The organism is Streptomyces vastus, assembly GCF_039532825.1.
In the GTDB taxonomy this organism is placed as follows: domain Bacteria; phylum Actinomycetota; class Actinomycetes; order Streptomycetales; family Streptomycetaceae; genus Streptomyces; species Streptomyces vastus.
This window is the reverse complement of the sequence record NZ_BAAASJ010000113.1, coordinates 1-113521: the sequence shown is the minus strand read 5'-3', so window position 1 is coordinate 113521 and position 113521 is coordinate 1. Positions and strand designations below refer to the sequence as shown.

Annotated in this window: 111 protein-coding genes and 5 pseudogenes (1 of these 116 cut by a window edge); 75 read left to right on the top strand and 41 right to left on the bottom strand. The window is 69.0% G+C overall.

The annotated features are described in order from the left end of the window. Positions 1-1435, top strand: the 3' portion of a protein-coding gene (locus tag ABD357_RS35330; RefSeq protein ID WP_344395339.1) for a pentapeptide repeat-containing protein. The gene continues 530 nt to the left of window position 1, outside the view; the window shows 1435 of its 1965 coding nt (coding positions 531-1965); its start codon lies beyond the left edge, outside the window; its stop codon occupies positions 1433-1435. Between the two features lie 207 nt (positions 1436-1642). Here the strand turns inward: ABD357_RS35330 and ABD357_RS35325 are convergent, their stop codons facing one another. After that, positions 1643-1840, bottom strand: a complete 198-nt coding sequence (locus ABD357_RS35325) for a hypothetical protein (RefSeq protein WP_344395338.1) — start codon at positions 1838-1840, stop codon at positions 1643-1645. Between the two features lie 459 nt (positions 1841-2299). Next, positions 2300-2782: a hypothetical protein gene (locus ABD357_RS35320; RefSeq protein WP_344395337.1), complete on the bottom strand. Its 483-nt coding sequence runs from the start codon at positions 2780-2782 to the stop codon at positions 2300-2302. A 258-nt stretch (positions 2783-3040) separates the two neighbouring features. On the opposite strand from ABD357_RS35320, the gene ABD357_RS35315 reads away from it, so the two are divergent. The 17 genes from ABD357_RS35315 (at position 3041) to ABD357_RS35240 (ending at position 14731) form a co-directional block, all read left to right on the top strand. After that, a complete protein-coding gene (locus ABD357_RS35315) occupies positions 3041-3391 on the top strand; it encodes a hypothetical protein (protein WP_344395336.1) in 351 nt (116 codons plus the stop codon). 115 nt (positions 3392-3506) lie between these two features. Then, positions 3507-4706 (top strand): recombinase RecT, encoded by a 1200-nt coding sequence (locus ABD357_RS35310; RefSeq protein ID WP_344395335.1) that lies wholly within the window; start codon positions 3507-3509, stop codon positions 4704-4706. Between the two features lie 76 nt (positions 4707-4782). Continuing rightward, a complete protein-coding gene (locus tag ABD357_RS35305; RefSeq protein WP_344395334.1) occupies positions 4783-5859 on the top strand; it encodes a PD-(D/E)XK nuclease family protein in 1077 nt (358 codons plus the stop codon). 48 nt (positions 5860-5907) lie between these two features. Next, positions 5908-6684 carry a helix-turn-helix domain-containing protein gene (locus ABD357_RS44940; RefSeq protein WP_425585159.1) on the top strand — a complete coding sequence of 259 codons (777 nt, stop codon included), beginning with the start codon at positions 5908-5910 and terminating at the stop codon, positions 6682-6684. Between the two features lie 74 nt (positions 6685-6758). After that, positions 6759-7028, top strand: coding sequence for a hypothetical protein (locus ABD357_RS35300; RefSeq protein ID WP_344395333.1), 270 nt, complete (start codon positions 6759-6761; stop codon positions 7026-7028). Between the two features lie 99 nt (positions 7029-7127). Continuing rightward, entirely contained in the window at positions 7128-7451 is a 324-nt protein-coding gene (locus ABD357_RS35295; RefSeq protein ID WP_344395331.1) for a hypothetical protein, read from the top strand. Between the two features lie 17 nt (positions 7452-7468). Next, the gene (locus ABD357_RS35290; protein WP_344395329.1) at positions 7469-8149 is read left to right on the top strand and encodes a hypothetical protein; all 681 of its coding nucleotides are present in this window, start codon (positions 7469-7471) and stop codon (positions 8147-8149) included. 90 nt (positions 8150-8239) lie between these two features. Next, positions 8240-8923 (top strand): PP2C family protein-serine/threonine phosphatase, encoded by a 684-nt coding sequence (locus ABD357_RS35285; RefSeq protein WP_344395327.1) that lies wholly within the window; start codon positions 8240-8242, stop codon positions 8921-8923. 30 nt (positions 8924-8953) lie between these two features. Further along, a complete protein-coding gene (locus ABD357_RS35280; RefSeq protein ID WP_344395325.1) occupies positions 8954-9736 on the top strand; it encodes a hypothetical protein in 783 nt (260 codons plus the stop codon). A gap of 26 nt (positions 9737-9762) precedes the next feature. Continuing rightward, entirely contained in the window at positions 9763-10503 is a 741-nt protein-coding gene (locus ABD357_RS35275; protein ID WP_344395323.1) for a hypothetical protein, read from the top strand. A 6-nt stretch (positions 10504-10509) separates the two neighbouring features. Beyond that, positions 10510-11055, top strand: a complete 546-nt coding sequence (locus ABD357_RS35270; RefSeq protein ID WP_344395321.1) for a hypothetical protein — start codon at positions 10510-10512, stop codon at positions 11053-11055. A gap of 95 nt (positions 11056-11150) precedes the next feature. Further along, positions 11151-11522, top strand: coding sequence for a hypothetical protein (locus tag ABD357_RS35265; RefSeq protein WP_344395319.1), 372 nt, complete (start codon positions 11151-11153; stop codon positions 11520-11522). Then, positions 11522-11920: a hypothetical protein gene (locus tag ABD357_RS35260; protein ID WP_344395318.1), complete on the top strand. Its 399-nt coding sequence runs from the start codon at positions 11522-11524 to the stop codon at positions 11918-11920. Before ABD357_RS35265 ends, ABD357_RS35260 begins: the two co-directional genes overlap by 1 nt. Positions 11921-11990: 70 nt before the next feature. Continuing rightward, entirely contained in the window at positions 11991-12668 is a 678-nt protein-coding gene (locus ABD357_RS35255; RefSeq protein WP_344395317.1) for a hypothetical protein, read from the top strand. Between the two features lie 7 nt (positions 12669-12675). After that, complete coding sequence (locus ABD357_RS35250) at positions 12676-13665, top strand: N-6 DNA methylase (protein ID WP_344395316.1); 990 nt, start codon at positions 12676-12678, stop codon at positions 13663-13665. Positions 13666-13802: 137 nt separating this feature from the next. Next, positions 13803-14087: a hypothetical protein gene (locus ABD357_RS35245; protein WP_344395315.1), complete on the top strand. Its 285-nt coding sequence runs from the start codon at positions 13803-13805 to the stop codon at positions 14085-14087. Further along, positions 14084-14731 carry a hypothetical protein gene (locus ABD357_RS35240; protein WP_344395314.1) on the top strand — a complete coding sequence of 216 codons (648 nt, stop codon included), beginning with the start codon at positions 14084-14086 and terminating at the stop codon, positions 14729-14731. Before ABD357_RS35245 ends, ABD357_RS35240 begins: the two co-directional genes overlap by 4 nt. A gap of 868 nt (positions 14732-15599) precedes the next feature. On the opposite strand, the gene ABD357_RS35235 is transcribed toward ABD357_RS35240, so the two are convergent. From ABD357_RS35235 to ABD357_RS35225, 4 genes are all read right to left on the bottom strand, one after another. Further along, positions 15600-16352, bottom strand: a complete 753-nt coding sequence (locus tag ABD357_RS35235) for a cutinase family protein (RefSeq protein ID WP_344395313.1) — start codon at positions 16350-16352, stop codon at positions 15600-15602. A gap of 1585 nt (positions 16353-17937) precedes the next feature. Then, positions 17938-18363: a fumarylacetoacetate hydrolase family protein gene (locus ABD357_RS44935; RefSeq protein ID WP_425585158.1), complete on the bottom strand. Its 426-nt coding sequence runs from the start codon at positions 18361-18363 to the stop codon at positions 17938-17940. 244 nt (positions 18364-18607) lie between these two features. Then, the gene (locus tag ABD357_RS35230) at positions 18608-20248 is read right to left on the bottom strand and encodes a glycoside hydrolase family 13 protein (RefSeq protein WP_344395312.1); all 1641 of its coding nucleotides are present in this window, start codon (positions 20246-20248) and stop codon (positions 18608-18610) included. A gap of 198 nt (positions 20249-20446) precedes the next feature. Further along, on the bottom strand, positions 20447-22591 hold the full coding sequence (locus ABD357_RS35225) for a glycogen debranching N-terminal domain-containing protein (protein ID WP_344395311.1): 2145 nt from the start codon (positions 22589-22591) through the stop codon (positions 20447-20449). A 127-nt stretch (positions 22592-22718) separates the two neighbouring features. Here ABD357_RS35225 and ABD357_RS35220 point away from each other — a divergent pair, with 127 nt between their 5' ends. The 6 genes from ABD357_RS35220 (at position 22719) to ABD357_RS35195 (ending at position 31463) form a co-directional block, all read left to right on the top strand. Beyond that, a complete protein-coding gene (locus ABD357_RS35220) occupies positions 22719-23771 on the top strand; it encodes a LacI family DNA-binding transcriptional regulator (protein WP_344395310.1) in 1053 nt (350 codons plus the stop codon). A 120-nt stretch (positions 23772-23891) separates the two neighbouring features. Further along, on the top strand, positions 23892-25241 hold the full coding sequence (locus ABD357_RS35215) for an ABC transporter substrate-binding protein (RefSeq protein ID WP_344395309.1): 1350 nt from the start codon (positions 23892-23894) through the stop codon (positions 25239-25241). Between the two features lie 11 nt (positions 25242-25252). Further along, positions 25253-26317, top strand: a complete 1065-nt coding sequence (locus tag ABD357_RS35210) for a carbohydrate ABC transporter permease (RefSeq protein WP_344395308.1) — start codon at positions 25253-25255, stop codon at positions 26315-26317. Further along, complete coding sequence (locus ABD357_RS35205; RefSeq protein ID WP_344395307.1) at positions 26314-27147, top strand: carbohydrate ABC transporter permease; 834 nt, start codon at positions 26314-26316, stop codon at positions 27145-27147. The genes ABD357_RS35210 and ABD357_RS35205 overlap by 4 nt, the downstream gene beginning before the upstream one ends. Positions 27148-27416: 269 nt before the next feature. Next, positions 27417-29825: a glucosidase family protein gene (locus ABD357_RS35200; protein ID WP_344395306.1), complete on the top strand. Its 2409-nt coding sequence runs from the start codon at positions 27417-27419 to the stop codon at positions 29823-29825. 834 nt (positions 29826-30659) lie between these two features. Further along, positions 30660-31463: a hypothetical protein gene (locus tag ABD357_RS35195; protein WP_344395305.1), complete on the top strand. Its 804-nt coding sequence runs from the start codon at positions 30660-30662 to the stop codon at positions 31461-31463. 460 nt (positions 31464-31923) lie between these two features. On the opposite strand, the gene ABD357_RS35190 is transcribed toward ABD357_RS35195, so the two are convergent. The 4 genes from ABD357_RS35190 to ABD357_RS35175 all read right to left on the bottom strand — a co-directional run bounded on the left by ABD357_RS35190 (position 31924) and on the right by ABD357_RS35175 (position 33398). After that, the gene (locus ABD357_RS35190; protein ID WP_344395304.1) at positions 31924-32217 is read right to left on the bottom strand and encodes a hypothetical protein; all 294 of its coding nucleotides are present in this window, start codon (positions 32215-32217) and stop codon (positions 31924-31926) included. Then, positions 32217-32840 carry a hypothetical protein gene (locus ABD357_RS35185; RefSeq protein WP_344395303.1) on the bottom strand — a complete coding sequence of 208 codons (624 nt, stop codon included), beginning with the start codon at positions 32838-32840 and terminating at the stop codon, positions 32217-32219. Before ABD357_RS35185 ends, ABD357_RS35190 begins: the two co-directional genes overlap by 1 nt. 129 nt (positions 32841-32969) lie before the next feature. Next, positions 32970-33140: a CsbD family protein gene (locus ABD357_RS35180; RefSeq protein WP_344395302.1), complete on the bottom strand. Its 171-nt coding sequence runs from the start codon at positions 33138-33140 to the stop codon at positions 32970-32972. A 93-nt stretch (positions 33141-33233) separates the two neighbouring features. Continuing rightward, positions 33234-33398, bottom strand: a complete 165-nt coding sequence (locus ABD357_RS35175; RefSeq protein WP_344395301.1) for a hydrophobic protein — start codon at positions 33396-33398, stop codon at positions 33234-33236. A gap of 716 nt (positions 33399-34114) precedes the next feature. On the opposite strand from ABD357_RS35175, the gene ABD357_RS35170 reads away from it, so the two are divergent. The 4 genes from ABD357_RS35170 to ABD357_RS35155 all read left to right on the top strand — a co-directional run bounded on the left by ABD357_RS35170 (position 34115) and on the right by ABD357_RS35155 (position 35658). Then, entirely contained in the window at positions 34115-34393 is a 279-nt protein-coding gene (locus ABD357_RS35170; protein ID WP_344395300.1) for a hypothetical protein, read from the top strand. 83 nt (positions 34394-34476) lie between these two features. After that, positions 34477-34836, top strand: a complete 360-nt coding sequence (locus tag ABD357_RS35165; protein WP_344395299.1) for an ANTAR domain-containing protein — start codon at positions 34477-34479, stop codon at positions 34834-34836. A 41-nt stretch (positions 34837-34877) separates the two neighbouring features. Next, positions 34878-35234: a PRC-barrel domain-containing protein gene (locus ABD357_RS35160; protein ID WP_151483375.1), complete on the top strand. Its 357-nt coding sequence runs from the start codon at positions 34878-34880 to the stop codon at positions 35232-35234. A 64-nt stretch (positions 35235-35298) separates the two neighbouring features. Then, positions 35299-35658 (top strand): ANTAR domain-containing protein, encoded by a 360-nt coding sequence (locus ABD357_RS35155; protein WP_344395297.1) that lies wholly within the window; start codon positions 35299-35301, stop codon positions 35656-35658. Positions 35659-35806: 148 nt separating this feature from the next. Here ABD357_RS35155 and ABD357_RS35150 read toward each other — a convergent pair whose 3' ends face one another. Both ABD357_RS35150 and ABD357_RS35145 read right to left on the bottom strand, forming a co-directional pair. After that, positions 35807-36034 (bottom strand): SpoIIE family protein phosphatase, encoded by a 228-nt coding sequence (locus tag ABD357_RS35150; protein ID WP_344395296.1) that lies wholly within the window; start codon positions 36032-36034, stop codon positions 35807-35809. A 28-nt stretch (positions 36035-36062) separates the two neighbouring features. Continuing rightward, a complete protein-coding gene (locus tag ABD357_RS35145) occupies positions 36063-36662 on the bottom strand; it encodes a hypothetical protein (protein WP_246568944.1) in 600 nt (199 codons plus the stop codon). Between the two features lie 475 nt (positions 36663-37137). Here ABD357_RS35145 and ABD357_RS35140 point away from each other — a divergent pair, with 475 nt between their 5' ends. Beyond that, positions 37138-37959: a SigB/SigF/SigG family RNA polymerase sigma factor gene (locus ABD357_RS35140; RefSeq protein WP_344395295.1), complete on the top strand. Its 822-nt coding sequence runs from the start codon at positions 37138-37140 to the stop codon at positions 37957-37959. Positions 37960-38343: 384 nt separating this feature from the next. On the opposite strand, the gene ABD357_RS35135 is transcribed toward ABD357_RS35140, so the two are convergent. From ABD357_RS35135 to ABD357_RS35095, 9 genes are all read right to left on the bottom strand, one after another. Continuing rightward, positions 38344-39060, bottom strand: a complete 717-nt coding sequence (locus ABD357_RS35135) for an ANTAR domain-containing protein (protein WP_344395294.1) — start codon at positions 39058-39060, stop codon at positions 38344-38346. A 78-nt stretch (positions 39061-39138) separates the two neighbouring features. After that, a complete protein-coding gene (locus ABD357_RS35130; protein WP_344395293.1) occupies positions 39139-39900 on the bottom strand; it encodes a GAF and ANTAR domain-containing protein in 762 nt (253 codons plus the stop codon). Then, positions 39897-40538 (bottom strand): hypothetical protein, encoded by a 642-nt coding sequence (locus ABD357_RS35125; RefSeq protein WP_344395292.1) that lies wholly within the window; start codon positions 40536-40538, stop codon positions 39897-39899. The genes ABD357_RS35130 and ABD357_RS35125 overlap by 4 nt, the downstream gene beginning before the upstream one ends. 28 nt (positions 40539-40566) lie before the next feature. Continuing rightward, the gene (locus ABD357_RS35120; protein WP_344395291.1) at positions 40567-41568 is read right to left on the bottom strand and encodes a slipin family protein; all 1002 of its coding nucleotides are present in this window, start codon (positions 41566-41568) and stop codon (positions 40567-40569) included. Between the two features lie 158 nt (positions 41569-41726). Beyond that, entirely contained in the window at positions 41727-42215 is a 489-nt protein-coding gene (locus ABD357_RS35115; RefSeq protein ID WP_344395290.1) for a DUF5994 family protein, read from the bottom strand. A 6-nt stretch (positions 42216-42221) separates the two neighbouring features. Beyond that, the gene (locus ABD357_RS35110) at positions 42222-42491 is read right to left on the bottom strand and encodes a hypothetical protein (protein ID WP_344395289.1); all 270 of its coding nucleotides are present in this window, start codon (positions 42489-42491) and stop codon (positions 42222-42224) included. Between the two features lie 5 nt (positions 42492-42496). Continuing rightward, a complete protein-coding gene (locus ABD357_RS35105; RefSeq protein WP_344395288.1) occupies positions 42497-43117 on the bottom strand; it encodes a DUF5994 family protein in 621 nt (206 codons plus the stop codon). Positions 43118-43523: 406 nt separating this feature from the next. Beyond that, entirely contained in the window at positions 43524-43706 is a 183-nt protein-coding gene (locus ABD357_RS35100; RefSeq protein WP_165338510.1) for a hypothetical protein, read from the bottom strand. 85 nt (positions 43707-43791) lie between these two features. Next, the gene (locus ABD357_RS35095) at positions 43792-44154 is read right to left on the bottom strand and encodes a radical SAM family protein (RefSeq protein WP_344395287.1); all 363 of its coding nucleotides are present in this window, start codon (positions 44152-44154) and stop codon (positions 43792-43794) included. A 9-nt stretch (positions 44155-44163) separates the two neighbouring features. Here ABD357_RS35095 and ABD357_RS35090 point away from each other — a divergent pair, with 9 nt between their 5' ends. Then, positions 44164-44316: a nuclear transport factor 2-like protein gene (locus ABD357_RS35090; RefSeq protein WP_344395285.1), complete on the top strand. Its 153-nt coding sequence runs from the start codon at positions 44164-44166 to the stop codon at positions 44314-44316. A gap of 75 nt (positions 44317-44391) precedes the next feature. Continuing rightward, positions 44392-44818: pseudogene (locus tag ABD357_RS35085) on the top strand (PPOX class F420-dependent oxidoreductase). 83 nt (positions 44819-44901) lie between these two features. On the opposite strand, the gene ABD357_RS35080 reads toward ABD357_RS35085, so the two are convergent. After that, positions 44902-45417 (bottom strand): MarR family winged helix-turn-helix transcriptional regulator, encoded by a 516-nt coding sequence (locus tag ABD357_RS35080; protein WP_344395283.1) that lies wholly within the window; start codon positions 45415-45417, stop codon positions 44902-44904. Positions 45418-45948: 531 nt separating this feature from the next. On the opposite strand from ABD357_RS35080, the gene ABD357_RS35075 reads away from it, so the two are divergent. The 7 genes from ABD357_RS35075 to ABD357_RS35045 all read left to right on the top strand — a co-directional run bounded on the left by ABD357_RS35075 (position 45949) and on the right by ABD357_RS35045 (position 52505). After that, positions 45949-46326 carry a type II toxin-antitoxin system RelE/ParE family toxin gene (locus tag ABD357_RS35075; protein WP_344395282.1) on the top strand — a complete coding sequence of 126 codons (378 nt, stop codon included), beginning with the start codon at positions 45949-45951 and terminating at the stop codon, positions 46324-46326. Next, positions 46323-46661, top strand: a complete 339-nt coding sequence (locus tag ABD357_RS35070) for an XRE family transcriptional regulator (RefSeq protein ID WP_344395281.1) — start codon at positions 46323-46325, stop codon at positions 46659-46661. The genes ABD357_RS35075 and ABD357_RS35070 overlap by 4 nt, the downstream gene beginning before the upstream one ends. 669 nt (positions 46662-47330) lie before the next feature. After that, positions 47331-47585, top strand: coding sequence for a hypothetical protein (locus tag ABD357_RS35065; protein ID WP_344395280.1), 255 nt, complete (start codon positions 47331-47333; stop codon positions 47583-47585). 4 nt (positions 47586-47589) lie between these two features. Next, positions 47590-47799, top strand: a complete 210-nt coding sequence (locus tag ABD357_RS35060; RefSeq protein ID WP_344395279.1) for a hypothetical protein — start codon at positions 47590-47592, stop codon at positions 47797-47799. Positions 47800-48347: 548 nt separating this feature from the next. After that, positions 48348-51104: an AMP-binding protein gene (locus ABD357_RS35055; protein ID WP_344395278.1), complete on the top strand. Its 2757-nt coding sequence runs from the start codon at positions 48348-48350 to the stop codon at positions 51102-51104. Between the two features lie 37 nt (positions 51105-51141). Then, entirely contained in the window at positions 51142-52065 is a 924-nt protein-coding gene (locus ABD357_RS35050; RefSeq protein ID WP_344395277.1) for an NAD-dependent epimerase/dehydratase family protein, read from the top strand. Positions 52066-52082: 17 nt separating this feature from the next. Continuing rightward, positions 52083-52505 (top strand): nuclear transport factor 2 family protein, encoded by a 423-nt coding sequence (locus ABD357_RS35045; protein ID WP_344395276.1) that lies wholly within the window; start codon positions 52083-52085, stop codon positions 52503-52505. Positions 52506-52754: 249 nt separating this feature from the next. On the opposite strand, the gene ABD357_RS35040 is transcribed toward ABD357_RS35045, so the two are convergent. Further along, positions 52755-53846 (bottom strand): LysR family transcriptional regulator, encoded by a 1092-nt coding sequence (locus ABD357_RS35040; protein ID WP_344395275.1) that lies wholly within the window; start codon positions 53844-53846, stop codon positions 52755-52757. A gap of 118 nt (positions 53847-53964) precedes the next feature. Here ABD357_RS35040 and ABD357_RS35035 point away from each other — a divergent pair, with 118 nt between their 5' ends. Beyond that, complete coding sequence (locus ABD357_RS35035) at positions 53965-54636, top strand: FMN-dependent NADH-azoreductase (protein ID WP_344395274.1); 672 nt, start codon at positions 53965-53967, stop codon at positions 54634-54636. A gap of 31 nt (positions 54637-54667) precedes the next feature. Here the strand turns inward: ABD357_RS35035 and ABD357_RS35030 are convergent, their stop codons facing one another. Beyond that, the gene (locus ABD357_RS35030; protein WP_344395273.1) at positions 54668-55249 is read right to left on the bottom strand and encodes a hypothetical protein; all 582 of its coding nucleotides are present in this window, start codon (positions 55247-55249) and stop codon (positions 54668-54670) included. Between the two features lie 101 nt (positions 55250-55350). On the opposite strand from ABD357_RS35030, the gene ABD357_RS35025 reads away from it, so the two are divergent. The 15 genes from ABD357_RS35025 to ABD357_RS34955 all read left to right on the top strand — a co-directional run bounded on the left by ABD357_RS35025 (position 55351) and on the right by ABD357_RS34955 (position 73056). Beyond that, complete coding sequence (locus ABD357_RS35025; protein WP_344395272.1) at positions 55351-55845, top strand: hypothetical protein; 495 nt, start codon at positions 55351-55353, stop codon at positions 55843-55845. Between the two features lie 264 nt (positions 55846-56109). Further along, positions 56110-56496, top strand: a complete 387-nt coding sequence (locus ABD357_RS35020) for an AbfB domain-containing protein (protein WP_425585142.1) — start codon at positions 56110-56112, stop codon at positions 56494-56496. A gap of 248 nt (positions 56497-56744) precedes the next feature. After that, the gene (locus ABD357_RS35015) at positions 56745-57362 is read left to right on the top strand and encodes a TetR/AcrR family transcriptional regulator (protein WP_344395270.1); all 618 of its coding nucleotides are present in this window, start codon (positions 56745-56747) and stop codon (positions 57360-57362) included. 263 nt (positions 57363-57625) lie between these two features. After that, complete coding sequence (locus tag ABD357_RS35010) at positions 57626-59206, top strand: ABC transporter substrate-binding protein (protein WP_344395269.1); 1581 nt, start codon at positions 57626-57628, stop codon at positions 59204-59206. Positions 59207-59332: 126 nt separating this feature from the next. Beyond that, on the top strand, positions 59333-60763 hold the full coding sequence (locus ABD357_RS35005) for an amidase (protein ID WP_344395268.1): 1431 nt from the start codon (positions 59333-59335) through the stop codon (positions 60761-60763). Further along, a complete protein-coding gene (locus tag ABD357_RS35000; protein ID WP_344395267.1) occupies positions 60760-61791 on the top strand; it encodes an ABC transporter permease in 1032 nt (343 codons plus the stop codon). Before ABD357_RS35005 ends, ABD357_RS35000 begins: the two co-directional genes overlap by 4 nt. Then, on the top strand, positions 61781-63637 hold the full coding sequence (locus tag ABD357_RS34995) for an ATP-binding cassette domain-containing protein (RefSeq protein WP_344395266.1): 1857 nt from the start codon (positions 61781-61783) through the stop codon (positions 63635-63637). The genes ABD357_RS35000 and ABD357_RS34995 overlap by 11 nt, the downstream gene beginning before the upstream one ends. Then, the gene (locus ABD357_RS34990) at positions 63637-64461 is read left to right on the top strand and encodes an ABC transporter ATP-binding protein (RefSeq protein ID WP_344395265.1); all 825 of its coding nucleotides are present in this window, start codon (positions 63637-63639) and stop codon (positions 64459-64461) included. The genes ABD357_RS34995 and ABD357_RS34990 overlap by 1 nt, the downstream gene beginning before the upstream one ends. 439 nt (positions 64462-64900) lie before the next feature. Further along, positions 64901-65605 carry an urease subunit gamma gene (gene ureA, locus ABD357_RS34985; protein WP_344395264.1) on the top strand — a complete coding sequence of 235 codons (705 nt, stop codon included), beginning with the start codon at positions 64901-64903 and terminating at the stop codon, positions 65603-65605. Beyond that, the gene (locus tag ABD357_RS34980) at positions 65602-67311 is read left to right on the top strand and encodes an urease subunit alpha (RefSeq protein WP_344395263.1); all 1710 of its coding nucleotides are present in this window, start codon (positions 65602-65604) and stop codon (positions 67309-67311) included. Before ureA ends, ABD357_RS34980 begins: the two co-directional genes overlap by 4 nt. A 25-nt stretch (positions 67312-67336) precedes the next feature. Continuing rightward, positions 67337-68386: an agmatine deiminase family protein gene (locus ABD357_RS34975; RefSeq protein ID WP_344395262.1), complete on the top strand. Its 1050-nt coding sequence runs from the start codon at positions 67337-67339 to the stop codon at positions 68384-68386. 9 nt (positions 68387-68395) lie between these two features. Then, the gene (locus ABD357_RS34970; protein ID WP_344395261.1) at positions 68396-68665 is read left to right on the top strand and encodes a hypothetical protein; all 270 of its coding nucleotides are present in this window, start codon (positions 68396-68398) and stop codon (positions 68663-68665) included. Further along, positions 68662-69273, top strand: a complete 612-nt coding sequence (locus ABD357_RS34965; RefSeq protein WP_344395260.1) for a TetR/AcrR family transcriptional regulator — start codon at positions 68662-68664, stop codon at positions 69271-69273. The genes ABD357_RS34970 and ABD357_RS34965 overlap by 4 nt, the downstream gene beginning before the upstream one ends. Positions 69274-69595: 322 nt before the next feature. Further along, on the top strand, positions 69596-70036 hold the full coding sequence (locus ABD357_RS34960) for an Lrp/AsnC family transcriptional regulator (protein WP_119106775.1): 441 nt from the start codon (positions 69596-69598) through the stop codon (positions 70034-70036). A gap of 50 nt (positions 70037-70086) precedes the next feature. Then, on the top strand, positions 70087-73056 hold the full coding sequence (locus ABD357_RS34955; protein ID WP_344395259.1) for an aminotransferase: 2970 nt from the start codon (positions 70087-70089) through the stop codon (positions 73054-73056). 238 nt (positions 73057-73294) lie between these two features. On the opposite strand, the gene ABD357_RS34950 is transcribed toward ABD357_RS34955, so the two are convergent. The 5 genes from ABD357_RS34950 to ABD357_RS34930 all read right to left on the bottom strand — a co-directional run bounded on the left by ABD357_RS34950 (position 73295) and on the right by ABD357_RS34930 (position 79579). Next, positions 73295-74149, bottom strand: a complete 855-nt coding sequence (locus ABD357_RS34950) for an alpha/beta fold hydrolase (protein ID WP_344395258.1) — start codon at positions 74147-74149, stop codon at positions 73295-73297. Between the two features lie 125 nt (positions 74150-74274). Next, on the bottom strand, positions 74275-74988 hold the full coding sequence (locus ABD357_RS34945; protein WP_344395257.1) for an ABC transporter ATP-binding protein: 714 nt from the start codon (positions 74986-74988) through the stop codon (positions 74275-74277). After that, a complete protein-coding gene (locus tag ABD357_RS34940; RefSeq protein WP_344395256.1) occupies positions 74985-75800 on the bottom strand; it encodes an ABC transporter ATP-binding protein in 816 nt (271 codons plus the stop codon). The genes ABD357_RS34945 and ABD357_RS34940 overlap by 4 nt, the downstream gene beginning before the upstream one ends. Before the next feature lie 310 nt (positions 75801-76110). Further along, positions 76111-78147: a branched-chain amino acid ABC transporter permease gene (locus ABD357_RS34935; protein ID WP_344395255.1), complete on the bottom strand. Its 2037-nt coding sequence runs from the start codon at positions 78145-78147 to the stop codon at positions 76111-76113. A gap of 118 nt (positions 78148-78265) precedes the next feature. Continuing rightward, positions 78266-79579 (bottom strand): ABC transporter substrate-binding protein, encoded by a 1314-nt coding sequence (locus tag ABD357_RS34930; RefSeq protein ID WP_344395254.1) that lies wholly within the window; start codon positions 79577-79579, stop codon positions 78266-78268. 262 nt (positions 79580-79841) lie between these two features. On the opposite strand from ABD357_RS34930, the gene ABD357_RS34925 reads away from it, so the two are divergent. Both ABD357_RS34925 and ABD357_RS44930 read left to right on the top strand, forming a co-directional pair. Continuing rightward, positions 79842-80591, top strand: coding sequence for a hypothetical protein (locus tag ABD357_RS34925; RefSeq protein ID WP_344395253.1), 750 nt, complete (start codon positions 79842-79844; stop codon positions 80589-80591). A gap of 477 nt (positions 80592-81068) precedes the next feature. Further along, positions 81069-81437, top strand: a pseudogene (locus tag ABD357_RS44930) (molybdopterin cofactor-binding domain-containing protein); the annotation flags it as partial. A 163-nt stretch (positions 81438-81600) separates the two neighbouring features. Here ABD357_RS44930 and ABD357_RS34915 read toward each other — a convergent pair. Both ABD357_RS34915 and ABD357_RS34910 read right to left on the bottom strand, forming a co-directional pair. Next, positions 81601-81672 (bottom strand): annotated as a pseudogene (locus ABD357_RS34915) (hypothetical protein); the annotation flags it as partial. A gap of 27 nt (positions 81673-81699) precedes the next feature. After that, complete coding sequence (locus ABD357_RS34910) at positions 81700-82017, bottom strand: integrase (RefSeq protein WP_344395252.1); 318 nt, start codon at positions 82015-82017, stop codon at positions 81700-81702. Positions 82018-82712: 695 nt separating this feature from the next. On the opposite strand from ABD357_RS34910, the gene ABD357_RS34905 reads away from it, so the two are divergent. The 4 genes from ABD357_RS34905 (at position 82713) to ABD357_RS34890 (ending at position 87579) form a co-directional block, all read left to right on the top strand. Beyond that, positions 82713-83708: a lytic polysaccharide monooxygenase auxiliary activity family 9 protein gene (locus ABD357_RS34905; protein WP_425585141.1), complete on the top strand. Its 996-nt coding sequence runs from the start codon at positions 82713-82715 to the stop codon at positions 83706-83708. A gap of 287 nt (positions 83709-83995) precedes the next feature. Continuing rightward, the gene (locus tag ABD357_RS34900; RefSeq protein WP_344395251.1) at positions 83996-85531 is read left to right on the top strand and encodes a PQQ-dependent sugar dehydrogenase; all 1536 of its coding nucleotides are present in this window, start codon (positions 83996-83998) and stop codon (positions 85529-85531) included. A gap of 103 nt (positions 85532-85634) precedes the next feature. Further along, the gene (locus tag ABD357_RS34895; RefSeq protein ID WP_344395250.1) at positions 85635-87101 is read left to right on the top strand and encodes a xanthine dehydrogenase family protein molybdopterin-binding subunit; all 1467 of its coding nucleotides are present in this window, start codon (positions 85635-85637) and stop codon (positions 87099-87101) included. Between the two features lie 22 nt (positions 87102-87123). Next, positions 87124-87579, top strand: coding sequence for a (2Fe-2S)-binding protein (locus ABD357_RS34890; protein ID WP_344395249.1), 456 nt, complete (start codon positions 87124-87126; stop codon positions 87577-87579). 118 nt (positions 87580-87697) lie between these two features. On the opposite strand, the gene ABD357_RS34885 is transcribed toward ABD357_RS34890, so the two are convergent. After that, positions 87698-87988: a hypothetical protein gene (locus ABD357_RS34885; RefSeq protein ID WP_344395248.1), complete on the bottom strand. Its 291-nt coding sequence runs from the start codon at positions 87986-87988 to the stop codon at positions 87698-87700. Further along, complete coding sequence (locus ABD357_RS34880) at positions 87985-88659, bottom strand: glycoside hydrolase family 11 protein (protein ID WP_344395247.1); 675 nt, start codon at positions 88657-88659, stop codon at positions 87985-87987. The genes ABD357_RS34885 and ABD357_RS34880 overlap by 4 nt, the downstream gene beginning before the upstream one ends. 712 nt (positions 88660-89371) lie before the next feature. Here ABD357_RS34880 and ABD357_RS34875 point away from each other — a divergent pair. From ABD357_RS34875 to ABD357_RS34845, 7 genes are all read left to right on the top strand, one after another. Next, the gene (locus ABD357_RS34875) at positions 89372-90394 is read left to right on the top strand and encodes a LacI family DNA-binding transcriptional regulator (protein WP_344395246.1); all 1023 of its coding nucleotides are present in this window, start codon (positions 89372-89374) and stop codon (positions 90392-90394) included. 75 nt (positions 90395-90469) lie between these two features. Continuing rightward, positions 90470-92152 (top strand): ABC transporter substrate-binding protein, encoded by a 1683-nt coding sequence (locus ABD357_RS34870; protein ID WP_344395245.1) that lies wholly within the window; start codon positions 90470-90472, stop codon positions 92150-92152. A gap of 97 nt (positions 92153-92249) precedes the next feature. Continuing rightward, entirely contained in the window at positions 92250-93227 is a 978-nt protein-coding gene (locus tag ABD357_RS34865; RefSeq protein ID WP_344395244.1) for an ABC transporter permease, read from the top strand. A gap of 13 nt (positions 93228-93240) precedes the next feature. Then, positions 93241-94161: an ABC transporter permease gene (locus ABD357_RS34860; RefSeq protein ID WP_344395243.1), complete on the top strand. Its 921-nt coding sequence runs from the start codon at positions 93241-93243 to the stop codon at positions 94159-94161. Positions 94162-94164: 3 nt separating this feature from the next. Next, positions 94165-95133, top strand: coding sequence for an ABC transporter ATP-binding protein (locus tag ABD357_RS34855; protein ID WP_344395242.1), 969 nt, complete (start codon positions 94165-94167; stop codon positions 95131-95133). Then, on the top strand, positions 95130-96200 hold the full coding sequence (locus tag ABD357_RS34850; protein ID WP_344395241.1) for an ATP-binding cassette domain-containing protein: 1071 nt from the start codon (positions 95130-95132) through the stop codon (positions 96198-96200). Before ABD357_RS34855 ends, ABD357_RS34850 begins: the two co-directional genes overlap by 4 nt. After that, on the top strand, positions 96197-97720 hold the full coding sequence (locus ABD357_RS34845; RefSeq protein WP_344395240.1) for a glycoside hydrolase family 32 protein: 1524 nt from the start codon (positions 96197-96199) through the stop codon (positions 97718-97720). Before ABD357_RS34850 ends, ABD357_RS34845 begins: the two co-directional genes overlap by 4 nt. An 846-nt stretch (positions 97721-98566) precedes the next feature. Here the strand turns inward: ABD357_RS34845 and ABD357_RS44925 are convergent. The 3 genes and pseudogenes from ABD357_RS44925 to ABD357_RS34835 form a co-directional block, all read right to left on the bottom strand. Continuing rightward, positions 98567-98821, bottom strand: coding sequence for an acetone carboxylase subunit gamma (locus tag ABD357_RS44925; protein ID WP_425585157.1), 255 nt, complete (start codon positions 98819-98821; stop codon positions 98567-98569). Then, a pseudogene (locus ABD357_RS34840) lies at positions 98788-99969 on the bottom strand (hydantoinase B/oxoprolinase family protein); the annotation flags it as partial. The gene ABD357_RS44925 and the pseudogene ABD357_RS34840, both read right to left, overlap by 34 nt. 57 nt (positions 99970-100026) lie before the next feature. After that, entirely contained in the window at positions 100027-102177 is a 2151-nt protein-coding gene (locus ABD357_RS34835; protein WP_344395238.1) for a hydantoinase/oxoprolinase family protein, read from the bottom strand. A gap of 349 nt (positions 102178-102526) precedes the next feature. On the opposite strand from ABD357_RS34835, the gene ABD357_RS34830 reads away from it, so the two are divergent. Together ABD357_RS34830 and ABD357_RS34825 are read left to right on the top strand one after the other, a co-directional pair. After that, positions 102527-103411, top strand: coding sequence for a helix-turn-helix domain-containing protein (locus ABD357_RS34830; protein ID WP_344395237.1), 885 nt, complete (start codon positions 102527-102529; stop codon positions 103409-103411). Positions 103412-103710: 299 nt separating this feature from the next. Continuing rightward, positions 103711-104169, top strand: a complete 459-nt coding sequence (locus ABD357_RS34825; RefSeq protein ID WP_344395236.1) for a PPOX class F420-dependent oxidoreductase — start codon at positions 103711-103713, stop codon at positions 104167-104169. Between the two features lie 468 nt (positions 104170-104637). On the opposite strand, the gene ABD357_RS34820 is transcribed toward ABD357_RS34825, so the two are convergent. From ABD357_RS34820 to dnaK, 3 genes are all read right to left on the bottom strand, one after another. After that, positions 104638-105033 carry a DUF2267 domain-containing protein gene (locus ABD357_RS34820; RefSeq protein WP_344395235.1) on the bottom strand — a complete coding sequence of 132 codons (396 nt, stop codon included), beginning with the start codon at positions 105031-105033 and terminating at the stop codon, positions 104638-104640. Between the two features lie 778 nt (positions 105034-105811). Further along, the gene (grpE, locus tag ABD357_RS34815) at positions 105812-106396 is read right to left on the bottom strand and encodes a nucleotide exchange factor GrpE (protein WP_344395234.1); all 585 of its coding nucleotides are present in this window, start codon (positions 106394-106396) and stop codon (positions 105812-105814) included. Then, a complete protein-coding gene (dnaK, locus tag ABD357_RS34810) occupies positions 106393-108276 on the bottom strand; it encodes a molecular chaperone DnaK (RefSeq protein ID WP_344395233.1) in 1884 nt (627 codons plus the stop codon). The genes grpE and dnaK overlap by 4 nt, the downstream gene beginning before the upstream one ends. Before the next feature lie 375 nt (positions 108277-108651). On the opposite strand from dnaK, the gene ABD357_RS34805 reads away from it, so the two are divergent. The 3 genes from ABD357_RS34805 to ABD357_RS34795 all read left to right on the top strand — a co-directional run bounded on the left by ABD357_RS34805 (position 108652) and on the right by ABD357_RS34795 (position 110721). Further along, entirely contained in the window at positions 108652-109137 is a 486-nt protein-coding gene (locus tag ABD357_RS34805) for an Hsp20/alpha crystallin family protein (RefSeq protein ID WP_344395232.1), read from the top strand. A 279-nt stretch (positions 109138-109416) separates the two neighbouring features. After that, positions 109417-110337: a hypothetical protein gene (locus tag ABD357_RS34800; protein WP_344395231.1), complete on the top strand. Its 921-nt coding sequence runs from the start codon at positions 109417-109419 to the stop codon at positions 110335-110337. 153 nt (positions 110338-110490) lie between these two features. Then, entirely contained in the window at positions 110491-110721 is a 231-nt protein-coding gene (locus ABD357_RS34795; protein ID WP_344395230.1) for a hypothetical protein, read from the top strand. A gap of 87 nt (positions 110722-110808) precedes the next feature. Here the strand turns inward: ABD357_RS34795 and ABD357_RS34790 are convergent, their stop codons facing one another. Beyond that, complete coding sequence (locus ABD357_RS34790) at positions 110809-111294, bottom strand: J domain-containing protein (RefSeq protein WP_344395229.1); 486 nt, start codon at positions 111292-111294, stop codon at positions 110809-110811. 180 nt (positions 111295-111474) lie between these two features. Between ABD357_RS34790 and ABD357_RS34785 the strand changes: the two genes are divergently transcribed. Continuing rightward, positions 111475-111897 carry an Hsp20/alpha crystallin family protein gene (locus ABD357_RS34785; protein WP_344395228.1) on the top strand — a complete coding sequence of 141 codons (423 nt, stop codon included), beginning with the start codon at positions 111475-111477 and terminating at the stop codon, positions 111895-111897. Positions 111898-112075: 178 nt separating this feature from the next. Here the strand turns inward: ABD357_RS34785 and ABD357_RS34780 are convergent. Further along, positions 112076-112198: pseudogene (locus tag ABD357_RS34780) on the bottom strand (CocE/NonD family hydrolase); the annotation flags it as partial. A gap of 171 nt (positions 112199-112369) precedes the next feature. Between ABD357_RS34780 and ABD357_RS34775 the strand changes: the two are divergent. Next, the gene (locus ABD357_RS34775) at positions 112370-112660 is read left to right on the top strand and encodes a GlsB/YeaQ/YmgE family stress response membrane protein (protein WP_344395227.1); all 291 of its coding nucleotides are present in this window, start codon (positions 112370-112372) and stop codon (positions 112658-112660) included. Positions 112661-112875: 215 nt separating this feature from the next. Continuing rightward, a complete protein-coding gene (locus ABD357_RS34770) occupies positions 112876-113265 on the top strand; it encodes a hypothetical protein (protein WP_344395226.1) in 390 nt (129 codons plus the stop codon). Positions 113266-113521: the final 256 nt, after the last annotated feature.

The following is a 113521-nucleotide window of genomic DNA, read 5'->3' as shown; positions in this document are numbered from 1 at the left end:
GACCTTCCAGGGCCACGCCAGATTCGACTCGGCGATCTTCGAGCGCGACGTCTGGTTCAGGTCGGCGATCTTCCAGGGCCACGCCAGATTCGGGTCGGCGATCTTCCAGCGCACCGCCGTGTTCAAGTCGGCGACCTTCCGGGGCTACGCTGAGTTCGAGTCGGCGACCTTCCAGGGTGTCGCCGTGTTCGAGTTGGCGATCTTCCAGCGCACCGCCGAGTTCAAGTGGGCGATCTTCCAGGACACCACCGAGTTCGAGTCGGCGACCTTCGAGCGTGACGCCCGGTTCGAGCAGGCGGTTTTCGAGCAGTCGGTCAGCCTCGGGCCGTTGGTGTGCGCCGGTCGGGTGAAGTTGTCCGGGGCGGTGTTCGGCGGCCCGGTAACCCTCTCGTTCGCCGCGCTGCGCCTGGAGTGTCGGCGGACCCGCTGGTCGTCAACGGCCGAGTTGCGTCTGCGCTACGCCACGGTGGACTTCGCCCACGCCGTCTTCGAGTACCCCCTCACGATCGCCGCGGAGCCCTCCCCCTTCCTGCTCCCCGAGGGACAGCCGGTGGCAGAACAGGCTGTTGCCGACGCGCCCGACGCGCCCGACGCGCCCGACGCGCCCGACGCCACGGTGCGCATAGCCTCGCTGCGTGGCGTTGACGCCGCGCATCTGGTCCTCGCCGACGTCGACCTGTCGGGGTGCCTGTTCACCGGGACCGTGCATCTGGACCAACTGCGGCTGGAGGGTCTCTGCTCCTTCGACAAGGTCCCGCTCAACACGCTGCGCTGGCACCCCGTGCGGTTCACCCAGCGCCGCACCCTCGCCGAAGAACATCACTGGCGCGCCAGCCGGCCGGGAGCAGTCCGGGGCTGGAACGTGGCGGTGTTCGACGCCGGACGCGTCGGGCCGGCGCAGTTGGCGCCGGTGTACCGGGCGCTGCGCAAGGCGTTCGAGGACGGCAAGGACGAGCCGGGGGCAGCGGATTTCTATTACGGCGAGATGGAGATGCGCCGCCACGACCGCACCGGCACCAGCCCCGCCGAACGCGGACTGCTGAACGGCTACTGGATGCTGTCCGGCTATGGCCTGCGCGCATCCCGAGCCCTGGGCTGGCTTGCTGCCGCCATGCTCATCACCATCATGCTGCTGATGGGCTTCGGGCTTTCGAAGGACTCCCCGAAGCAGGAAGCGACCGGCACCGTGCCGCCCGGCGGTGGCAAGGTCTCTTTCGAGATCGACAAGGCGGATCTCCAGAACCCCACGGGGGACAGGTTCACGGGCGAGCGCTTCGAGAAGGCCCTGAACGTCACGCTCAATTCAGTGGTGTTCCGCTCCTCCGGACAGGACCTGACCACCGTCGGCACCTACATCGAGATGGCGTCCCGCGTGACCGAGCCCGTCCTACTGGGCCTGGCGGTCCTGGCCGTCCGCAACCGCGTCAAACGCTGACCCCCGTGCTTCCACGGCGCGGGGGCTGCCGCAGCGACCGGACCCTGAAGCGACCGGTCAACCCGATCCGCCATGAGCCACCGCATGGGAGCCGTCCATCGCGCCATCATGCGGACGCAGCCGAAGACCGGACCCGGGGTCCCATGACCTGCCCTAGAGGACGGGCTGTCAGGGTGCCCCGCTGCATGACGGGGCACCCCGGTGCGCCTATCGCTGCTCAGGCATCGCCGATACGGTGCCACATACGGTGAGCAGGGTGGCGGCAGCCGTGACCCACTCGGGGCTCAGCCCGGCGCACGCCGTCACGATTACTGTGATCGTCACGATGACGACCACCCGGTTCCACGTCTTTGCGCCGTGTGTCCAGCCCCCGTCGGGGGCATTCACACACTGAGGTACGGTCATCCGTATCACCTTTCAGGTTCGCCTGGGGTTGGGCCTTCAGCGCGTTGATGGTTGGGAAGCCGATCGCGCTGAGGGCCTTTTTCTTGTCGGAGTTCTACCCCGACCTTGCGAATGACCATAGCTACCGAACTGCGCGCATCGATCGGCGCGCAGCCGCACAAGGGGGCGCATACCCAATATGGTCCTGGCACGACTGGCCGCACCCGGCGGCTCAGTCCCGGGCTCATCACACACCGTTGCCGTGACCTCCCGGTCTTGAGGGAGCGTCCCCTCGCCCCCTCTTCGTACGGTCCGGCTGCCACTTCGTCGTCTGCACCACCGATTCGGGCATGGAGTCGGCCGCACGCTGCTTCGCGTGCGCCGTGTTGCCACGCGTTCGTACACGATCATGGACGGGCCTTCTTGAGGCGTCTCCAAGATGAGGCGACGACGCCGAGGTGGCCCGGCGTCGTCGCCTCACTACGTCGCTCGTACGTCCTTCCAGAGACGGGCAATGCTCTCGTCCATCGTGTAGAAGGACTCCGTCCTGAAGTCGGGGTTGTCCGTCGCAGCAGCCTCAGCCCACTCCAACGGCCAGTTCCTCCGGCCGTACTCCTTGTGGATGTGACGGGTGAAGGCTGCGAGCGCCCCCTGAAGCTGCTTGGGCTTGAGGCCAAGCAGGTCGGACAGGGACGTATAGCTCATCTTGCTGCCCGGCCGCTCAGCCAGGATGTCCATCACGCCGACCGCCGTCTGGACCGAAGCCATCCGGGTCTTCGGGAGTCTACGCAGGTCTTCCAGACTCCATTCCACGTATGGGTACTTGCCGTCGGCTTCGGCGACCGCTTCGCCACCAGACGCCGACTCCGCCGTGCCCGCGAGCTCGGCAAGGAACGCGTACACCTTCGTGACGTGCTCACGCGGGACGGGCACAGAGATGAACTCCTGGTCTGCCTGCGTCATTACTCCCCCTCTTTTTGGACCGCCCGTTTGGCGACTGGGGCGATAGTGGCACGCTCATAGTTCCCGTGTCTATAAGTACGTCTTAGGTAAAGGGGCTTACCTCCCAGGACATGGGAGACGCTAGTGGGAGACGTGGAGTAACACGCGGCCAGGAACCTCTCCAGGAAGGCCGCCGGTCTACACAAGGCTCGATACGCACCTCTAAGGTGTGATCGACATGTGTTCAGGTAATGCACCGTACGTATTGGGGTGACGTGCGTGTACCGACAGCAAGAGCTTCCGCTTGGGGCAGCCGCGCCGGAGTGGCCGCAGCCTCGCCGTGAACCGACGCTCGATGAGCGCTTCGAGGCGTTTCACGCCTCGCATCCGTGGATCTTCGAGGCGCTGGAGGAGCTCACCGCGCAATGGGTCCGGGATGGGGGCGGCCAGATCGGGATCAAGGCTCTTTTCGAGCTGCTCCGTTGGTCGTCACCGCGCCTCGCGGGCGGAGAGCCGTTTCGCCTCAACAACAACTACACCTCGCGCTATGCGCGCCTGCTGTGCGCGCGGCATCCGGAGTGGGCGGGCGTGTTCCAGTTGCGCAGCTTACGTGCGGGCGGCGATGAGTGAGTACAAACTTGACGGTCGAGATCCAGTGAAATAGATTTTTATCAACTTCAATTGATCGTGACATATGTTGCGACAGTTGCAGGCTTCGAAGGGGTTCAGTGTGTTTGGAGGGGATGTGGCCGACGCTCCGGTCACCTGGCTCGCGATCCGCGAGGACCAGAAGGCGTTTGAGGACCAGCAGTTACGCGCGCTGCGCGCGGCGTTCCCGGATCTGGTGGAGGCCAGTCCGGCGCAGCTGGGGATCTTCTTCCACTACTGCAAGGCGTCCGGGCTCGATCCGTTCGGCCGGCAGATCTACATGATCAAGCGCAAGTCGCGCGGTGAGATCCGCTGGACGATCCAGACCGGCATCGACGGCTACCGGCTCATCGCGCGCCGGGCCGCCGACCGGGCCGGGCAGTCCATCGCGTACGAGGACTTCGTCTGGTACGACGCCGAGGGCGGAGAGCACACGGTGTGGCTGCGTGATGAGCCGCCAGCCGCGTGCCGGGTCGTCGTCTGGCGCGGAGAATCACGGTTTCCCGCCGTCGCCCACTGGCGGGAGTACGCGCCGAAGGTGTGGGACTACGAGGCCCAGGAGTACAAGCTCGGCGGGCTGTGGCCGCAGATGCCCGCCAGCCAGTTGAGCAAGGTTGCCGAGGCGCTCGCGCTGCGTCGGGCCTGCCCGGCGGACCTGTCCGGGCTGCACGTCGACGAGGAGATGCACGCCGCCGACGTTGCCGAGTTCCGCGAGGGTGTGAAGGCGGCAGTGGCTCGTCTTCGGTCTGCGGAGGAGCAGGAGCAGCGGCCGAAGGAATCGTCAACTGGCCAGTCCGCCACGGGCGTTGTGGACGGCGAGGTTGTTGAATCGGCCGAGCCGAGCAGTGACGCGGAGGCGGAAGCGGCGGGGGAGGCGCAGCGCGCCGCGGAGGCCGCCGAGTCGTCCGCAGTCGGCGACGCCGAGGACCGTATGGCCTCGGCGGAGAACGAACGCGACAAGCTGGAAGAGGCCCGAGCCCGCGTCCAGAGGACTGCACAGCAGCTCGGCCTGGGCTTTGACGCTGTCAACGACCGTTGTTTCGACGTCTTCGAGGTCTCGTTCCAGGACGCCAGCACAGAGCAGTTGGGCGAGCTCGCCGACGCCCTGGCCTCCGCCGCCGACACCACGGACGGCGATTCGGGCGGCACCCCTGCCTCCGAAGCCCCCGCTCGCAGAAAGGGATCGGCGCGCAAGGCGGCCCCGGCCACGAAGACCGCGAAGAAGATGGTGGCGGCCAAGAAGGCGACCGCCCGCGCCACGAATACGCGCGGCACCTCGGCGCGCGCCGCGAAGTAGCCATGCCCGGCCCGCCGTTGGAGCGGGCCGTCTTCCCGACAGAGCCCGGCTCGGGCCCGACAGAGTGCGAGAACTCATGCCCATCGACAGGGTTGACGCATCCACCGACGCGTCCGTCGACTCCAGCACAGTCCCGGTCCCCGACCTTTGGAAGGGATCACATCGCGACGACCGCTCCCGGCCCCGTTCCCGGCAACGACAGCTCGGCCCGTCCTCCATCGGCCTGTGTAGACGCCGCGCCGCGTACGAGGTGCACGGCACCTGGCCGACCGACCTCGACGACAACATGCACGCCGCGATCCTCGGCACCTGGCTGCACGACGGAATCCTGCGCGTGCTCGCCGAGCAGTACGGCGCTCACACCGAACTGGAGCTCACCAACGGCGTCATCCTCGGCCACGCCGACGCCTACTGGACGCCGAGCGGACAGGTCCCCGGCGTCGTCGAGGACGTCAAGACCAAGTCCACCCGCGCGCTCGACGTCGTCGTACGACAGGGGCCAAGCCAGCACGAATGGTTCCAAGTCCATCTGTACGCCTACCTGTTGCGCACCGGCGGCCTCACCGAGCACCCACACCTGCCGACCGGCAAACCCCTGGAGGTCGACGTCGTACGGCTGCGCTACGTCGGGCGCGAGTACGGGCAGGTCGTCGTCCACCAGCGCGCGTACGACGAGGACGTCACGCGGCAGGCGCTCGCCTGGGCCGAGGACGTTCTCGAGAGTCCGGAACCCGAGGCCATGCCGCGCGACCTCGACGGCCCCGGCCTGTCGGTGATCTGCGACAACTGCCCGTTCAAGAGCACCTGTTGGCAACTCGACCGACTGGCGGACGACGGCCGTGCCCCGCAGACGATCCTCGCCGAGGACACCGCGTCCATCACCGACGCACTGAGCGCGTATGCCGACGCCGCCGAAATCGAGAGCGCCGCGAAGAAACGTAAGGCCAAGGCCCGCAAGATGCTGGACGCCGCCGACGCCGGCGCCTACGGCAACTTCCAGCTCTCCTGGTCCGGCGGCAACCCGCGCCCGCCCGAGCCCGACGCCGCCGCGATGCAGCGCATCCTCGAGGATCTCGGACTCGACGTCCCGCTGAAGCCGGGCGGACGCACCTCCCGCACCATCGGCGTCACGCGTATGCCCGAGACCTCCTGACCACGGAAGAGCAACGGACGAGGAGGAGGGGCGTTGAGTATCGAGGCCATGGCCTGGGCCTTCCGGCAGAACATCTCCAAGCCGGGCGCGAAGCTCGTGCTGCTTGCCCTGTGCGACTTCGCCGATGAGTCGTGGTCGTGCTTTCCCGGGCAGGCCACGCTGGCGGCGAAGACGAGTCAAGGAGAGCGCACCGTACGGCGGCACCTTGAGTGGCTGGAGGAGCAGGGGTTCATCGTGTCGCACGCCCGTTTCTCGGACGGGCGCCGTACCAGCAACCGTTACACGATCCATGCCCCGCGCCCGCTGGCACCACCATCGTCGGGCACGACGGCGGCCGGTCCCGCCGCGTCGGCTCCGGGCGGGAAGGAAGGCGGCAGGAGGCGGGCAAAGCAGGCGGCCAAAACGGCCACCGGCCAGTCTGACCAGCGGCCAAAACCCCCGAGGGAACCGGCCACTTTGGCCGGGGAACCGTCAGAGAACCACCAGAGAAATACCCCCCTACCCCCGGCGGACGGTGGCGGTCGCGACGGGACCGGCGGCTGCGCGGTCCACCCCGATGCCCCCGCTGCCAACTGCCGTGGCTGCGGCACCAGTCCACGTGCCCGTCGCGCCGCTGCTGCGGCTCAGCAGAAGCTCGAGAAGGACGAGCGAGCCCGCGGCCGGGACCGCCAGTGGTTCGAGGAGGACCGGGCTCACCGAGCCCGCGCGGCGGAACTCAAGGCTCGGGGTGCTCTGGACGGCCTGAGGCGTGCCGCGCGTGAGGGCATCAGGAAAGGCAGAGGTCAGGGCCTCGGGAGCGCTCCAGTCGACATAAAGAACACTTGACGCCAGTTGATCAATGTTGATAAAATGTTATCAACATTGCAAATCGACCCATTCCAACTCGGAGGATTCGACCGGTGTTCAGACATCTCACCCCCGACGAACGGCGGGCGCTCACCGCGAAACTCGCCGACCAGGGCGTCACCTCTCAGCAGTTCGCTCAGGCCCAGGAGCAGGCGCGCGCAATCGGCGAAGCCCTGGCCGGCGCCTACGGCGAGACTCTCGGCCGTACGGTCACTCCGGTGCAGTTCATCACCGAGGTCCTCGGCGTCGAGGGCGCCGGCCGCCTCCTCGTCTGCGCCCTGCGTGAGGTCACTGGCCGTCCCGACCTGTATCGGGACCTCTGATCGCGTACGGCGCTTTCGCGCGTCCGCGACATGTGTGGTGACAGACCTAGGACCCTAGGCGCCACGAGTGAGCGCCCCAACCAGAGCACGAGGAAACCGATGAGCAGCACGAGCAACATCCCCCTGGCCGACATCGTCGCGATAGTCATCGCCGCCCGCGTCCAGGGCCCGCCCGCCCGCCGAACCGCCCCGGACGGCAGACCCGTACGCGTCCTGACGCTGCGAGGCACCCGTCCCGGCGAGCTGTACGAGTTCACGCTCGACGACGGCCATCGCCGCTGGTGCCTGGACTCCGTCACCGACGAGAGCGGCGTCGCCATGCACGGCCGCACCCTCGGCCGGCGCCTCTCGGCGCGCCTGAACGTCCTGCACGGCACCGCGGCCGCGCACTTCACCCCGCCACCCACCTTCCCGCACGCCTGACGTAAGGAGAAAGCGACGTGGACCAGCCCACCCGGGAACAGTTACTGCACGCCGAAGCCGCCAAGTACGGCATCGCCCCGGACGTCATCGAGCGCGCCGTCAGCGTCATCGCCGCCGTGCAACGCCGCGACCGCGCCGACTACCGCGCCAACTTCGGCAGAGAGCTGACCCCCGACCGGTGGCTCGCCGCCTACGGCGTCTCCGGCTTCCAGGAACTGTGCACCCGCGCTGCCCATCACGCCGGGCTCCCCGACGGCGACGTGATCATGCGCATCGTTGCAGCCGTCGCCCCCACACCCGAGCCACGCGAGGACGACCGGCCTGTCCAGTTCTGGGCCCGCCCCATCACCGACTCCGCCGAGGCGACGTTCCCCGCGTACCGCGTGACGTACGAGGACCCGCAAGACGGCCACTGCACCGGCTTCGACTGGTCCGGAGTCCTGCTGCGCCGCACCGTGCGTGAGGCCACCACACGCCGGCAGGGCGCGGCCTGCCTCGAAGAGGCCACCGGCATCGTCGTCTTCACCGACGGTGACCTGCGCGGCGTGTACGTCGGCCGCCCCGCACCGCGGCGCGCCCAGCCCGGCTGCGTCCGCTGCGGCCAGTGGGAGAAGGAGCACACGCTCCACGAACGCTTCGGCTCCTGCCCGCAGTTCGTCACCGCCGCCGCCTCGCTGGCCGCGGTCGGCGCGCCGTAACACCACAGCAGCCATTTGGAGCACCCACTCGGGGCCGGGCGCGATGCCCGGCCCCGGCCCAACCCCTGTCATCTGCAAAGGAGTTCAGCCATGTCCCGAACACCCTGGCGCGCAGGCGGCGCGCAACGGCAAGGCCGCCGCGAAGTCCAAGCTGACGCGTTCGCCGTCGCAGGCGATCAGACCACCGGACGTATCGCCGTCGCCGTGACCGACGGCATCGGCGACGTACCGGCAGCCGCCAAAGCGGCCGACCTGACCGCGGAGGAGGCCGCCGGCGCGGCGCTCGCCGCGACGCCTGAGATCGGCTGCGTGAGAGCCCGCAACCAGCTGGCGGCCAGCGGGATCGCCGCGGACGCGTCCATCGTCACCGCGTTGTTCGACCCGTCCCACAGTCGCGTCGAGATCGCCTGGGCAGGGGTGTGCCGCGCGTACGTCCTCACCACCGAAGGGCAGCTCCAGCGAGTCACGTACGACCACTCGCTCGGTGAGCGCATCCGCCGCCACACCGGCAAGCGCGGTCCGCTGCCGCTGTACGACCGCAAGGTCACGCGCACCGTCGCGCGCCACGAGTTCGTGACCACGTCCCTGCCCGTCTGCAGCACCGTCGCCGTCCTGCTGTGCACCGACGGCGTCAGCCAGAGCCTCACCGACCCGACGATCGTCGCCGCCCTCCAGTACGACGACCCCACAGAGGGCGCCGAACTCCTCGCCAGCGCGGCCGGCATCAACGGCCCGGACAACGCGACAGCCGTCGTCGTCCGCCGCACCCACTGACCACCCATCCCTCTTCAGGAGTCAACTCCCTTGAGCAACAAGCAACTTCGCCCCACCGAGCTCCCGATCCCTGAACTCGCGGCCGCCTATGTCCAGGCGGGCGAGACGCTCTTCCTCGCGCTCCACGACGACATCGCCGCCCGCGCACGCCTCGCCCATCCCGAAGCCGCGTACCTGGAGGTCAGCCTCCACCCGTCCGACGACATCGAGCTCCACGGCATCTGGGGCGCCCAGGAGCCCGGACGTGACACCTGCCGCCTCCTGTACGACCCGCACGACGAAGCGGCGGAGGACTGGCAGGACGGACCGCTGGATCTGGACGAACTCGTCGAGGACCTCAGCCGGATCCTGTCCCACTCCCTGCTCCAGCGCTGGGGAGTCGTCCAGCCACACCCCCTCTACGAGCACCGCAACCGCCGACGCTGGGTCGTCCTCCCGGCGGCCGACCGCGCCGCCACCGTCGCGGAAGTCGTCCGCCGCCATGTCCCGGACGCCGAGTCCCTGATCTGCCGCTTCGAGGTGGACCACGGCGGCATCGCGGTCGGCTTCGAGCAGCTCACGCTCAGCGGCGGCAAGACGATCAGCATCCCGTGCCCGCGCTGCTCGCCGGAGACCGACGACAGCCTGTGGCCGCACGACGTCTCCCACGAACTCGCTCACCTCCTCGGCCAGCTCTACGCCCTGCCGCACCTGCGCAGCCGACACCTCACCCCGTGCGTGGACTTCGCCTCGGACCACGAGGGGCACCTGTGGCAGCTGGTGTTCCCGTACCGCGAGCCGGACTCCATCAAGGCGACCTCGCCCCGCTCCTGACCTGATCACGGAAGGACCCATCTCTGATGACCAACACAGCAGCGATCCGAACCACCACAGCCCTACGTCACCGCAAGCTCGCCGTCGACGCCTTCAACGAGGCACAGGCCCACTACGAGATCGCCGTCCTCGACCACGTCGCCGCGCTCGTCGTCGAGGCGTACCCGGAGACGACGCACCTGACCTTCGACCACTCCGCGCACGACCGGAGGGTCGAGCTGCACGCCCTGTGGACCACGCGCCATGACGGTACGGAGGAGCAGCTTCTCGACGTACGCCAGGACGGCGCCACTGCCGCCCTAGATCTGGACGAACTCGCCGACGATCTGAGCGACGCGCTCGCCGGATTGCACTCGGCGGCTTGGAGCACCGTACGGCCCGATCCGAGACCCGCCCCGGACCGGCGCTGGGTACTCGACCTGCCTCCGGCCGACCGGGTTGCACGGCTCGCCGAGCTCGTACGAGGGCACCATCCGGAAGCTGGGCTGGTCACGGTCGAGTTCGTCGGCCGCGGGTGCCGGGTACTCAACGTTGACCACGCGGACGTCACGAAGCTCAGCATCGACGTGATCGCCGGGCCGAGGCCGGCAAGCGGCGAAAACTCGCTGTGGCCGCAGGAGACCGAGCGACAGATCTCGGCACTCGTCCTGCAGATCCATGCCCTGCCGCACCTTCGCGCCCAGCACCTCGTGCGCATCGGAGGCCCGGCGACGCACACGGCGCTTCTCCTGCTCCCCTTCACCCAGACGAACACGCACGGGGAATGAGGTGTCATGTCCCTGCTCATTCAATGCCAGTCAGCCGTGCCTTCCGTACCCGCCGTGCACGCCCAGACCATCGCGGCGAACGTGCTGAAGACCTGGCCCACGGCGATCAGCCTGACCATCGAGTACGTCGCACACCACGACCAGGGACCGCGCGGCGCCGTCACCTTCGCCGTCGTACGAGCCCTGGAACCGTGGCCCGGCCCCGTACTGATCCGCTGCGACGGCTACGGCCACATCGCCCGCGGCTGCGAACACCCGCGCCCCGACGGCGAACCCTGCTGGCACCCGTCGGCCCCGCACCTCTCCCTGCGCGACCACGGTTTGTGCCCACACCACCTGCCACCCCTCGCCGTCCACGAGTGGGTCAAACACCCTGAGCTGCCGCTCTACGGACGTGTCACCACCGTCGACCCGGACGGCACCGTCGTCATCGACTTCGCGAGCGGTGAGCTCACGCTCCACGCCACGCAGGTGCCCCGCGTACCTCCGCATATTGCGGAAGCGCTCGACCGCGGGCCGCTCGACGGCCCTGTGCACCTGATCGACGAGTAGCCGAACCAGTAGCCGCACCACCGTCGGCGTCGCGTGTGAGACGGCCGCCGGAAACACCCAACTCCCGTGCCCACAAAGGAAAGAGAGCACTCAGCATGAACGGTCACGCCGTGGTCACCCTCGGCTTCACCCGACCCGTGTACGCCCACGAGCTACGCCCCGGCGACGTGTTCGCCTTCCCCGACGCACTCAGCACCCCACTCACCGTGACCCGCGTCAAGAAGACCGTCCTCTCCGCCGACCTCACCCTCCTCGACCTGACCGTCCACGGCCGCGACGAGCCGCTGCACCTCCCCGCCAACACCCCCGTCAAGGCCCTGCGCATGCTCCGCACGGTCTCCCTCGCCTGCCTGCTCTGCCGCAAGAACCAGGACATCGACCTCGACCTCCCACACGACGGCGAACCCCTCTCCCTGGTCTGCGCCGACCACGTCCCCGACCTGGACGAGCTCACGGAGACCGACTGATGGCCCTCCACTACCTCAGCGCCGTCCAACTCCTGCGCCGCGCCGACGAGGAGAAGGCCCGCGCCCTGTACGCCGACGTCATCGAAGCCCTCGAACAGCACTGCATGGACGTCGGCGTGGACTGGCCCGGCAACGAGCTCAACATCACCGTCCAATTAACGACCGACGGCGAACAGTACGTCGCGATCGCAGGCCGCGAGTCGCTCCCCTGGCACGAGGCCCGCAGCGAGCTCGGCGGCTGGAAGGCCGTACACGTCGACAACACGTACGGCACAGCCAAGGTCATCTACGACACCACCACGGACGAGGGCGAGCCACCCGGCGACATGTCCCTCGAACCCCTCGCCGAGGAGATCGGCTCGTACGTCAACGGCTGGCGCGCCGAACATGGCGGATAGCCCCACCCCCCCCACACCACACCAGGGGGCCGTGCCAACGACATCGATCGGCCGGCCCCCTACTCCACCCATGCCTGATTCAAGAAAGGGCACCCTTGTGCTGACCTTCACCGTCGGCAGCGGACCGGCCCTCGAGGTCGCAGAGTTCGCCGACTTCGACACCGGCCAGGCCACCTACCGCGTCACCGACATCGGCGCCTTCACCCTCGGTTGGGATCCCGACCGACACCCCGAAGCCGACCAGGACCCGATGGAGGAGATCCTCCACGTCGCGTACGGCACCGGGCCGCACAGCTTCCAAATGGACGAGGCTCCGGTCCTCTTCGGCGTCATGCTCGCCGGAACCGAATCCTTCACCCGCACTGCCCTCGAGGCGGGCGCCCTCCGCCTCCGCCCGTACCGCCTGATCATCAGCGCTCCAGTACGCGCTCCGAAGGGCACAGCCCGCCGGACCACCGCCATCGTCGCCGCCCTGGCCCGCCACTGGCTCGCGCAGCCCTGGACCCCGGAGCTGCGCCGCGCCCACGAACACCACTGCGCGCCCCACTCCTTGAACCGCTACAGCGGCCTCATCGCACAGCACGAGGAACGCCTGCGGCGTCTCCGCGAGCACCACGCCTACTACCTGCAGCGCGCCGAACGCGCCACGGCGATCCTCCAGGCAGGCCCCGTACCTGTCCCCGCGGGCGCTCCACCACACCCGTTCGCTCCGGCGGACACTCCGGCCGCCGAGATGGCGGGGCGGTGACCCGGCGATGGTTCAGTTCGACCTGTTCGGCGAGGTGGAGCAGAAACTCGAGGAGCGCGCCAGGCATCGCGAGGGGGAGGCCGCAAAGCCCAAACTGGCCCCGCCCCCTCGACGCAGGAAGTACGCAGCACCCCGCGATCCCCACCAGCATGCCAACAAGATCGCCGAGAACGTCATGTCCGCCTGGTACAGCACCTACGGCGGCAACCGCACGGACGTCCCCCTCGGCACCGTCGCAGCGCTCTGCTTCTTCCGCGAACCACTGATCGCCGACTGGCTGCTCACCCTCGAACCCGCCCACTTCCCACCGCTGCTGCGGGAGATCTGGGGCGTCCAATGGTCCGCACGTCCGGACCTGATCGAGGTCGCACGCCCGCTCCACGCCTGGGTGGAGGAGAACCCGGACGACTACCAACTACGCGCCATCCAGGCCGTGGTGCACACTGCGGTGAACACGGGCCTGCTCGACATCACCGCCGACGACGACCCGTACCTGCGCTCCCGCGCGGACATCCTCAGCCCTCTCCTCACGGGCTTGCGCCACAAGAGCGACAAGAAGTGGCGCGGCGAGTACCACACCCCTCCCTGCATCACCGACCTGATGGCACACGTCCTCGTCGACGACGACATCTGCGGACCGGGCATGTCCGTACGCGAACCCGCCATCGGCAGCGGCGGCATGTTCCGCTCCGTCGCCCAACGCATGCGCGAACTCAACCTTAACCCCCACGACTTCCGCTGGTACGGCAACGACATCGACCCGTTGTCGACCGCCTGCGCCGCCGTGAACGCCATCGTCTGGGACCTCGGCCCCAGCGTCGCCATCTGGTGCGCCAACACCTTCGCCGAACACGACGGCGGAATGGCCAAGGCCCTCGCCGAACGCGCCGCGATCATCAAGCACCGCAACGCCGTCGTCGAACAGGCCCTGTTCGAGCACAGGGCACGCCGAATGATCAACGCGCTCGACCAACTTCTCGGGGGAGCCGCAGCATGACACGACGCACAGAGGCGAACGAAGTGGCACAACAAGCCCAAGGAATCCGAGTCGACGCCACCGGAGCACTCCGAGAGTTCCCGCTTGGCGATTCCCCCCGCGAGCAAGCCCGCAGTGTGAGTCGAGCGCTCCTCGACATGCCCACCGTCATCCGACGGATCGCACACCCGGACGGCTCCGTCGTGATCATCGGCGGTAAGAACCGAGAACAACACCCGCCGAACCTCCACGCCTGCCTCCTCTCCCAAGCTCTGGGCGGTCCTGTCGAAGACCTGCGCGGCTCCGTGGTCTTTGCCGGCGTCACGCCCTCCGACCGCCTGATTTCCCTCCCGGACGCCGTCTTGGCCGAAGCCCACAAGACCTGCATCGGAACGACCAGCCTCACCGCATCACGCAACACGAACGAGAGGGACAACCTGTGAGCCCAGCGAAGCCGACCACGCCGAAGGACACCGACGCCGAGGCCCCGAAGAAGCAGCGCGTCTTCCCGGCGGACTTCGAAGAGTTCGTCACCGCGACCGCGGCAGAACTCGGCGACGGCTGGACCGTCGACACCGACAGCGAACCCCACTCCGGCGTGTCCGCGTTCCTCACCCACCCCGACGGACGCCGCGTCGGCATCAAGCACCTCTGGCGGGGCGCGGCCGTCCAGACCTGGGCAGTCGACGTACCGCCCCGCGAGTTCGAGAGCAGCGGCGACGCCGAGTCGTACGCCGACAGCCTCAAGCATCTGACAAACGGCATCCGCTACAACGTCGGCGTCTGCTTCACCAACAACCCACCCGCCGCAACCACGGCACGAAACATCCGCACCCGGCTCTTGCCGGCATTCGACGGCAAACGCCTGCCGCTGCGGGCCTTCCCCAAGAGGAAACGCCCCCGCCGCCCCACCACGGCCGAGAAGACACCCGCATCTACCGCCCCGCCGACAGACGGCACGGCCCCGGAGGCACCGGCCGCAGACCACTCCGCCTCGAAGAAACCAGGGAAGCCACATGTGAAGAAAGCCCCAACCACGGTGAAGCCCACAAGCCGAGCAAGGAAGCAGAAACAACCGACCACGTAGACGCAGAGGGCCGAGCCGAAGAAGGGATGTACGGTCTCCCGGTCCCGGAGTACCACCACACCATCACCAAGACGACGAAGCGAAAAAACCCAAGACACAGCACGAGCCACGACCGACCGAGCGCACCCCTTCCATCTGATCGCCTTGGGTGCGGTGCCGTCTGCGGACGGCACCGCACCCGCGTCATATCGAGACTCTGCAAAGTGCCATGACACAACCCGACCGATGCGGCGAGAAGCAAGCCAACCTGGGCCGCCAATCGGCCCGCGAAACCGAGCGACGTCCGGGCCACCCGTCACGCCGCCTACCCTCGACGTCTGAAGACCGGCTGCTGCACGGGCGCCCTACCACCGCTGAGGATGTTGCGGAGCGCTCATGGTCGTCGGCACCTTAGACTTCACCAACAGGTGCGCTGAGGCGGCTGCTCCGTCAATGTCGGCCCCCGTCCTCCAGACACGACATCCTCACCACGCACACTGCTCCCCGCTGTCGCAGCGGCCACGTGGTGGTGTCCACCAAAGAGTCTCACCCATGGCACCGAGTACTCCCGGTCCTGCGAGTACTGCGGCTGCCGCAGTTACCTTGCACCTCTCGTTAACAGACAGCCTCGGCAGGGCCGCGTGACGCACCTCACCGTGGAAGCGCTCCGTAACCATGACATCCACAGAATCATCAGCGGAGAAACGGCTGAAAATGACCCACGCACGATTAGCATGACGACGTCCCGTACCTGGGGCGAGGGGCCTGCCGATCCTCAGCTGGTGCATTGCTGATGGGCTGAGCCATCGAGGTCACCCGACTGATAGTCGGCAGCGTCTCGGGTAGTTGCAAACGAGACCCCGTCGCGACTCGGTACGTTGGTGTCCCGCTAGCTGAGGCTGACGAGGTAGTCGGCGGCCCGCTGGGTGTTGCCAGACTGCCTGTACCAGAGATGTGGGCACCAAGCTTCGTCGAGTCGCATGTTGGCAGCTTTCCTGCAGTTCTGTTCATCTTTTCTATTGCCATACATGCAGATGGGATCGGCGACGGTGCGTTTTGCTGCTGGCAGGTAGTAAGAGAGGCACCAACTAGTGGCCCGTCTCGCTATTTCTCGCGGAAAGAACGGCGTGATCGCGTACTTGGGAATTCTTTTGGGGATGATGCCTGTCCCTGTGTATTGAGGATCTCCAAGCAGCGCAACACCAGAGATCATGTTGAGTATCTGCTGGGGCGCTTTCTTCAGATACTGGTGGATGACCCATGCACCCTCCGAGAAGCCGACAATCACGAAACGCTCGGGGGCATGCTGACACTGCGAGATCCTTCTATTGATTTGACTGCTAAGCGCCGCAGCTCCGTCAACGATATCCGGCTGCTCCTTTTCCCATGTCTCTACCCAGGCGGCCCCTAGCCCCAGAAGTCCTCCCCCTGGAAGATCCTTCCTCGGGTATGCTATGGGGGCACCGTCAACCGAGACGTCAGGGTCCGCGCCGTGAAGTGCATCCCGAAACTTGAGGTAGACATCGCCTACTGTCCGGCCCCAGTCGGTTTCTGAACCTTCGCCCAGCCCGTGCCCGCCGAAGAAATAAACGTCCCGGCAGTTGCTGGATTGTGCAGAAAGCTCTGGACTTGTGGCTGCCATTGTTGGCGGGTTTGCCACCGCCAGAAGAAAGAAAAGAGCTGCCCCAAGGCAAGTGGCTGGTCTTCTGAGCATGATTACCCCAAGAGGGGAGTGGCAAGAGTTGATTGCTGCAGTCTCACTGGCCGCTGCACGTTGCAGGATTGGTCGAAGTTCAGCTCAATCCGGGCGGCAGGTGCGTTGCACTATGGGCCGTCCGGGGGAGTCTGATCCCCTTCATACCGTTCCCAGTACGGGCTCTGATACTCCGAAGCTCCTGGATATCCGTATTCATCCTGCAATTCCACGGATACAGTTGCGCCGCTCGGTGGAACCTCGTCGAACCATACGCCTTGCTCCAGTGTCTCGCCTGGCTCAAGGGTCCCCTTCCATTGGCCGCCTGTGTCACTGCACACGGTCTTCTCAGCCGTGAACGGTTCACCCAAGTCACCATCCGTTGGCCTGATCAGCTGCTTCGCCGTGTCGGGAGCTGAGTATCCCTCGCAGTCGAGCTCCTCGGTAGTGCTGCTGTAGTTCTCATAGCGGATGACGTAGTAGATCCATGAGGGGTCTTCTCCCGGGCCGGGCGGGAGAACATAGACAGGACCCCAGCTTATGTGGACACTTCCGCTGTCAAATATTTTATTGTTCGTCTCTGGTCCCGTATTGAACCATCCACTACTTGGAGGCGACTTGGGCGGGCCATGCTGGGGCGCCGCCGATGTCGAGTGTGGGGCTGTGACGGATACGGCCAGCGTGACCGCAGCTGCGAGCGAGAAGCGCTTGATGTTGATCACAAGGATTCACCCGTCTCTCCGTTCCCCCACCGTGCGTGTTTCTCGTGTTATCCAACAGGCGGACGGTTAACCGCTCTTGTCGGGAATCGACGAATTAACACCCATTCGGCTGCCTTTGAATTGCGGCCGTCAAGCAAGCATGGTATGGGATACTTCATGAGCAACTTGAAGCGGCAACATTTAGACGCGGCTTTACTTACGTTTATTTCGGAACGAGACTCCGTCGTCTGGCTTTTTTGGTCCCCGCTCCCGACGTCGATGTTCTCGGTGGCCAGCGCAGATGCGGCCTGTACTCTCCTGTCCGGTGGTGAGCTACGGGGACGGGCAGAGGAAACCAGGTCGATTCGGGCGCCGTGAGGAAGCTCAGGGGAAGCACCGTCTGTAATCGTCCAGCATGATCCGCGCACAAGCTGACACGATCTGACAGGGACGTAAGTACAGGTGGCAGCCGGTTCGTTACGTCGCTGCTCGGTACCCCGCTTCATCACTGGCCACGCAGCGTGTTGATCCCCGCCCGTTGATCAATCTCATAATCCGTCGGCCGTGGGTTCGAGTCCCACCCGCCCCACCTTAAACGCGTCCTGACCTGCGGAAACGTTCCTTGTGGGGTGTTGGAGCGTCAACTCCGCCTCAACGGAGAAAATCCGCTGCTCGCGTTTCGGGAGCCTCGTGTCACGTTCGCCGCTCGATGCGGCAGTGACCTTTCTGACCTGCGGCGATGTAAGCGATCAAAGTTGTTGTTGCCTCCGAGGTGACTGTTCTCGGGGTCGAAACCAAGATCGAGGGACCGGACAGGGACCAGGGCGCCGCTGTCATGTCCGCGTGGCGCGGGCCGGTTCGTTTTCGCATTCGCTCGCTGTGGGGAGCATGGGGATGCTCCCTCCGCGGCACGGCCGCGGTCGATGCGGCGATCGTCGGGGCCTGTGGCACGCATGCATGCGTCCGGGGAATGGCCAGTAGACGGCCCAGGAAATGGCCCCAAGAGAAAACGACCCCAACAGCAGGGAGGCCGTTCGACGGCCGTCGGGTCGGTCGCGGGGGTCCTGCGCATCTCCGAGAGCCAGGTAGCGCAGCGAGTTGTGCCCCATGGCGCTGGCGGCGGGCGTGCCGGTGAGGGTGACGTCACTGGGCAGGAAAGTGACGATCTGGCAGAGCCGGATAATCAGCGCCGTGTCAGGGTGGATCAGGTCACGGGTATGGCCGTCCTGCACCGCCTCGCCGTTGACTGCGGTGCTCAGTCAGAGGGCGCTGGGGTCCCGAGTGCCGGGCACCACCCTCGCCGTGTTCGACTACCGGAACAGCCGCCGCATGATGCCATGGTCGCTGTGACGTTCGCGCTCGGTGGCGTCCCGACCGCATGTCAGTGCAATGTTTGACCAGGGCCTGTCCGGCCAGCGGGGTGGACACCGGACAGGCCCTGGCCGCTTCAGGGGGGTGGGTTACGGGGCATACGTCAGCCGGACCCTCCCTCGTGACCGGCTGCTATACCGCGAGCCAGACGGCGTGGTCGGGTGCCAGCAGGCCGCCTTCGACAGGTCCGCTGGACAGCAGCACCGAGGTGTGGTCGGGCAGCGGACACGGCTCGGCCGAGAGGTTGACCACGCAGGCGAAGCCTTGGCCGCGGCTGAAGGCGAGGACTCCGGTGGGAGCGTCCAGCCAGGTGAGGCTGCCGTCGCCGAGGGCGGGGTGTTCGCGGCGCAGGTGGAGGGCGCTGCGGTACAGCTCCAGCATCGACGTCTCGTCGCCGGTCTGTGCCTCCACGCTGCGCTCGCCCCAGTCGGCGGGCTGCGGGAGCCAGGGAGCAGCGGAGGTGCCGTCGGGGCTGAAGCCGAACGGTGCGGCCGGCCCGGACCAGGGGATGGGGACCCGGCAGCCGTCGCGTCCGCGGTCGGTGTGTCCGGAGCGTTCCCAGATGGGGTCCTGCAGTGCTGTCTCCGGCAGGTCCTCGACCTCCGGCAGGCCGAGTTCCTCGCCCTGGTAGATGTAGGCGCCGCCGGGCAGGGCTAGCATCAGCAGGGCGGCCGAGCGGGCGCGTCGGGTGCCCAGTTCCAGGTCGAGGGGGCCTTCGGGGCGGTAGGGCTCGTTGGCCACCCATCGCTTGGTGGTCTTGCGGCCGTAGCGGCTGGGGTGGCGTACGACATCGTGGTTGGAGAGCACCCAGGTGGCCGGTGCGCCCACCGCGCCGAGCATGGCGAGCGAGTCGTCGATGACCGCGCGCAAGTCCTTCGGGTCCCAACTGGCCATGAGGAAGTCGAAGTTGAAGGCGGTGTGCAGGCCGTCCTGGCGAACGTAGGCGGCAAGCCGCTCGGGGGAATCCGCCCATGCCTCGGCGACGAAGGTCCGGTCGCCGGGGAACTCGTCGGCCACCTTGCGCCAGGCGCGGAAGATGTCGTGGACCTCGTCGCGGTCCCAGTGCGGGTGCTCGACATGCTGCCGAGGTCCCTCGTCCTCAGGGTCTCGCCGGGGTGGCAGGTCGGGCAGTTCGGGGTGCTTGACGAGTCCGTGGGCGACGTCGATGCGGAAGCCGTCGACGCCCCGGCTGAACCAGAACCGCAGGACCGACTCGAACTCCGCGCGTACCTCGGGATGTTGCCAGTTGAGGTCGGGCTGCTCGGGGGCGAACAGGTGCAGGTACCACTCGCCGTCGGGCAGCCGGGTCCAGGCCGGTCCGCCGAAGACGGAGAGCCAGTCGTTGGGGGGCTCGGTGCCGTCGGGCCCGCGGCCGGGCCGGAAGATGTAGCGGTCCCGCTCGGGGGTCCCGGTTCCGGCGGCGAGTGCGGCCTGGAACCATGCGTGCTGGTCGGAGGTGTGGTTGGGCACGATGTCGGGGATGACGCGGATTCCGTGCCGGTGCGCCTCCTCGATGAGCTGCTCGGCCTCGGCCAGGGTGCCGAACAGGGGGTCGATCGCGCGGTAGTCGGCAACGTCGTAACCGTGGTCGGCCATCGGCGACTTGTACCACGGGTTGATCCAGATGGCGTCGACGCCGAGGGACTTGAGGTAGGGCAGGCGGGAGCGGATGCCGGCGATGTCGCCGACGCCGTCATCGTTTCCGTCGGCGAAGCTGCGGATGTAGACCTGGTAGATGACGGCGCTGCGCCACCACGGTGCGGTGTTGGACATGCTGCTGCGTTACTCCTTGGACGACGGGGGAGGGCGGCGGGGCGCCCGGCAGTGGGACGAAGTGCCGTTGGAATCGGAAGATGAGGAAGACGATGCTCACCGGCGGCAGGAAGACGACGGCTCCGGGGAGCATGGTCTGGAAGCGGATGAGGTCCTGCCGTTGTCGGCCGGCCTTGCGGTGGAGGAGCTACCTGCGGATCACGTTCGTCTCCCTTCGTCACCGGTGAGCACCGTCAGCCCTTCCGGCGCCGTCACAGTCGCTGTGCCGTCATTCGTGACGGTGACGTCCAGCGGGCCGGCGGCGACCTGGAGTCCCCTCACCGTGAGGGGTCCGTACTCGTGGGCGAAGGCGGGCGCAACCGTCACCGTGCCCCCGGGCACGTCCGCGTCGAGGCCCAGGGCGGATCGGAGCACGAGGACGGACGCTGCCGCCGCCCACGCCTGTGGTCGGCAGGAGGCGGGGTAGGGGGCGAGCCGCGGGCCCGCCTGACTGCCGTGACCTGCGAAGAGTTCGGGCAGCCGGGCGTCGAAGCCGGAGGAGGCGGTGAGCAGGCCCGTCGCCAGCGACGCCGCCGGCCGGGGGAAACCGGCCTGGACGAGCCCGTGCACGGCGATCGCGGTGTCGTGCGGCCAGACGGAACCGGTGTGGTAGCCGTAGGGGTTGAAGCCCACCGACTCGCTGCTCAGCGTGCGCAGTCCGTGGCCGGAGTCGAGGTCCGGCGCGCTCAGCCGGGCCGCCAGCAGGGCGCTCTCCTCACCGTTCAGCAGACCCGTGCCGAGCAGGTGACCGAAGCCGGAGGTCACCGAGTCCACGGGCTGGCCGTCACGGTCCAGGGCGACCGCCGGGTAGGGGCCTTGGGCGTCCTCCACCCAGAACCGCTTCCGGAAGCGGTCGGCCAGCCGCTCGGCCCATTCCTCCCATGCGTCGGCTCCCGGGCGGCCGAACGCCCGCAGCAGTGCCGCGCCGCCCCGTGCCGCCTCGTACGCGTACGCCTGCACCTCGCACAGCGCGATCGGCGGGGCGGCGCGGCGGCCGTCGCGGTGGAGGATGGCGTCATCGGAGTCCTTCCAGCCCTGGTTGGCCAGGCCCCGGCCGGTCTGGTCGAGGTACTTGAGGAAGCCGTCGCCGCCCGCCTCGCCATGGTCCCGCATCCAGGAAAGCGCCGACTCGGCGTGCGGCAGCAGCTGTTCGACCTCCTGGGGGTCCAGACCCCAGCGCCACGCGTCGTGCAACAAGGTGATCCACAGCGGGGTGGCGTCCACCGTGCCGTAGTAGACCGGCGGCAGCGCGAACATGTCGGTGAACTCCACGGCGGTGCGCCGCACTTCGTGCAATATCTTGCCCGGCTGTTCCTCGGCGGCCTGGTCCACGACCCTCCCCTGGCGGCGGGCGAGCGTGCGCAGGGTGCCGGCGGCCAGGTCCGTGCCCAGCGGCAGCAGCATGCGGGCCGCCCAGATCGCGTCGCGGCCGAAGAGGGTCAGGAACCAGGGGGCGCCCGCGGCCAGGAATTGGTCGGCGCGCCCTCCCTCATCGTCGGCGGAGGGCGCGTCTGTCAGGCGCAGCCGTTCCAGGTCGGCGACCGACTGCTCCAGCCAGCGGTCGAACCGCCGGTCCGCGCTGCGCAGTACGGGAGCACGCCAGGGCACTTGGTCCGCGGGCGCGGCCGGGAACTGGTCGCCGTCGGCGTGCGCGGCCGTGCAGACCACCAGCGCGCTCCACGACCGGCCGGGGGCAAGCTCGACGTCGTACGACAGCCGCCCGGTCGCCGCGTCCAGCGCGTCCGGCGCCGGTGTACTGAGCAGGCGTACCGCGAATCCGTCGCAGGACCAGGCCAGTTGACCGTCCACCGCTTCGGCGGGCACCTCGTCCGGGACGGCGCCTGACCGCACCCGCTCCATCCGCGCCAGGTCGGTGGCCGCCTCGACCGAGAGCCGGAAGCGGACGTGCCGCGTGCCGGCGTTGCTGATCTCGACGGTTTCCTCCAGGCGGCTGGAGGAAACGGCACGGCGCCGGCGCAGGGCGACCACCGGGTCCGCCGTCACCTCGCCGAGGCCCCGCAGGACCGCCCGGAAGTCTGCCCCGTCGGCGCCCGAGAGCCCTCCGGAGACCGGCACGAGCGCGATGCCCTCGGCAGCGACGATCAGCCGGGTCAGGGCCCTGCTGTCACCGTGGTAGAAGCCGTCCGCGCCGCCGTCGAGCTGCCCGTCCGCTTGCGAGATCACAAAGCTCGGCGCGCACAGCGTGACGACGGCGTCGTGCAGGAACGGCGGCGGGCCCTCCCCGACAGAACGGATGGCCGTGACCGAGTCGTTGATGTCCTGGGTCTTGACAGTAGCGTCCAAAAGAGCGGAACCTCTCAGCCATTAGATCGTTCCAACGACACTAACGGCGAGTTAACAGCGCTGACAATCCCTATTGGAGCGATCAAATAAAGCAGCTACGGCCTGATCAATCCTCACGGAGACCGCGATGCCTCGCTCCACCAGCAGTTCCTCGGCCAAGGGCGGCCCTGTAACCCTGTCCATGGTCGCCACCCGGGCCGGAGTCTCCCCGCAGACCGTCTCCAACGCGCTCAACTCGCCGGACCTGCTGCGCCCGGAGACCCTGGAGCGAGTCCGCCGCGCGATCGACGAGATGGGCTACCGCCCCAGCCGCGCCGCCCAGACGCTGCGCACCCGCTCGAGCAAGCTCATCGGCTACGGCATGCGGCCCTCCCCGCCCGGCACCACCTTCCCGGTCATGGATCGCTTTCTGCACGCCCTGTCCGAGGCCGCGGACGAGACCGGCTACCGCATCGTGCTGTTCGCCGAACCTGCCGGCGACGCGAGCCTCAAGGGCTACGAGGAACTGCTCGGCCAGCACAATGTCGACGCTTTCGTCATCAGTGACACGGCCGAGCGCAACGACCCGCGCCAGGCGTGGCTGGCCAAGCGGGACGTGCCGTTCGTGGCCTTCGGCCGGATGTGGTCGAAGCGGCAGATCGGCGACTGGGTCGACGTGGACGGAGCCTGCGGCACGGACGCGGCGGTGGAGCATCTGATCGCCCTCGGGCACCGCAGGATCGCGTTCCTCGGCTGGCGGCGCGGCTCGGGCATCGGTGACGACCGCGCCGAAGGCTGGCAGCGGGCCATGCGGCGGCACGGGCTGCCGACGCGTGGCCGACGAGTGGAGAGCGCCGACGACGTCGACGCGGCGCGTGCGGCCGTCAAACCGCTGCTGGACGCGGGGGCCACCGCCGTGGTGGCGGCCAGCGACACGGTGGCGCTGGGCTGCTACTACGCCCTGCGCGAGCGCGGGGCCACTCCGGGCCGGGACGTCGCCGTGGTCGGCTTCGACGACTCGCCGATCGCCGCCATCCTCTCTCCCGGCCTGACGACGCTCGCGCAGCCACTGGAGGAGATCGGCCGGGAATGCGTCCGGCTCCTGCTGGCGCGGATCGCCGCCCCGGCCGCACCGCCCGAGCGAATCCTGCTGGACCCCTCCCTCGTCGTCCGCGACAGCGCGCCCACTCCGGACGCCTGAGCACCCGTTCCCTGGCCCCTTCCGTACTTCTCCCTCTTCCTCCCCCACATACGGGCCCGCGCTTGGCGCCGCCCGAACCGAGCCGCACATACCGCCCCCGAAGGATCCACGGAGGAATTCATGGTCACCCGTACGTCCAACGCTGCCCTCTTCGCCGCACAACCAGGAGAGACAGCGCACCACCGGACCACCAGAGTGCTTCAGTGCTCGGCCGCGCTCGTCGCCGCCGGGCTCGTCCTCACCGCCTGCGGCTCGTCCGACGGCGACGGCTCCGGCCAGACCGGGACCACGTCGTTCGAAGGCCGCGGCCCGATCACGTACGTGGCCGGCAAGGACACCAGCGGCACCGTCCAGCCGGTGCTCGATCGCTGGAACAAACTGCACCCGAAGGAGAAGGTCACCTTCATCGAGCTGCCGACGGATGCGGATGCGCAGCGCCAGCAGATGATCCAGAACGCGGAGACGAAGTCGGACGCCTACACGGTGCTCTCCCTGGACGTCGTGTGGACCTCGGAGTTCGCCGCCCACCAGTGGATCGACAAGGTGCCGGAGAAGCAGTTCCCGCTGGACAAGATGCTCAAGCCGGTGGTGGAGACGGGCAAGTACCGCGGCGGCCTGTACACGGTCCCGGCCGGTTCGGACGGCGGCCTGCTGTACTACCGCACCGATCTGCTGAAGAAGGCCGGTGTCAGCGAGCCGCCGACCACGTGGGCGCAGATGAAGGCCGACTGCGCGAAGGTAAAGAAGCTGCCCGAGGCCAAGGGCGTGTCGTGCTACGCCGGGCAGTTCCAGAAGTACGAGGGCCTGAACGTGAACTTCTCCGAGGCCGTGAACTCCGCGGGCGGCACCGTCACCGACGCCAACGGCAAGCCCGACGTCGACACGGCCGCGGCGAAGAAGGGCCTGGACTTCCTCGTCGACTCGGTCAAGGACGGCACGATCCCCAAGGAGGCCCTCACCTACCAGGAGGAGGAAAGCCGCCAGGCGTTCCAGGACGGGAAGCTGGTCTTCCTGCGCAACTGGCCGTACGTGTACTCCCTGGCCGAGAAGAGCAAGGTCGCGGGCAAGTTCGCGGTCGCGCCGCTGCCCGGCCTGAACGGGCCCGGCTCCTCCAGTCTCGGCGGTCACAACCTGGCCCTGTCGTCCTTCGCCAAGAACAAGGCCACGGCCCTGGACTTCATGAAGTTCTACACCAGCGAGGAGAGCGCGAGCACGTTCCTCAAGGACGCCTCCCTCGCCCCGCCGTACGCGGCCCTGTACGACGACGCGGCGCTGACCAAGCAGTACCCGTACCTGCCCGTCCTCAAGGAGTCCATCCAGCGTGCCGTGCCGCGTCCGCGGGTCGTGCAGTACGGCGATGTGACGGCAGCGATCCAGCGCGAGGCGTACGCCGCTGTGACCGGCACCAAGAGCAGCACGCAGGCGCTCAAGGACCTGCAGGAGGAACTCCAGAAGTCCACGGAGCAGTGAGGAACCGGACCATGGTCGACACCGAAACCGGGCCCGGAACCGCCGCGAACCGGCCCGACGAAACGACCGGCCCCCGCACCGGGCGGCGCCCCGCCCCGCCGAACCGCCGACGCGGCGGACCCCGGGCGACCGCGGGCTCGGGCCGGATGGCGGCGTTGCTGGTCTCCCCGACGCTGCTGGTACTGACGGTCGTCGTGCTGTACCCGACGATCATGGCGCTGAAGGAGTCGCTGTACGGGCCCAAGGGCCTGGACCCGGCAACCGGTTTCATCAGCAACACTGAGCCGTTCGTGGGGCTGCAGAACTACGCCGACATCTTCGGCGAGGCCGGAGAGCGGTTCTGGAACGCCTTTTGGAACACCACGTTCTTCACCGTCGTCACCGTGACCCTGGAGACGGTGATCGGTGTGGCCATGGCGCTGATCATGCACAGAGCGTTCCAGGGCCGGGCCCTGGTGCGGGTGAGCATCCTCATCCCCTGGGCGGTGCCCACCGCCATCTCCGCCCTTCTGTGGCGGTGGATCTTCAACAGCAACGGCATCGCCAACACCCTCATCGGGCACAAGGTCCTGTGGACCACCGAGGGCTTCCACGCCAAGGTCGCGGTCATCATCGCCGAGGTGTGGAAGACCGCCCCCTTCATCGGACTGCTGGTCCTGGCCGGCCTGCAGGTGATCGGCAAGGAGGTGTACGAGGCGGCCCGGATCGACGGGGCGAGCGCGCCACGCCAGTTCTGGCACATCACCCTGCCCCTGGTGAAACCCGCGCTGCTGGTGGCGGTGCTGTTCCGCTGCATGGACGCGCTGCGGATGTTCGACCTGCCCTACGTCCTCATCGGCGCGCAGAAGACCTCCGTGGAAACTCTGTCGATGCTCGCGCAGAACGAGGCGTCCAACGTCCGCTTCGGACCGGCCGCCGCCTACTCGGTGATCCTCTTCCTCTACGTCTTCCTCATCGCGCTGGGCTTCGTCCGGCTGCTGGGTGCCGATGTCGTCGGCGACAGCAGCTCCCCGGGCAAGGGCGGAAGTAAACGCCGGTGGTTCGCGGGAGCGCGCCGGGCGGAGGTGGCGTCATGACGATCTCGGCGAAATGGCGTACCTGGCTGCTGTACGCGGGGGTCGCCGCCGTGGTGGCCTACTGCCTGGCCCCGTTCTACTGGATGCTCGTCTCCAGCCTGCGGCGCAGCTCCGACATCTTCGACACCTCGCTGCTGCCCTCCCCGGTGACCTTCGCGAATTACCGGTCGGTGTTCGACCCGTCCCAGGGCTTCGGCCGCGCGCTGCTCAACAGCCTGATCGTCGCCGGTGTCACCACCGTCCTGGCGCTGCTGCTGGCCACGTTCACCGCGTACGCGATGGCAAGGCTGGAGTTCCGCTTCAAACGGCTGGTGCTCACGCTGATCATCGCCACCTCGATGTTCCCGGTGGTGTCGATCGTGGTCCCGCTGCTGAAGCTGTTCACCGACATCGGCTGGATCAACACCTACCAGGCCATGATCGTGCCGAGCATGTCCTTCACCCTGCCCCTGGCCGTGTGGAACCTGACCACGTTCTTCCGGCAGATGCCGGACGAGCTGGAGCATGCCGCCATGGTCGACGGCTGCACCCGCGGCCAGGCGTTCCGCAAGGTCATCATCCCGCTCGCCGCCCCGGGCATCTTCACCACCGCGATCATCGTCTTCATCGCCGCCTGGAACGAGTTCCTCATCGCCCTGTCGATGACCAACAAGCCCGACATCCAGACCGCACCGGTCGCCATCTCCAAGTTCACCGGCGCCACCACGTACGAGATCCCGTTCGGCAGCCAGATGGCAGCGGGCGTCCTCGTCACCATCCCGCTGGTGGTCATGGTGCTGGTCTTCCAGCGCCGCATCGTCGCCGGACTCACCGCCGGCGCGGCGAAGTAGCCCCGGCGCCCCACCGTCCCCTTCCCTCCACCCAACAGACAGAGGAGGAGCCGCAGCATGCCCTTTGTCAGTACCTCAGTGTGTCCAGCGGCCGGCGTGACCGTCATCCAACCCGGAGGTGTCCAGTGAGAGTCAGTGTGGTCACGGCAACGGCGGCGGCACTCATATCCGCTCTGCTGCCAGTGACGTCGGCATCGGGCTCGACGTCCGCATCAACATCGACGTCCGCATCAACATCGGCATCGGCATCGGCGGGCGGTCCCGCGGAGTTGTCCGAGACCTCCCGGCTGGAGGACCGCCGGTCGCTGGTGTCCGGGGACCGGGCCTACGCGATGGGCGACGAAACCGGCCTGTACCCGGCGACCGGCTGGCACATCCGGGGCGAGATGGGCGGCTTCTGGACCGCCCCGCTCAAGCTCCTGGACGGTGTCTGGTTCGCGGCCGACGGATCATGGCTCGGCAAGGACATCCCAGCCACCAAGTACGTCCGGGGCCAGGGATACCAGCGGTTCGAGTACCGGGGCAAAGGGCTCTCGGCGGACCGCGTCGAATACACCCCCGAGGGCACCCGCGCGACCGTCATCGGACTGACGTTCCGCTCCGAGCGGTCCCGCGACGTACGGCTCGCCCTGGACGCCCACTCCGAGCTGATGCCGGCGTACCCATGGGGCTGGACCACGCCCGGCGCCGCCACCAACGACCCGGACACCGGCTCCGTCAGCGGCGGTGCGCTGATGTTCCGCGACAAGTCCGGCACCGCGGTCGTCGGGTCGTCCGCCAAGCCCGTGGCGCAGGCCCTCGGCCCGGACCACCGGGGACCACAGGATCCCGCCGTGGTCTGCCCGGCCGACGGTACGGCCCCGGCCCGCTGCGACGATTCGGCCTTCGGCAAGGGCACCGGCGGCCAACTGGAGTACGACCTGCGTCTGAAGGCGGGGCGCTCCACGACGGTCTGGTTCGCCGTCGCCGGTTCGGACCAGAGCGCCAAGGACGCCCGAGCCTCGTACGACCAGGCCCTGCGCGACCCGGCCGCCGGGCTCAAGCAGACCGTGTCCGCCCGGCGCGCCGCCGCGTCGTCCACGGTGGTGGACCTGCCGGGTGACCGCCTGCTCCAGCAGAGCGTCGAGTGGAGCAAGCAGAACCTCCTCGACTCCGCCCAGGAGGCCACGGACGTCAAGATCCGGGACGTCGACGAGGGCAGGGCCTATCCCGCGGCCCTGGGAACCGTGCCGAAGATGCGCTGGCTCGCCGCGGGCTTCCCGGACTACCCGTGGCTGTTCGGCACGGATGGCGAGTACACCGCGTACGCGGCCATCGCCGCAGGCCAGTTCGACATCGTGCGCGACCACTTGAGGGCCCTGCGCGATGTCAGCGACCTGATGAACAAGCGCAGCGGCAAGGTCGTGCACGAGGTGGTGTCCACCGGGGACGTCTACTACGGAAGCAACACCTCGGCGGGCAACACCGACGAGACGGCCAAGTTCCCCAGCACGGTTGCCCTGGTCTGGCGCTGGACCGGCGACAACCGATTCCGCGACGAGATGTACGACTTCACCGTCCGCAACCTCCGCTACATCACGAAGAACCTCGACAAGGACGGGGACGGCTGGCCGGAGGGCCTGGGCAACGTCGAACGCCAGGGCATGGGCGAGGAGAAACTCGAGAACACGGTCTACCTGATCCGGGGCCTGCGCGACCTGGCCGACATGGCCCGCAGCAAGAAGGACAGCGCCACGGCCAAGTGGGCCACCGGCACGGCAGACTCCCTGCAGAAGCGGTTCGAAGCACAGTGGTGGGTCCCGGAAGCCGCCGGGTACGCCGAATCCATCGACGACCCCGCCGACCCGGCCAACGACAACACCCCCGTGTTGCAGCGCCATTGGACCGGCATCACGCCGATGGAGGCCGGCCCGATCGCGTCCCCCGAGCACGGTAAGCAGGCCCTGATCCAACGCGAACGCGACTGCTACAACGGCGAGTTCGGTACGTACCACACCGGCACCGGACCGACGAGCGTCGCGTCGGGCAACCCCGGCCCCTCGTGCGACACCGTTGTGTCCGCGGTGGGCAGTGAGCGGTCGACCTTCTCGCTGAACACAGCCGTGATGGCGGTGGCCGAGGGCAACTTCGGCCGACTGGGCCCCCAGCGCCGCTACACCACCGGCAACGCCCGCATCCAGCTCGACCCGGCGGTGTGGGAGACCCCCGGCGCCATGCCCGAGATCGCCCCCTCCCCGGACTTCAAGGCCAACATCGACCGCCCGTTCTACGACAGGTCGATGACGCTCCAGGCGTGGGGCACCTACGGCATCCTCTGGCCGGTGGTGCACCAGCAGCTCGGCGTGAACCCCGACCTGGGCAACAAGACCCTCGCAGTGGTCCCGCAGGTGCCCGACGGCCAGCGCAAAATCAGCGGCCAGAAGATCCAGCTCGGCGCGGGCTCGGTGGACGTCACCGCCACCCACGACGGCGCCAGTTACCGTACGGATGTCCGATCCCGTTCCCTGAGCGGAACACTGGTCGTCGGTGCCGTACTCCCCAAGGGCTCGAAGGTGGCCGATGTACGGCTCAACGGCAACCCGGCCTCCTACCGCTTGGTCACGACAACCAGAGGCATCGAGGTGCGGGTGACTGCATCCATGACGTCCGCTCAACTGGAGATCCGCACACAGGCCTAGGCTAGAAGGCTGATGAAGATCTTGGGTCCTGGCCTGCGATAACGGCCACAGAAGCTCCGCCCCGAGCGCCGGGGCGGAGCCTCTGCGCGTTGGAAGGGGAATCCGCTGCGCCAGGGTTCGACAGCGTCGGCTGAGCTGGAGCGACGTCCGGGATTCCGTATTGGGCAGGCTCTCAAGGAGCGACAGGGACCATAGAGGGACCGCAAGGACAGGAACCAACCGACAAGGACCGCGCAAGGCCGACACAAGTGCACACGCCTGACCTGCAAGAACGGCGTGAATCGGCACTGATCGGCAAGGGCCGACAAGATCCTGAATGGACTCATAATCCGTCGGCCGTGGGTTCGAGTCCCACCCGCCCCACCTCAGCAGTGCCCTGACCTGCGGAAACGTTCATTTTCGGGTGCCGGACCGTCAACTTTGCCTGAACGGACTGAATCCGCTGCTCGTGGGTTTAGAGTCCGGCGGCGGTCGGGGGAGCTCCAACCCCTCTGACCTGCGGCTGAGTAGATGATCTAGGGTGTCGCTCGCGGTCTGGGCGACTGCCTAGGGGGCCGATGTCAAGACCCAGGGGCCGTACAGGGGCCGGGGCGGCGCGGGCGTGTCCGGGCCGGCGGTGTCTCCGGGGCGATTCGTTGTCCATGGCGTTGGGCCAGTGCGTATCGGCCATCCTCGTCCGGTGCGCACAGCTCCATTCACGCAGGAGGGCGCTGCCACGCGACCGCGAATCGCTCCCCTGACCTCCATCAAACCTCCCGTCAACCCCGCCGTGAGCGGGACAAGTCCGGCCATCACGCTGTGACTGTCGGGCTCCAGAACCATCAAGGGATATTGATGGAGAATCTCAGAGAAGAAGAGGAAGGGGCGCCCAAGCGCAAGGTGCTCGACCTGACTGTTGTGCAGGTAGTGGCGAGCGCACTCGCGACTGTGGTGGGCGCGGTGCTGGCGTCCCTGCTGGGGGTGACCGGGACGATCATCGGCGCCGCCGTGGTCAGTACCAGCGCGACCACCGGCGCAGCGGTCTTCCAACACGCTTTCCGACGGACGGGCGAGGGGATCCGTGGCCGGGTGCCGCCCGTAGGAGTGCCGAGGACCCCGGGCGAGGAGCGGGCGGAACACCGCGCGGGCGCCCGGGCGGCGTTCGGTCTACCGGCGGACGCTTCGGCTGCCGACGCGATACCGTCCTTTGCGCCCTCCGAAGGTGAGACGGTCACCACCTATCGGGGTGGCTCCGTCCGGAGGTCCATCGGCTGGAAGAAGTACGCCCTGGCCACGGGCCTGGTGTTCGCCCTGGCGATGGTCACGGTGACCGCAGTCGAGCTGATCATGGGCAAGCCGGTAGCGGCCGTGGTCAAGAATGAGCCTGGCAGGGGAACCTCGGTGGGCGGTGGCGCGGCCGGTACCCCCAGTCCCGCCGACAGCCGCACACCTACCCCGGGTACGTCCAGTGGCGCGGCGCCGCAGACGAGCATTTATGCCTCGCCGGATGAGAGCGCGGCGCCGGACACCAGTTCTCGTCCCAGCTCCAGCCCCAGTTCCAGTTCCAGTTCCAGTTCCAGTTCCAAGGCTTCGGTGTCGTCCGCGCCGTCCAGCGGCGGCGCCGTGAGCAGTTCCGACGCCACCGCTGATGAGCAGTGACAAGCCGGTCCGGGCCTCGGTGGGCGGCCTCGTCGGCGAGTAGAGCGCGGGAAGGCCCAGTCTGATATGCGCGACCCTGGTCAGCCACCAGGAGTCGTCCTGCCACTCGTGTGGTCAGGTGGCATTGCGGAGTCGGCGGTGCTTGGCTCCCGGACGCCGTTTTCTGCCGGAGGGATTGATGCTCGCCGCCACGGGCGGTGTGCCTCCGGCTCCCGATTCCAGAACACTGCCGTCGTTGTCCGACCGGTGCGGTGTACACCGCACCGGTCGGACAACGACGGCAGTGGTTTCTGCGGGGAGGACAGCGTCACTGACTGGCAGGCGCTGACGTGTGCAGCAGACTTTCGGTGATCTCCCGGTAGTGCCTCAGCACGAGCCGTAGTTCCTCTGTCTGTGTTTCGGTCTCCGGGTCCTGCCAGCTTGCGCGGGAGGACACGACGCCGTTCTGCGAGGGCGTCCGTCAGGTGGGTGGCGAGTTCGTCGAAGGTGCTGTCGGCCTCTTCCGCCGCTTGGCGCGGCTGCCGGCGAAGTTGCTGAGGGCCTGTTGGAGGCGCAGGGTGAGCTTGTCCCGTTTGCGTTGCGGGAGCAGCTTCGAGCCCAGCCGGCGATCGGCGCCGTCGGCGCTGGTGCCGGGCTCACGCGGTGTGTGAGCAGAGTCGGTGGAGTCGGTGGGAGGTGTCTGCGGGGCGCGCTGCATCGCGGGAACCGGGCTCCCGGCCTGGGGCTGCCGTGCGTGTTCGGCGTTGTGCGACATCAGGTGCTGCTTCCCTTCGCGTGGCGTCGGGTCGGTGGCCACGGCGCGTGTCCTTGGCTGTCGGGGGTCTGCGGGCGGCGCCGGTCCGGGGCAGCCGGTTGTTCGAAGACCAGTGCCTCGAAGAGGCTTCGGGCTTCGACCATGGCTTCCCGCATCTCCTCGGTGCCGCTCTGGTCGTGGGCGGCTGTGTGCATGCTGCGATAACCCTGGACGAAGTAGGCGTGGCGGACGGAGAGGGCAGCCAACTGCTCATCGAACTGCTCGCCGTCAGGGAAACCGCGGTCCTTTGCCAGGCGCGCCAGCAGCGCATCCGCCTCGGTGATGGCCCTCTGCGGTGATTCGACGAACTGCTCTTGGACGGCGGCCCATTCAGTCACGTAGTGCTCGCGGGCCTCGGGCGACAGCGGCTGCTCCCTGAGGGAGCCGTGCCGCTTCACGCGCTCACTGAGTTCCCGCTCGGCCGCCCTGATGTCGCCGTTATGGCGGGCGACGGCACGGTCGTACTCGGGGCCGAAGAGCCTCTTCAGCCCGCGTCCGCCGCTGCCCCGGGCCCTTCCGCGTCCGAGGTAGAGGAGGGTGGCCATGCCAATGACGATCATGGCGGTGATCACGACGGTGAACATGGCTGCCTTCTTTGGCTCTTGGTTCGCAGATAGGTCTGCATCATTGCCGTCAATTCCTGTCGGCTCATTGAGCGTTGAGGCCTGCCGGGTGGTGTCCACGTGACGTGGCCACCACCCGGGCGTTTGTGGTCAGCGCCTGAAGGCGTGCTTGGCCTTGGAGCCGGCCTGCTTCAGGTTTCCGGATACCCGGTCGGTCCTGCCTTGCCGCTGCAGTCGCCTGTTGCGGGTGGTCCGGACGCGTTCGGTAATCCGACCCTTGAATGCCTGGGTCTTGTGCTTGATCGTCTGTCCGACGCCCATGGTCGGCCTCCTACGGGTCTGCTGAGTGGGGCCCCGCGCGTGATCGTCGTACCGGCCGCCATTCCCGTGGGCGGGATCGGGCCCCGGTGTGGATTACCGGCGGCCGTACCGACGCCTGGCTCCGCCGCGCCCGCGCCTCGTGAAGCCGACGATCCAGACGACCAGCAGTACGGCAGCGACCCACCAAAGGGTCTGCATGGTGAAGCCGAACCCGAACACCACGAGGATCAGCAGGAGGAGAAGAATCCAAAGAAACATGGCCGAGCCTCCACGTGGTCACAGGGACAGTTCCTGCGTTCCGCGGGGTCAGGGCGAAGCGGAAGGTGGAAGGCCTCGCCCGGAGAATTCCGGAGCGGTGTAGCCCCACGCCTGCGGTCAGTCAACGCCTGGCAACCTCCCTTGTCAACGTAGCGTCGACACGGAGGAGTTCTGGGAACTGGGCAGGGGCCGCTGGGGCAAGCGGAGCCTCGACGGGGGATTCAGCCGGTTCGGCCGGCGGCGACGGCAGGACATGGTCCTCCCACCAGGACAGGCCCAGCACGGTGGCGAGCAGGACGAAGGGAGCCGAAACTGGAACGATCAGCGCGTACATGTGTACCGCCTGTCGTGGGATGCGTGCGACGCGACGGGCAGCAGATCGTTGCCCGCTTGAGGCACATCGGGGCCGCGCCGGGATCACAAGACGATGGGCGCGTGCGGGAACAGCCACGCTCGTGATGCGGCGGGTTCCGGCACCGATGCGCAGGGTGCGCCCCTGGGGAGCGCGATGGCGGTGCGACGCTGCCGGGGACCGGGGCGGCACGACGCAAGCTAGCCCTCCCCGCATTTCCCGGATAGGTGTCAAGCAGCCATCCGTGCCGGACAGGACGCACGGGTGTCGCGCCGTATCCGGAATCTTCGGGCAGGACTACGCTGTGGGGTGAGGCCCCAGTCCCCGGTATCGATGCTGTGTCCAGCTCCCGGGGAGGCACGCTGTGTTCGTCCTGCTACTCGTCCTCATCATGGTCTTGTTCGGTTTCGGCTTCCTCGATCCCATCTGGTGGGTGGCCGCGGCGGTGTTGGTCTTCGGGGCCACCCGCTACGGCCGCGATCGTGGCGGGGGCCGGGGCCGTAGTAGCAGGTCCGATCTCGGGAACTACCGGGACTATCAGGAGCGCCGGGATCGTCAGGACCGCTGGGACCGCCGCTACAGCCGTCTGCACCGAGCGCGCTGGAGGCGCGAGGACCGGCAGGACCGCGAACACCGCAGGTGACCCGTGAAGTGACCCAGCAGCCAGGGAGTCCGGAACGGCTTCAGCCAGGCCGGACACGTCGAGAGCCCGGAGAGGTACATGCCATGCAACGCACAAGTGTGATCCAAGAGGAGTGGTGGGATCTGAAGGCCGAGGTCTCGTGGGGGAACGCGCCGGTCGGGCAGGCTGGTGTCGCGCTGCTCGCCGAGAACGATCAGCTGCGGCGGGCACTGTCCGGCCGTGTGGTGATCGACCAGGCCTGCGGCATGGTGATGGCCCTGACCCCGTGCCGCCGTGGGGCGGCCAGGAACCTGCTGGTGGATGTCTCACGGCAGTGCGATCTCAAACTCCGGGAAGTGGCGGCGGCTCTGGTCGCCACCTCGGAGGGTGAGCCGCTCCCGGGGCAGATCCATCGGGCGCTGCGTCGTGCGCTGCGGCGGCTTCATACGGCAGACCTGCGATGAGGTTCATGCCGACCAGGCAAGTCCTTCGGTAGGGAGAGGTCATGATTCACGCAGCTGATGTCCGGGAATGGCGCGATCTCGACGTCGTCGATACCGAGTCCCACAAGATCGGTGTCCTCGAAGCGGTCTATGTGGACACCACCACCGATGAGCCGGCCATGGCCACCGTACGAACTGGACTGCCCACCCGGCACCGGCTGGTATTCGTCCCCTTGGAGGACGCGATCGCCGGGCCGGGCTATCTCAAGGTCGCCTATGTCAAAACGCTGGTGAAGCAGGCCCCTTCGATCGGCACCGACGACGTGCTGCCCGCCGACCAGGAGGAGGCGATCTTCAAGCACTACGGCCTGCCCTACAAGCCCGGTGCAGCCGGTGAGAGGCAACTGGCGCGTCGCTGACCGCCCCTGGGCACGACAACTGTGTTGTGAGGACTGTGTTGTGAGAACTGCTGAGGTACGCACCATGCACCAGGTGACCGCGCCCCGTGAAGAACGGCCGCTGCTGACGGCTGTTGCTTCGGCAGGCGATGCGGCTTTGCTGACCGAGGTCGTCGAACTGCGTGCCAAGAACGAGCAGTTGGGGCGGGCGCTGGCGACCCGTGCGGTGATCGACCAGGCGCGCGGCATGGTGATGGTCCTGGCGCCGTGTTCCAGCGCGAGGGCATGGGATCTGCTGGTGGGCGTGTCGCAGCACTGCAATATCAAGCTCCGGGATGTGGCTGCGGCTCTGGTCGCCACGACGAAGGACGAGACGCTCCCGGAAGAGATGCAGCGGGAGCTTCGCCAGGCGCTGCGGCGCCTTCATGCGGCGGACCGGGGGTGACGGAGTGCCCTCCAGCGGACGGCACCGGGAGCTGTGAGCTCAACTCTCCGGTGCCTTCGTCCGGGCCGGCCGTCGGACGCCCCTCCTGTGTAGCCCACCTCGGGGATCTCAAACACCGGCCCGTCGGCTTACCGCCCGTTCGGTCTGGTCAAGTGCAGAAACGGCTGCCGTCGGACGATGCCGACAGCAGAGCGGAGTTCAGCGCCCGCAGTACGGCACACGGGTCGCGCTCCAACAGGGCGGTGGAGCGCAGGGTGTAGCGGATCAGCGAGGTGAGAGCGGCGGCGGGTGCGCCCCTGCCGCTGACGACGCACCGCCGCGATCCGCCGCGCCTCCTGTTCCGGCGACAGATCCACGCGCTCCTCCACGCTTCCACACGCGCCGCGTCCGGCCGGCGCGGACGGCTATTCGGGCCGTTGGGTCTGGTCGTTGTGGGCGAGGCCGTCCGGATGTTCCGCCGTGCGCTCGCCAAGAGGAAGAACGAGTACGCGTAAGGCCGTTGGGCCGGGAAGTCGGTGGATCTGCCCCGCCTCCTGCCAGCCCCAGTTCTTGAAGGCGGCACAGGCTGAACGGTCGGACTGATCCACCAAGGTGACGCCGAGCGAAGCCTGGTGGTCGGCGAGCAGACGCTCCTGGAGTCGGCGGGCGAGCCCGTGGGCGTGCTTGTGCGGATGGACGAGGGTTTCGAGGATTGCGAAGACATGTCCGGACGCGGTCAGTTGCTCAAGGTTCTGCGGCATCGGTCCGTCGAACCCCTGCCACCAGGAGCCGTCGCGCGGCACGGGGAATCCGAAGACACACCCGGCCAGGGACCGCGCCTCGGCGACCAGCATGTCGAATCCCGGCAGCTGTACGTCGTTTGCCAGGCGGTGCAGGAACTTCTGCCGGTCGTGGAACTCCTCACCGGGAGCGGCTGCGGAAGACTCCACGTACAGATCCGCCAGGTCCTCCCGCAGGCCCTCGGCCTGCCAGCGGTTCAGCCGGCGCAGACGCACCGTGTCCATCGCGGACGGCTCAGAGCCTTCGAGTTCGTGTGGTTGCCGCGGAGCGGGCATGACGCGCCTCGGTTCAGGGGGGCCGGAAGATGTGCGGGACTGCCATCGTGGCCGATGGGCGGTGCGGCGCCTGGGTCTGGGACGTCTGTTCAGCAGCATAGCCCCGGATCGGCGCCGCGCCGGGGCCCGTTGGGGGCACGGGGTCACTGTGGCGCCGGCAGATGGACAGGTGAGTGCGCTGACCAGCTTGTCGAGGACAGGGTGGGACGCGGCGACGAGCCAGGGTACGGGCGAAGGGACGCCTGTCGTCGGTAGCCGCAGTTGTGTCACGGAGAGCTGTTTGAAAGCGGACTGTCCGGGAACCCGCCTGGTGTGCTTCAGACCGGAGGCACGCCCGTGGGAGCAGCTTTCGCTGCTCCCCTGTGCGCTGCGGTCTGCCGGCTCCCACGGTGAGTGACGCCACCAATAAGGGAGACACGTGCCCATGCCGGACCAACGCACGCAGAGCCCACGAAGCGCATACCCCTACGACGACGCGCCGGACACCGACGCCGCGTTCCGCCGCATCGCCGCCCTGCCGGGCGGCCCGGAGAAGTCCGCGCTGCGGCAGGACGTGGTGTGCGCCTGGATGCCGATGGCCGTACGGCTCGCCCGGCGCTTCCGCCATCGTGGTGAGACCTTCGAGGACCTCAAGCAGGTCGCCCAACTGGGCCTGGTCAAGGCGGTAGCCCGCTTCGACCCCAGTCGCGGAACCGCCTTCCCGAGTTTTGCCATACCGACGATCCTCGGCGAGGTGAAGCGGCACTTCCGTGACGAACTGTGGGTCGTTCATGTGCCGCGGCGCGTACAGGAGCTGCGCCGTCGGGTCCGCTCCGCCGACCATGAGTTGTGCTCTTCGCTGGGAGGCCGCATCCCCGCAGCCCACGAGATCGCCGCACACGCCGGCCTGACCGAGGCCGAGGTACGGCTGGGTCAGGGGGCGCTGGAGAGCTTCACCGCCCGGTCCTTGGACTCCGTGCCCGGCCACTCCGAGGACAGCCACCCCCTGACCGACACCCTCGGTGGCATGGAGCCTGGCTTCGACCGGGTCGTCAACCGTGAGGCGCTCCGCCCCCTGCTGCAGGCACTGCCCGAACGCGAACGGCAGATCCTGTACATGAGGTTCTTCTGCGAGATGACGCAGGCCCGCATCGGCCTACAGCTCGGTGTCTCCCAGATGCACGTCTCCCGTCTGATCACCCGCACCTGTGCCCGCCTGCACGACCAGGTGATGGCCGACCCCCGTGTTCCGAGGAGGACCGCGTGACGATGTCCCGGGTGCACGGGCGGCGCCCGCGAACGGCCCTGTTCCGCTTCGCCTGTATCTGCTCTAGGCTTCACGCGGGGAAGACGGGACTGCGACCGTGTCAGGTACCAGCAGGTCTTCCCATCCAGGCTCCCAGCCCCCGAGTCGGAAACCAGGCCCGGCCGGAGCCGCATCGCCGCAGTGAGCGGCTCCAGCCTCCGTCCTCCCGGCATTTCCAGACGGGGTGTTCTCACCAGTCCCGCCGCCGCGGAGGACAGCGCGCGAGGAAACGGTGGAGGGGGGCCTCCCATCCTCGCGCCACGTACGGCCGCCGCCGCACTGCGGCGGCGGCCGTACGGACCGTGAATCCCGGCGCGGGGGCGGCGGTCGGTGGCACGGAGTGGGTCAGGACCCCAGTCCGGGGAGGCGTTCGGAGTCGTCGATGAAGGCGCGGGCCACGTCGGCCAAGCGCCGGTTGTGGGCGCGGGCGTAGCCGCGCAGAGCGGTGAAGGCCTGTTCCATGTCGATGCCCTGGCGTTCGGCGAGTTTCCCCTTGGCCTGCTCGATCAGTACCCGGCTGTTCAATGCCGTCTGCAGCTGTTCGTTGAGCACCGTGCTGCGGTGGGTGGTGCGTTGTTGCAGGAGGCTGATGGTGGCGACGTCGGCCAGGGCCTGGGCGATGAGGGTGGCGGCCGGGTCGAAGGGGCCGGGGGCGGCACGGAAAAGGTTCAGGGCGCCCACGGTCTCGTCCCGCAAACGCATCGGCAGGGCCTGGACTGCCCCGAAACCGCTGTGGTGGGCCACCGTGACGAAGCGCGGCCAGCGATCGACCTCCCGGGTCAGGTCGGGGACGATCACCTGTGTGCCGGTGCGGAAGCACTCGAGGCAGGGGCCTTCGTCGTTCTGGAGCTGGAAGAGCTCCAGCAGGCGTACCTGTTCGTCGGAGGCGGCCATCACGCGGAGTTCGCCGTCGCGGTCCGCGAGCAGCACCCCGGCCGCACCTGCGCCGAGCATGCCCACGCAGCGGTCGGTGAGCAGGCGCAGGAAGTCGATCAGGTCGAAGTCGGCGACCAGGTTGTCCGCCAGCTCGACGAAAGTCTTGGCCAGGAGCTGCTGATTCATCGTGTCACCCTCGATTGAGACTAGTCCCGCCGGGAAGGGGCGGGAAGTGCAGCACGTTCATCGGATGGCACCGGTGCCTCAGGTTTCCTCGTCGGTCCGTCTCGGTTCCGTGTCCGGGGAGAAGCGAAGCCGGTGGGCTACGACGTCGGCGGCCACCTCGGCGAGTCGGCGTCCCTGCGTATAGGCGTAGGCGCGGAGCCGGACGAAGGCTTCGTCGATGCCGACGCCGAGTTGGACGGTGAGGATGCCGGTGGCCTGGTCGATCTCCTGCCGGTATCCGCCCAGGTCCTCGAAGCTGCGGTCCGGCAACGGTCCGCCGGTCGGCGAGCCTGTCTCGTCGATCCTTGTATCGAGCAGGAGCAGCGTCGCGAGATCGGCGAAGGCCAGCGCGTCGGCCAACTCCTCCGCGTCCAGCACGGTCGGCACGTCGGCGTACAGGTCCAGGACTCCCGGGCTGATCGCCCCTATCTGCAGGGGAAACGCGAACACCGCGCGCGCTCCGGCTTCCAGGGCCGCATCGGCGAACACGGTCCAGTGGTCCTGCAGGTCACCGGTGAGCAGATTGGGTGTCAGGATGGCCGAGCCGTGCAGGAAGGCGTCCACGCAGGGCCCCTCACCCAGTGTGAGCTGGAGCTCCTCCAGTCGTTCACTGATGGCGTCGGTGCTGCACAGCGGATGGCTCGGCGCGGTCCGGGACATCGCCGACAGCCCGGCCCCGCCGACCGGGAGCGCGGCCACGGCCGCGGTGCACACGTCCACCACGCCGACCCGGGCGCCGCGTCGGGCCGCCTGCTCGGCGACCAGCGCCTGGATACGGGCCGACCGGCGGTGGGACCTCACCCGGGCCACCGCGTCCAGGCATCGTGCGCAAGCCCCTCCAGCCTCACGGCGGTTAGTTCCCCGACGGGAAGGACCAGTACCCGCAGCACCGTGGCGCTGATTGGCCTCCAGATCTCTCCCAGGTCCAGCCATCCCCAGGAGCGGAGCGCAGTGAGCGTTGGGTGATCGGCCCGGTCCGCCAAGGTGGCACCGAGTGTCGCCTGCTGGTCGGTCAGCAGCCGCTCCTGCAACCGGCGGGCCACGTCCTGGTCCTGCGGGTGCGGGCGGACCAGGATGTCGGTGATCGCGAAGACGCTTCCTGACTCGGTGAGTTGCTCGATGCTGTGCGGCAATGCTCCGTCAAACCCTGGCCAATAGAAGCCGTCGCCGCGGATCGGGAATCCGAAGGCGCATCCCACCAGGCCGTCCGTCTCTGCGATCACCATGGCGAACCCCGGCCGACGGATGTCGGAGGCGAGACGGTTCAGAAAGTGCCGACGGCTGGGACGGCGGTACGCCTCACGGGGTGACGTCTCGCGGGAGTCCACGTACAGATCCGCCAGCTCCCCGCCCAGGCCCTGTGCCAGCCGGCGGTTCACCCGACGCAACCGCACCGCGTCCATGGTGGGCGACTCGCCGCCACGGAGCTTCGCGCTCACCCGACGACTGCCCGGGACCAGGGAGAGATCAGCTGTGGGCATGTGACGCGCCGGAGTCGGAGTCCGCCGGTGTCGGCCCGTTGTCCCTCTGTTCCCGGTCCACTGCCGCACGCTTGCCGATACGCTCTCCGCGGGAGCCGGCCCGCTCTCCGCTCAGAGAGCCGACCGGCTCTCCACGCAGCGAGAAGGTGGGCGTGGTGGGCGGGCCGGGGGTGGTCAGTTCGGGGAGTGCGGGGCGCGGGATGCTCCGGTGGGTGGATTCGCCGTCAGCCTCCCGGCTCTGGTGCTCGAAGAAGCGGAGCATCTCCACCGGGAACGGCATGACCAGGGTGCTGTTCTTCTCCGCCGAGACGTCCACCACCGTCTGCAGCAGGCGCAGTTGGAGAGCGCCCGGTGTGTCGGCCATGGTCGCCGCGGCGTCGCTCAGGCGCTGGGACGCCTGGTACTCACCATCGGCGGCGATGACCCGGGCACGGCGTTCACGCTCGGCCTCGGCCTGCTTGGACATGGAGCGCATCATCGACTCCGGAAGGGCGATGTCCTTGATCTCCACGCGTTCGATGCGCAGTCCCCAGGGTTCCTCGGTTGGGGCGTCCATCACCTTCTTGAGCTCCGCGTTGATGTGGTCGCGATCGGAGAGGAGCGTGTCCAGGTCGGCCCTGCCGATGACCGCACGGAGCGAGGTCTGGGCGATCTGGGAGACGGCGCTGGGGTAGTTGCGGACGTTCACCAGGGCTTTGACCGGGTCGATGACCCTGAAGTAGACGACCGCGTCCACGGTGAGCGTCACGTTGTCGGCGGTGATGGACCCCTGTGGCGGGATGCCGAGGACCTCGGTCTGTACGGACACCTTCCGCATCCGGTCTCCGATCGGCCGGATGATGCGCAGGCCGGGCCCGCGGATGTCCGGCAGCAGCCGCCCGAAGCGGAACACCACGCCCTTCTCGTACTGCTGGACGTTGCGCAGGCTGGCGAGCAGGATCAGCCCGGCCACGGCGAACACCACCAGCACGGTGATCAGAACACCCATGGTTCTCACATTCCTTACGTCGATGGTGTCCCGGAACCCGAGCGGTCCGGGAAGCACTCGGCGCGGGAAGACCCCGGCCTGTCGTCTGCGGTGCGGCGGCCGGGGTCCTGGGCTGCGGGTTGTGCGATTGCTGAGCGGTGCGGCTCCTGTCGGCCCCGTCAGTCAGGAGAGCGGGACGGTACGACGGGCAGGTCGGCCGGGGTGACACCAGCGGCGGCGAGAACATGCTCGGCCGAGACGGCGTTGTTGTCCCGTACGGCCATGGCCATCGCGGCGTGGGCGGGGGAGGGGGCCGTCTGTGGAGGTATCACCAGGAACAGGAAACGGTCCTGGGCACCCCGGGTGACGATCATCGTGCTGTCCCCGACGGCGGACCAGTCGATACGGACCGTATGTCCCGCGACGACCAGATGGCCCGGGGTCTCGTCCCAGTCGCTCGTGTCGAGGCCGACGCGGGCGATGGTGCCCAGCCGGGCCGTCAGTGCGATGACCAGGCCGGACAGTTGGTTCCCGATGTCGCGCGACCGTGGCCACCACGCGCCGTCGAACGTTCCCGTGCGCTTGGATGTCGTCTCCATCCGCAGGACCGCGGTGCCGGGAAGCACCGGCTCACTGCTGGTGTCTGCCAGGGGCTGGGTGGGGAGCATGATGACTCACTTCCCTTGTGCCCGGGCCCGGCGCCGCGGCCGGAGTCGCCCACGTCCCCCGTCGCGATGGTCGCGGCGATCGCCGGTGCCGCTCGTTGCGGCGCGACCGCGAACCTGCTGCGGGGCCGATGGCGCGGGTCCCCGGGCAGCCGGCCGGGAGCGGCTGTAGTGGAAAGCGGCGATGCGCTCGTCGTGCTGGTTGTTGAGCCGGTGGATCAGGAACGCGCCCAGAGCGACCATCGCCACGAGCACCACTACGGTCACGAAGGTCTCCATGGCCCTCACAGTCCTTTCGCCGGATGCTGTGTCGGAAGAGCGACTGCCGGGATGGCGACTGCTGGAGCGGTGACTGCCGGGATCCGTGGACGTGAGGGTGGACCGCCTGCCTCATGGCCTCCTTCGGCGTCCCAGACCGCCTCCACGGCCCGGTCGGTCTCCGTCACTGTGCGCAGGCGCGCCGCCTCCGCCATCAATTGGCTCGCGGTCGACGTGCGCAGCGGGTCGCTCGCGGCGGCCATCAGCCAGGCGGCCGAGACGGGAGCCGTCTGCGGAGGGATCACCAGCAGGTCCCAGCGGCCCACGCGGTAGGAGAGGAGCAACATCTGGTGCGGGTCTTGCTGGGTCGGGAACGAGCCCACCTTCACGACATGCCCGTCGACGGGCACCTTGCGCGGGACGGTCGGCCAGTGTGCGGGATTGACCGTGACCCTGGTGATCCGCCCCCACAGCGGATCGAGCACGGCCGTCAGCGGAGGAAGTTCCGCCCAGAGATCGCGGGAGCGGGGCCACCAGGCGCCGTCCAGCAGAGCCGGTGCGGAACCGCTGGGAGCCAGCGACATGCGGAGAGAGGGAGGGGAGGGCCGGTCTTCGAGTGTCGGCGTGTACGAAACGGTCGCGGTCATGATGCGAACCCTGCTCCGGACCGGTCGGAACCGGCCCGGCGTAGCCAATCGCCGAAAACGACACGAGCATGGAGGCCGGTGCGCGAAATACTCTCGGTAACCCCAGCGTACTCCTCCGGTGAGCCCACGGACTGTGTCCAGGCGTCGCGGGACCCGGGATGCCGCAAGGCCGACATCGACGGTGCGCATGCCGTCGCTCAGGCATCCGCCATGGCCCGCCCTTCCGTGACTGCCCCTACCTGGATCGGCAAGGACTCCGCGCCATCGCTCTTCCGCGACATCTGGACAGCCACCAGATGGAGGCGCTGATCGCCTGATCCGGGCGCAACTCGGCCCGGCTGATGGGCAATTCGTGGCGACTCCGCGTTCGGATCCGCCGACAAGAGGATGGAACGCATCGCCCAGCTCAGCGCCGACGTCCGCTTCCCCGGGAGGACCGGCCAGACCCCACGCCGGCCGAGTGCACAGCGAGGAAAGCAAGCCCGACAAGCATGAGGCTCGTCGGGCTGAAGATCACCTCTGTCGACGTCTCGGTGACGCGGATGACGAAGGCGATGACGAAGAGGGCGGCCGCCACGAATGCCAGCATCTGTCTACTCCTGCCGATGGACGGCGAGCCACACGTGATCCCGGTGGCTGCACCGCTGCCCGCTGGCTTCCCCGGATTGCGCCGATCAGTCGTGCGACTCCGGGGCCGGAGGCGACAGCGACACCCTGGTCGCCACGGCCTCGCGTAGTTCCGTGAGGGTGCGCAGGCGGCGGGAGGCGAGCGGGGCGCGGACCTCCAGCCAGCGGCTGACCTTCTCGTCCGCGGTGGTCACGGTCATGCCGACCTCCGCCCGGGGCAGGCTGGTGAGCAGGTCGATGTCGCGGGTGACGACGGGCGACTTGGTCAGGATGCGGACCAGGCCCGGGTACTCGACCGTCTTCAGCTCGCGCAGGATCCCTCGGGTGAGCCGGTACCGCGTCTCGTGGCCCTGGTAGGGGTCGGTGACCGAGCTGAGCAGCATCGTGCCGTGGCGCTTGTGCTCGGGCATCCTTGCGATTTGGTCGCCGCCACCATCCACTTCACCGGCCGCCACGGCGACGCGTCGATGAGCATGGACGGCGTCGACGTCCTGCGCATCGAGAACGGCAAGATCACCGAGATGTGGCTCTTCTCCACCGACCCGGCCACCGAAGACGCCTTCTGGGGCTAGAACCTGCGGTGCCCGAGGCCGAACTCGGCCTCGGGCACCCACGAGTCGATCCGTACGCACACGAAAGGCGCCCGCATGCGGAAGATGACCGAGCAGCGGTGGCGGGCGTTCGTCACGCACGGCACCCGTACCGGCAAGCTGTCCACCGTCCGCGCCGACGGCAGCCCCCATGTGACACCGGTCTGGTTCCTCCTCGACGGCGACGACATCGTGCTCACCACCGAGAAGAACGGGGGGCAAGGGCCGCAACCTCGCCCGCGACGGACGGTTCGCCCTCTGCGTCGACGAGGACCGGCCCCCGTACGCGTTCGTCCTCCCCCAGGGCCGCGCGACGATCTCCGAGGACCCGGAGGACATGGTGCGCCGGGGCGGCCTCCTCGGCGCCCGATACATGGGCGACGACCGCACGGAGGAGTACGCCGCACGCAACGGCGGCCCCGGCAACCTCCTCGTCCGGGGCCACATCGACAAAGTCATCGCCTTCGCCGGCATCGCCGACTGAACCGTGGACTGACGGGCGGGCCGGGGACTGTGTTCCTCCGGCCCCGGCTCATCAACCCATGGGCACTGCCGAGCCGTCGCCGCTCACGATGCCGGCCGGCCGGGCTGCTTCGGCGCCCGCACAGCCGGCACCGGCGTCTGCCCGGCGGCCTTCCGCTCCGCGTCCAGAGCGCGTCCGGCTGCCCGCAGCGCACTGAGGACCGCCGTCACCTCGCGTACGGACTGCTCGGAAATCACCGACCCGATCCGCAGTTCCAGCTCGTCCTCGAAGACCTTCAGTGCCCCGTCCACCAGCTTCCGCCCCTCGGGCGTCAGCTCGACGATCGAGGAACGGCGGTCGTTCGGATTGGCCCGCCGCCCACACAGGCCCGCCGCCTCCAGGCGGTCGACCACCTTGCTCGTGCCACCCACCGTGATCGAGAACTCCTCCGCGATGTCCTGGATCCGTCGCCCGGGCCGCCGCAGCAGCAGATGCAGCACCTCGAACGAGGTCAGAGGCAGGTCGTACTCGGCCCTCAACCGCCCCTCGATGCCATCCCACAGCTCGATCTCCAGCGAGACCAGCTCCCGGTACAGCAGCTTCAGGTCAGCGTCAGCCATCACTCATCTTCCGAAGAATTATCTTCCATGGATAATTAATTGTAGGCTACCACCATTCCGATCGCACCGACTGGAAATACCACCCCGTACGGCGCGACCTGGTCGCGGAGTTCCCTGCCGACGGAGCGGTCGACGAGGTCAGGACCGTCACCCCGTCCGCTTCCTGTGCCTGCGCGACGACCTCACAGTCCAGCATGTCCCGCCCTTCGGCAGCTGACAGAACCCGGGCCGCCCTTCTCGCAGAGCATGTGGACGAGCGTCTGAACGGCTCCTCGGTCAGGAAGGGCAGCAGCGCGTCGTTGGCCTCTCCAGGTGAGTCCATGGCAGCCCGTGTGCCCGATCGCCACGTGCTCGGCAGACGGCAGCGGCGCGCAGAACGGCCGCCCCTTGGCGTCGAGCGGCAGGATGCGGTCGCCGGCGCCGTGCAGGATCAGCAGCGGCACGTCCGCACTGCGAGGGCTGTAGCCACTCCCATTATGATGTCAGTGGTGTATGCTGCCAGTGTAATAATCGCAGATGGGGGACTTGTGCATGGCTTGGAAGATCGTCGTGGTCGAGCCGGTTCTCTCGTGGCTTCACGGCCTGCTCCGCACCGACCGCGACACCCTGATTCAGGTCAGCCAGGCTGTCACTGCCCTCCAGGAGGAAGGGCCCGCGCTGGGTCGGCCTCTGGTGGACACGATCAAGGGCTCGGTGCTGCCGAACCTCAAGGAGCTCCGCCCCGGCTCGGCAGGGGCCACGGAAGTGCGGTTGCTGTTCGTGTTCGACCCGGACCGCCAGGCCGTGATCCTGGTCGGCGGTGACAAGGCGGGCAACTGGTCCGGCTGGTACCGCGTCGCGGTGCCCCAAGCGGAGCAGGCATACGCGGAGCATCTGAAGCGAATCGATGGAGAGGACGGGGCACGATGACTGATCACCTCAAGGACCCGCAGGCCGTCTCCTGGGGAGACCTGGCCGAGGATTTCGACTTCACCGATGCCGAAAAGGATCAGATCCGGAAGGGGGCGCAGGCGATGGTCCTGGCCTCCCGTGTCCACCGCCTCGCCGAGTTGCGGAAGCGGCAGCACACCACACAGGTCCAGGTTGCCGAAGCCATGGGTGTCACCCAGGCCCGCGTTTCGCGCATCGAGAAGGGGCAACTGGAGCGCAGTGAGGTCGACACCCTCGCTGCCTACGTCAAGGCGCTCGGCGGCAAGCTGAAGATCGTCGCTGACTTCGGTGATGAGACCTACGTCCTCGGCTGACCCGATCGGCAAGCTGTGACCCAGGTTCATGCGCAGTCCCGTGGGCAAGCTCGCCTCTTGACGTCAGGGACGATGCTCCGCCCCGGGACCAGGGGTGGAGCATCGTCGCGTTGGTAAGAGAATCCGCTGCGCGAAGGTTCTATCGCGTCAGTTGAGCTGGAGGGACATCCAGGATCCCGTATTTGGCAGGTCTCCCGCGGAGGGGTAGGGACCATAAAGGGACCGCAAGGACAGGAACCAACCCACAAGGACCACGCAAGGCTGACAGAGATGCACACGCCTGACCTGCGAGAAGGGCGTGAATCGGCACTGATCGGCAAGGACCGTCAAGATCCACAAAGCACTCATAATCATTGATCCCCTGCACCACGACGCGAGACACGACCGTCGAAGCGGCCGAGCTGGACACGGTTTGAATTTCATTCCTGTGTTTGCACCCTGTACATAGGAGCTGGCCTGTGAAAATGCTCCCAGAGGCCCCATCCCCGGTACCCGGGGATGGGGCCTCTGCTCGGTGGAAGGGAAAAACCCGCTGTGCAGGTTCTGTTCCCCGGGCCGAACTGGGCGGACGCGGACCGCTGCGGTCGTAAGCGGAGCACCGGTGAAAGTGTTCTAGTTACGCCGACGGAACGGTCGGTACCGAGATCATGGTGCCGACACGATAACGCGATGTCCGAGGTGTCGAACGGCGTCTTCAAGGCTGAGTCGATCGAAATGCGGGACTCCTGGAAGGGCATCGACCAGGTCGAGTTGGTGGTCTTCCGGGGAGTCACGTGGCAAACGAAGAACGTCTCCACTCCGTCCTCGACCGCCTACCGCCTACCGCCTACCGCCTACCGCCTACCGCCTACCGCCTACCGCCTGCCGAGTGCAGAGCACTGCAGGACCGCTGGCGGAGTCCGTAAGGGGACTGCTGACCGCTGAAACCGTGACCGGCGGACTCTGCGGAACTCGGGGCAGCTCAACCGGCTCGCCGCGGTGGCCGCGCGAGGCCGACGAGCTGAGGTCCAACGGGCCTGGCCGGATCCTCAGCCGAGGTCGTCGGGACGACTGGCCGCTGTGCCGAGGCCGGCTCCCGAGCTTCTGCCTCCAGATCCTCGACCCGCGCGACCTGGACCACCTGGAGCTGATCTCCTAGCAGGTGTGGGGGAGGTGCAGCCGTCGTAGCCCGGAGGGTCTGTCACAGGCGCTCGGAAGGGAAGGATCCGCATGCGCACGGCCCTTTCCGGTACATGTCTCGATTGCTTACTCCCTCCGTCAGGAAAAACGGCACCGGGCTATTTCGCGGCGCATCCGGAAGTCGCAATGTGCTTTTTCCCTTTTTCCGGCACTTTCTTCTTCCTCTTTAGATCTTTGACAAGCCCGACCGTCGGTTCTTATTCTTGGCGCGTATTCGGAGCCCCGATGTCGTGGCTCCGGGGACTGGCCTGGTCGACGGGGGACGATGAACAGGTGCTTGCCCAATCAGTCGGCGAAAATCGGATCTGACCCTTCCGCTTATTGGCTCGCTGGCGAGGGCCGCGCCCGCCGCGCCACCCCCCTGCCTTCCCGGCCGCTGTCACCGCCGCCCTTTCCGTGCGCGTGTGACTCACCAGCACGTCCGAACGACTTTCTGTACACCGTTCGGCCACGCCGTTCCGGTGATCCCGGGCACGACGGCCGACGAAGAGGAAGAAGGCATCCCGCATGACCACAGCCGTGACGAGGACGCGGACCATCGTGGACCTGTTGTGCGACGCCGCCCGGGACCACACGGAGTCAGGGTTACGCTACCCGCGGGGCGCGGACGACCAGGACGCACCCTTGCAGAGCTATTCCGGCCTCCTCGACGAGGCCCGCTCGGTCCTCACCGGCCTCCGGGAACACGGCCTCGCGCCGAGGGACAAGGTCGTCCTGCTCCTGGAGAAACCGCGGGAGTTCCTCGCCGCGTTCTGGGCCTGCCAGCTCGGCGGGTTCGTGCCCTGCCCGATGGCCGCCCTGGGCGGGGACCCGGAGCGGTGGGCGGCCCAGCTGACGCACGTCGACACCCTCCTCGGACATCCGCTGATCGTCACCAGCGCCACCCTCGCCGCCGAACTCCCGCGTGCCGAGGGCCTGTCCGTCGTCCCGTTGGAGGAGCTGCGCGCCGAGTACCCCGCGGACTCCTTCCACGAGGCCGATCCCAAGGACAACGCCGTCCTGGTGCTGACGTCCGGCTCCACCGGCAGTTCCAAGGCCGTGATGCTCAGCCACGCCAACCTGCTCGCCTCCATGGCCGCCAAGAACGGCTACCACGGGCTGACCGCCGAGGACATCAGCCTCAACTGGGTCTCCTTCGACCATGTCGCCGCCCTCCTCGAATGCCACCTGCTGCCGCTGTACGCGGGCAGCACCCAACTGCACGTCGAAGCGCCCGTAGTGCTCCGGGAGCCGCTGAACTTCCTGCGGATCATCTCCGGCTTCGGCGTCACCATGACCTTCACCCCCAACTTCCTGCTGGGGCTGATCAATCCGCAGGCCGACCGGCTCGACGAGGAGAACGGCGACGAGATCGACCTGTCGCGGTTACGGCACATCATCAGTGGCGGCGAGGCCGTCGTCCGTACCACCGGCGAGACCTTCCTCAGCCGCTTCGCCCCGTACGGGCTGCGTGCTGACGCCCTGTGGCCCGCATTCGGCATGTCGGAGACCTGCGCCGGCAGCATCTACTCCGTCGATTTCCCGGCCGCCGACCAGGGCCAGGAGTTCGCCAACCTGGGACGGCCGGTCGAGGGGCTGCGCATCCGCATCGCCGACGAGACGCACCGCGAACTGCCTGCGGGCGGGGTGGGCGAGCTCCAGCTCAACGGCCCGATGATCACGGCTGGTTACCACAACAACGAGCAGGCCACACAGGACGCCTTCACCCCCGACGGCTGGTTTCGCAGTGGTGACCTCGGCAGGATCGACGACGGTCGGCTCACCCTCGTCGGGCGCACCAAGGACAGCGTCATCGTCAATGGCGTCAACTACTTCAGCCACGACATCGAGACCCTCCTCGAAGGCCTCGACGACGTGGCCCCCTCGTATGTCGCCGCCTTCCCCACCCGCGCCCCCGGCAGCGACACCGAGCAACTCGTGGTCGCCTTCCACCCGGAGTGCGCCGACGGCGACGAGCTCGCCCTGTACCGGGTGCTGAGCGCGGTGCGCAGCAGCGTCGTCATGCACTGGGGTTTCCGGCCCGCACTCATCCTGCCGCTGCCGAAGGACGCCTTCCCCAAGACGAGCCTCGGCAAGATCCAGCGCGCGCTGATGCGCAAGCGGCTGGAGGCAGGGGCGTACGACGAGGTGAAAGGCGTCGTCGACGACCTGCTTCTGCGCCGGCTCGGCGGCTATACCGCGCCCGAGGGCGACACGGAGAAAGTCCTCGCCGGTATCTACGCCGAGATGTTCGACACCGACCCCGACCGGATGAGTGTCACCGCCAACTTCTTCGACATGGGCGGCACCTCACTCGACATCCTGCGTCTGCGTTCCCTGGTCGCCCAGCGCCTCGGCGCGGACGGCCTGCAGATCATCACCGTGCTGCGGGCCCCCACCGTGCGTGCCCTGGCCGCTCACCTCGACGGAGCCGCGGACGGCGAGGGGGCGTACGACCCGATCGTGCCGATGCAGGTCACCGGCGACAAGACCCCGCTGTTCTGCGTCCATCCGGGCGTCGGCGAGGTCCTCGTCTTCGTCAACCTCGCCAAGTACTTCGTGGGCGAACGGCCGTTCTACGCACTGCGTGCCCGCGGCTTCAACCCCGGCGAGAGGCCCTTCGAGAGCTTCGCCGAGATGGTCGACACGTACGTCGGAGCCATCCGCTCCCGCCAGCCGCACGGCCCGTACGCCGTCGCGGGGTACTCGTACGGCGGCGCGGTCGCCTTCGAGATAGCCAAGGTGCTCGAAGCGCAGGGCGAGCGCGTCGACTTCGTCGGCAGCTTCAACCTGCCGCCGCACATCAAGTACCGCATGAACGAGCTGGACTTCGTCGAGACTGCCGCCAACCTGGCGTTCTTCCTGGAGCTGATCGACAAGAAGCAGTCCCTCGAACTGCCCGCACAGCTACGGCCGTTGTCCAAGGACGAGCAGCTCGCGTACTTCATCGATCACGCGCCCGAGGGCCGTCTCGCCGAACTCGACCTCACCTTCGAGAGGTTCAAGGCATGGGCGGAACTCGCGGACGGCCTCACGAACCTCGGACGCGGTTACTCGCCCGCCGGCACAGTCCGCTCGATGAGCGTCTTCTACGCCATCCCGCTGCGCGGCACCAAGGAGGACTGGCTCAACAACGAGCTGCGCCGCTGGGACGAACACGCCACCGGCGCGAACCACTACATCGACGTACCCGGCGAGCACTACACGCTGATGGGCCCGACCCACGTGGCGTCCTTCCAGTCGATCCTGCGCAAGGAGCTCGACCGCGCCCTCGGCGACGCCTGAACCCCACCGATCCCCGACCCCCGAGGAGGGGCAGTACGTGATCCGCAAGAAGATCCTGGTGACCGGTGCCACAGGACTGGTGGCGGGACCGGTCGCCGAGGCGCTGGCCGACGACAACGAGGTGTGGGCGCTGGGGCGCTTCGGCGCCCCCGGGGCCGAAGAGAAGCTGACCCGCCACGGCATCCGCACCTTCCGCTGGGACATGGACGACACCGGCGCCGGCTCCCTGAAGGGCTTACCGGAAGACTTCACCCACGTTTTCCACTCCGCGGTGAACCGCGGCGAGGACGGCGACTTCAACGCGGCCGTCGAGGCCAACTCGGTTGCCGCGGGGCGCCTGATGACCCACTGCCGTACAGCGGAGGCGTTCCTGTACGTATCCACCGGCGCCCTGTACGCCCGCCAGACCCTCGACCACAAATACACCGAGACCGACCCGCTGGACGGCAAGGCCGACTGGCTGCCCGCCTATCCCGTGGTCAAGATCGCGGCCGAGGGCACGGTCCGGGCGTTCGCGCAGACCCTCGGCCTGCCGACGGTCATCGCCCGCCTCAACATCGCCTATGGGCCGGCCGGTTACGGCGGTGTGCCGATGCTCTACTTCAAGCGCATGCTCGCGGGCGAGCCGATCCCGGTCCCGCTGGAGGGCCAGAACTGGACCTCGCTGCTGTACATCGACGACCTCGTCGAGCAGGTCCCGCACCTGTGGAGCGCAGCGAGCGTCCCGGTGACCCTGACCAATTGGGGCGGCGACGAGTCCGTCGGCATCACCGACTGCGTCCGCTACCTGGAGGAGCTCACCGGGGTCGAGGCGAACCTCGTACCGAGCCAAGTCACCCGCGAGACCTACCAGTTCGACCCGACGCTGCGCCGCTCGCTCACCGGGCCGTGCAAGGTGCCGTGGCGCGAGGGCATCCGGCGCACCCTCGCGGCCCTGCACCCCGGACACCTCAAGAAGTGAGAGGAGCGGCTCCCGTCATGACCGACAGCAGCGGCAGTACGGACAGCACAGATCCGCTGGCACCGATCCACGCCGCCTACGCCGCCTTCGAGGCCCGCGACGTGGGTGCGCTCCTGGCTGCCTTCGACCCCGACATCGAGTGGGTGCACCCCGAGGGGATGGACAAGTACGGCCTCGGCGGCACCAAGTACGGGCACGCCGGTGTCAAGGAGTTCCTCGCGCATGTGCCCACCGTCCTCGGCGGCATGCGGCTGCACCCGGGCGAGTTCATCCGGGAGGGCGAGCGTGTGGTCGTCTTCGGCCGCCGGGACATCACCTCCCTGAGCGGCCACACGGAGACGCAGTCGTTCGTGCACTCCTGGGTCCTGCGCGACGGGCGGGCCGTCCGCATGGAGGACATCTTCGACACCGTCGCGTTCCACCGTGTGATCGAGAGCTGACAGGCGACGACGGCGTACGCCTGTCCGGGCGCAGCTACCACCTGTTCCCCGACGTCGACGGCGACATCGACACCCGTCCGCTGCGCCTGGCCGTGGCGGCCGTTGAGGCCCGGGACCTGGAGGTGTGATTCCTGGGCAGCTATCCACGCTGGTCCGCCGCAGCCGGCTGACGCGGGCGGCCGTCGGCGGTGGGAGCGAGCCTGTCGCTGGAGGCGGAAGCGGCTGGTCGGGCGTTGTGGATGCGTTCGGTCAGCCGGCGGCTGGCGAGGCCGTCACATCGCGGGCCGAGGAGGTTTCCTCGGCCGTCGGCCGATGCGACTCGTCGGCTGTGGGCCGGGGGGTGCCGCCGGCCTCGCCTCGGCAGAGCTCGTCGGCCCTCAGGGGGCGGAGTTCTTCTGTCGTGGGGTGGCGGATCTCGCCCGCCGAGGACCGACGCAGTTCGTCTGCCGCCTCCCGTACGGCCGGCAACAGGGTCGCCACCGGAGGGCTGTCCAGGGCGCCCTCGCGCACCACGAGGGTGATCCGGCGGATGGGCCGGATCCCCTGCAGAGCGATGCGGGCGACCGGATGGCCCGGCCGGTCGGGCACCAGGTCGGGGACGAGCGCAACGCCCCAGTCCAGCGAGACCAGCCCGAACACGGCCTGCATGTCCCCGATGTCGGAGACGATGTCGGGGACGAAACCGGCGTCGGCGCACAGGTGCAGGACCAGCTGTCCGAGCCTGGACGTCCGGTCCAGCAGCCACGGCTGCTCCGCGAACTCGGCGAGAGCACGCGGCTCCTCGCTCCGGGCGAGCGGGTGACCGGGCGCGATGGCCAGGCGGATGCGGTCGCTGATCACCTCCTCCTCGTACAGCCCCGGCACCCGTGGCTCGGGTACCTGCGGGTAGCCGGAGGCCAGGACGGCGTCGAGCCGCCCGAGCCGGACCGTCTGCCGGCCCTCGTCGGGATCGACGCCGTGCAGGGTGATGCGCAGTTCCGGATGACGTGCACGCAACCGGCTCAACGCCGGCACCAGCAGGGCCGGCCCCTCGTGGAGCGGCACGCCCACCCGCAGCTCGCCGGTGACCTTGCCGTCCCGGGCGAGCAACTGCGCCTCGGCCGCTTCAAGTTGCGCGAGGACACGCTCGGTGTGAGCCACCAGCAGTCGTCCGGCGGCGGTCAGCTCGGCCCGCTTGCTGCCACGGTCCAGCAGCGCGGCGCCGGTCTCCGACTCCAGGGCGGACAGCTGCTGGGACACCGCGGAGCGGGTGTAGTTGAGTGCCTGCGCGGCCGCGGCGATCGAGCCCCGGGCCCCCACCTCGCGCAGCAGCACCAGTTTCCGTACATCCAGCACCGTCATCCTCGCTAACGCTTCTGGTTAAGAAGTAACACGCCAGATTACGGGACAACGGCCCTGACGGCGACTTCAATGGAGATCGACACCCTCCAACGCGCCGACCGAGCAAGGGACTTCCGCCATGCCCGCACTGCTTCATCTCGACTCCAGCCCCCGCCGGGGCTCGGTCTCCCGCCAGATCTCGGGCGAATTCGCGGAGACTTGGCGCAAGGCCAACCCCGACGGCAGTTACGTCTACCGTGACCTGGCCGCCGACCCCGTACCGCATGTCGACCACGCGCAGATCGAGGTCATGCACCGCTTGGAGAGCGAGGGCATACGCGACCTCGCGGTGGCACGCGGGGCGACGCGGACGCCCGAGGAGGAGGCGAGCTGGGCGGTGACCTGGCCGCTGATCGAGGAGCTCCTCGCGGCCGACACCATCCTGCTCGGCGTGCCGATGTACAACTTCTCGGTGCCGTCCACGTTCAAGGTGTGGTTCGACCGCGTCCTGATCGCGCCGCTGATCGCCGACCCGGCCACCGGCCAGGGCCCGCTCTCCGGCAAGCGGGTCGTGGTGGCCTCCGCGCGCGGCGGCGCCTACGGGCCGGGCACGCCCCGCCACGACTTCGACCACCAGGAGCCGTACCTGAAGGCGGCGCTCAGCATGGTGGGCCTCGCCTCCAACCTGACGTTCCTGCACGCGGAGCTGACCAAGTCGGCGCACGTGCCCCGGCTCGAGCAGTTCAAGGAGATGGCGGCCACGTCGTACCAGACGGCGATCGACGGCGCCCGCACACACGGCCAGGCCTGACGTCCCCGGTACGTCCCCGCAAACCGCTTTCTCACCGCAGCGGGAAGTTGCGGGCGAACACGTTTTCCGGGTCGTACCGGGCCTTGAGCGCGTGCAGCCGGTCAGGGCCGGCTCGGGGAACGCCTCGGCGAGGACCTCGGGGGAGCGGCGGGCGCCGAAGCCGAGGTACACGCCGTTCACCTCCGGTGCGAGCCGTGCCCGGTGAGCGTCGAGGGAGCGCTCCCGTTCGGGCACGGGCGCGGAGCAGTTGGAAGTTCTGGGTGCGGTGGGCGTAGGCGGTGGCCGAGGGACTGACGTCGTTGACCGCGCCGCCCACCGAGCGGAACTGCCCCATCAGTACCTGCTCCGACGCCAGCGCGTCCGTGAGGGAACGGGCGGTGTGCGGGGAGATGCGGTCGAGCAGTCCGGAGCGGGTGGCACCCAGGCCCTGCCCTTGGCGCGGGGCGCCGCCGACCGGCACCAGCGCCGGGTACGGGGCGAGCACCGCCTCCTGGCGCAGCAGCGGGTCCCGGCCCAGCAGGGGAGTCAACACCCGCTGGGCGGCGTCCGGTCGGTCTCCGGCGCAGACCGCGGCGACGTGGGCCATGGCCGGGCGGCCTGGTGCGGCGGGCATGAGGGTGAGGAAGCTCGTGAGCTCGCGGGGCGCGGCCTCGAGGATGGCTCCCCACTCCTCGACGAGCGGCGCGGTCGACCGTCGAGGACGAGCGGGTACCGGTGGCCGGGGTGTTCCGCTGCTACCGGCGCCTGTTCCGGCCGGCGCTGCTGACCTGGTCGCCGTTCGTGCTGCTGGCCGCCGTCGCCCTCACCGACCTGGCCGTCCTGCGTACCACGGCACTGGGCCCGGTGCTGGCGCCGCTGCTCGCCGTGGTGGTCGTCATCGCCACGAGCTCCGGCATCGTCGCGATGGCCGCCCTGCCGGACGACCGCCGGGCCACCGTCCTCCGCCGGCTGCTGGCGGCCTCGTACGCCTCGGTGCGCCGCTGGCCGTACGCACCGGTGAACCTCGGCCTGCTGGGGACCACCCTGCTGATCGTCAACCAGGCCCCACTGCTCGGACTGGCCGTGGTGCCCGGCTGCGTGTTGCGGAACCGGCTGCGGCTCGCGACCTCGGCATCAGATCGACGCCCTGGCTCTGGCCGGCACCACCGCGGGGGCGAAAGGAAGGGGATGCCGGCGCTCTCCTGGAGGCGCCGGTATCCCTGTCGGTGACCAGGACGCGGAGCCGCAGGGCGACTTCGCCGAGCTGGCGATTCTTCGGCTCGCGCTGTCGGGCCAGCGGCGTGAGGCGGTGGAGGCGACCCGATGGCTGGGGGACGAGGAACGCGAGGTACTCGCGCTGCCTCGTCCGTGCCGCCGTCCCCGAGAGCATCCGCCTCATGGACACCGACGCCGACAGCAGCCCCGGCGACGACGGCTGACACGCGGGTGCCGGGGTGGCATGCCCTACGGTCGGTCGACCGCCCCGGTGACTACGTGAGCCAGTCCGGCCGACTCGGCATCCTGGGCCCGGTCGGCGCCACCAGCTCCGTGACCACCCGGCAGGCGGCCACCTTCACCTTCGTTCCCGGCCTGGCCGACCCCCGCTGCTACTCACTCAAGGACGCCTCGGGCCGGTATCTGCGGCACTACGCCTTCCGTATCCGGCTGGACAACGACGACGGATCCGTCCTCTTCCAGAAGGACGCCACCTTCTGCCCCCGTTCCGGTTCCACGCCCGGTTCGGTCTCCCTGGAGTCGTACAACTACCCCGGCCGCTACCTCCGCCACCGGGGCGGCCTCCAGTTGTGGCTCGACCCTTCCAAGAACACGGCCGCGAACCGGACCAGCCGCTCCTTCGTCCTCGTGGCGCCCTGGACCTGACGTGGAAGAGCCCTGCTCTTGGTGCCCGCAAGACGGCCGTAGCGGCGTCTGAGTGTTCGCTCTGGTGAGCGGGCCCAGGATGATTCGCTCGACTTCGGTCGCCTAGGCTGGTACCCCTGTCGCCGGTGAAGAGGCGCAGGCTGCGGCAGCGTGTGCTCGCCGTCCGTCCGAGGGGAGGCGTTGGCGTGGCAGTTGCCGGAGGCCGGTCAAAGCGGCTCCAGCGGGGAACGCTTTCCCGAGGGCTCATCGTGGGGACTGCGCTGCGGATCCTCGACGAGGACGGGCCGGACGCGCTGACCTTCCAGCGCCTCGGCAAGGAACTGTCCTCCTCCGCGACCGCGGTCTACCGGCACTTCGCGAGTCGCGACCACATCATGGTCGCCGTCGCGGAGGAGCTCGACAGGATCTCCCTGGAGGGGTACGAGCCGCACGAGTCGTGGACCGAGTCGCTGCGGGACTTGGCGATCCGTGCCTGGAACACTGCGCTGGACCACCCGGCGGCCGCCGCACTCTGCATGGGGAGAGTCACCCGGGGCGTTCACGAGTTGCGTGCCGTCGACGCCGTCCTGGAAGCGTTCCACCGCGGCGGCTGGCGCGGCCGGGAGGCCGTCCTGCACTACCAGGCGTTCTCGAACTTCATCCTCTCCATGGCGAGCAACAACGCCTGGCGGCTCGTCAACCAGCGGTTCGGCGCCGAGGTGAACTGGGTGCAGGAATACCAGCCGGCGGATCCTGACGCGTACCCCTACGCCGAGGCGGCGAAGGAGCACCTGCGCAGCGTCGACATGACCGAAGTCTTCCACCGGCAGACGGACATCCTCCTCGCAGCTCTTGAGGCGGAGGCGGCGACGCTCCCGCGCGACTGACACGCGTCGGTCTTCGCGGCCACCGCCCAGCAGCGTTCTCGTGGCCGAAATCGGCGGCAAGGGTGGCGTGCGCAAAGATAGTTAACGCTATTGACTACGTCGTTCACTTGGCGCATCCTCTCCACACCGAGTGCTCCACGGCTCGCTCCCGAGCGGCGTCCACCGAGCGCCACGCGCACCGCCTCCACCTCGAACTGCTCGCGCTCGTCCCGCCCGATCCCGTGCGACCTGCGCAGAGCGCGACATCCTCTCCAGGAGCACCCATGCGCCAGACCCGTACCCGCGCGGTCCCTGTGACCGCAGCCGTCGCCGTGACGGCCGTACTCGCCGGCTGTACCACCACGGGATCGACGTCCGGAGACCCGAGCGGCGGCGATGCCGCCGCGGCGACGAAGATCCGGACGACGATCGACGTGCCGGCCGGCTTCGACCCGGCCAAGGCTCTGTCCCTGCCGGACTACCAGCTCGCCCGGAACAGTTACGACACCCTCGTGCGCAAGGACGACGGCGGGCTCGTCGGCGGGCTCGCCACCAAGTGGAAGAACACGCCGACCTCGGCCACGTTCACCCTGCGCGCCGACGCGACCTGCGCCGACGGGACGCCGATCACGCCGACGGTCGTCAAGGGTTCCCTCGACCGCTACATCGACCCGAAGACGGCGGCGCCCGATCTCCCCACGGTCTTCGGCCCCGGCAACACGGTGAAGGTGACCGCCGACGACGCGGCGCGGACGGTGAAGATCACGCTCGCCAGGCCGTGGGGCGACATGGTCACCGGCCTGTCGGTCGCGAGCACGGGCATCGTCTGCCCGGCGGGACTCAAGGACCTCAAGGCCCTCGCCGCCGGTAAGGCCAAGGGCTCCCAGTCCGGCCCGTACCTTCTTGAGAAGTCCCAGTCCGGCGTCTCGTACTCCTACACGCTTCGCCCGGAGTACAAGGCATGGCCGGCCTGGCGTACGAAGATCTCCGGCAAGGTCGCCGCGACGCTGGAGTACCTGGTCTCGCCCGACCCGACGGCGACCGGCAACCTCGTGACAAGCGGCCAGCTCGACATCGGCAAGATCGACGCCTCCGGCATCCCGCGCTTCGACGGCGTGGGCGGCCACACCGTGAGCGTCAGCCGGTTCTCCGACTTCTTCCTGCTCTTCAACGAACGACCCGGCACGGTCTTCGCGGACGTCGCCACCCGCCGGGCGGTCGCCCAGGCCGTCGACCGCGCCGCCTTCACCAAGGTCGTCTCGAAGGACACGGGTGAGCCGTCGACGATGTTCGTGCAGAAGGACATCCCCTGCAACGACCCTGGCTCCTCCTTCCTCGTACCGACGGACAAAGCCGCGGCGGCTGCCGTGCTCAAGGGCAAGAAGATCCGCCTTGTCGGCCCCCAGGTCGTCGGGCCCGCCGGCGCCGGAAACCAGTACATCCAGGAGGCGCTGCGGGCCGCGGGCGCGGACGTCACCCTCGCCAACGTCGACGTCGGGGCCTGGGTCGGGACCGTGTTCGGCAAGCCTGACGCCTGGGATCTCACGGTCTTCGCCGACCTCAACTTCCTCGGCAGCCTCGCCAACCCGCTCGCCCACTTCGTGGGCCCGACCGTCCCCGAAGGCGGCGGCAACCTCGGCGCGGTGAAGAACCCCGTGGTGAACAAGGCCTTCGCCCAGGGTGCCGAGGCGACGACTGAAGGGGCTCGCTGCGCCGCCTACCAGAAGGCCGCCAAGGCCTTGATCTCGCAGGTTGACGCGGTGCCGCTGGTCAACGACCCGTTCATCTACGCACTGCGCAAGGGATTCAGCGCACAGATGCTCGGCGGCTCGCTCGACGACCCCATCCTGCGCATCACCGGCTGACGGACAGGCCGCCCGCACGCGGCGCAGACCCACGCGGCCGGACCCGACCGTCCGGCACGGAGAATCCCCGCGCTGTTCCGGAGCCCCGCACCGAGACCCTTGCACCTTTCCGACAGGAGCCCCCTGGTGATCGACCCCTTCAGTACCGCCCAGCAGATCGCCGACCTCGTGCGCACGAAAGAGGTCAGCCCGGTGGAGGTGGCCGAGACCTACCTCGACCGCATCGAGCGGATCAATCCCGCCGTCAACGCCGTCGTCTGGCTCGACGCCGACGCCGTGCGCGCGGCGGCTGTCCGGGCCGAGCGGGCGGTGCTGCGCGGCGATCCGCTCGGCCCGCTGCACGGCGTCCCCGTCCCCATCAAGGACCTCAGCTCCCTCGCGGGACAACCCAACACGATGTCCTCACTGGCGATCCGGGACACCCCGCAGACGGTCACGGACCCCGACGTCCAGCTCCTTCTCGATGCCGGCGTGATCCCCCTCGGCCGGACGAACTCGCCGGAGTTCGGCGCGCTGACCGTCTCCGAGAACGCCCGGCACGGCAAGACGCGCAACCCGTGGAACCCGGCGCACACCTCCGGCGGGTCGAGCGGCGGCGCGTCGGCGGCCGTCGCGGCCGGGCTCGCCCCGGTGGCGCACGCCGGCGACGGCGGCGGATCGATCCGGGTCCCGGCGTCCGTCACCGGCCTCGTGGGCCTCAAGCCGAGCCGGGGACGCGTGCCCGCGTTCGTCCGGGGCTGGGAACACTCGACGACCGAAGGCGCGATCACCCGCACCGTGCGCGACGCGGCCCTCATGCTCGACGTCATGGGCCGTGCCGACCGGCTCGCCTGGTACAGCGCGCCCGAACCGGGTCGCCCGTACATCGAGGAGGTCGGTGCCGATCCCGGGCGGCTGCGGATCGGCCTGCTCCTCGACGCGCCGACCGGGCTGCCGGTCGACGAGGAGTGCCGCAAGGCGGCGCTGACGGCCGCGCAGGCCCTGCGCGACCTGGGGCACGACGTCGTCGAGGCCCGCCCGAGGATGTTCTCGTACGAGGCGATCATGGGCTTCACCTGGACGATCATCAGTGCCTCCACCTACGCCATCGAGGTCGACGATCCCGACGCGATGGACCCCTACATCCGGCGCCGCCGGGAAACCGCCCTCGAGGTCACCGCGGGCGACTACGCCCGGACGGCCGCGCTCCTTCAGGCCGAGTCGCGCGGCGTGGTCGCCCAGTGGGGCAAGGACTTCGACGTTCTCCTCACCCCGACCACGGCGGTCGTGGCGCCACCCGTCGGCCCCGTGTACGACGAGGCGAACTCCGACCCGGACGGCCCGCGGGCCACCGAGACCCGGATGGTCTCGTTCACCGCGTTCGTCAACATCGCCGGGCTGCCCGCCATCTCGCTGCCCGTCCACACGACCGCGGACGGACTGCCGGTCGGTGCGCAACTCGTCGGCGCGCCCTACGACGAGGCGACGCTGCTGCGACTCTCGGCCCAGCTCGAACCACGGTTCCGCTGGCACGAGCGGCACCCGGACGACGCGGCGCTCGCGGCGGCGGCGCTGTGAGCGCCGGGTCCGCGGTCCCGACCGGGCCGCTGCCTGCCGCACCCGTCCGGCGCGCTCCCCGGCTGCGGCTGGGCGGTGGCTGGGCCGGGTTCGCCGTCCGCCGGGCGGGCGGGCTGCTGATGTCCATGCTGCTGCTCGTCCTTGTGACGTTCCTCATCGTGCCCCTGCTGCCCGGGGACCCGGCCCGCGCGATCGCCGGCACCAACTCGTCCCCGGCCACGCTCGCGGCGATACGCGAACGACTGAACCTCGACGAGCCGCTGGCGACGCGGTTCGTCCACTACCTCGGCGACATCGCGTCCGGACGGCTCGGCACCTCGTTCCGGTTCGACACCCCGGTCGCGGACATCGTCGCGACGCGGTTGCCGTACACCGTCCAGCTCGTCATCCCCGCTGTCCTGCTCTCCCTGGTCATCGCCGTCCCGCTGGGCATGGCCGTCGGTGTCCTCACCCGTGACGGACGCCGCCGCCGGCTCGGCGTCGCATTCGGCACGATCGCCGGGCTCCTCGCGTCGGCGCCGGTCTACGTCGTCGCGACCCTCCTCATCGTCCTGTTCTCGATCAGCCTCGGGCTGCTGCCGTCCGGCGGCGCCACGACACCGAGCGCGCTCGTCCTGCCGATCGCCGCGCTCTGCATCGGCCCGGCCTTCGCCATCGCCCGGGTCGTCCGGCAGGAGACGGCCTCGGTGCTCGCCCAGGACTACATGAGGACCGCCCGCGGCCACCGCCTGGGATCCGTGCGTCTCCACCTCCGCCACGCGCTGCCCAACCTCGTGACGAGTGTCCTCACCCTGACCGGTCTCGTCCTCACGTCCCTGCTCGGCGGGACGATCATCCTGGAGAACGTCTTCACCTATCCCGGGCTCGGCACCGAGGTCGTCCAGGCGATCATCAACAAGGACTATCCGGTGATCCAGGGCATCATCCTCGTCGTCGGCATGCTCGCCCTGCTCGTCAACCTCCTCGTCGACGTCGTCCTCGGGATCGTCGACCCCCGCACTCTTGAGGGAGGTCGTCGTGGCCACTGACACGGCCGTGCGCCAATGGCGCCGTAACCCGTCGCTGCTGTCCGGTGCCGCGATCCTCGGACTGCTCATCGTCGTGGCCCTCGTGGCCCCGCCGCTGCTGAGCGGCTCCGCCGAGACCCTCACCGACGACGCCCGGCTGGGGCCCGGTGCCGGGCATCTCCTCGGCACCGACGCCTTCGGCCGTGACGTCCTCGCACGGGCGCTCGTCGCGACCCGGCTCACCCTGCTCATGGCCGCCGCCGCCACGGCCGCCTCGTTCGTCGTCGGCGTCGCGATCGGCGCGCTGGTCCACCTGGCACCCGGGTGGCTGCGCGAGACCTGTCTGCGGCTCATCGACTCGGCGGTGGCCTTCCCCTCGCTCGTGCTCGCCCTCGTCATCGCGGCGGTGCTCGGGCCGGGCACGGGGTCCGCGATCGTCGCGATCGCCGTCGCCGGCGTCCCCGGGTTCGCGCGGCTGACGGCGAATCTCGCCGCGACCGTCGCGGACAAGGACTACGTGCTCACCGCGCGCCTGCTCGGCGTTCCCGGCCTGCGCATCCTGGGTCGGCATGTCCTGCCGAACATCAGCGGGCCTCTGCTGGTGCTCCTCAGTTCGAGCTTCACCCTGTCCCTGCTCGACATCAGCAGTCTGTCGTTCGTCGGCCTCGGGGTGCAGAGCCCGCAGTACGACTGGGGCCGGCTGCTCAACGAGGCACTGCCGTCGATCTTCGCCCAGCCGTCGATCGTCCTCGCTCCGTCGATCATGCTCATCGTCACCGGTGTGGGAGCCATGCTCCTCGGAGACGGCGTGGCCTCACTCGTCGACCCGCGAACCCGCGGCACAGCGCCCGCACCGGCCAGGACGGCGGACGCGGCGGGACCGGCCGCCCCGGCACAGGACGGCGCGGCGCAGGCGCCTCAGGCGCTTCAGGCGTCGGGCGGTGCGGGGGCAGCGTCCGGCACGGAGCCGGACGGCCTGCTGACCGTCGCCGGGCTGACCGTGCGGGCCGGCGACCGGACACTCGTCGACGACGTGTCGTTCACCATCGGGGCCGGCCAGATCGTCGGCCTCGTCGGGGAGTCGGGCTCGGGCAAGTCCACGATCGCCATGGCGGTTGCGGGCCTGCTCCCCGAGGGCGTGCGGGCGAACGCGTCGCGCCTTGCCCTCGGCGACCTCGACCTGCTCGGAACACCGCCGGAGCGACGCCTCGCGACCGAGATCGGCATCGTCTACCAGGACCCGATCGGCACGTTCAACCCTGCGCTGAGGCTCGGCACCCAGCTCACCGAGGTGGCCAGGGTGCACCTGGGGACGCCCCGGCGTCAGGCCGCGCAGGACATGGTCCGCGCCCTGGCCGACATCCACGTCACCGAGCCGGGCCGGCGGCTGCGCCAGCACCCGCACGAGCTGAGCGGCGGCATGCTCCAGCGCGCCTCGATCGCCTCCGCGATGACGACGAACCCGCGGCTGCTCATCGCCGACGAACCGACGACGGCCCTCGACGTCACCGTCCAGGCGGAGGTGCTGAGGCAGTTCCGGCGCATCAACCGCGAGCACGGCACGGCGATGCTGTTCATCTCGCACGACATCGGCGTGGTCGGCGTGCTCTGTGACACCGTCCTGGTGCTGCACGGCGGCCGGGTCGTCGACCGGACGACGGGCGGCGACCTGCGCCGGGGGACGGTCACCCACCCGTACACCCGCGCGCTGCTCGCGGCGACGCCCGCCGCGGTCGAGGCCGGTGGAACCCTCAGCGCGGTCCGGTGGACGGCCGACGCGGATGCGGCGCAGCCGAGCGGGGCGCCGTCGGACGACCTTTCCGACACAGCCGCGGACCGCCCCCCGGCCGCGGAAGGGAGCCGCTGATGTCCGCCACCGCCACCGCACCGGACCCGCAGACGGCCGCCCCGCTGCTGCGCGTCAACGACCTCACCGTCGAGCTCGGCCACGGCGTCGCGGCCCGCAGGGTGCTCAAGGGAGTCTCGTTCGACATCCCCCGGGGCAGCACCCTCGCACTCGTCGGAGAGTCCGGGTCGGGCAAGACGACGCTCGCGCGGACACTCGTCGGCGTCCACAGGCCGTCGAGCGGCCGGATCCTCGTGGACGACGCCCCGCTGCGCACCTCGCGCGGACGGGCGGGAGCCGCGACGGTCCAGATGATTCCGCAGGACCCGTACTCCTCGTTCGACCCGCGGCGCACCGTCGCGCAGTCGCTCGCCGAGGCACTCGATCCGGTCCGGGCCAGGGTCAAACCGGTCCGGACCCGGATCGCCGAGCTGCTCAGCCAGGTGAGCCTCGACCCGGACACCATGGACCGCTACCCGCACGAGTTCTCCGGCGGCCAACGGCAGCGGCTGGCGATCGCACGGGCCCTCGCACCGCGTCCCCGGTTCGTCATCGCCGACGAGATCACCTCGGCCCTCGACCTGACGACGCAGGCCGAGATCCTCAACCTGCTCGCCGATCTGCGCCGTCGGCTCTCGCTGACGATGCTGTTCATCTCGCACGACCTGGCCGTCGTCCGGCACGTCAGCGACACGGTCGCGGTCCTGCTGCACGGGGACCTCGTCGAACTCGGCCCGACCGGAGCCACCTTCGCCGCGCCGAACCACCCGTACACCGCTCAACTCCTCGCGTCCGTACCGGGTGACCCGAGGTTCCGCCTCGACGACGAGCCCGCCAGGACGTGAATCGACCGGACGCGGTGCGGCCTCCAGCCCGCTGACCGGCCCATGCCGGTCGGCGGGTCGTGCGGCGCTGTCGGCCGGGACCTCGCCACGTGCGGGGCGGCACCGCGGCACTGTCCCTCACCCAGAGCGAGGGCGAGGAGGAGCGCGCGCGGGCTTGCTGGTGACGACGGACAACGGCAAGCACTGGCGGACGCCCCTCGCCGGCGGCATTCGAGACCAGGTCCCGCGGGCCGCCTGTGCGTTCCTCGCCGGGGATGGTGTCGGCTCCGCGCTGTTCCATGGGTATGCAGGTCTCCCTTGATCGGCCGCCTGAGGTGTCTCGAGGATTAGAGCGACGTGCAATGTGGGGATCGGTTTGGCTGAGTCAAAGCTTCGTCTCCGGGCATTCCATGCTTAGAGTGTTGCTCTAACTTGAGTGAAGCGAGGAGGTGCCCGCGGCATGAGACTGACTCCCACGGAGCGTGACCGGCTGCTGCTCTTCGGAGCCGCCGAGCTGGCCCGCGCCCGCCGCGCCCGCGGCCTGCGGCTCAACGTGCCGGAGGCGACCGCGCTGATCGCGGACACCGTCTGCGAGGCCGCCCGCGACGGTGCCCGGCTCGCGGAGGCCGTCGAGCGCGCCGGATCCGTGCTCGGCCCGGACGACGTGCTGCCGGGTGTCGCGGACGTCGTCACCGAGGTGCACGTCGAGGCGGTCTTCGACGACGGTTCGCGGCTCGCGGTCGTGAGCGACCCGATCGGCGGGAGTCTCGGTGAGCGGGCTCCGGGCGCGCTGCTGCCGGGTCCCGAGCATGCCGAACCCGAGGCGGTCGTCCGGCTGACGGTCAGCAACACCGCCACCGTGCCGGTCTCCGTCACCTCCCACTTCCACTTCTTCGAGGCCAACCCGCGGCTCGACTTCGCACGGGAGAGGGCCTACGGGATGCGGCTCGCCGTACCCGCCGGGTCCTCCGTGCGGTTCGGGCCGGGGGAGAGCCTCGAGGTCGGGCTGGTGCCCATCGGGGGCGACCGGATCGCCATCGGGTTCGCCGGTCTGGTCGACGGGGCACTGGACGCGCCCGGCGCTCGCGAGGAGGCACTGCGCCGCGCCGCCGCCTGCGGCTATCTCGGCGTACCGGAAACACCTGATACGGAGGTCGAGCGATGAGCCGCCCAGGAGGCCACCCCGCCGAGGCCCGCCGCCTCAGCCCGTACGAGTACGCCGCCACCCACGGCCCGCGCGCGGGCGACCGGATCCGGCTGGGCGACTCCGGCCTGACGATCCGCGTCGAGTCCGACTCCCAGCGCTACGGCGACGAGTTCCTCGCCGGGTTCGGCAAGACCGCCCGGGACGGACTGCACCTCAAGGCGGCCGCCGTCCGGGAGACCTGTGACGTGGTCATCAGCAACGTCGTCGTGATCGACGCGGCGCTGGGGATCCACAAGGTCTCCATCGGCATCAGGGAAGGCCGGATCTGCTCGGTCGGGCGGGCCGGGAACCCCGACACCCTCGACGGGGTCGACGTCGTCGTGGGCACCGGGACCTCGATCGTGTCCGGCGAGGGGCTCATCGCGACCGCCGGAGCCGTCGACACCCACGTCCACCTGCTGTCGCCGCGGATCATGGAAGCCTCGCTCGCCTCCGGCGTCACCACGATCATCGGGCAGGAGTTCGGGCCCGTGTGGGGCGTCGGGGTCAACTCGCCGTGGGCGCTGCGGCACGCGTTCAACGCCTTCGACGCCTGGCCGGTCAACATCGGCTTCCTCGGGCGCGGTTCGTCCTCGCACGAGGCGCCCCTGATCGAGGCGCTGGCCGAGGGCGGGGCCAGTGGCTTCAAGGTGCACGAGGACATGGGCGCCCACACGCGCGCCCTGGACACCGCCTTGCGTGTCGCCGAGGAACACGACGTCCAAGTTGCCCTGCACAGCGACGGGTTGAACGAATGCCTGTCGGTCGAGGACACCCTGCGCGTGCTGGAGGGTCGGACCATCCACGCCTTCCACATCGAGGGCTGCGGCGGCGGTCACGTCCCGAACGTGCTGAAGATGGCCGGCGTCCCGTACGTCATCGGCTCCTCCACCAACCCCACCCTCCCTTTCGGCCGGGACGCCGTCGCCGAGCACTACGACATGATCGTCTCCGTCCACGACCTCAAGCCAGACCTGCCCGGCGACGCCGCCCTGGCCCGCGACCGCATCCGCGCCGGGACCATGGGCGCCGAGGACGTGCTGCACGACCTGGGCGCGATCGGCATCACGTCGTCGGACGCGCAGGGGATGGGGCGGGCCGGCGAGACCGTCCGCCGTACGTTCGCGATGGCCGGGAAGATGAAGGCCGAGTTCGGCGCACCCGCCGACCACGACAACGAGCGCGTCCTGCGCTACATGGCCAAGCTGACGATCAACCCGGCCATCGCGCACGGCCTCGCCCACGAGGTGGGGTCGATCGAGGTCGGCAAGCTCGCCGACATCGTGCTGTGGCGGCCGGAGTACTTCGGCGCCAAGCCGCAGCTGGTGCTCAAGGCCGGCTTCCCGGCGTACGGCGTGGTCGGTGACCCGGGCGCCGCCACCGACACCTGCGAACCCCTCGTCCTCGGCCCGCAGTTCGGGGCCCACGGCGCCACGCCCGCCGACATCTCGGTCGCCTTCGTCGCCCAGGCGGCCGTCGACCAGGGCAACGACTCGATGCCGACCCGGCGCCGCAGGGTCGCCGTACGGGGCACGCGCGGCATCGGGCCGGCCGACCTGCGCCTCAACTCCCGTACCGGAGCGGTCGATGTGGACCAGCGCACGGGGCTGGTCACGCTCGACGGAGAGCCGCTGCGCTCCGAACCGGCCGAGTCCGTCTCCCTCAACCGCCTGTACTTCCTTTGAATGTCACAGCCTGTAAGGATCACTCATGTCTGCTGCCGCCGACGGCTTCCGCATGCCCGCCGAGTGGACCCCGCACGAGCGCACCTGGATGGCGTGGCCGGGCCCGAACCCGACCTTCGACGACCCCGAGGACCTCGCCGCCGCGCGCATCGCCTGGGCCTCGGTCGCCCGCGCGGTGCGCCGCTTCGAGCCGGTGACGGTGGTGTGCGGCCCCGGACAGTCGGCCGAGGCGCGCGCTCTGCTCGGGCACGGCATCGACACGGTCGAGCGGGACCTCGACGACGCCTGGATGCGCGACATCGGGCCCACGTTCCTCACCGACGGCGCCGGTGAACTCGCCGCCGTGGACTGGACGTTCAACGGCTGGGGTGCCCAGGACTGGGCGCGCTGGGAGCACGACGCGAAGATCGCCGTGTACGTCTCCGACCTTGCGGGCTCGGCGAAGACGTACACCTCGGAACTCGTCAACGAAGGCGGTGCCATCCACGTCGACGGCGAGGGCACGGTCCTGCTGACGGAGACGGTCCAGCTCGGGCCGGAACGCAACCCGCACTGGACCCGCGAGCAGGTGGAGGCCGAGATCCACGCCCACCTCGGCACCCGCAAGGCGATCTGGTTGCCGCGCGGCCTCACCGGCGACTATCCGCCCGGCGGTTTCGGAACCCTCGGCCATGTGGACATCGTCGCCGCGTTCGCCCGTCCCGGTGTGGTCGTGGCCCATGCGCAGCCGGACCCGGCCCACCCCGACCACGAGGTGACGCAGGAGGTCGTCGGCCTGCTGAAGGCGCAGACCGACGCGCGCGGCCGCCGCCTGGAGGTCGTCGAGGTGCCCGCCCCGACCGTCCTGGAGGCCGACGGCCGCTGGGCCGACTACTCCTACATCAACCACTATCTCTGCAACGGCGGCGTCGTCCTGTGCGGCTTCGACGACCCCCGGGACGAGATCGCGGCCGGCGTCTTCCGCCGGCTGTTCCCGCAGCGGACGGTGACACTGGTGGACGCGCGGACGATCTTCGCGGGCGGCGGCGGCATCCACTGCGTCACGCAGCAGCAGCCCAGAGCCGTGGTCAGGTAGAACTTACGGGTGAATGTGCTGACCTGCGTCACCCGCGGAACACGGCTGACCCGGCCGCTGCGGCTGCGGCTCCTGCCCGAGGTGCCGACCCGCCCGGAGCACGACGGCCGCAAGAACCCCGAGGGCGCCATGGGGGACCCCGACGGGCAGGGGTTCATGACGACCGCCGGGCCGCGCGACACCTTGGTGGTCCACCCCGAGGACACCCGCGGCCGTCTCCGCGCCGACCCCGCCTCGCAGGACATCGGCTGCTGCGGTGCGCCGGGGCGTGCGGCATGACCGCCCCGGGAGCCCGCCGCCGCACCCCCGCTCCGCCCCGCGAGGACGTGCTCGCCGCCGCCATGGACATGATCGCCGAGCGCGGTCTGGAGAAGCTCACCATGGCGGCGCTCGGCCGTGAGGTCGGGATGAGCAGCGGCCATCTCCTCTACTACTTCCACTCCAAGGACGAACTGCTGCTCCAGGCCCTGGAGTGGAGCGAGGGCCGGCTCGGCGCCGAGCGCGGCCGGCTGCTGACCCGCACCACGTCCGCCCGTGAGCGGCTTGACGCGTACGTCGACCTGTACGTGCCCGACGGCCACCGGGACCCGCACTGGACGCTGTGGCTGGAGGTCTGGAACCGCTCGCAGAACGCCGACGACGCGGCCCGCGACCGCCAGGCCGCGATCGAGGGCGCCTGGCACCGCGACCTGGTGGCACTGCTGGCGGAGGGGGTGTCGAGGGGCGAGTTCCGGCAGGTCGACCCGGACCGTTTCGCCGCCCGGCTGCGGGCGCTGCTCGACGGGTTCTCCATCCATGTGGCGATCGGGCTGCGGGGCACGGACCGGGCGCAAGTCCTGCGCCACGTACGGGAGTTCCTGGACGACAGCCTCCTCGCGGACTCCTGATCGGGGGAGCCGGTGGAGCCGGGGGAGGAGCGTCCACGGGGGCACCGGCCCGGCGAACAACAGGCACGAACGGCTCCGGCAGCCACGAGTGTTCCTGCACGACCGGAGGAAGCCCTGACCCCCACAGCCGTCCGGAACAGACTCGGAGACCTTCGGTCGCCGGGTCCTCACACCACGTCAGGACTCTTGAGCGCGCACGTGAACCTGCCCACACGATTCGCTCGATTCCATCGTCTTCACACTTGAATCGAGCACGAGGATCCGGCATTGTGCTTGAAACGAGCGCAATGTCTGCCGTTCACGCAGGAGAGAGAGGTGCTGCATGGACGACATCGACCGGGCCATCCTGCGGGAGCTGCAGGTCGACGGCCGGATTCCTTACGCCGATCTGGGTCCGAAGGTGGGGTTGTCACCCTCGGCCGCGAGGCTCCGGCTGCAGCGGCTGATCGACACCAAGGCGGTCCAGGTCGTCGGAGTGACCGACCCGATGACGATGGGCCGACAGACGATGGCACTCCTGGGCTTGCGCATCGACGGCGATCCCCGGGCGGTCGCCGATGAACTGTCCCGGCACGACGAAGTCGTGTACACGGTCCTGACGGCCGGCGGCTTCGACCTGTTCGCGGAGGTGGTGTGCCCTCAGCCCCGGGATCTTCTGGACTTCATCAACGACGTCGTGCGGCCCGTCGAGGGTGTCGCATCCGTGGAGAACTTCCCCTACTTCGCGATTCACACGCACCGCTTCTTGTGGCACGTCGACTGAGGGATCCGAGCGTCCGAGCCCTGTTTGCCCGCACCAGCGGAGGAACCCGCATGCTGCCCGACGAGTACCGCACGATCGACTTCTTCACCAAGGACGCCCTTCCCGCACCCCGCACGGCGCCGGCCGAGGCTGAGCTCATCGCTGCCGAATACCTCGGCATCACTGCTCGCGCGCAGGCGCTGGGCAGCCAGCAGGACGCCAACTTCCTGCTGCACGCCGACGACGGGACACCCGCGGCGATTCTGAAGATCGCCAACCCCGCCTTCGGCACGGTGGAGATCGAAGCCCAGGACGCGGCAGCCGACCTGATCGCCTCGGCCCGCCCGGAACTGCGCATCGCCACGGTCCTGCGCCGCCCTGACGGCTCCCCGCGGCGCACGACGGTGGACACCGAGAACGGTCCGGCCGTCACGCGCCTGTTGCACCACCTGCCCGGCGGCACGCTCTCGGGACCACGGCACCTGTCCCCCGGCACCGTGGCGGGCATGGGCACGATCGTCGCAAAGGTCAGTACCGCCCTGCGCGACTTCCGGCACCCGGGCCTCGACCGCGTGCTCCAGTGGGACCCGCAGCACGCCGATCGCGTCGTCGCCAAGCTCGCCGGGCACATCGACGAACCCGACCGGCGCACCGCCGTCCAGACCGCGACCGCCGAGGCCTGGGCACATGTCCGGAAGCTCGCCGCCACGCTGCCGTCGCAGGCCGTGCACCTGGACCTCACCGACGACAATCTGATCCGCTGTCCCGACAGCCGCCCGCCCATGCCGGACGGGGTCATCGACTTCGGTGACGTGACCACAAGCTGGGCGGTCGGCGAACTCGCCGTGTCACTGTCCTCGATGCTCCACCACGACGGTATCGAGCCTCACCACGTGCTGCCGGCCGTCCGCGCCTTCCACGCCGTTCGGCCGCTCTCCCCCGAGGAAGCCGATGCGGTGTGGCCGATCGTGGTCCTGCGCGCCGCCGTCCTGGTGGCCAGTGGGCGGCACCAGGCCGCCGTCGACGAGGACAACGTCTACGCCAAGGCCGCGCTCGACCGCGAATGGCGCATATTCGAACAGGCCACCCGGCTGCCCCTGCCGGTGATGATCCGCCTCATCAGGGACGCGACCGGCATGGCCGACGTGCCTGCCCGGACCACGCGGGCCGATGCGCCGGTGCGCCCTCTCCTGCGGGACCTCGTCGCCGACGACATCACCCTCCTCGACCTGTCCACCGAAGCCGATTCCATGGACCACGGAGCCTGGATGGACGCCGGCACCGAGGCCCGGCTGGTGACCTCCGCGCTCGCGGACGGAGCGGCCGCCGTCGCCACCCGGTACGCCCAGCCGCGACTCACCCGGACACCCGCGCTGTCGGCGGTGTCCACCGCCACGGTGCCCACCGGAATCGACCTCTGGCTCGGCCGGGATGCCGCGGTGCAGGCGCCCGCCGCGGGGAAGATCCTCGCCGCGGCGCCGGGCCACGTGGAACTCACCTACGGCGCGCAGGCGCTGTCGCTGTCCTTCCCCCGCGCGGTCCAGCCCGTGGTCACCACCGGTGCGACGGTGCGGGCGGGCGAGGACATCACCCACCTCAGCTCCGGTGCCTCGGTCCACGTCGCACTGCGCGACGCCGACGGCCCCGCTGTCCCGCGCCTGGTCCGTCCCGAGTACGCCGCCGGCTGGCTCGCGCTCACCGCCGACCCCGCCCCGCTCCTCGGCCTCCCGGCCCACTCCGACCGTACGCGCGAGAGGGACCTGCTCGACCGGCGTGACGCCGCGTTCGCCACCGTGCAGGAGCACTACTACGCCAATCCTCCGCGTATCGAACGTGGTTGGCGCCACCATCTGCTGTCCACCGACGGTCGGTCGTACCTCGACATCGTCAACAACGTCACCCCATTGGGCCACGCCCACCCCCGCGTCGAGCAGGCGGTCTTCCGGCAGTTGCGGCGGCTCAACACCAACTCGCGCTTCCACTACGCCTCCGTGGTGGAGTTCACCGAGCGCCTCGCCAACCTCCTTCCCGACCCTCTGGACACGGTGTTCCTCGTCAACTCCGGTTCAGAAGCGGTGGATCTGGGCCTTCGCCTGGCCATCGGAGCCTCCGGCCGGCACGACGTCGTCGCGCTGCGCGAGGCGTACCACGGCTGGACGTACGCCTCCGACGCGGTCTCCACCTCGCTCCAGGACAACCCGAACGCCCTGGCCAACCGCCCGAGCTGGGTGCACACCGTGGACTCGCCCAACTCCTACCGCGGCCGCCACCGCGGGTCGGATGCCGTGCGCTACGCACCCGAGGCCGTCGCGGTGATCGACGAACTGGCCGCTGCCGGCCGCCCGGCGGGAGCATTCATCGGCGAGACCTACTACGGCAACGCCGGAGGAGTCGCCCTTCCCGACGGCTATCTCGCCCAGGTGTACGCGGCGGTACGGCGTCACGGCGGCCTGGCCGTCGCCGACGAGGTCCAGGTCGGATACGGCCGCCTGGGACACTGGTTCTGGGGCTTCGAGCAGCAGCAGGTCGTCCCCGACATCGTCTGTGTCGCCAAGGCCATGGGCAACGGACACCCCCTCGGTGCCGTCATCACGTCGAAGGCGGTCGCGGACCGGTACCGCGACCAGGGCTACTTCTTCTCCTCCACCGGCGGCAGCCCCGTCTCCAGCATCGTGGGCCTCACCGTCCTGGACACCCTGCGCGACGAAGACCTCCAGGGCAACGCGGCGCGCGTCGGCGGCCATCTGAAAAGCCGGCTCGAGGCACTGGCCGACCGCTACGGCATCATCGGCGCCGTCCACGGCTCGGGCCTCTACCTCGGCCTCGAACTCGTCCGGGACCGCGCCGGCCTGGAACCCGCCACAGAAGAGACCGCCGAACTCTGCGACCGCATGCTCGGCATCGGCGTGATCGTCCAGCCCACCGGGGACCACCTCAACATCCTCAAGATCAAGCCACCGCTGTGCATCGACACCACCGCAGCCGACTTCTTCGCCGACATGCTAGACCTGGCCCTCACCCAACTAGGCCACTCCCGCTGACGCCGCACATCCGGAAGGCCCGGGGCCCGGCGGCGTGTACGGCATCCACCCGAGCCGCTGGACGCCCAGGCCCCGGCCCGCCGATGATCGGAATCGCATACAGGCGTGAGCGACAACTCCCCGGCGCAAACCCCCTTACGCCAACGCTTTTGACCTTGGCTTGGCGTTTAACGTCACAGGTCACTCGGCCTGCTGAGAATCTTTCGCAGTTTTGGGGACGCCGTCCCCAGCGCCGGAGTCAGCGGGCGAGGACGCGGTTCAGCCAGGCAAGCAGGTCGCCGACGATCTCCTGTTTGTTGGTCTCGTGGAACAGTTCGTGGCGGGCTTCGGGATAACTGAGATAGGTGACGTCGATGAGGCCGGCCTCGCCGTAGCGTTCGACCAGCAGGTTGCTGAGTGAGAGCTCGGCGTTCAGCGGGTCGTGATCCCCAACGAGGATGCAGATGGGTAGATCCGCCGGGATGCCCCTGGGCTGGGCAAGTGACGCCGAGGCGATGGTGATGTCGGCCATGCCCTGGGCGTCGAGGCTGAAGCCGCACATGGGGTCGGCGAGGTAGGCGTCGACGGCCAGTTCGTCCCGGCTGAGCCAGTCGAACGGCGTGCGGATGGGCTGGAACGCCTGGTTGAGCGCGAGCAACGGGTCTCCTCCTTCCGCGGCCTCCTGGGCCTGTGCCGCGAGCATGACGTCGACCGCAGTAGTACCGGCGAGGGCGAGTGCGTCGATCAGGTGGGCGTGGTCCAGGACGTACTGCTGCGAGGCGAAGGAACCGAGGCTGTGTCCGAGCAGCGCCAGGGGCAGGCCGGGGTGCTGCTCGCGGACGGTCTCGGAGAGGGTGACCATGTCACTGACGAGTCGGTTCCAGCCGTCGTCCCCGAGATGACCGGGCTCGGCGTGCCTGCTCAGTCCGTGTCCGCGGTGATCGTTGGCATAGACGGCGTAGCCCTGAGTGGTCAGTGCTGCCGCGAGTGGGGCGTAACGGCCGGCGTGCTCTCCCATGCCGTGGGCGATCTGGACGACGGCTCGCGGTGGGGTGTCCGGCTTCCATTCGTGCACGTGGATCTGGACGCCGTCTTTGCTGTCGAAGGTGAACATCGGACTCCTTGTCCTGGTACGCGGGCAGCCCTGAGCGTCCGGCCGAGTTGTAGGGGGTGGGCCGGCCCGAGCGGTTCAGGCTCACGATGGTTGTGGTGTACGGCGGTTGTGGTCGCCCGGCCGGGTCAGGCGTGCTGCTCTCCGAGGTAGCCGGCGATGATCCGGGACTGGTCGGCCCTCAGTTCCTGGGCCGTGGCGTGCGCGGTGATCTCGCCGTGGGAGAGGACGTAGCCGCGGTCGGCCATGTCGAGGGCGAGGCCGACGTGCTGTTCGACGAGCAGCACCCCGCAGCCGGTGTCGTCGGCATAGCGCCTGACTATGGGCAGCAGCTCCTCGACGATGATGGGTGCCAGGCCGAGGCTGAGCTCGTCGAGCAGGAGCAGCTTGGGGCCGCGGGCCAGGGCTCGTCCCATGGCGAGCATCTGCTGCTCGCCGCCGGAGAGCAGTCCCGCCTTGCGGTCCTGGAGGCGGGACAGGGCGGGGAAGTAACGTTGGGCGGCCGCCTGGTCGAGGCGCTCGCCCCGGTGACCGAGGCGCAGGTGTTCCGCCACCGTGAGGCCGGAGAAGATGCCTCGTCCTTCCGGGACGTGGGCGATGCCGAGGCGGGCGCGGCTCGCTGCCGGGATCCTGCCGAGGTCCGTTCCGTTGAAGGTGATCGTGCCGGCAAGGGGGCGCAGCAGCGCGGAGACGGCCTTGAGCGTGGTGGTCTTTCCCGCTCCGTTGGCCCCGAGGAGGGCGACGACCTCTCCCGCGCCCACTTCGAGATCGATCCCGCGGATGACAGGGGCTCCGTCGTATCCGGCAGTGAGGCCGGCCACCTCCAGGACTGGGGTGCTCATGGTGTCTCCGGTGTGCTGGTGAGGGTCTTGGCGGAGCCACCGGTCGAAGTGTCGGACGTGGTGGCGGGCTGGGCGGTGGATGCCCCGAGGTAGGCGGCGATGACGGCGGGGTCGGTTCGGACCTGTGCCGGTGTCCCGGAGGCGATCACCTTGCCGAACTCCAGGACGACGACGTGGTCGCAGATGCCCATCACGAGGCTCATGTCGTGGTCGATGAGGAGTAGCGCGGTGCCGGCGTCAGCGACCGTGCGCAGTCTGCGTCCGAGTTCGGCGCTCTCCGTTGTGTCCAGGCCGGCCGCGGGTTCGTCGAGACAGATGATGCGGGGCCGGGCGGCCAAGGCCCGTGCCACACCGACGAGTTTGCGTCTGCCCTGGGACAGTTCGTGTGCCGAGGCGTCGGCCAGGTCATCGAGTCCCAGGGCCGTAAGGGCCTGAGGGACAGCGGGGTTCGGGGACGGGCGGCGGCCGAAGGTCTCGCCGAGCGCGGTCCACCACGTGGAAGGGTCCGCCGTGACCTGGAGGTTCTCCGCGACCGTGAGGTCTTCGAAGAGTTCGCTGCTCTGGAAGGTGCGGGCGAGTCCTCGGCGGGCTCGTGCATGGGGCGGCCGTCCGGTCAGGTCCTTGCCATCCAGTTCCACCCTTCCCCGGGCGGCGACGAGGCCGGTGACCGCGTCCACGAAGGTGGTCTTGCCGGCCCCGTTGGGGCCGATGAGCCCCACGAGTTGGCCCTCGCCGACCTCCAGGGAGACATCGCTGAGTGCGTGGACGCCGCCGTAGCTGACGCCCAACTGCTGGACAGAGAGCACGTTCACCTGGTCTCCTTCGAGGATGCCCCCGCCTTCAGGCGGGGGAGGAATCGAACTCCTGCGGAGCAGGGCAGGGAAGGGGATTTCGCCTCCAGGGCGAAAGGCCGCCACGCGATCGGGTAGGGTGCCTGTCGTGCGTTGCGAGAACCAAGCGCGCATACCGTGCCGATCGGGAACCAATACGGCACTGCCGAGCTTTGCTCAACAAACCGGGCAGGTTCCGTCCCGGCTGGTGTTGAGGGAGTAAGACCTTTCAGGCCGTTGGTCTGTGGGGCTTCCTGAGCCAGGAATCCCCCTGCTTTAGCTTGGGGAGGGTTCAAGGTGCGACCTCCTTGGTGTCGGCAGCGGTACGGCCGAGACGGATCTCTGGGGAGCCGACGGCGGATGCGCTGTCGGTCGGTGGTCCCGTCGCGGCCGCAGCGCGTTCCGCCCTCTTCGCCCTCTTCGCCGTCCTCCGGCGGTGGGCGGCGCCCGCGATGCCGTCGGGGTTGGCGATCAGCGTCACGATCAGGGAGACGCCGCCGAAGAGCAGGGCCCAGGTCCCCTTGATCCCGAACCACTTGTCCAGCGCGTGGGGCAGCAGCGCCTCGGTGGACATCAGTCCCGCGATCACGGCTCCGGACACCATGGTGATGCCGCCGATGTAGGCGAAACCGATCAGGCCGAGGGCGGCCAGCGCGGTGAACCGGGCGGCGCTGACCGAGCCGAAGTTGTAGCCGTAGAGGGTGCCGGCGGCGCTGGCGATGAAGGAACTGATCGCGAACGCGGCGATCTTCACGGCCCGCACGTCGACACCGGCTGCTGCGGCGGCGCGCTCGTTGGAGCGGACGGCGAGCATCCGCCGGCCGAGTCCGGTGCGCCTGAGATGGGCGACGTACAGTCCGAGGGCGACGGTGACGGCCAGGACGAGGAAGCCGAACATGGGGCTGGGTTCGTTGCCGTCCAGGCCGCGGAAGTCCGCTTTCGGTCCGAGGTCGATCCCGAACAGGCGCGGCGGGGGTACGGACACTCCGGCCGTTCCGCCGAACGAGGTGTTGTTGAACAGTGCCTGTTCCATGGCCAGGGCCGCGGCCAGGGTGACGACGGCCAGGCTCACGCCCCGCACCCGCAGGGCGGAGACGCCCGCGGCCACTCCGAGCAGTGTGGCCAGCACCATCGAGCCGAGGGCGGAGAACGGGAACGGGATCCCCAACCGGACCGAGAGGTGGGAGAGGACGAAGCCCGCGGTTCCGGAGAGCGCGAGCTGCATCACGGAGATCTGTCCCACGTAGCCGGTGATGACGACGTAGGACAGGACGATGACCATGCCGATCAACGAGTTCGTGAGTGCCTGGCGGAAGTCGAACGGGAGCACTATCAGTGCGGCGGCGGCGACCGCGGTGGCCATCAGGGCGGGACGCAGCAGCCGCTCGGGCAGGGGCACCGCGGGCAGCCGCTGTTCGACGAGTTCACCGCGGCGCGGCAGACCGGCGCCGCGCACGTACAGGGCGACGACCATCAGGGCGAAGACGAGGAGCTGCTGGAGGCCGGGCATGGCGTTGCCGTTGTCGGTCGGGAACCAGCTCTGCGTGGACAGGTAGTACACGATCGACTGGAGCACTCCGATGAGGATGCCCGTGGTGCAGGCGATCCACAGCGAGGTGAACCCGGCGAAGAGGGCGGCGGCCAGGGCCGGGACCACCTGCAGGGGGAGCGTCATGGAGTCGACCTGGACGATGGGCGCGGCCAGGACACCGAGCAGCCCGGCGACCAGGGCGGCCAGGAGTGTGTTGGCCATCGAGACGCTGTTGGGTGACAGGCCTGCCAGAAGAGCGGCCTGTTCGTTCTCCGAGGCCGCGCGGGTGGCCAGGCCGAAGCGGCTCCACCGGTACAGGGCCCCGAGGGCCAGGGCGATCACGACGACCAGTCCGGCCAGGACGAAGCGGTCGGAGGGTGTGGTGACGCCCAGCATGGTGACGGTGTCGGCCGGGAGGATGCTCGGTGCCTGCTGCGGCTGAACCCCGAAGACCAGGAGCACGGTGGCCTGCAGGGTGAGCAGGATGCCGAGGGAGGCCGCGAGTTTGGCCAGGGGCGAGACGGTGCGCAGCGGCTTGAAGACCGCCACCTCCGTGAGCACTCCGACGGCGAGCGCGACCGCGAGGGCCCCGGCGAGAGCGGGCCCGACGGGCAGCGTGAACCCGAAGAAACCGGTGGTCAGGGCCCAGAAGGCATAGGCCGAGGCCATGGCGACGGCGCCGGTGGACAGGTTGATGATGCCCGAGCCCCGGTAGGTGACCACGACGCCGAGCGCGATGCCGGCGATCAGTGCCCCCTGGCCGAGGCCGAGCACGGCGAAGAGCAGGATCTGTTCCAATTCATGACTCCTGTCATGAGTCCGCGAGTCCGCGAGTCCGCGAGTACGCGAGTCCGCATCGCTGAGGCTGCGGCCCGCGAGGGCGTGCAGCCTCAGCGGCGGCGGGGGCGGGCGGGGCTCACTGGGGCGGGCGGATCCAGTCGGTCAGGGGCTTGAACTGGCCCTTGCCTTCGTACTGGTAGAACCTCGCCTGGTCGTTGCAGACGGCGGGGGCGTCCGGGTACTTGCGGCACTTGACCTCGGCGGCGCCCATGACGACCGGCCCGGTGAACTTCTTGAGTTGCTGACTCACCGACGCGGGGGTGATCTTGTCCGGGCCGACGGTGTTGAGCACCTTCGCGTACGTCAGGACTGTGCTCCAGCCCAGCGGCGCGAAGACCTTGGACTGGTCGTCCTCGTCCAGCCGCGCCTGCGCCGAGGCCTTCAGGAACGCCTTGGAGTCGGCGGCCGAGGAGTCGATCGGCAGCGTCTGGGCGACGCCGTACGTCCAGGTGGGCAGGTCCCCTCCGAGCCCCTGGGCGACATCGGGGGACATGCACAGCGGCGTGGAGACCACGGGTTTGGTGACATTGAGCTGCTTCAGTGCCTTGGCAATCCCGACGCATCCGCCACCGAGGGAGATGGGCACCACGACATCGGCGGTGTTCGCCCCTGCGGCGGTGACCGGGCCGATCAGATCGGTGGACTGCGCGTCGAATCCGACGGACTTCACCTTCAGGCCGGCGGCTTTGAGGCCCTTCACCGCTGCCCCGGAGGCGATTTTGTCGCCGGGCGTGCTCGTGTGGATCACCGCCGCGGTCTTCGCCTTCAGCACGTCACGGGCGTACGTGCCCCAGGTACCGAAGATGTGCGGCAGGTCGCCGAAGGTGCTGAAGGTGTTCTTCGCGGTGGGCATGGTCGGGCCCGTCGCCACTCCGACCAGCACGGGCTTCTTCCCCGCGATCACGGAGTTGAAGGAGGCGTCGCCGAGGTAGAGGTTGCCGACACCGATGGCGGAGACCGTCTTGTCGCCGAGCAGTTGCTGGCCGCATTTTTGTCCCTCCTCCTCGGCGGACACCACCGTGCAGACGTTCAGTTTCAGCGGGTGCCCGCCGATACCGCCCAAGCTGTCGTTGACGTACCTCACGGCGGCACGGGCACCCAGGGTGGCTTCGGGGCTGCCGCCGGGGCCGCCCTCGACGTTCACCCAACCCAGGGTGACAGGTTCGAGGCCGGCGTCGGCCTTGCCCGCCTTTCCGCCGACGTAGCTGAGGTAGTCGGTCACGACGTCACTCACCGGGCGGGAGTCGGCACTCGCGGAGGAGGCACCCCCGGAGGCGCCGGTCGATGAGGGTGCGTTGGTGCCCGATCCGCTGCATGCGGCGACGCCCAGCAGGGGCGCCATGGCGGCGGAGACGAGGCCGAGTCTTAGGGGGCGTGAGGTTGCGGGCATGCGGGATCCTCCAGGATCGGAAAACGGCAGGGCGATGCCCGGCACGGCATGCGGGGAGAGCACGGAAGGTAGAAGGAAGGCAGGAGGGCGCACCGGGGTGACCGGTGCCTCGGACCAGCCCGAGGAACTTCGAAAGGCCAGGTGATCGGCGCTTTCGCGTTTCGTAACTTTCTTACGGATCGGGAATCTAGGTGTACGATTGCGCTCTGTCAACGCCCCGGTTCACACCGAATTAACGATCATGCAATGGGAGGGGAAGGACATGACGGCGGACGCCGTGAGACGCAGGCTCCCTCGGCGCTCACCCGAAGAGACCCGGGCCCTCATGCTGGAAGCGGCCACCAAACTCGTCTGCGCCGGCGCCTCCGACACGAGCGAGGCGGCCGTCTCCGCAGCCCTTGCGCATATCCGCGTCAAGCGGGTCACCGAGGAAGCCACCCGCATCATGCGGGAGAGACTGGGCGACGACACGGCACCGGCGATCACGACCGGATCCATCTACCAGATCTGGCCCGCGCAGGCCGACTTCCAGGCAGATCTCCTCTTCCACCTCACCAGCCGACAGGCCGAACTCGTCCCGGGGCTGCCGGAGAGCATCCGCCGTTTCAAGGAGGCGGTCGACAGCGGCACGACCTGGCAGGAGGCTCTCAACGACGTCCTGACGGACAACCACGAGAACCACCGCGTGGACCCGATCTACCGCGTGCTGCTCGGCTTCTACGCCAGCGCCGCCAACCCACGCGTCCGCGACGCCCTGGGGCACTACGGCGAGTCGTTCACCGAGGTCGCCTGCGAGGCGTACCAGGCGTTGCTCGACGCCTACGGGCTACGCATGCGCGCGCCCTACAAGGTCGAACACCTCGCCACCACCATTGCCGCCCTGCTCGACGGCTTCCACATGCGCTGGATCGCCGGACACCTCAACCTGGAGGACCCGGAAGGAGAGGACCGCTGGTCCCTCGCCACCCGCGCCGCCGTGATGGTGTTCGACCAGTTCACCGAACCGGCGTAGGTGGTTCGCACGCCGGAGCCGATGGTCTGCGCGCCAACCTGCGCGACTTCCAGGCGAAGCTGCTGCTCGGGCGCAATGGCAACACGGGCACGGTTACTGTCAACCTCGACCGTCTCGACACCACCTCCGTGGTGAAGAACGGCCGGGCCCGCGTACGGCCTTGGAGCAGACGGCCAGGGAAGGCGGCGGTGAAGCTCCAGCGACCGCAGGGCGGAACACACCCAGGCGGCTTGGCTCCCGCAGGCAACCCCGAAGAGTACTGACCCCTCATACCAGTCGACCGTGGTGCTCGGAGAGGAGCGTCCGTTGGCCCGTCAGTGGTCTCGCCGGAAGTTCGTGGTCTACTCGCTCGCGGCATCCACGCTGACCGTAGCCGCGCCGCTCGGCTGTGACGCGGCGACGGCGGAACGCGCCGAGCCCACCGCGGCCACGACGCGCCGACCGTCCGACGTCCTGGTGACCGGCACCGACGGGGAGATGCTGATCCTCGAAGTCACCGAAGCCAACAAGGTCGTCGTACGACTGCCGCGCGTCGAGGTTGGCCAGGGCGTCACCACCGCGGTCGCCATGATGATCGCCGAGGAGCTGGATGCCCGGCTCGCCGACGTCGACATCCCGCTCGCCGACGCCCGTGCCGAGGGCAACCAGTTCACGGGCGGTTCGAGCTCGGTGAGTTCCCTGTACGGTCCGGCCCGTGCGCTGGCCGCCTTGGCGCGTGCCAAGCTGGTGACCGCGGCGGCCAGGCGCTGGAACCTTCCCGCGCGGTCCCTGCGCACCCGGAACACGAAGGTGATCGCACCGGACGGGCGTTCGGCCACCTTCGGTTCACTGACCGCGAGCGCCGCCCGGATCCGCCGGCCGGCCGTGTCGAGCAAACCCAAGCCCGCGTCCCGGCACCGGGTGATCGGGCGGCCTGTACGAACTCGCGCCAGGTCGGGGCGCCGCGGCTTCGTCTGGGTGCGGGGCCGAGGCCGGCGCTGCGCAGGATGCGTCGGATGGTGGAGGCGCCGACGCGGTGGCCCAGGCGCCGCAGCTCGCCCTGGATACGGGTTGAGCCCCAGGTCGGGTTCTCGCGGGCCAGGCGCAGGATCAGGGCGGTGAGTTCCTCTCAGATCGGCGGGCGGCCGGTCCGTGCGGGTTTCTGCTTCCACTTCCAGCGCAGTAGTCGCCGGCGCCAGGTGAGCAGGGTGCCGGGTGTGAACAGGCGGTGTCGGCGCAGCCGGGAGGGTAGGTGCCGGGCGAGGGCGGCGAGCACTGCGCGGTCCGGCCAGGTGAGGTGTGGCCGGACGCCGAGCTGGCGGCGCAGCACCGCGTTCTCGTGGTGCAGCGCGAGCAGCTCGGCGTCCTTGGTCTGCTGCGAGCGGGAGAGCAGCAGGAGCAGCCCGAGGAGTCGGAGGAAGGCCAGGTAGAGCATGCGCAGTGCCATGGGGTCCGAGCTTGTCGTGATCGCCCGGAGTCGCAAAGTGCCTGGTCAGATGCTGTACGTCACTTCTGGAACCCTACAGGGGTCCGCCGAGCAGGCTCGATGCTCCACTCTGGTCTCGATAGTTGGCGCCGTTTGGTCATCGTTGTTGGCACCTGCTCGGGTTGGTCGGCTGACCTGGCACGTCGTGGTCGCCGCCACGCTGGTGGCCGGGGTGGTGCGGCTGATCCTTTGCACCCGACACCGACTCCCGCCGTGGTGTGGATCTACACCGCCGTACTCGTCCTGATCGCGGTCGGCGGCCAGCGGCAAGGGCCCGCAAGCCACCGTGTACGGGACCTTCATACCCGCCACCCTCGCCTCGGCCGTCTACGGCGGCTTCCTCGCCCTGGTCTGGACCCACTCGTACTGTGCGCTCCCAGGAGGCAGGAAGCGTACGAGCCGGCCGCCTTCGGCAGGGGAGAAGAGGATGCGACGGGGGCATTCACGGATGTCCCGCTGGCCACTATGGTATGGGAGCGCTCCCATTCGCCTTACGGCGATCCGGTCCCGGACCGGCCGGGCGCCTTGGTGGGTGCGCGGCACTTCTACAGTCGGGCGGTTCGGCGGGCGAGTCGCCGCTCGGCCGACCTGACGTCTGCGCGCCGATGCCGGTCGGCTGCCCGCCGTGCCGCATCACCGCGGAGGAGATCCCCCACATGATCATCGGACACGTCGGCCGGAGCCGGAAGCGGCTCCGCTTCCACCGCTTATCCGCCCTGCTGGGAGCCGTGTTACTGGCCCTCGCCGTGGCCTCGCTGCCGTCCCCGGCGGCGGCGCACGGCGTCGCCATGGGGCCCGGCTCGCGCACGTATCTCTGCTACCTGGACCTGCTCCAGAACGAATCGACCCAGATGCCCTCCAACCCGGCCTGTCGCGCCGCCGTCCAGCAGGCCGGCACCACGCCGCTGTACAACTGGTTCGCCGTGCTGGACTCCAACGCCGGTGGCAGGAGTGTGGGCTACGTCCCTGACGGGAAGCTCTGCAGCGCCGGCGACAGGAGCCCGTACAACTTCTCCCCCTACAACGCGGCCCGCACAGACTGGCCGACGACGCACCTCACCTCGGGCTCGAGCATCCAGATCAACTACAGCAACTGGGCACACCACCCGGGCAGGTTCGAGGCGTACATCACCAACAACGGCTGGTCGCCCACCACTCCCCTGGCATGGGGTGACCTGACGCATCTGCAGACCGTCACCGACCCGCCGCAGACGAGTGGCCCGGGTAGCGTGGGCGGCCACTACTACTGGGACCTGCAGCTGCCGGCGCGGTCCGGTCCGCACATGCTCTTCATCCAGTGGATCCGTTCGGACAGCCAGGAGAACTTCTTCTCCTGCTCCGACGTCGTCTTCGACGGCGGTCAGGGCGAGGTCACGGGTCTGGGCGGTGGCCGGACGACGGCCGACGCGATCGCCGCGAAGGCGGCGGGGTCCAACGGCATCCAGGCAGCGGCGGCTCACACCGGGCACGGGGCGCATGCCGCCGCGGCGCCGGACGTGGACGCGGTGAACGCCGCCGGCGAGGCAACGAGCGGCTCGCCGCTCACCGCGCTGGCCGGCTCGCTGGCGGGAGCCGCGGTCCTGGTGGCCTGCGTCGCGGGTGCGGCGTTCCACCGCGGACGGCGCCGCCGGCAGGCCGACGCCCGACCGTGATCCCCATCCCCTTCGGGCCTGTCCGGTGGATCGTGTCGCAGCACCGGGTGCAGTACCCGCCGGTGCGGTCCCGCAAGGGGCCGTCGCTTACCGCGGCATGATCCGCCGGACAGGCCCTGACACCAGGCGCGGCCTCGAGGCGGCGAACGTCGCCGCCTCGAGGCCGCGCCACAGCGACGGTCGGCGGGTGCGCTCGCGCACCCGCCGGATGAAGCCCGCACTCACTCGACCGTGGAGCCGACTCCTTCCCGCCCGTGGGGCGGCTCTCCCTCGCCCGTGGAGCCGACATGCTGAAACGACGCTGGGCAATTCCCCTGCTGATCGCCTCATTGCTGTCCCTCTCGACCTTGCCGGCAGTCTCCGCCTCCCCGCTGGAGCCCCCGAGGCCCGCCGACGCCGGCGCGGAGTCGTCCGTACCGCTGCCGGAGATCGCCGCGCACACCACCCAGGTCGCCTCCGGCCTGAAGCGTCCCACCGCCATCGCCGCGCCGGACGACGGCTCGGGTCGGCTGTTCATCACCGAGAAGCGCGGCAGGGTGCGGGTGTACCACCCGGACACCGGCCTCGCGCAGACCCCGCTCATCGACATCACGGCCGCGGTGGACGAGTCGGGCAACGAGCGCGGGCTGCTCGGCATCACGACGGCGCCCGACTTCCCGGACAGCCGGGAACTGTATCTGGCGTACACCGCGCTGCCGGATGGAGCGGTGACCCTGGCCCGGTACGACCTTGACGACGCGAGCCTGGAGGTGCTGCTGTCCCAGGAACACGCCACGTACAGCAACCACAACGGCGGCCAGCTCGCCTTCGGCCCCGACGGCCACCTGTACTGGAGCATCGGCGACGGCGGCGGTTCCGGAGACCCCTTCGACTCCGGGCAGCGGGTGGACACCCTGCTGGGCAAGATCCTGCGCATCGACGTGAGCCGGAGCTGCGGGGACCTCGCGTACTGCGTGCCCGAGGACAATCCGTTCGCCGGCGTCGCGGGAGCCCGCCCGGAGATCTGGACCTACGGGCTGCGCAACCCCTGGCGGTTCTCCTTCGACCCCGCGGACGGCTCGCTGTGGATCGGCGACGTCGGTCAGGGCAGGTGGGAGGAGATCGACCGGCTGCGCCCCGCGGAGCAGCCCGGGGCAAACCTCGGCTGGTCCTGCCGCGAAGGGCTGGTGGTGTTCGACGAGGCCCAGTGCGGGGGCGGCGCCGAGCTCACCGATCCGGTCTTCACCTACTCACCGCGCACCGGCAGCTGCGCGGTCATCGGCGGGCAGGTGTACCGCGGCAAGCCGTTCGCGGACCTGGTCGGGGGCACGTACATCGCCACCGACTACTGCTCGTCCACCGTCTGGGCGCTGCGCGACGACGGCGCGGGCGGCTACCTCCAGGCCGAGATCGGGCAGACGCCGACCCAGGTCACGGCGTTCGGCGCCACGCCGGAGGGGGAGCTCTACGTCGTCAACGACCTGCCCGGTGGACTGCACCGGGTGTCGTTCGAGAGGGTCGCGCCGACCTGCCGGATCACCCAGACCGCGTACGCCTGGGGCGGCGGCCTGACCGCGAACCTCACCCTCACCAACACCGGCACCACACCCGTCTCCGGCTGGAAGCTCGTCTTCCCCCTCGCCCTGGGCCAGACGATCATCTCGGACTGGAACACCGACCTCGTCCAGAACGGCGACATGGTCACCGCGGCCAACGCCGCGTACAACGGCACGATCGCGCCGGGCGACAGCGTCGAGATCGGCTACCTGGCCAACCACACGGGCGACACCTCGGCCCCTGAGAGATTCACCCTCAACGGACACGCCTGCACCATCGGCGACTGACCCGGGCTCCGTTCGCCGGCCCTGGCCGCCGAACGGAGCACTAACCCGGATCGATGCCCTGGACATCGTCACCGGCAAGGCCGAGTACGCCGGGGACTTGGCGGTGGCCGGAGCCAAGCCGACCGTGATGGCCCGGCCGCCGACGCTCGGCGGGAAGCTCGTCTCGGTCGACTCCCGGGTCGCACGCGCGATGCCGGGCGTCCACGCCGTCGTCAAGGTCGCCGGTGGGGTCGCCGTGGTGGCGGAGTCTTTCCACCACGCCTTCAAGGCGAGGGACGCCCTGCGGATCACCTGGGCACCGGGGCCTCTCGTCTCGCTTTCCGATGCCGCGATCCGCTCGCGGCTGCAGGCCGCCGTCCCACAGCTCGGCAACCCGCCGCGCGGATCGGCGCAGACGGAGGGCGAGTTCGAGTTCGCCTTCGTCAGCCACGCCCCCATGGAGGTGCTGACCGCGGTGGCGGACGTTCGTGCGGGCCACGCCGAGATCTGGTTCTCCTCCCAGACGCCGATGGACGCGCGGGAGAGCATCGCCTCGGCAGTCGGGCTGCCCAAGGCGAAGGTGAAAGTTCACGTCATGCGAGGCGGCGGTTCCTTCGGTCGGCGGCTGAACTACGACGCCGCGATCGAGGCGGCGCTCATCTCGAAGGCGGCTCGCCGGCCGGTCAAGCTGATGTGGAGCCGCGCCGACGACATCCGGCACGGCCGGATGCGCCCGGCCAGCCACCACCGGATCCGGGCCAGCCACGCACGGGGCAGGGTGGTGGCGTTCACCCACGCGATGGCCTCGGTGAGCGAGTCGTACGAGGGTCAGGGCCTTTCCGCTCAGGGGTCCGCTCGGGACGGGGTGACGCCGGCCGTCGCGTCTGCTTCCGGCCCGCTGCCCAGCGACAGCGGCCTGTACAACTTCGGCCGTGTGTCCGGGATCTCGGGATCGGTCGAACTGGCGATGCCCCTCAGCGCCTGGCGGTCGGTGGACTCCGGGACGATGCGGACCGCGGAGGAGATCGTCGTCGACGAGGTCGCGAGGGGCCTGGGAAAGGACCCGATCGCCTTCCGGCGCACCACACTCAGGAACAAGGCCGTCAAAGCCGTACTCGACAAGGTCGCGGACGCCGGTGACTGGGGCCGGACCCTGCCGGAGGGCCAGGCACAGGGCGTCGCCGTCCATGAGGAGTACGGCTCCTGCGTGGCATGCCTGGTCGAAATCGACGCCACCGACCCGAAGAACCCCCGCGTGACCAAGGTGGTGATGGCGGCCGACGTCGGAACGGCCGTCAACCCGCGCGGTCTTGAGGCCCAGCTCATGGGCACCGCGATCGACGGCATCTCCACCGTCCTCCAGGCCGGTCTGCACATCGACCGGGGCGCCGTCCGCGAGAGCAGCTACGCCGACTTCCACTACGCCCGCCAGCGGCACGCCCCGTTGCGCTTCGAGGCACACATCATGCCCTCCTGGCGGGAACCGGGCGGGGCGGGCGAACTCGGCGTCCCGGCCGCGGCCGGCGCAGTCGCCAACGCCTATGCCCGGGCGACCGGGTCCAAGCCCCGCCGCTTCCCTCTCAACTTCTGACCCGACTTCCGAGAAGGTGCTGATGCCCTCCTACTCCTTCGTCCTCAACGGGAAGCCGGTCACTGTCGAGGCCCCGTCCGACATGCCAGTGCTGTGGGTCCTGCGGGACATGCTGAACGTCACGGGACCCAAGTACGGCTGCGGCGTGGGCGTCTGCCGTGCCTGTACGAGCCACCTCGACGGCGAGGAGTTCCAGCCCTGTGTCGTGCGGGTCGCGAACTGTGCGGACCGCGAGGTCACCACGATCGAAGGCCTGGCCGACGGCGACAAGCTGCACCCCGTGCAGCAGGCATGGCTCGACCGCGATGTCGCGCAGTGCGGCTTCTGCCAGCCGGGCCAGATCATGGCCGCGGCGGCCCTGCTGAAGAAGACGCCCCAACCGACGGACGCCGAAATCGACGACATCGAGAACGTCTGCCGCTGTGGTACTTACTCCCGGATCCGCGAAGCGATCAAGAAGGCCGCGGCGAACGGCTGACGGCCGGCCACGGGGGTCAGGGCGTCGTTTTCGGCGGTGTCATGGACTTGCTCCGCCGTGGGTGCCCCGGCACCCCGAGCCGACTGGTGCCCCTCTCAGGGCTCTCAGCCGCCTACCCTCACACTCCCGAGGCCCCGGCGCAGGCCATCACCCAGGTGCTGCACTCCGCCGCGCAGCCGGCCTGACACATCCGGCGGAGGCGCTGCCCCGAGTGCCGGACGCACGGCGTCCCGAGTACCGAGCGGAGGTTCTGTGTGTTGGAAGGGGCTGCATGACGCCGATGGTGCCGTAGGCGTCGGACGGCGGTGAGGGCTTGGGCTGTGGATTCCGTACTGGTGGCGGCCAGCGCCAGCGTGGCCAGGATCGTCGCCATGGGGCGTGCGGTCGGACGCAGTCGGGCGGTGCTCATGCCGCCACCGTGATGTTGGAGCTCCCGCTGCTCTGGTAACCCTCGGTCGCAAGGATCATGTAATACCTGAAGTCGCCGAGGCGCATTCCTGCGCGGGCCCAGGCGTCGAAGTGGTTGCCGGTGGTGATGGTGCCGCCCGTCCGCCTCGACTGCCGCACGCTCCAGTACTGGTTGAAGGTCCTGATGCCTTCGACGGACGGCGCGTTGTACCGCGTCGTCTGGTAGATGTCGTACGTGCCGCCGTCGCTGCTGACAGCGCCCTTGTACGTGCCCGTTGGCCGGTAGGTGCCCCAGTTGTCCACGACGTAGTACTCGACGAGCGGGTTCGACGTCCACCCGTAGAGGCACAGGTAGCCGTTGCCGGAGGGATTGAAGGTGCCCGAGTACCTCACGGTCCTGCGTGAGCCGTTGCTCCAGCCCTTGCCGGCGACGAAGTTCCCGGTGTTTCTCCAGCTCGTGCTGTAGTTGCCGCCGGAGTCCAGGGTCATGGAGACCGTGCCCTGCGCGTCGGTCCAGAACGAATAGTAGAAGCCGTTGTGGGTGCCGGTCTGGTTCGTGTTGATGACCGTGGCGGCCCGGGCGGTACCGGGTAGGGCCAACGCCGACGCGGCGCCCAACAGCATGGCGCAGGCGGCCCTGCGGGTCGTCGGGTGTGCGGGTACGAGGTTCATGCGAGGGCTCCTTCTCTCTTCTGGGGCCGGGAGGTGGGTCGCAGTGTTGGCCTGCTCTCGTCAAGTGTCAATAGTTTCGGTATCAGTTACGAAATGTTTCGAAGACTTCAAGCGTTTAATAGAGGGTTTTTGGTCGCCGAACAGAGGATGCTTGGGAGAAATCCTGAGGGCCTGGTCTTCGAATGTTTCGAAGGGTCTCCGGGCAGATCCGAGGTCACGACTGCAGCAGGGGTCAGACGCGGCGATTCGGCGTGGGGCGTGACCGGCAGGGCGACGAGCGGGAGGAACACGGGCCGCTCCGTCCGGTGCGTCTCGCGGGCGTAGGCCGCGAGAGCGGGCCCCCGGGGGTGATCCGGTGGCCCGGCTTGTCGCGTTCGGCGGTCAGTTTCCCGCCGTCGACCAGACACCTGACGTTGCCGGGCGGCCCGGGAAGTGCGCCGTCCGCCCGGTGGTCGCCGAGCAAACTCTGTGGGCTGCGGCGCACCCGATGGATCCGGCTGCCACGCCCCCGCATGGGTCTGGCCGGTATGGGTCGCCTCGCCTGCGTGCCGGCGAAGGGCGCCGGGCCGGTGGCCTGATGCAGCCCATGCAGAGGTATTGACATGCCACTCAAGACGGACGTAACTTCCCTGCCACACGGAAGTAACGCGCGTTATTAAAGCGCGAAACCGGAGGTGATGTCTCGCCTCCGTGCGGCCGAAGGGACCTGAAAGTGGCCACGAACAAGACGCGTCGCGTGACCATGAGCGACGTGGCACGCCGCGCGGGCGTCTCGCGGACCACGGTCTCCTTCGTCCTCAACGACAAGCCTGGTGCCGCCATCCCCGACGAGACCCGTCGGCGGATCCTGGAGGCGATCGACGAGCTGGGCTACCGGCCCAACGCCGGGGCGCGGGCGCTGGCCGCGAACCGCAGCGGGTGGTTCGGACTGATCACCGAGATCGTGACCGGTCCCTTCGCGGCGGAGGTGATCACGGGCGCGCAGAGCCGCGCCTGGGGCGATCGGAGGTTCCTGCTGATCGCCGCGAGCGAGGGCGACCCCGCCCAGGAGGCCGCCGCGCTCGACCAGATGCTGGAGCACCGCGTGGAAGGGCTGCTGTACGCCACGACCTGGCACCGGGCCGTCACGCTGCCGAAGGTCGCCCGTGAGGTGCCGACCGTGCTCGTCAACTGCTATGACGCGGAAGGGGAGTTGCCGTGCATCCTGCCCGACGAGGAGTCGGGCGGACACCGCGCCACCCGCCGGCTTCTCGACGCCGGTCACACCCGGATCGGGTTCATCAACCTCGACCCGGCGATCCCGGCCGCCATCGGCAGACGCGAGGGGTACGAACGTGCCCTGCGCGAGGCCGGGATCATTCCCGACCCCTCCCTCGTCATCCCCGGCTGGGCCACCGCCGACGGCGCCTACACCGCCGCCTGCGAACTGCTGGACCGTCCGGCCGCCGACCGGCCGACCGCGCTGTTCTGCGGAAACGACCGGATGGCGATGGGCGCGTACGACGCGATCAAGGAACGTGGACTGCGCATCCCGCACGACGTGGCCGTGGTGGGGTTCGACAACCAGGAACTCATCGCCGCCTACCTGCGGCCGAAACTGACGACGCTCGCCCTGCCCTTCGAGTCCATGGGCACCAAGGGCGTCGACATGCTCGCCGCTCTCGCAGCGGGGCAGCCGCTCGACACCCACCGGGTGACGATCGACTGCCCGCTGCTCGAACGCTCGTCGGTCTGACCGCTAATCAGCCCGCCGAGTAATCCCATCCCCGCCTTCGCCCTGTGTGTTGAAGAGAGGAAAAGAGTCTCCATTATGGCACCCTCCCGCATACCTTCACGGCGGCCACGGGCCGTCCTGAGAGCGGTCACCGCGACCGCCGCCGCAGCCCTCGTCCTGTCCGCCTGCACGGGTGGCCCGGGCACCTCCGGCGCCGGTGACACCTCCGGCAATCAGCTGCTCACCATCCCGCGCGAGGACCTGGCGACGTTCACGCGCAACTTCAACCCGCTCTCCCCGCAGGCCGCCCCCATGACCAAGGAGGCCGTCTACGAGCCGCTGGTGGTCCACAGCATGGCGGACTCCAAGGACACACCGTGGCTGGCCACCAAGTGGGAGCAGGCCAAGGACGGCAAGTCCCTCACGTTCACGCTGCGCGAGGGCGTGAAGTGGTCGGACGGCAAGCCGCTGACCGCCGACGACGTCGTGTACACCTTCGAGCTCCAGAAGAAGGTGCTGGGTGGCTACGACTACCTTGGCAAGGTCACCGCGGTCGACGCCCAGACGGTGAAGTTCTCCTTCAGCAAGCCCTTCTCGCCCGCCTTCTTCGAGATCGGCAGCCACTACATCCTGCCGAAGCACATCTGGTCCAAGGTGAAGGATCCGGCGAAGTTCACCAACCCGAATCCCATCGGCACCGGCCCGTACACCAAGGTCGAGAATTTCCAGAGCCAGTCGTACGAGCTGCGTAAGAACCCCGACTACTGGCAGCCCGCCAAGCAGCAGATCGCCGGAATCCAGATGCTCGCCTTCTCCGGCAACGACAGCGCCAACGTCGCCTTCACCAACGGCGAGGTGGACTGGACGCAGTCGTTCATACCGGACATCGAGAAGTCCTTCGTCGCGAAGAACAAGAAGCACAACCACTACTGGTTCCCGGCCACCGGCGCCGTGATCAACTGGCAGCTGAACACCACGAAGGCGCCCTTCGACGACCCGGCCGTACGCAAGGCGCTCAGCATGGCCGTCGACCGCGACCAGATCACCAAGGTCGCGATGAACGGCTACGCCGAACCCGCCGACTGCACGGGCCTGGCCCGCACGTACGACGACTGGCGCGACACCTCCCTCGCCGCTTCCTGCACCTGGACCAAGCACGACACCGACGCGGCGGCCAAGGCCCTCGACACGGCCGGCTACAAGGAGAGCGGCGGCAAGCGGAAGCTCAAGAACGGCAAGAACTTCACGCTCGACATCTCCGTCGGCTCCGCCTCCACCGACTGGATCTCGGTCGCCAACATCATCAAGCAGGACCTCGCGAAGGTCGGCATCACCGCCACCGTGAAGACGCCCGACTGGTCGGCCGTCCAGTCGTCGTACAACACCGGCACCTTCGACAGCGGCATCGTGTGGAGCAACAACGGCGCCACACCGTACGAGTACTACCGCGGCGTGATGTCGACCAAGATGTTGCAGCCGGTCGGCAAGCAGGCCACCGAGAACTACCACCGCTTCGGCGACAAGAAGGCCGACGAACTCATCGACGCCTTCGCCGCCGCCACGGACGAGAGTGCGCAGCGCGAGCAGATGAACGGCCTGCAGGAGCTGTACAACGAGGACGCTCCCGTCGTCCCGCTGTTCACCGGCCCCGAGTGGGGCGCGTACACGGACGCCCGCTTCACCGGCTGGCCGTCGGAGGACAACCCGTACGCCACCCTCGGCAACCGCAACGGCAGCACGATCCTCGTGCTCACCTCGCTGAAGCCCGTCAAGAGCTGACGCCGCACGCGCGGACCGGCGGCCGCCCTCCTCCCCGGACGGCCGCCCCCGCGCCCCGCTTCACCGTCCGCCCCCCCACTGACAGGGAGCACGACCCGTGCGTCTGATCCTGCGCAACCTGGGGTTCTATCTGCTCGCCTTCTGGGCCTCCATCACCCTGAACTTCGTTCTCCCGCGCTTCATGCCGGGCGACCCGGTCTCCCGGATGTTCGCGCAGGCCCAGGGCACGATGCAGCCCGACCAGATAGCCCAGTTGCGAAAACTCTTCGGCCTCGACGACCGCCCCCTCTGGGAGCAGTACGTCTCCTACGTCAAGAGCGTCTTCACCGGCGATCTCGGCATCTCCATCACCCGCTTCCCGACGCCGGTCTCCGACGTGATCGGCTCGCAGATCGGCTGGACCCTGCTGCTCGGCGGCACCGCGCTCGTCATCGCGGCCGTCGTCGGCAACCTGCTCGGCATCGTCGCCGCCTGGCGGCGCGGCGGCGCCCTCGACTCCGCCTTCCCGCCCTTGCTGATCTTCGTCGGCTCGTTCCCGTACTTCTGGCTGGCGATGGGCGCGCTGTACCTGTTCGGGGTGAGCCTGGGCTGGTTCCCGCTGCGGCACGCCTACGACGTCGGCCTGACTCCCGGTTTCAACGGCGAGTTCCTCTCCAACGTCGCCACCCACCTGGTGCTGCCCGCGCTGACCATCGTGCTGGTCTCCATCGGCGGCTGGATGCTCGGCATGCGCAACACCATGATCGCCACGACGGCCGAGGACTACATCACGATGGCCGAGGCGAAGGGGCTCCGCCCGTCGCGGATCATGTTGCGCTACGCCGCCCGCAACGCGCTGCTCCCCTCCGTCACCAACTTCGGCATGGCGCTCGGCTTCGTCGTCGGCGGCGCCCTGCTCACCGAGGTCGTGTTCGCCTACCCCGGCATCGGCTACCAGCTGCTGATGGCCGTCCAGGGCCTGGACTACCCGCTGATGCAGGGCATCTTCCTGACGATCACGGCGGCGGTGCTGCTCGCGAACTTCCTCGTCGACCTCGTCTACGTCCGCCTCGACCCGCGCGTCCGCGTCCGCTGAGGAGGCTGCCGACATGACCGCCATCGAAATCGCGACGGCCACCACGCCGACAGCCCCCGCGCGCCCTTCGCGCCGACGCGGACTGCTGCGCCAACTCATCGACAGTAAGAAGGCGTTGGCAGGGCTGGTAGTGCTCGTTCTCTTCGTGCTACTCGCCCTGCTCGCGCCCGTCCTGGCGCCGGGTGACCCGTCCCTCATCAACTCCGAGGGCAGCCAGGCCCCTTCGGCAGCACACTGGCTCGGTACGACAGCCAAGGGACAGGACGTGCTCGCCCTCACCCTGTGGGGCGCGCGCAGTTCCCTCTTCGTCGGGTTCACCGTGGGGCTCGCGGCGACCGGGGTCGCCATCGTCGTCGGCCTCGCGTCCGCCTACTTCGGCCGCATCGTGGACGACGCGCTGACCCTGGTCACCAACGTCTTCCTGCTGCTGCCCGGACTGCCGCTGCTGATCATCCTGGCCGCGTTCCTGCCGCCCGGGACCTCCACCGTCATCCTGGTGCTCGTCGTCACCGGCTGGGCGGGCTCCGCCCGGGTACTGCGCGCACAGGCCAAGTCGATCCGAGGCAAGGACTTCGTGGCCGCCGCGGCCGTCACCGGAGAGCGCCCGCTGCGGATCATGTTCCGCGAGATCCTGCCCAACATGGCGTCCGTGGTGATGACCACGCTGCTCGGCTGCGTGATCTTCGGCATCGGCGCCCAGGCCGGCCTGGAGTTCCTCGGCCTCGGCGACAGCAGCGTCGTCAGCTGGGGCACCAACCTGTACTGGGCCAGCAACGACGGGGCGCTGATGACCGGCACATGGTGGGCCTTCGTCCCCTCCGGACTGTGCATCGCCCTCGTCGCCTTCGCGCTCGCGCTGGTCAACTACGCGGTCGACGAGATCACCAACCCGAGGCTGCGCAACCGCCGTGCCCGCCGTGAGAGGAGGGGCTGAGCCATGGAACCCGTACTTGAGGTGAACGGCCTCCGCGTCGAATACCGCAGCGACGGACGCACCGTCGTGGGCGCCGACGACGTCTCCTTCTCCATCGGCGCCGGAGAGATCTTCGGCCTCGCCGGGGAGTCCGGCTGCGGCAAGTCGACCATCGCCAACGCGGTGATGCGGCTGCTGAAGCCCCCGGCGGAGATCACCGCGGGCAGCAGCATCCGCTTCCAGGGCCGGGACGTCCTCGCCCTGGACGGGCGGGAGCTGCGCGCCTTCCGGTGGCGGGAGATGGCCATGGTCTTCCAGTCGGCGATGAACTCCCTCAATCCCGTCCTCACCATCGGCGAGCAGATCGTCGACATCTTCACCACCCACGAGAAGCTGAAGAAGCGGGCCGCGCGGGAGAAGGCGGGCGAGCTGCTGGAGCTGGTGGGCATGGATCCCGGGCGGCTGAAGGCGTACCCGCACCAGCTGTCCGGCGGTATGCGCCAGCGCGTGGTCATCGCCATGGCCGTCGCGCTCCGCCCCCGGCTGCTGATCATGGACGAGCCGACCACCGCGCTCGACGTGGTCGTGCAGCAGGAGATCATGGCGCAGATCCGTGACCTCCAGCGGGAACTGGGCTTCTCCATCCTCTTCATCACCCACGACATGTCCCTGATGGTCGAGCTGTCGGACCGCATGGGCGTGATGTACGGCGGACGGATCGTCGAACTCGCCGACGCCAAGGACCTGTTCGCGGGGCCCCTCCACCCGTACACCGAGGCGCTGATGAACGCCTTCCCGCCGCTGACCGGCCCGCGCCGCCAGCTCACCGGCCTCTTCGACGCCCCGCGCACCGCCGTCAGTTGCGGCTTCCACGTCCGCTGTCCCGAAGACCGCTCGGACTGCTCCATGAACATCCCCGACCTGCGCGAGGTCGCGCCCGGCCGCTGGGTGGCCCGCAGTGTGGCCCGCAGTCCGGAAGGAGCCTCCCGATGACCGCACCGACCGCATCGACCGAACCCCTGCTCTCCGTACGCGGCCTGACCAAGGACTTCCAGGTCGGCACCGTCTTCTCCCGGCGCCGCGTCCGTGCCGTCAACGACGTGTCCTTCGATCTCCCGGCCGGCCGGATCACCGCCCTGGTCGGCGAGTCCGGCAGCGGCAAGTCCACCATCGCCCGCTGCCTCGCCCGCCTCGAACAGCCCACCTCCGGTGAGGTGTTGCTGGACGGCGAGAATGTCCTGCGCACCGAGCGGCGCAGGGCGTCACGGACGTACCGCCACAAAGTCCAAATGGTCTTCCAGGACCCCTTCGGCTCGCTCAACCCCGTCCACCGCATCGAGCACTTCCTCACCCGCGCCCTCGTCCTGCACGGCCACCCCGCCACCCGCGAGGCGCTGTGCGAACTGATGACGACGGTCGGCCTGACCGAGGACATGCTGCAGTCCTACCCGCACGAACTCTCCGGCGGTCAGCGCCAGCGCGTCGCCATCGCCCGCGCGCTGGCAGTGGAGCCGCGCCTGATCCTCGCCGACGAACCGACCTCGATGCTGGACGTCTCCGTGCGCGTCGGCGTGCTCAACCTGATGCGGCGCCTGCGCGACGAGCGGGACATCGCCATGCTCTACATCACCCACGACCTGGGCTCCGCGCGCTACCTCGCGGACACCACCATGGTCATGTTCGCCGGCGAACTCGTCGAGGGCGGCGACGCGTTGGCGGTGATGGACGCCCCGGCGCACCCATACACACGGCTGTTGCTGTCCGCCGTACCCGACCCCGAGCGGGCCGGAAGCTACGACCCCGTCGAGCGCGCCAAGCTGCGCGAGGCCATCCTCAACCCCACGTCCTGCCCCTACGGCGAAGACGGCACATGCAGCCGCACCGAGCCCGTCCGCCACATCGTCGGCGAGGACGAGGGACAGCCCCACTGGGTGCGCTGCCATCTGCGCGCGCCCGCCTCCGACATCGCCCGCCGCGTCCTCAAGGCCACCGACCGGCCGGACGGCGAGGCCACCGACGACACCGACGCCACTGAGAAAGCGGAGACCACCGCCGCATGACCCACGACCTCACCCTCCCCTCCGGCACTCCCACCGCCGAGGGGCTGGCCGAGCGCGCCCGTCGCGACCCCCACCGCCCCCGCTTCCACTTCACCTCACCCGGCGGCTGGCTCAACGACCCCAACGGCCTGACCCACTGGAACGGCGTCTACCACCTCTTCTACCAGTACAACCCGCTCGCCGCCGCCCACCACCGCATCCACTGGGGCCACGCCACCAGCACCGACCTCGTCCACTGGACCGACGAACCGATCGCCCTCGTCCCCGGCACCGACGGCCCCGACCGCGACGGCTGCTGGTCCGGAGTCCTCGTCGACGACGGCGGAGTCCCCACGCTCGTCTACTCGGGCAGGCACGGAGACCGCGAACTCCCTTGCGTGGCAAGGGGATCGGCAGACCTGAGGTACTGGACCAAGGACCGGGCCAACCCGGTCATCACCGCCCCGCCCGAGGGTCTCGACACCACCGCCTTCCGCGACCACTGCGTATGGCGGGAAGACGGGGTCTGGCGCCAGCTGGTCGGCTCGGGCGTCCGGGGCGTCGGCGGAACGGCCTTCCTGTACGAGTCGGGCGACCTGCGCAACTGGCGGTACGTCGGCCCCCTGCTGACCGGCGACGCCTCGCAGAACCGGAGCGAGCCGGACTGGACCGGCACGCTGTGGGAGTGCGTCGACCTGTTCGGCATCGGCGACGGCGACAGCACGGACGTACTTGTCTTCTCCGCCTGGGACGAGGGCACCACCCACCACCCCCTGTACTGGACCGGCCGCTACCAGGGCGACACCTTCACCCCGACCGCCCTCCACCGCCTCGACTACGGCGGTCGCTACTTCTACGCCCCCCAGTCCACCCGCGACGAGCACGGCCGCCGCATCATGTTCGGCTGGCTCCAGGAGGGCCGGACGGACGAGGCGAACGCGCAGGCCGGCTGGTGCGGTGCGATGTCCGCGCCGAGGGTCGTCACGCTTGGCGCGGACGGCCGTCTGCACCAGGCCCCGGTGCCGGAACTGGCCGTGCTGCGGCGGGAGTGCGTGGAGGTGGCGCCGGGCCCGCTGACCGACCCGTACACCCCGCTGCACGCCGTGTGCGGGGACCAGCTGGACATCGAGACGACCCTGCGTCTCGCCCCCGGAGCGACCGCCCGGCTCGTGGTCCGCGAGACACCGGACGGTGCGGAGCGCACGGTCGTGGAGGTGAGCAGGGCGTACGTCGGAGCGCGCGGCACCCTCCGCCTGCACCGCGGGGCCAGCAGCCTCGATCCGACGGTCGACACCGAACCCCGGTACGGAGAGCTGCCGTTGGACGCCGACGGACGTGTGGACCTGCGAGTCCTCGTCGACCACTCCACACTGGAGATCTTCGCGAACGGGCATCCGCTGGCCGCCCGCATCTACCCCACCCGCCCCGACGAGGCCGTCGGCGTCGGCATCGGTGCCGACGGCGACGTGACCCTGGAGCGGTTCCACGCCTGGCAGATGGCGTCGGCCTTCACCGACGGACCCCGGCCGCTGTGGCCGTGACGGTCTTACACACGACCACGGCCCGGGGTGTGGACGTCCCACCGGGCCGTGGCCCACCCTCTTCCCCGCTCTCCCTCAGGAGCCGCCATGAGCGTGTCCCGCCGTACCCTCCTGCTTGCAGGAGGCACCATCGCCACCCTGCTGCCTCTCGGAGGCATCATGCCCGCGGCACAGGCCGCCGCCCCGAGTGCCGCCGGAGCAACCCCCGCCCCCATCCCGATCCCCGACCCCATCCCCGTCACCGGCACCTGGACCCGCACCTCCGACGGCGGTCAAAAGGCGACCGGCGGCAGTCGCGAGCCCGCCCTCGCCCTGTCCGAGCAGCAACTCGCGGCCAAGGGCACGTACGCGGCCCGCGTCACGCCCCAATCCGCCTCCTCCATGGGCGTGTTGGTGTTCCGGGCCGCCCTGGACGGTTCGACCGGATACGCGGTCGCCCTCGACCCCGGTCGCGCCCGCATCCGGCTCTACGACCTGGCCAGCGACGACACGATCGCCACCGCGCCACTGCCGGGCGCCCGAACCGGAAAGTGCCGTCACGCTTGCTGGTCATCAACTCGAACGCGTCCTCGGCGTCGGCGATGCCGAACCGATGCGTCGTCATCGGTGTCGGGTCGATCTTCCCGGTGGACAGCAACCGCATCAGCCGCGCCATCCGTTACCGCCATGCGACCTGGTCCTCCTGGGCCACATCACAGGCCGCGAACGTGGCCTGTGCCCCGGACTTCGTCAGGGCGCCGGCCAGCTCCTGGCGGCGTTCTCGTCGAGTTCGACGACGGCGAGGGCGGCACCCTCGCCGGTCCCGGCGATACGCGGCGCCGCCGGGACCGCCGGGACCGGCAGGTTTCAGAGGGCGACCGGCAGGTCGCGGCCGAGCCACTCGGTGTAGAACGTCGCCAGGTCGGGTGTGAAGTCGACCTCCACCGGAAAGGTCGGCGGGACGCAGTCGACGTCGAGGAGCGTGCCGCTGACCGGGCAGAGGAATTCGCGGATCTCGACGAGGTCGGGGTCGACATCAGGATCTCCTCGGTGAATCCTCTGGCGTACCAGCTGATTCCCATCAGCCGCCAGACATTGGCGAAGATCGGGATGAGGGTCCACCAGGCCAACGAGGTCGCCACGCCCTGGTAGTTGGCGTTGACGATCGATCCCTCGGGCAGGTACTGCTTGACCGCCAGATACGCGCCGTCGTTGACCCGGCCGTCGTAGTTGAGCAGTTGGGTCAGGGTGATCCAGAAGCCGCCGTTCATCGGCCCCGGGGCGCAGTTGAACGGGTGGAAGCTCCAGCCGGTCGAACCCTCGTAGTCGAGCTCGATGCGGCCTTCACCGGTGACCGTCATCTCCTGGCGCACCAGGTCGATGAAGTCGTTCTTGGCCAGCGGGTGCACGAAGGGCACATGGCTGCGCTTGTGCACCGGCATGGTCAGCCCGCGGTAGGTGCCCGGCACCATGGTCGTACGGACCCGCTTGAGGAATTCCCGGCGGCCTTCCTCGATCAGCTCCTTCGTGGCCTGCTGGTAGTAGTCCAGGCCGAACTCGTCGACGATCGCGGTGAGCGCGTCACGGACCATCAGGCAACCCGACAGCTTGGCCTTGTCGTCGAGGATCCACCAGTTGGCGTTCCTGAGGCCCATGCGCAGCCGCAGCATGTAGTCGTGGCGGAAGTGGTCGTGCTCGCCGACCTTCTCCGCGCTGATGTGCAGACCCTCGCCGTACCGGTCCGGGGTGAGGACCGACATGCCTGGCCCCTCGTAGGTGCCCGCCTCCAGTTCGTGGGTGACCGCGCCGACCCAGGCGATGAGCTCGTCGCCGTGGAAGACCGGGATGACCGTCATGACGTCCGGCGTGTGCACGCCGCCGGCCCACACCTCGTTGTTCTCGAAGATGTCCCCGGGCCGGATCTTCGGGTTGTCCTCGTACCCGTTCTTGATCATGAACTTGATGAACTCGGACAGGGTGTGGACGTGCACCATGATCCCGCTGGACAGGGCGATGGCGTCGCCTTCCGGGGTGTAGAGCCCGATCACGAACTCCTCGAAGTCCCGGACCGCGGGGGAGGAGGCGATGTACTTCATCGTCTCGCGCGTCGAGATGATGGTCGACAGCAGCCGGGAGTGGAACGACTCGAACTGCAGCGGGTCGGCTTCGAGGTTGGGCAGCTCGGTCAAGCCCTGGTAGTGACCGGTCTCTTCGAACAGCTCCTCGCAGCGGGTCAGTTGCTCGAGCAGCGTCGGCTTCTCGCTGGTCATGTGGGGTCCTGCCTTTCACGTCACCGTGGGACGAACGGGGTTCAGGCGAATCGGGGGTCAGGCCTGACCGGCGCGGTAGTGGATGAGGCGTCGGCTGTCGAACTCGACGTGATGGGTGGGCGGGATGAGCAGCGTGGTCGCCGGGTGCTCGATCACCGCCGGGCCGCCCACGACGTTGCCTGCCTGCAGCTCGTCCATCTCGTAGATCCGGAAGGTGATGTCCTCGCCCTTCCAGTGCCCGGGCCGGGTTCCCTTGATCGCCGACGAGGGCGGGGTCCGGCCGTGCAGGTCCAGCACCGGGATGGCCGGCTTGGGGGTCTCCAGATCGGCGGAGAGCGCGAGCTCCAGGATCTGGTAACCGACTTCGGAGTAGAGGGCCTGCTTCGGATAGATGCTGGTGTAGACGCGCTCGTAGCCGCGCATCAGCTCGTGGAGGTCGTCGATCGACTTGAGCCGCTCACCGTCCCAGGGGACCTCGAAGTCCGACAGCTGGTTGGTGAAACGCACATAGGCCGAGCGATTCAGCTTGGCCGCGCCGAAATCCCAGCCGTGGATGGCGAAGTCCTGACGTGCGCGCTCCTCCAGCGATGCCCAGGCCGTGTTGATCGCCTCGATCGCGGCGCCCTTGACCGCGCGGGCCGGACCGTCGTCCCCGGCCGGACACGCAGCGATGGTCGCCTGGTGGTAGCGATAGCGCCGCGGCGCGCAGAGCACGCCGAATGCCGAGAAGACGGCGGCGAACGGGAAAGTGATGACCTCCTTGAAATTCAGCCCGTCGAGCACCCCGGACAGGCCCAGCGGGCCGCCACCGCCGTACATCAGCATCGAGTACTCCTCGGTGGTGTACCCGCGGCCACGGAGCATGTTCGACAGGAACTCCCGCATCGACTCGGTGACCAGCTGATGTGCCCGCTCGCAGAACTCCATGACGCCGACCTTGAAATGCTTGGCCATCGGCTCCAGCGCCGCCTGCGCCGCGTCCTTGTCCAGCGGCACGTCACCGCCGAGGAAGTTGTTCGGATCCAGATAGCCCAGCAGTAGATGGCAGTCGGTGATCGTCGGGTTCGGCCAGTTCAGACAGACACCGACATCCGACCCCGCGCTCCGCGGCCCGATGGTGAGCTTCCCGGTCAGCGGGTGGATCCCCAGTTCCGACCCCATCCCGGCACCGATCGACTCGGTATGGATCATCGGGATGTTGGTGCGGAAGCTCAGCAGGGTGGGCTCCCGGGTGATCGGGATGGTGCCGTCGCGAACGATGCCGACATCGAAGCTGGTTCCCCCGATGTCGCAGCAGACCACGTTGTCCGAACCGAGGATCTCCCCGACGAAGTGTCCGCCCAGCACCCCACCGACGGGACCGGACACATAGGACTCGTACAGCCGGGGGGTGTCCACCGGTACGGTGCCGCCGTGCGCCAGCAGCGTGGAGACCTCCCGCCGGAAACCGTCCGAACGCGCCTTCTCCTCCACGGCCTTGAAGTGCTTGCGGGCCCGCTCCCCCGCATAGGACTGCGCGACGACACTGGCCAGCCGGGTGTACTCCTTGTGCGTCGGTGCGATCGCCGAGGACAGCACGACCGAGACGCCGGGTGCCTCCTCGGCGATGATCTCCGCAGCACGCTGCTCGTGTGCGGGGTTCATGTGCGAGAACAGGAACATCACGCCGATCGACTCGGCCCCGGCGGCCACCAACTCGCGTGCGGCGACCCGTACGTCCTCCTCCCGCAGCGGGACGGTGACCTGACCGAACAGGTCGATGCGTTCCTGGGCGCCATGCACCCGGTCCCGCGGGATCACCGGATCGTCGTGGTGATGGGTCACGGTGTGCAGCCGGTCGGCATAGGGATAGCCCAGCCAGCCGCCCTCGGCCTTCTCCATCAGCAGGTAGTCCTCGAAGCCCTGGGTCAGCAGCAGCCCCACCGTCGAACCGGTCTTGCTGAGCAGCGTGTTCAGCATGATCGTGCCGGCGTAGACGATGACTTCACTGTGCGGCATCACCTCGGACAGCTGCTTGCCGTCGGTCTTCGCGGCATCCGCGATCGACCCGATGAAGCTGACCGATTCGTCCTGCTTGTTGGTCAAGTACTTGCCGACCAGGAACTGGCCGTCATCGCTGACGATGACCGCGTCGGTCATCGTGCCGCCCGCATCCAGGGCGACCCAGTTGCTCTCGCCTGCGCCGGGGATTTGATGTTGAGCCGTCACGGTGCCTCTCCGATCACACGCAAGCCGCGGCGCCGTAACGAGCTACGGGCGCCCATCTGATGGCCAGGACCTTGCACCGAAACGCACCGAGAAGGCTTGAACGGATACGCCGAGCCGTTGAACGGTCTCGCGCACTTGGCCAAGAAACAGGCAACGGCACAGGTCACTGCGTTTTGGGGAGAGCGAATGCGTTGAACAATCCGCCGTGCGGCTTGAAAATACGGGTGCGCCAATCGCCGTGACCTGTCGCATACCGCCCGCAGGCATTAGCGTCGAAACGCAGCAGGCTGCCGAGCACTCGCCGAACAGCCCGTTGCCGAGCGTCAATGTCGACGTGGAGGACAGGCCGATGGCGCAACACTTGATCGGGCCGGACGAGCTTCCGGTCTGGGTGCCCGGACGTCTCACGGTGCACAGTCCCGAGCAGGGCTGGGACGGTATGTCGGTACGCGGATACTGCTACAGCGGCTCCGATGTCGGAGTCCCGCCCATGCGGGATTACATGATCGTCGCCTACCGCCGCGGAACCACGGCCATGCGACGACGCTTCGACGGTCATTGGTCGACCGAACACCTCGGCCCCGGCGACGTCTCACTGCTCACCCGCGCTGCCGAATCCCACTGGGTCTGGCCCGAGGGGATCGAGGTCGTCCACGTCTACCTCACCCAGGACGAACTCGCCGCGACATGCCGCCAGATGTACGAACGCGACATCGCCGACATCGAACTCAACGACGTCCTCAAAGCCAACGACCCGGCGATCCACCGCACCGCCATGCACATCGCGGCCGAAGCCGCACACAGCGACGTGGGCAGTCCACTGCTGATCGAGTCACTGTCCTGCCAACTGTCCGTGCACATTTTGCGACGTCACGCCCAGGTGCAGTTCCGGGAGCACACCCCGGCCGACACGCTCACCACACGGCAGATCGGCACCATCCAGGAGTTCATCCGATCACACATGCGCGAGAGCATCTCCCTCGACGACCTCGCCGGCTGTGTCGGCCTGAGCCGTTACCACTTCGCCAGGCGATTCCGGCAGACCATGGGGACCACTCCACACGAATTCGTCACCAGGCAGCGTGTCTCCCGGGCCCAACTCATGCTCCAGCGGACAAGCAACCCGCTGCGGGAAATCGCCGCTCTGTGCGGGTTCTCCGACCAGAGCCACATGACACGCGCCTTCCAGCAAAGACTGGGGACGACACCGGGCAAGTTCAGGTCCGAAAGCTGATCGCTCCGGAACCGGCGTACTGCCCGTCCGCAGCGCGAACGGACACAGACGGCCGTGTGGGCAGGTGCTGGCCTGTGACGACGGCCACGGTGGAGGACGTCGCGGCGTCCGCGGCGGAGCTCCTGAACGCCGGCTTCTCGATGACCGTGAGGCCCAGCGCTGAGCGCGAAGCGCCGCGGTCGACCGGTCGCGGCGGCGAGGCAGTAAGCCCCCCTTGGAATAGGGCTCGTTGTGAAATTGAGTCGCTGGGCTTACGGCGGCCATGAAATTTCTGGACAGCCACAAATGTTGATCTGGGCATGACTCAAGGCCCGGCACCTCGCCCATTGTCCGACGAAGCCCTCTCCAACCTGCTCTTGAAGCAGCAGTTCGGCACTCTCGCCACCGTCAAGCGCAATGGTCGCCCCCACCTGACCACCATGCTCTACAGCTGGGACTCCGAGGCCCGCATCGTGCGGTTCTCGACGACGGCCGACCGCATCAAAGTCAAGCACCTGCGGCACGATCCGCGTGCGGCGCTGCATGTGCAGGGTGGCGACGTGTGGTCGTTCGCCGTCGCCGAGGGCGAGGCCGAGGTATCCGAGGTCACGGCAGTCCCTGGCGACGCGGTCGGGCGGGAACTGCTCGGAATGATCCCGGAGGCTGCGAAGCCGGAGGACGAAGATGTTTTCCTGGAGCAGTTGGTCGTCGAACGCCGGATTGTCATCCGGTTGAAGGTTGACCGGCTGTACGGGACGGCGCTTGACATCAACGGATAGATACCAGGTCCGGGCGCGGGTGTCCTGCTCAGTGAGGGCCACCACCCTCCATCGGATGAGCGAGGAGCTCCAGGCCGTGGATGTCGAGATCCCCGGCACATCCGAGACATCGCCACCCAGCTCGGGGCCGGCGTCCCTACGCCCTGAAGGTTCTGGCCGGCCGGCCGGCCGGCGACCCGGACATGGGCCAGCCATCGAATCGGCCCGGCATCCTCACCGTGATGGTCGACGACCGACCCTGCCGCCGAAGCCGTCACCGTACGGGAGGTCACCGACGCCTGGCGGCGCATCACCGGCTGGCTCCAGCACCACACCCCCGACTCCTACGCTGCGCTCCGCGCCGGCGCCAGCCCGTCCGTCCCCATCGGGACCCGCCACCGCCAGCAGCCCACGCGCCGTCCCGGACCGCGCGATCACCGGCTCCTGTCCTGAGCAAACGCATTTCGTGGGTGGCCGGCGTTCCCGGCCTCAGATCGACTGTGGGTGGCCGAAGAGCAGGTCGTAGCCGGGCGGGAGCTGGAGCAGAATCCGCTGGGTCAGGTCTTCGCCCGCGGTGTCGGCCACGACGCTGAGCACGGCGCTGACGTCCCAGGTCGCGGTCTTCTCGGTGGCGCCTTCGATCCAGGCCGCGGTCGCCCGGATGAACCGTTCGGGCGGGAGCGGTTCATGCGCCTGGAGAGGGTTGAGCAGGATGCCCGCCAGCGTCTCAGGGAGCAGGGCTGCCAGCTCCCGGCGCACTTCGCCCAGCAGATGCGCGCCGAGCAGAGCGAGGACCACTCGGGAAGCGCGCTCCGCCTCCGCCTGTGTGGGGTATTCGCCGCGCTCTTGGACGGCGGACAGGAAGGCGTCCCAGTCCGTGCGCATGGTGTCCTCCCGATCGGGCGGTCACGGCTGCGAAAGGGCGCGCCGCCTGGCGGGAGCCCCGTGCCCCAGGCACCTACCGGTGGATGCGGGCTTCAGCCGCTGATCTGCTTGGGTGGGTCGCTGCCGTTGATGGCGATCTTACGGGGCATGGCCCGCTCGGCAACCGGGGTCCGCGGCCACGGCATGCGTCGACAGGGGGCGGCTGACGGCGACAGGCTCGGACGGCTCTCTTCCGCGACCTGCTCGAAGGCTGATGCCTCAGCCGCCGGCACGGGAAGGGAGGGCGATGGCGAGACAGTGCCGGTTTCCGCCGGCGGCGGGAATGCGATCCTCGGCCCCCAGCCCGCGGGGGACGTTCGAGGGTCCGTTCCCGTACGGGTCGCAGGACGGCGATACGACCCTTACTCCTCGGCGTCGCCCTCGTCGGCTCGATAGGTTCGTGTCCAGGTTGCGCCGCAGCGGCAGCGGGAGTGTTCCACCAGCTCACCGTCTTCCGACACGGCCATGGCGTCGCTGAGGCGGACGTGAACGTGCTGACCCACTGGTCACCGCTCTCTTCGAAGTGTGGTGGCTCCGTAACGTGAGCATATTTGTGCCCATATCGGCAATGGTGTGCATCACATCCGTGGCAGGTGAGGTGCTGTCCGACGCTACGCACCTGTGGCGCCCCGGTCACGCGGCTTACTCCTGACAAGAGGCGGTCCCTGTGGGACCGCCCTCGCTTGTCGGACGTTGGATCGGCGTGTTCCGCGGCGGCGTGAGCGGAAGGCGAGGTGCCTTACCGTCTGGCCGGTGGTTCGGCGACTTCCGCCTGAGCGGGCCGCAGGAGCTGGTTGCCGACACGGTAGCCGGGGCGCAGGATCGTGGTGCAGGTCGGCCATTCGACATGGTCGGAGCGTGTACAGGAGACGGCCTCGTACAGGGTGGGGTCGAAGGGATCGCCCGCCGTGCCGAAGGACGTCAGCCCGAGGGCCGCGAGTTCGGTTTCCAGTGCCTCGGTGACGCGTTGGAAGCCGCCGGTGACTTCTCCTTGCTTGCGGGCCTCGTCGATGGCGTCGAGTACGGGGAGGAGACCGGCGAGCACGTTGGTCACGGCTATCTCGCCGACTGCGCGGCGGTCGCGGCTCACCCGTTTGCGGTAGCTGTCGTACTCGGACTTCACTCGCTGCAGGTCCGCTGTCCGCTCACGCACCTGTGCACGCAGGACATCCGTCTCGCCCACGGCCGCGTCGGCCTTCGGGGCAGGCTCGATGTCGCCGCGGCGGCGGGGCTCCAGGCTGGTTCCCGGATCCCGCCGCCGGTTGTCCTCGACGATCGACAGAGGGTGCTTGCTGCGGCGGTGGTTGTCGCCAGGGCGGGTCATCCGGCACCCTCCTGCCGCCTTTCGTCGTCGACGATCTCGGCGTCGACGACGTCCTCGTCCTGCCCGGCCGGGCCGGCCTCGCCACCGCCCATGCCGTCGGCTGCCTGCTGGCCGGCCTGCGCCCGGGCGTACATGGCGCTACCCACCTTCTGGGCTGCGGCGGTGACCTTGTCAGTGGCCTGCCGCAGGGCGGCGGGGTTGTCGCTGCCGGCCGGCTCCGCCTTGAGGGCTTCCTTGAGCTCCGCCAGAGCGGTGTCGACCTCGCCCTTGACATCGGCGGGGATCTTGTCGGCGTTGTCGGCGAGCAGCCGTTCGGTCTGGTAGGCGACCTGCTCGGCGCGGTTGCGGGTCTCAGCGGCCTCGCGCCTGCGCCGGTCTTCCTCGGCGTGCTGCTCGGCTTCGCGAACCATGCGGTCGATGTCGTCCTTCGGGAGGGCCGAGCCGCCGGTCACGGTCATCTTCTGTTCCTTGCCGGTGCCCAGGTCCTTGGCGGACACGTGCATGATTCCGTTCGCGTCGATGTCGAAGGTGACCTCGATCTGCGGCACACCACGGGGTGCAGGCGGCAGACCGGTCAGCTCGAACATCCCGAGCTTCTTGTTGTACGCGGCGATCTCACGCTCGCCCTGGTAGACCTGGATGGTCACCGACGGCTGGCTGTCCTCGGCCGTGGTGAAGATCTCCGAACGCTTCGTCGGGATCGTGGTGTTGCGCTCGATGAGCTTGGTCATGATGCCGCCCTTGGTCTCGATGCCGAGGGACAGCGGCGTGACGTCCAGCAGCAGGACGTCCTTGACCTCGCCCTTGAGGACACCGGCCTGCAGGGCGGCGCCCACGGCCACGACCTCATCGGGGTTGACGCCCTTGTGCGGGTCCTTGCCGGTCAGCGCCGGTACGAGGTCGGTCACCGCCGGCATCCTCGTCGAGCCGCCGACCAGGATGACGTGGTCGATGTCGGACACCTTGATCCCGGCATCCTTGATCGCGTTGTGGAACGGGCCCTTGCACCGATCCAGCAGATCCGAGGTCATCTGCTGGAACTGGGCGCGCGTGAGCTTCTCGTCCAGGTGCAGCGGACCCTCGGCGGACGCGGTGATGTACGGCAGGTTGACCGTGGACTCCGACGACGAGGACAGCTCGATCTTCGCCCGCTCGGCGGCCTCCCGCAGCCGCTGCACGGCCATCTTGTCCTTGGACAGGTCCACGCCGTACGCGTTCTTGAACTGCTTGGCCAGGTGGTCGACGAGCCGCTGGTCCCAGTCGTCGCCGCCCAGGTGTGTGTCGCCGTTGGTGGCCTTGACCTCGACCACACCCTCGCCGATCTCCAGCAGCGACACGTCGAACGTGCCGCCGCCCAGGTCGAAGACGAGGACGGTCTGGTCGTTCTCCTTGTCCAGCCCGTAGGCCAGGGCGGCCGCGGTGGGCTCGTTGATGATCCGCAGCACCTTCAGGCCGGCGATCTCCCCGGCCTCCTTGGTCGCGGTGCGCTGAGAGTCGTTGAAGTACGCCGGAACGGTGATGACCGCCTCGGTGACGTCCTCACCGAGGTACGCCTCCGCGTCCCGCTTGAGCTTCTGCAGTATCCGTGCGGAGATCTCCTGGGGGGCGTACCGCTTGCCGTCGATGCTCCCGCTCTCCGGGAAACGCCACTGCGCGTCGCCCATGTGGCGTTTGACCGAGCGGACGGTGCGCTCCACGTTGGTGACCGCCTGGCGCTTGGCCACTTCACCGACGAGCACCTCGCCGTTCTTGGCGAAGGCGACCACCGACGGGGTCGTCCGCGCCCCTTCCGTGTTGGTGATGACCGTGGGGTCTCCACCCTCCAGCACGCACACCACCGAGTTCGTCGTGCCGAGGTCGATTCCCACTGCCCGTGTCATGGTCCTCTCCTTCATCTGCCGGCAGACGACAGCGCCGGTGCACTGCCACCTGCGGATTTGAAGCAAACGTCGTCAAGAGCCTGGATAGGGTCCGCACCTTCCTTGTCAGTAATTACCAGTTTCTACCTCCTTGGTGGCATTGGTGATGAGTGGGAGGCAGTCGCCCACGAGCGTTCGGACCCACGAATCTCGGACGCGCCAATCGCCTGTCGTGCGCAGCTGGCGCCAGGAGGTGAATCGGGGGCGCGGCAGCCTCCGCTTCGCTCTTCAATGCCTGAGCACCAAGAGCGGAGCGCGAGCGCGTGTTCAACACCACCGACACCGGGTACCCAAATCGGGATGAATCGGTACCAATTGCCCTGGAGGTGAAGGACGATGACTCTGCCCGCGCGACGCGCCACGGGGAGTCGGCTGGCCCAACGGCGATTCCCGGGCTGGGCCGGGGATCCGCTCGCCGAGTTCGACGACCTCTTCAGCCGTTTCGGCAACCTGCTGGAGACCACGGTCGGCGGTGGCCTGGCACCCACGGCCGGGGCGTGGGCCCCGGCAGCGGATGTCTCCGAAACCGACGACGCCTACCTCATCGAGATCGACCTGCCCGGCGTCAAGCGGGACGACATCGACATCGAGATGGGCGAACGCGAACTGACCATCAGAGGCGAGTTCAAGGAGCGGGAACGCGCTGGTGTCCTGCGCCGCGGCACCCGCCGCACCGGCAGGTTCGAGTACCAGGCCGTGCTGCCCGGCGAGATCAACGCCGAAGGCGTCAACGCCAGCCTGGCGGACGGCGTGCTGACCGTGAACGTGCCCAAGGCCGAGGCGGCCAAGCCCCGCCACATCGAGATCACCAGCGGGGAGTGACCACCTACCTGCTACATGCCGCTCCGGTCCCTGGCAGGCATCGGCCGACCGGGACTGGAAGCGGCACACGAGGCGGGTCCGGTCCGGACGACATGCCAACCCTCACTCAGAGCATCGGGCCGTGCGCCGATCGCTGGTGACGGCTTCTTCCCCCGCACACGCCACCGCCTGCGTGCCCGGTCCCACACTCTCGTCCAGTAACGCGCCCACGCCGGGCAGCCGCCCGGCGGACATGGCACACCTCACCTCTGCCAACCCAAAGCCCCAGGGAGTACGGCCATGACAGTGATGACGGACGCGCTCATCCCGGCGTTGGAAGACGTTCGCGAGGCCCACGCCGCAGTCATCGACCGATTCCGTGCCGATATGGCCGTCACCGCCGTCGGGCCGCGCCATCAGGCACTCCGGCGCCACGTCGTCGGCACCGCGGACCGCCTGGCCCGTGTCGACGACCACGTCCGCGAGATCCGCCCACGGACGCTGATGCGGGACACGTCCGAGTTGGTACGCAGCGTTTCCGACGGCGCGGTCCGCACCGTCAGGGTCCCTCTGCAGGCGGTGATCGCGAGCGGTCTTCTGCGCGGGGGACGCCAGGCCACCGAGCGGGGACGCCTGAAGAACGCGGAAGGCGAGTACGCGGCCGTTGCCCGGGCCCTGGTGTCCTGCCGGGCGGGGGAGAGCATCGCCGCCGTCGCCGATGATGAGGAGGCCGTGGACCTGCTTGCCGCGCTGCGCCGCCAGGATGAGCAACTGCTTCAGGCACTGGAGAGCAGCGTCGACGAAGAGGCCCAGGCCCTGGCCGCCGCAGCCGCAAAGGCCGGCCGAACGGTCAAAGGCAACGGTGGCCCCACCGCGGCGGCCGGCCAGGTGGTACGCACCACCGTCGCCCGGATCCGGGAGGTCGTCCGGGGCGGAGGGCAGCAGACCCGCCGTACGGCCGCCGGGGCGCCCGAGGAGACGCCGAGCGTGACGCGGATGGCCGAGCAGGTGCAAGGCGCCGTCACCCGGGAGGAAGACCTCCCGATCCCCGGCTACGGCCGGTTGGCCGCCACCGACATCGTCCAGCGGCTGCGCGATCTCTCCCAGAGCCAGCTGACCGTCATAGAGGGCTTTGAACGCGCCCACGCCAACCGGGCCACCGTACTGCAGGCCATCGAAGAGCTACGCGGGAGTCGGCCCCGGCGGAATACGACGCCATGAGCCCGGACCAGATCACCGCCTGGCTGACGGCCGCGGAGCCCGCTCCGGCGCGGCAGGTGTGCAAACGCGCTTCACCCCTCACCACAGCCAAGTCGGCACCTGCTTCCCGACGACCATGACCGCGCTTGACCGAGAAAGAAAGGGAGATCCACCATGACCAGCACCAGAGAAACAGGCGGCATCACCGGAACCAAGGACAAGGACTACAACCTGATCTGGTTCATCGAAGCCTGCCTGAACAACGCCCTGCGACTGGAGACCTACGTCCAGGACGCCGAACGCGAAAACGACAACGAGATCGTGGAACTTTTCCGCAAGGCCCAGGCCGACAGCCGCAAGGGCGCCGATCTCGGCAAACAGCTCCTGCGCTCCCGGCTCGGCTGACAGACACCGACGAATACGAGAGGGCCGGTGGCTCCCCTGGCCCTCTCGGTCGGCGGGAGGAGTGAGCGACCCGCGGAAACCCGGTCGTCATCGCAGCCAGGAATCCGCCTGCCGCAGCCACTGCAGCACAATCCGGGTGACGGAGTCGCCGTCATCCCATCCCGGCGGAAGAACCGCGAACCGGGGGCCGATGCGCGAAGGCGCGAGGGAGATCACCTCTTCCGGGCCACGCAGCAGGCTGGACGCATTGCTCCGTCGCCGGGGCGGGGGCGCCTGCGCTGCTCGGGAGGTCCGCGTTCGGACGCGTACGGGCACCGGCCGACCTGCAGCCGCACTCGACGCCGGGCCGCCCCGGCCTATGTCGTATGCCGCGCGCCGCCCCGGATCGCGCAGCGTGTCATAGGCGGCGAGGACGTCCGCGAGGTCCTCCGCCGAAGCCGAATCCTCGGGCCGGGTGTCCGGATGCAGCGAGCGCACCAGCCTGCGATATGCGGAAGTGATCTCCTCGGCGGAGGCGGAACGCGGGACGCCGAGTACCGCGTAGTGGTCGCGCTGCGGTCGCTGCCCGGGCATCGTTCTCACCACCCTCGGCCGCTTGGCCTCCGCAAACCACGAAGTTCCTACAAGCCTCCATATAACCTCGCCCACTTATTGTCAATACATCCCTTTTGAGTTATATGAGTGGTGAGGGTGGTTCGTAGAAGCGGCCGTCGAATGCTGGTCCTGTCACTGTCCGAGAGGAGTGTGACTGTGATGCTGCTGCGTACCGATCCCTTCCGTGAACTGGACCGTCTGACCGAGCAGTTGCTGGGTACGGCGGCGCGGCCGGTGACCATGCCGTTGGACGCCTACGAGCGTGACGGCACGCTGTGGGTCCACCTCGACGTTCCCGGCGTCGAGCCGGACGGCATCGATCTGAGCGTCGAGCAGAACATGCTGACCGTGCGCGCCGAACGCCCCGAACCGAAGGGCGCCCTATCGGAGATGGTCGCGGCCGAGCGGCCGTACGGAGTCTTCCGGCGGCAGCTGTTCCTCGGCGAGAACCTGGACGTCGAGCACATCGAGGCCGAGTACGACGCCGGGGTGCTGACGGTCAAGATCCCCGTGGCCGAGACGGCGAAGACCCGCAGGATCGAGATCGGCCACGCCGAGGAGAAGAAGGAACTCGCCGACTGACGGCCAGGCACAGGGCCCGTGGTCCCGACCGGAGGCAGGTCGGGTCACGGGTCTTCGCCTTTCCGGCCACCCAACCACTGAGGTACGTCCGGCCGTTCGGAGGGAACTCCGGGAGCCCCGCCGAGTCGCTGCTGGGCTGTCTCGTGCTGCACCGGGGCGAGGCGCACATTCGCCGAGTCATCCCCGTGCCGCCGTCGCACCAGGGCTGCTCCGCCAGCCAGGCCAGGACCTCCTCGGCGTCGGCCTGCTCCCGTTCCAGGTACTCGTCCCGCAGCACGCCCTCCGACTCCGAAGCCCACCGGTGCCGCCGTCCGGAATGTTCTCCGGCCCATGTCGGGCCGTGCGTTCGAGGGCCTTGGCGTCAACTGCTGTTTGGTGACGTGCTCATGGGTAACCCGTCCGGCGAACCGGACACAAGGCCAGCGAACCGGATACAAGGCCGACGAACCGGACGCAAAGGAGAAAATCTTCCATGGGCATCATCGCTTGGATAGTCATCGGTCTGCTCGCGGGGGCCATTGCCAAAGCGCTCATGCCGGGCAAGGACCCGGGCGGAATCATCGTCACCATGCTCATCGGTATCGCCGGAGGCCTGCTTGGAGGCTTCCTCGGCAAGGTGATCTTCGGAGTCGACTCGATCGACGGCTTCTTCGACCTGTCCACCTGGATCGCGGCCGTCGTCGGGTCCGTCATCCTCCTCGCGCTGTACCGGCTGTTCACCAGCCGCGGACACGGACACCGGCGCGGACACGTCCATGCATAGCAGGCTCGTTCACGAACTGCAGCCCGGGACAGGGGAGTTCGGCCCGCATCGCGATGGCCGGAATCCGGCGAACAGGTTCCCTCGGGCGCGGTGAGCACCCCACGCCGCCGGCGGGCGGGCCTGAGGCCCGCCCGCCGGCGGTGACGGAAACGTGGTGGGGAGCGTCGCCCAACGTCTGGGGCCGATTCGGACCGTGGCGGGACCGAGCTCCGCGGATGCGCCTGCTGAACCGGATGGAGTTCGTCGCCGAGACCCTGCGGGCCGCGCTGGAGGCGCTCGCCGCTGCCGCGCCAAACTGGCTGGAGCAGGCCCTGGCGGAGCGGGAGACCAACTGGCTGGGCCGGTACGGGGAACGCGTGGATGCCTGGCACGGGCTGCCCGACGACCAGGACCGCGACAGCTGGCTGCGCCAGGTCGGCGAGGATGGATTCCACCTGCTCACGGCCGCCTGGCGGCCCGATGCCCCCGACTGGCTGCGCCGCATCCCCGCCCTGGAGACCCTGCGCCGGGCGTGGCTGCAGCAGTACCACCGCGGCCAGGACGGCGTTCGGGCCCGCGAGAGCGAGGACCTGCCACCGGGGCACCAACGGCTGGCCAGCCTCTAGGACACCGAGGCACGCTACGGCACCAAGAAGACCACCGGCTGGACGGGTTACTGCCTGCACCTGACCGAGACCTGCGACGACGCCGCGCCCCGGCTGATCACGGACGTCGCCACCACCAGCGCTGCCGAAAGGGGACGACAGCCAGGCCCTGCCCGGGATCCACACCCGTCTCGCCGCGCGGGAGCTGCTGCCCGCCGAGCAACTCGTCGACAGCGGCTACGTCACGGCCCGCACCCTGGTCGCCGCCCGCCAGGAA

Bases quoted from the DNA above. Each gene is read 5' to 3' on its own strand.
- ABD357_RS35325 (WP_344395338.1), bottom strand. From the start codon at position 1,840: ATGACCGTACCTCAGTGTGTGAATGCCCCCGACGGGGGCTGGACACAC.
- ABD357_RS35320 (WP_344395337.1), bottom strand. From the start codon at position 2,782: ATGACGCAGGCAGACCAGGAGTTCATCTCTGTGCCCGTCCCGCGTGAG.
- ABD357_RS35305 (WP_344395334.1), top strand. From the start codon at position 4,783: ATGCCCATCGACAGGGTTGACGCATCCACCGACGCGTCCGTCGACTCC.
- ABD357_RS44940 (WP_425585159.1), top strand. From the start codon at position 5,908: ATGGCCTGGGCCTTCCGGCAGAACATCTCCAAGCCGGGCGCGAAGCTC.
- ABD357_RS35295 (WP_344395331.1), top strand. From the start codon at position 7,128: ATGAGCAGCACGAGCAACATCCCCCTGGCCGACATCGTCGCGATAGTC.
- ABD357_RS35285 (WP_344395327.1), top strand. From the start codon at position 8,240: ATGTCCCGAACACCCTGGCGCGCAGGCGGCGCGCAACGGCAAGGCCGC.
- ABD357_RS35275 (WP_344395323.1), top strand. From the start codon at position 9,763: ATGACCAACACAGCAGCGATCCGAACCACCACAGCCCTACGTCACCGC.
- ABD357_RS35270 (WP_344395321.1), top strand. From the start codon at position 10,510: ATGTCCCTGCTCATTCAATGCCAGTCAGCCGTGCCTTCCGTACCCGCC.
- ABD357_RS35265 (WP_344395319.1), top strand. From the start codon at position 11,151: ATGAACGGTCACGCCGTGGTCACCCTCGGCTTCACCCGACCCGTGTAC.
- ABD357_RS35260 (WP_344395318.1), top strand. From the start codon at position 11,522: ATGGCCCTCCACTACCTCAGCGCCGTCCAACTCCTGCGCCGCGCCGAC.
- ABD357_RS35255 (WP_344395317.1), top strand. From the start codon at position 11,991: ATGCCTGATTCAAGAAAGGGCACCCTTGTGCTGACCTTCACCGTCGGC.
- ABD357_RS35250 (WP_344395316.1), top strand. From the start codon at position 12,676: ATGGTTCAGTTCGACCTGTTCGGCGAGGTGGAGCAGAAACTCGAGGAG.
- ABD357_RS35245 (WP_344395315.1), top strand. From the start codon at position 13,803: ATGCCCACCGTCATCCGACGGATCGCACACCCGGACGGCTCCGTCGTG.
- ABD357_RS35235 (WP_344395313.1), bottom strand. From the start codon at position 16,352: ATGGCAGCCACAAGTCCAGAGCTTTCTGCACAATCCAGCAACTGCCGG.
- ABD357_RS35230 (WP_344395312.1), bottom strand. From the start codon at position 20,248: ATGTCCAACACCGCACCGTGGTGGCGCAGCGCCGTCATCTACCAGGTC.
- ABD357_RS35220 (WP_344395310.1), top strand. From the start codon at position 22,719: ATGCCTCGCTCCACCAGCAGTTCCTCGGCCAAGGGCGGCCCTGTAACC.
- ABD357_RS35215 (WP_344395309.1), top strand. From the start codon at position 23,892: ATGGTCACCCGTACGTCCAACGCTGCCCTCTTCGCCGCACAACCAGGA.
- ABD357_RS35210 (WP_344395308.1), top strand. From the start codon at position 25,253: ATGGTCGACACCGAAACCGGGCCCGGAACCGCCGCGAACCGGCCCGAC.
- ABD357_RS35205 (WP_344395307.1), top strand. From the start codon at position 26,314: ATGACGATCTCGGCGAAATGGCGTACCTGGCTGCTGTACGCGGGGGTC.
- ABD357_RS35195 (WP_344395305.1), top strand. From the start codon at position 30,660: ATGGAGAATCTCAGAGAAGAAGAGGAAGGGGCGCCCAAGCGCAAGGTG.
- ABD357_RS35190 (WP_344395304.1), bottom strand. From the start codon at position 32,217: ATGTCGCACAACGCCGAACACGCACGGCAGCCCCAGGCCGGGAGCCCG.
- ABD357_RS35185 (WP_344395303.1), bottom strand. From the start codon at position 32,840: ATGTTCACCGTCGTGATCACCGCCATGATCGTCATTGGCATGGCCACC.
- ABD357_RS35180 (WP_344395302.1), bottom strand. From the start codon at position 33,140: ATGGGCGTCGGACAGACGATCAAGCACAAGACCCAGGCATTCAAGGGT.
- ABD357_RS35175 (WP_344395301.1), bottom strand. From the start codon at position 33,398: ATGTTTCTTTGGATTCTTCTCCTCCTGCTGATCCTCGTGGTGTTCGGG.
- ABD357_RS35165 (WP_344395299.1), top strand. From the start codon at position 34,477: ATGCAACGCACAAGTGTGATCCAAGAGGAGTGGTGGGATCTGAAGGCC.
- ABD357_RS35160 (WP_151483375.1), top strand. From the start codon at position 34,878: ATGATTCACGCAGCTGATGTCCGGGAATGGCGCGATCTCGACGTCGTC.
- ABD357_RS35155 (WP_344395297.1), top strand. From the start codon at position 35,299: ATGCACCAGGTGACCGCGCCCCGTGAAGAACGGCCGCTGCTGACGGCT.
- ABD357_RS35145 (WP_246568944.1), bottom strand. From the start codon at position 36,662: ATGGACACGGTGCGTCTGCGCCGGCTGAACCGCTGGCAGGCCGAGGGC.
- ABD357_RS35140 (WP_344395295.1), top strand. From the start codon at position 37,138: ATGCCGGACCAACGCACGCAGAGCCCACGAAGCGCATACCCCTACGAC.
- ABD357_RS35135 (WP_344395294.1), bottom strand. From the start codon at position 39,060: ATGAATCAGCAGCTCCTGGCCAAGACTTTCGTCGAGCTGGCGGACAAC.
- ABD357_RS35120 (WP_344395291.1), bottom strand. From the start codon at position 41,568: ATGGGTGTTCTGATCACCGTGCTGGTGGTGTTCGCCGTGGCCGGGCTG.
- ABD357_RS35115 (WP_344395290.1), bottom strand. From the start codon at position 42,215: ATGCTCCCCACCCAGCCCCTGGCAGACACCAGCAGTGAGCCGGTGCTT.
- ABD357_RS35110 (WP_344395289.1), bottom strand. From the start codon at position 42,491: ATGGAGACCTTCGTGACCGTAGTGGTGCTCGTGGCGATGGTCGCTCTG.
- ABD357_RS35105 (WP_344395288.1), bottom strand. From the start codon at position 43,117: ATGACCGCGACCGTTTCGTACACGCCGACACTCGAAGACCGGCCCTCC.
- ABD357_RS35100 (WP_165338510.1), bottom strand. From the start codon at position 43,706: ATGCTGGCATTCGTGGCGGCCGCCCTCTTCGTCATCGCCTTCGTCATC.
- ABD357_RS35095 (WP_344395287.1), bottom strand. From the start codon at position 44,154: ATGCCCGAGCACAAGCGCCACGGCACGATGCTGCTCAGCTCGGTCACC.
- ABD357_RS35080 (WP_344395283.1), bottom strand. From the start codon at position 45,417: ATGGCTGACGCTGACCTGAAGCTGCTGTACCGGGAGCTGGTCTCGCTG.
- ABD357_RS35075 (WP_344395282.1), top strand. From the start codon at position 45,949: ATGGCTTGGAAGATCGTCGTGGTCGAGCCGGTTCTCTCGTGGCTTCAC.
- ABD357_RS35070 (WP_344395281.1), top strand. From the start codon at position 46,323: ATGACTGATCACCTCAAGGACCCGCAGGCCGTCTCCTGGGGAGACCTG.
- ABD357_RS35065 (WP_344395280.1), top strand. From the start codon at position 47,331: ATGTCCGAGGTGTCGAACGGCGTCTTCAAGGCTGAGTCGATCGAAATG.
- ABD357_RS35055 (WP_344395278.1), top strand. From the start codon at position 48,348: ATGACCACAGCCGTGACGAGGACGCGGACCATCGTGGACCTGTTGTGC.
- ABD357_RS35045 (WP_344395276.1), top strand. From the start codon at position 52,083: ATGACCGACAGCAGCGGCAGTACGGACAGCACAGATCCGCTGGCACCG.
- ABD357_RS35040 (WP_344395275.1), bottom strand. From the start codon at position 53,846: ATGACGGTGCTGGATGTACGGAAACTGGTGCTGCTGCGCGAGGTGGGG.
- ABD357_RS35035 (WP_344395274.1), top strand. From the start codon at position 53,965: ATGCCCGCACTGCTTCATCTCGACTCCAGCCCCCGCCGGGGCTCGGTC.
- ABD357_RS35030 (WP_344395273.1), bottom strand. From the start codon at position 55,249: ATGCCCGCCGCACCAGGCCGCCCGGCCATGGCCCACGTCGCCGCGGTC.
- ABD357_RS35010 (WP_344395269.1), top strand. From the start codon at position 57,626: ATGCGCCAGACCCGTACCCGCGCGGTCCCTGTGACCGCAGCCGTCGCC.
- ABD357_RS34990 (WP_344395265.1), top strand. From the start codon at position 63,637: ATGTCCGCCACCGCCACCGCACCGGACCCGCAGACGGCCGCCCCGCTG.
- ureA (WP_344395264.1), top strand. From the start codon at position 64,901: ATGAGACTGACTCCCACGGAGCGTGACCGGCTGCTGCTCTTCGGAGCC.
- ABD357_RS34980 (WP_344395263.1), top strand. From the start codon at position 65,602: ATGAGCCGCCCAGGAGGCCACCCCGCCGAGGCCCGCCGCCTCAGCCCG.
- ABD357_RS34975 (WP_344395262.1), top strand. From the start codon at position 67,337: ATGTCTGCTGCCGCCGACGGCTTCCGCATGCCCGCCGAGTGGACCCCG.
- ABD357_RS34965 (WP_344395260.1), top strand. From the start codon at position 68,662: ATGACCGCCCCGGGAGCCCGCCGCCGCACCCCCGCTCCGCCCCGCGAG.
- ABD357_RS34960 (WP_119106775.1), top strand. From the start codon at position 69,596: ATGGACGACATCGACCGGGCCATCCTGCGGGAGCTGCAGGTCGACGGC.
- ABD357_RS34955 (WP_344395259.1), top strand. From the start codon at position 70,087: ATGCTGCCCGACGAGTACCGCACGATCGACTTCTTCACCAAGGACGCC.
- ABD357_RS34950 (WP_344395258.1), bottom strand. From the start codon at position 74,149: ATGTTCACCTTCGACAGCAAAGACGGCGTCCAGATCCACGTGCACGAA.
- ABD357_RS34945 (WP_344395257.1), bottom strand. From the start codon at position 74,988: ATGAGCACCCCAGTCCTGGAGGTGGCCGGCCTCACTGCCGGATACGAC.
- ABD357_RS34930 (WP_344395254.1), bottom strand. From the start codon at position 79,579: ATGCCCGCAACCTCACGCCCCCTAAGACTCGGCCTCGTCTCCGCCGCC.
- ABD357_RS34925 (WP_344395253.1), top strand. From the start codon at position 79,842: ATGACGGCGGACGCCGTGAGACGCAGGCTCCCTCGGCGCTCACCCGAA.
- ABD357_RS34910 (WP_344395252.1), bottom strand. From the start codon at position 82,017: ATGGCACTGCGCATGCTCTACCTGGCCTTCCTCCGACTCCTCGGGCTG.
- ABD357_RS34905 (WP_425585141.1), top strand. From the start codon at position 82,713: ATGATCATCGGACACGTCGGCCGGAGCCGGAAGCGGCTCCGCTTCCAC.
- ABD357_RS34900 (WP_344395251.1), top strand. From the start codon at position 83,996: ATGCTGAAACGACGCTGGGCAATTCCCCTGCTGATCGCCTCATTGCTG.
- ABD357_RS34890 (WP_344395249.1), top strand. From the start codon at position 87,124: ATGCCCTCCTACTCCTTCGTCCTCAACGGGAAGCCGGTCACTGTCGAG.
- ABD357_RS34885 (WP_344395248.1), bottom strand. From the start codon at position 87,988: ATGAGCACCGCCCGACTGCGTCCGACCGCACGCCCCATGGCGACGATC.
- ABD357_RS34880 (WP_344395247.1), bottom strand. From the start codon at position 88,659: ATGAACCTCGTACCCGCACACCCGACGACCCGCAGGGCCGCCTGCGCC.
- ABD357_RS34870 (WP_344395245.1), top strand. From the start codon at position 90,470: ATGGCACCCTCCCGCATACCTTCACGGCGGCCACGGGCCGTCCTGAGA.
- ABD357_RS34860 (WP_344395243.1), top strand. From the start codon at position 93,241: ATGACCGCCATCGAAATCGCGACGGCCACCACGCCGACAGCCCCCGCG.
- ABD357_RS34855 (WP_344395242.1), top strand. From the start codon at position 94,165: ATGGAACCCGTACTTGAGGTGAACGGCCTCCGCGTCGAATACCGCAGC.
- ABD357_RS34850 (WP_344395241.1), top strand. From the start codon at position 95,130: ATGACCGCACCGACCGCATCGACCGAACCCCTGCTCTCCGTACGCGGC.
- ABD357_RS34845 (WP_344395240.1), top strand. From the start codon at position 96,197: ATGACCCACGACCTCACCCTCCCCTCCGGCACTCCCACCGCCGAGGGG.
- ABD357_RS34830 (WP_344395237.1), top strand. From the start codon at position 102,527: ATGGCGCAACACTTGATCGGGCCGGACGAGCTTCCGGTCTGGGTGCCC.
- ABD357_RS34825 (WP_344395236.1), top strand. From the start codon at position 103,711: ATGACTCAAGGCCCGGCACCTCGCCCATTGTCCGACGAAGCCCTCTCC.
- ABD357_RS34820 (WP_344395235.1), bottom strand. From the start codon at position 105,033: ATGCGCACGGACTGGGACGCCTTCCTGTCCGCCGTCCAAGAGCGCGGC.
- grpE (WP_344395234.1), bottom strand. From the start codon at position 106,396: ATGACCCGCCCTGGCGACAACCACCGCCGCAGCAAGCACCCTCTGTCG.
- dnaK (WP_344395233.1), bottom strand. From the start codon at position 108,276: ATGACACGGGCAGTGGGAATCGACCTCGGCACGACGAACTCGGTGGTG.
- ABD357_RS34805 (WP_344395232.1), top strand. From the start codon at position 108,652: ATGACTCTGCCCGCGCGACGCGCCACGGGGAGTCGGCTGGCCCAACGG.
- ABD357_RS34800 (WP_344395231.1), top strand. From the start codon at position 109,417: ATGACAGTGATGACGGACGCGCTCATCCCGGCGTTGGAAGACGTTCGC.
- ABD357_RS34795 (WP_344395230.1), top strand. From the start codon at position 110,491: ATGACCAGCACCAGAGAAACAGGCGGCATCACCGGAACCAAGGACAAG.
- ABD357_RS34790 (WP_344395229.1), bottom strand. From the start codon at position 111,294: ATGCCCGGGCAGCGACCGCAGCGCGACCACTACGCGGTACTCGGCGTC.
- ABD357_RS34785 (WP_344395228.1), top strand. From the start codon at position 111,475: ATGCTGCTGCGTACCGATCCCTTCCGTGAACTGGACCGTCTGACCGAG.
- ABD357_RS34775 (WP_344395227.1), top strand. From the start codon at position 112,370: ATGGGCATCATCGCTTGGATAGTCATCGGTCTGCTCGCGGGGGCCATT.
- ABD357_RS34770 (WP_344395226.1), top strand. From the start codon at position 112,876: ATGCGCCTGCTGAACCGGATGGAGTTCGTCGCCGAGACCCTGCGGGCC.